Annotated in this window: 109 protein-coding genes, 2 tRNA genes and 1 pseudogene (1 of these 112 cut by a window edge); 49 read left to right on the forward strand and 63 right to left on the reverse strand. The window is 69.8% G+C overall.

Annotated elements, in window-relative coordinates:
* Positions 1-270: 270 nt before the first annotated feature.
* The 3 genes from F6X51_RS10245 to F6X51_RS10255 are packed head-to-tail and all read left to right on the forward strand — an operon-like array spanning position 271 to position 4,066.
* Positions 271-762, forward strand: coding sequence for a (2Fe-2S)-binding protein (locus F6X51_RS10245; RefSeq protein WP_150963243.1), 492 nt, complete (start codon positions 271-273; stop codon positions 760-762).
* Positions 759-1,799, forward strand: a complete 1,041-nt coding sequence (locus tag F6X51_RS10250) for an FAD binding domain-containing protein (protein WP_150963245.1) — start codon at positions 759-761, stop codon at positions 1,797-1,799. The genes F6X51_RS10245 and F6X51_RS10250 overlap by 4 nt, the downstream gene beginning before the upstream one ends.
* A gap of 11 nt (positions 1,800-1,810) precedes the next feature.
* On the forward strand, positions 1,811-4,066 hold the full coding sequence (locus tag F6X51_RS10255) for a xanthine dehydrogenase family protein molybdopterin-binding subunit (RefSeq protein ID WP_150963247.1): 2,256 nt from the start codon (positions 1,811-1,813) through the stop codon (positions 4,064-4,066).
* Between the two features lie 53 nt (positions 4,067-4,119).
* Here the strand turns inward: F6X51_RS10255 and F6X51_RS10260 are convergent, their stop codons facing one another.
* The 5 genes from F6X51_RS10260 to F6X51_RS10280 all read right to left on the reverse strand — a co-directional run bounded on the left by F6X51_RS10260 (position 4,120) and on the right by F6X51_RS10280 (position 7,434).
* The gene (locus tag F6X51_RS10260) at positions 4,120-4,416 is read right to left on the reverse strand and encodes a DUF6166 domain-containing protein (protein WP_150963249.1); all 297 of its coding nucleotides are present in this window, start codon (positions 4,414-4,416) and stop codon (positions 4,120-4,122) included.
* Positions 4,413-4,631, reverse strand: coding sequence for a hypothetical protein (locus tag F6X51_RS10265; protein WP_150963251.1), 219 nt, complete (start codon positions 4,629-4,631; stop codon positions 4,413-4,415). The genes F6X51_RS10260 and F6X51_RS10265 overlap by 4 nt, the downstream gene beginning before the upstream one ends.
* Positions 4,632-4,659: 28 nt before the next feature.
* Positions 4,660-5,049, reverse strand: a complete 390-nt coding sequence (locus tag F6X51_RS10270) for a hypothetical protein (RefSeq protein ID WP_150963253.1) — start codon at positions 5,047-5,049, stop codon at positions 4,660-4,662.
* A gap of 63 nt (positions 5,050-5,112) precedes the next feature.
* Complete coding sequence (locus F6X51_RS10275) at positions 5,113-5,904, reverse strand: sterol desaturase family protein (RefSeq protein ID WP_150963255.1); 792 nt, start codon at positions 5,902-5,904, stop codon at positions 5,113-5,115.
* 114 nt (positions 5,905-6,018) lie between these two features.
* Positions 6,019-7,434 (reverse strand): MFS transporter, encoded by a 1,416-nt coding sequence (locus F6X51_RS10280; RefSeq protein WP_150963257.1) that lies wholly within the window; start codon positions 7,432-7,434, stop codon positions 6,019-6,021.
* A 166-nt stretch (positions 7,435-7,600) separates the two neighbouring features.
* On the opposite strand from F6X51_RS10280, the gene F6X51_RS10285 reads away from it, so the two are divergent.
* Positions 7,601-8,353: a GntR family transcriptional regulator gene (locus F6X51_RS10285; RefSeq protein WP_150963260.1), complete on the forward strand. Its 753-nt coding sequence runs from the start codon at positions 7,601-7,603 to the stop codon at positions 8,351-8,353.
* A 50-nt stretch (positions 8,354-8,403) separates the two neighbouring features.
* Here F6X51_RS10285 and F6X51_RS10290 read toward each other — a convergent pair whose 3' ends face one another.
* The 3 genes from F6X51_RS10290 to F6X51_RS10300 are packed head-to-tail and all read right to left on the reverse strand — an operon-like array spanning position 8,404 to position 11,087.
* Positions 8,404-9,297, reverse strand: a complete 894-nt coding sequence (locus F6X51_RS10290; protein ID WP_150963262.1) for an NAD(+)/NADH kinase — start codon at positions 9,295-9,297, stop codon at positions 8,404-8,406.
* A gap of 11 nt (positions 9,298-9,308) precedes the next feature.
* Entirely contained in the window at positions 9,309-10,334 is a 1,026-nt protein-coding gene (locus tag F6X51_RS10295; protein WP_150963264.1) for an SPFH domain-containing protein, read from the reverse strand.
* A 15-nt stretch (positions 10,335-10,349) separates the two neighbouring features.
* Positions 10,350-11,087, reverse strand: a complete 738-nt coding sequence (locus F6X51_RS10300; RefSeq protein ID WP_150963266.1) for an NUDIX hydrolase — start codon at positions 11,085-11,087, stop codon at positions 10,350-10,352.
* A 251-nt stretch (positions 11,088-11,338) separates the two neighbouring features.
* On the opposite strand from F6X51_RS10300, the gene F6X51_RS10305 reads away from it, so the two are divergent.
* From F6X51_RS10305 to F6X51_RS10315, 3 genes are all read left to right on the forward strand, one after another.
* Positions 11,339-13,531, forward strand: coding sequence for a marine proteobacterial sortase target protein (locus tag F6X51_RS10305; protein ID WP_150963268.1), 2,193 nt, complete (start codon positions 11,339-11,341; stop codon positions 13,529-13,531).
* Entirely contained in the window at positions 13,528-14,106 is a 579-nt protein-coding gene (locus F6X51_RS10310; protein WP_150963270.1) for a class GN sortase, read from the forward strand. The genes F6X51_RS10305 and F6X51_RS10310 overlap by 4 nt, the downstream gene beginning before the upstream one ends.
* Before the next feature lie 81 nt (positions 14,107-14,187).
* On the forward strand, positions 14,188-14,952 hold the full coding sequence (locus tag F6X51_RS10315) for a helix-turn-helix domain-containing protein (RefSeq protein WP_150963272.1): 765 nt from the start codon (positions 14,188-14,190) through the stop codon (positions 14,950-14,952).
* 472 nt (positions 14,953-15,424) lie between these two features.
* Here the strand turns inward: F6X51_RS10315 and F6X51_RS10320 are convergent, their stop codons facing one another.
* The 3 genes from F6X51_RS10320 to F6X51_RS27805 all read right to left on the reverse strand — a co-directional run bounded on the left by F6X51_RS10320 (position 15,425) and on the right by F6X51_RS27805 (position 17,834).
* Positions 15,425-16,711, reverse strand: coding sequence for a DUF1254 domain-containing protein (locus tag F6X51_RS10320; protein WP_191970067.1), 1,287 nt, complete (start codon positions 16,709-16,711; stop codon positions 15,425-15,427).
* Positions 16,712-17,107: 396 nt separating this feature from the next.
* The gene (locus tag F6X51_RS10325; RefSeq protein ID WP_246696735.1) at positions 17,108-17,701 is read right to left on the reverse strand and encodes a hypothetical protein; all 594 of its coding nucleotides are present in this window, start codon (positions 17,699-17,701) and stop codon (positions 17,108-17,110) included.
* Positions 17,691-17,834 carry a hypothetical protein gene (locus tag F6X51_RS27805; RefSeq protein WP_191970068.1) on the reverse strand — a complete coding sequence of 48 codons (144 nt, stop codon included), beginning with the start codon at positions 17,832-17,834 and terminating at the stop codon, positions 17,691-17,693. Before F6X51_RS27805 ends, F6X51_RS10325 begins: the two co-directional genes overlap by 11 nt.
* A 723-nt stretch (positions 17,835-18,557) precedes the next feature.
* On the opposite strand from F6X51_RS27805, the gene F6X51_RS10330 reads away from it, so the two are divergent.
* Positions 18,558-19,760, forward strand: a complete 1,203-nt coding sequence (locus F6X51_RS10330) for a TAXI family TRAP transporter solute-binding subunit (RefSeq protein WP_246696736.1) — start codon at positions 18,558-18,560, stop codon at positions 19,758-19,760.
* 369 nt (positions 19,761-20,129) lie between these two features.
* Here F6X51_RS10330 and F6X51_RS10335 read toward each other — a convergent pair whose 3' ends face one another.
* Together F6X51_RS10335 and F6X51_RS10340 are read right to left on the reverse strand one after the other, a co-directional pair.
* Positions 20,130-22,196, reverse strand: a complete 2,067-nt coding sequence (locus F6X51_RS10335) for a carbon starvation CstA family protein (protein ID WP_150963276.1) — start codon at positions 22,194-22,196, stop codon at positions 20,130-20,132.
* 205 nt (positions 22,197-22,401) lie between these two features.
* Positions 22,402-24,378: a PHA/PHB synthase family protein gene (locus tag F6X51_RS10340; protein ID WP_150963278.1), complete on the reverse strand. Its 1,977-nt coding sequence runs from the start codon at positions 24,376-24,378 to the stop codon at positions 22,402-22,404.
* Positions 24,379-24,734: 356 nt separating this feature from the next.
* Here F6X51_RS10340 and aceE point away from each other — a divergent pair, with 356 nt between their 5' ends.
* The 6 genes from aceE to F6X51_RS10370 all read left to right on the forward strand — a co-directional run bounded on the left by aceE (position 24,735) and on the right by F6X51_RS10370 (position 34,555).
* Positions 24,735-27,410: a pyruvate dehydrogenase (acetyl-transferring), homodimeric type gene (gene aceE / locus F6X51_RS10345; RefSeq protein ID WP_150963280.1), complete on the forward strand. Its 2,676-nt coding sequence runs from the start codon at positions 24,735-24,737 to the stop codon at positions 27,408-27,410.
* A gap of 110 nt (positions 27,411-27,520) precedes the next feature.
* Entirely contained in the window at positions 27,521-28,819 is a 1,299-nt protein-coding gene (gene aceF, locus F6X51_RS10350) for a dihydrolipoyllysine-residue acetyltransferase (RefSeq protein WP_150963282.1), read from the forward strand.
* A gap of 49 nt (positions 28,820-28,868) precedes the next feature.
* A complete protein-coding gene (gene lpdA, locus F6X51_RS10355; RefSeq protein ID WP_150963284.1) occupies positions 28,869-30,716 on the forward strand; it encodes a dihydrolipoyl dehydrogenase in 1,848 nt (615 codons plus the stop codon).
* Between the two features lie 69 nt (positions 30,717-30,785).
* Positions 30,786-32,495: an NAD-dependent malic enzyme gene (locus tag F6X51_RS10360; protein WP_150963286.1), complete on the forward strand. Its 1,710-nt coding sequence runs from the start codon at positions 30,786-30,788 to the stop codon at positions 32,493-32,495.
* 1,016 nt (positions 32,496-33,511) lie between these two features.
* The gene (locus F6X51_RS10365; RefSeq protein ID WP_150963288.1) at positions 33,512-33,844 is read left to right on the forward strand and encodes a hypothetical protein; all 333 of its coding nucleotides are present in this window, start codon (positions 33,512-33,514) and stop codon (positions 33,842-33,844) included.
* Between the two features lie 474 nt (positions 33,845-34,318).
* Positions 34,319-34,555 (forward strand): hypothetical protein, encoded by a 237-nt coding sequence (locus F6X51_RS10370; RefSeq protein WP_150963290.1) that lies wholly within the window; start codon positions 34,319-34,321, stop codon positions 34,553-34,555.
* A 521-nt stretch (positions 34,556-35,076) separates the two neighbouring features.
* On the opposite strand, the gene F6X51_RS10375 is transcribed toward F6X51_RS10370, so the two are convergent.
* Positions 35,077-35,166 (reverse strand) — tRNA-Ser (locus F6X51_RS10375).
* A 661-nt stretch (positions 35,167-35,827) separates the two neighbouring features.
* Here F6X51_RS10375 and F6X51_RS10380 point away from each other — a divergent pair.
* Entirely contained in the window at positions 35,828-36,082 is a 255-nt protein-coding gene (locus F6X51_RS10380; protein WP_150963292.1) for a DUF6894 family protein, read from the forward strand.
* Positions 36,083-36,221: 139 nt separating this feature from the next.
* Here F6X51_RS10380 and F6X51_RS10385 read toward each other — a convergent pair whose 3' ends face one another.
* Positions 36,222-36,404 carry a hypothetical protein gene (locus tag F6X51_RS10385; protein WP_150963294.1) on the reverse strand — a complete coding sequence of 61 codons (183 nt, stop codon included), beginning with the start codon at positions 36,402-36,404 and terminating at the stop codon, positions 36,222-36,224.
* A 219-nt stretch (positions 36,405-36,623) separates the two neighbouring features.
* Between F6X51_RS10385 and F6X51_RS10390 the strand changes: the two genes are divergently transcribed.
* From F6X51_RS10390 to F6X51_RS10400, 3 genes are all read left to right on the forward strand, one after another.
* Positions 36,624-37,826 (forward strand): efflux RND transporter periplasmic adaptor subunit, encoded by a 1,203-nt coding sequence (locus F6X51_RS10390; RefSeq protein WP_246696748.1) that lies wholly within the window; start codon positions 36,624-36,626, stop codon positions 37,824-37,826.
* Between the two features lie 18 nt (positions 37,827-37,844).
* Positions 37,845-40,988, forward strand: coding sequence for an efflux RND transporter permease subunit (locus F6X51_RS10395; RefSeq protein ID WP_150963298.1), 3,144 nt, complete (start codon positions 37,845-37,847; stop codon positions 40,986-40,988).
* 80 nt (positions 40,989-41,068) lie between these two features.
* Positions 41,069-41,605, forward strand: coding sequence for a DUF533 domain-containing protein (locus F6X51_RS10400; RefSeq protein ID WP_246696737.1), 537 nt, complete (start codon positions 41,069-41,071; stop codon positions 41,603-41,605).
* An 8-nt stretch (positions 41,606-41,613) separates the two neighbouring features.
* Here F6X51_RS10400 and F6X51_RS10405 read toward each other — a convergent pair whose 3' ends face one another.
* From F6X51_RS10405 to F6X51_RS10425, 5 genes are all read right to left on the reverse strand, one after another.
* Positions 41,614-42,795 carry a pyridoxal phosphate-dependent aminotransferase gene (locus tag F6X51_RS10405; RefSeq protein ID WP_150963300.1) on the reverse strand — a complete coding sequence of 394 codons (1,182 nt, stop codon included), beginning with the start codon at positions 42,793-42,795 and terminating at the stop codon, positions 41,614-41,616.
* A 152-nt stretch (positions 42,796-42,947) separates the two neighbouring features.
* Positions 42,948-43,145, reverse strand: a complete 198-nt coding sequence (locus F6X51_RS10410) for a hypothetical protein (RefSeq protein WP_150963302.1) — start codon at positions 43,143-43,145, stop codon at positions 42,948-42,950.
* Positions 43,146-43,334: 189 nt separating this feature from the next.
* Positions 43,335-44,741 carry an ATP-binding protein gene (locus F6X51_RS10415; protein ID WP_150963304.1) on the reverse strand — a complete coding sequence of 469 codons (1,407 nt, stop codon included), beginning with the start codon at positions 44,739-44,741 and terminating at the stop codon, positions 43,335-43,337.
* A gap of 6 nt (positions 44,742-44,747) precedes the next feature.
* Positions 44,748-45,467 (reverse strand): response regulator, encoded by a 720-nt coding sequence (locus F6X51_RS10420; RefSeq protein WP_150963306.1) that lies wholly within the window; start codon positions 45,465-45,467, stop codon positions 44,748-44,750.
* Positions 45,467-46,036: a MarR family winged helix-turn-helix transcriptional regulator gene (locus F6X51_RS10425; protein ID WP_150963308.1), complete on the reverse strand. Its 570-nt coding sequence runs from the start codon at positions 46,034-46,036 to the stop codon at positions 45,467-45,469. The genes F6X51_RS10420 and F6X51_RS10425 overlap by 1 nt, the downstream gene beginning before the upstream one ends.
* Before the next feature lie 196 nt (positions 46,037-46,232).
* On the opposite strand from F6X51_RS10425, the gene F6X51_RS10430 reads away from it, so the two are divergent.
* The 3 genes from F6X51_RS10430 (at position 46,233) to F6X51_RS10440 (ending at position 47,894) form a co-directional block, all read left to right on the forward strand.
* Positions 46,233-47,120: a branched-chain amino acid aminotransferase gene (locus tag F6X51_RS10430; RefSeq protein ID WP_150963310.1), complete on the forward strand. Its 888-nt coding sequence runs from the start codon at positions 46,233-46,235 to the stop codon at positions 47,118-47,120.
* Between the two features lie 84 nt (positions 47,121-47,204).
* Positions 47,205-47,501: a DUF3072 domain-containing protein gene (locus tag F6X51_RS10435; protein WP_246696738.1), complete on the forward strand. Its 297-nt coding sequence runs from the start codon at positions 47,205-47,207 to the stop codon at positions 47,499-47,501.
* A 177-nt stretch (positions 47,502-47,678) separates the two neighbouring features.
* Positions 47,679-47,894, forward strand: coding sequence for a Flp family type IVb pilin (locus tag F6X51_RS10440; protein ID WP_150963312.1), 216 nt, complete (start codon positions 47,679-47,681; stop codon positions 47,892-47,894).
* Positions 47,895-47,945: 51 nt separating this feature from the next.
* On the opposite strand, the gene F6X51_RS10445 is transcribed toward F6X51_RS10440, so the two are convergent.
* The 4 genes from F6X51_RS10445 to F6X51_RS10460 form a co-directional block, all read right to left on the reverse strand.
* A complete protein-coding gene (locus F6X51_RS10445; protein ID WP_246696739.1) occupies positions 47,946-48,668 on the reverse strand; it encodes a DUF937 domain-containing protein in 723 nt (240 codons plus the stop codon).
* Between the two features lie 231 nt (positions 48,669-48,899).
* The gene (locus F6X51_RS10450; protein ID WP_150963314.1) at positions 48,900-50,384 is read right to left on the reverse strand and encodes an MATE family efflux transporter; all 1,485 of its coding nucleotides are present in this window, start codon (positions 50,382-50,384) and stop codon (positions 48,900-48,902) included.
* Positions 50,377-52,365, reverse strand: coding sequence for a monovalent cation:proton antiporter-2 (CPA2) family protein (locus tag F6X51_RS10455; RefSeq protein ID WP_150963316.1), 1,989 nt, complete (start codon positions 52,363-52,365; stop codon positions 50,377-50,379). Before F6X51_RS10455 ends, F6X51_RS10450 begins: the two co-directional genes overlap by 8 nt.
* A 71-nt stretch (positions 52,366-52,436) precedes the next feature.
* On the reverse strand, positions 52,437-52,778 hold the full coding sequence (locus F6X51_RS10460; RefSeq protein ID WP_150963318.1) for a DUF1127 domain-containing protein: 342 nt from the start codon (positions 52,776-52,778) through the stop codon (positions 52,437-52,439).
* A 306-nt stretch (positions 52,779-53,084) separates the two neighbouring features.
* On the opposite strand from F6X51_RS10460, the gene ispH reads away from it, so the two are divergent.
* Together ispH and thrB are read left to right on the forward strand one after the other, a co-directional pair.
* Positions 53,085-54,125, forward strand: coding sequence for a 4-hydroxy-3-methylbut-2-enyl diphosphate reductase (ispH, locus tag F6X51_RS10465; protein ID WP_246696740.1), 1,041 nt, complete (start codon positions 53,085-53,087; stop codon positions 54,123-54,125).
* A 114-nt stretch (positions 54,126-54,239) separates the two neighbouring features.
* Entirely contained in the window at positions 54,240-55,205 is a 966-nt protein-coding gene (thrB, locus tag F6X51_RS10470) for a homoserine kinase (protein WP_150963628.1), read from the forward strand.
* Positions 55,206-55,280: 75 nt separating this feature from the next.
* Here the strand turns inward: thrB and F6X51_RS10475 are convergent, their stop codons facing one another.
* A complete protein-coding gene (locus F6X51_RS10475; protein ID WP_150963320.1) occupies positions 55,281-55,763 on the reverse strand; it encodes a peroxiredoxin in 483 nt (160 codons plus the stop codon).
* 200 nt (positions 55,764-55,963) lie between these two features.
* On the opposite strand from F6X51_RS10475, the gene F6X51_RS10480 reads away from it, so the two are divergent.
* A complete protein-coding gene (locus F6X51_RS10480; RefSeq protein ID WP_150963322.1) occupies positions 55,964-56,572 on the forward strand; it encodes a YqgE/AlgH family protein in 609 nt (202 codons plus the stop codon).
* Positions 56,573-56,646: 74 nt separating this feature from the next.
* On the opposite strand, the gene F6X51_RS10485 is transcribed toward F6X51_RS10480, so the two are convergent.
* Positions 56,647-57,639 (reverse strand): cupin domain-containing protein, encoded by a 993-nt coding sequence (locus F6X51_RS10485; RefSeq protein WP_150963324.1) that lies wholly within the window; start codon positions 57,637-57,639, stop codon positions 56,647-56,649.
* A 392-nt stretch (positions 57,640-58,031) separates the two neighbouring features.
* Here F6X51_RS10485 and dnaK point away from each other — a divergent pair, with 392 nt between their 5' ends.
* The 4 genes from dnaK to F6X51_RS10505 all read left to right on the forward strand — a co-directional run bounded on the left by dnaK (position 58,032) and on the right by F6X51_RS10505 (position 62,549).
* A complete protein-coding gene (dnaK, locus tag F6X51_RS10490) occupies positions 58,032-59,948 on the forward strand; it encodes a molecular chaperone DnaK (RefSeq protein ID WP_150963326.1) in 1,917 nt (638 codons plus the stop codon).
* A 120-nt stretch (positions 59,949-60,068) separates the two neighbouring features.
* Complete coding sequence (gene dnaJ, locus F6X51_RS10495; protein ID WP_150963328.1) at positions 60,069-61,223, forward strand: molecular chaperone DnaJ; 1,155 nt, start codon at positions 60,069-60,071, stop codon at positions 61,221-61,223.
* Positions 61,224-61,412: 189 nt separating this feature from the next.
* A complete protein-coding gene (locus F6X51_RS10500; protein WP_150963330.1) occupies positions 61,413-62,048 on the forward strand; it encodes a class I SAM-dependent methyltransferase in 636 nt (211 codons plus the stop codon).
* Between the two features lie 135 nt (positions 62,049-62,183).
* A complete protein-coding gene (locus F6X51_RS10505; RefSeq protein WP_191970069.1) occupies positions 62,184-62,549 on the forward strand; it encodes a hypothetical protein in 366 nt (121 codons plus the stop codon).
* 70 nt (positions 62,550-62,619) lie between these two features.
* Here F6X51_RS10505 and deoA read toward each other — a convergent pair whose 3' ends face one another.
* From deoA to F6X51_RS10525, 4 genes are read right to left on the reverse strand one after another with little or no spacing between them, the layout of a single operon-like run.
* On the reverse strand, positions 62,620-63,912 hold the full coding sequence (gene deoA, locus F6X51_RS10510; RefSeq protein WP_150963332.1) for a thymidine phosphorylase: 1,293 nt from the start codon (positions 63,910-63,912) through the stop codon (positions 62,620-62,622).
* The gene (deoC, locus tag F6X51_RS10515) at positions 63,909-64,658 is read right to left on the reverse strand and encodes a deoxyribose-phosphate aldolase (protein WP_150963334.1); all 750 of its coding nucleotides are present in this window, start codon (positions 64,656-64,658) and stop codon (positions 63,909-63,911) included. Before deoC ends, deoA begins: the two co-directional genes overlap by 4 nt.
* Complete coding sequence (locus F6X51_RS10520; RefSeq protein WP_150963337.1) at positions 64,651-65,511, reverse strand: purine-nucleoside phosphorylase; 861 nt, start codon at positions 65,509-65,511, stop codon at positions 64,651-64,653. Before F6X51_RS10520 ends, deoC begins: the two co-directional genes overlap by 8 nt.
* Entirely contained in the window at positions 65,504-65,914 is a 411-nt protein-coding gene (locus F6X51_RS10525) for a cytidine deaminase (RefSeq protein WP_150963339.1), read from the reverse strand. The genes F6X51_RS10520 and F6X51_RS10525 overlap by 8 nt, the downstream gene beginning before the upstream one ends.
* Before the next feature lie 159 nt (positions 65,915-66,073).
* On the opposite strand from F6X51_RS10525, the gene F6X51_RS10530 reads away from it, so the two are divergent.
* Together F6X51_RS10530 and F6X51_RS10535 are read left to right on the forward strand one after the other, a co-directional pair.
* Positions 66,074-66,292, forward strand: a complete 219-nt coding sequence (locus tag F6X51_RS10530) for a DUF2093 domain-containing protein (RefSeq protein ID WP_150963341.1) — start codon at positions 66,074-66,076, stop codon at positions 66,290-66,292.
* A gap of 71 nt (positions 66,293-66,363) precedes the next feature.
* A complete protein-coding gene (locus F6X51_RS10535; RefSeq protein WP_150963343.1) occupies positions 66,364-66,996 on the forward strand; it encodes a LysE family translocator in 633 nt (210 codons plus the stop codon).
* A 6-nt stretch (positions 66,997-67,002) separates the two neighbouring features.
* On the opposite strand, the gene lpxK is transcribed toward F6X51_RS10535, so the two are convergent.
* The 3 genes from lpxK to F6X51_RS10550 are packed head-to-tail and all read right to left on the reverse strand — an operon-like array spanning position 67,003 to position 70,035.
* A complete protein-coding gene (gene lpxK, locus F6X51_RS10540) occupies positions 67,003-67,974 on the reverse strand; it encodes a tetraacyldisaccharide 4'-kinase (RefSeq protein WP_150963630.1) in 972 nt (323 codons plus the stop codon).
* 37 nt (positions 67,975-68,011) lie between these two features.
* A complete protein-coding gene (locus F6X51_RS10545; RefSeq protein WP_150963345.1) occupies positions 68,012-69,316 on the reverse strand; it encodes a 3-deoxy-D-manno-octulosonic acid transferase in 1,305 nt (434 codons plus the stop codon).
* Complete coding sequence (locus tag F6X51_RS10550; protein WP_150963347.1) at positions 69,313-70,035, reverse strand: lysophospholipid acyltransferase family protein; 723 nt, start codon at positions 70,033-70,035, stop codon at positions 69,313-69,315. The genes F6X51_RS10545 and F6X51_RS10550 overlap by 4 nt, the downstream gene beginning before the upstream one ends.
* A 308-nt stretch (positions 70,036-70,343) precedes the next feature.
* Between F6X51_RS10550 and F6X51_RS10555 the strand changes: the two are divergent.
* A pseudogene (locus F6X51_RS10555) lies at positions 70,344-70,838 on the forward strand (hypothetical protein); the annotation flags it as partial.
* 105 nt (positions 70,839-70,943) lie between these two features.
* A complete protein-coding gene (locus F6X51_RS10560; RefSeq protein WP_150963631.1) occupies positions 70,944-71,876 on the forward strand; it encodes a metallophosphoesterase family protein in 933 nt (310 codons plus the stop codon).
* 74 nt (positions 71,877-71,950) lie between these two features.
* Here F6X51_RS10560 and F6X51_RS27810 read toward each other — a convergent pair whose 3' ends face one another.
* Positions 71,951-72,103, reverse strand: coding sequence for a hypothetical protein (locus F6X51_RS27810; protein ID WP_191970079.1), 153 nt, complete (start codon positions 72,101-72,103; stop codon positions 71,951-71,953).
* Between the two features lie 589 nt (positions 72,104-72,692).
* Between F6X51_RS27810 and F6X51_RS10565 the strand changes: the two genes are divergently transcribed.
* From F6X51_RS10565 to F6X51_RS10590, 6 genes are read left to right on the forward strand one after another with little or no spacing between them, the layout of a single operon-like run.
* Positions 72,693-73,610 carry a branched-chain amino acid ABC transporter permease gene (locus F6X51_RS10565; RefSeq protein WP_150963351.1) on the forward strand — a complete coding sequence of 306 codons (918 nt, stop codon included), beginning with the start codon at positions 72,693-72,695 and terminating at the stop codon, positions 73,608-73,610.
* A 5-nt stretch (positions 73,611-73,615) separates the two neighbouring features.
* Positions 73,616-75,016 carry a high-affinity branched-chain amino acid ABC transporter permease LivM gene (gene livM, locus F6X51_RS10570; protein ID WP_150963353.1) on the forward strand — a complete coding sequence of 467 codons (1,401 nt, stop codon included), beginning with the start codon at positions 73,616-73,618 and terminating at the stop codon, positions 75,014-75,016.
* Complete coding sequence (locus F6X51_RS10575; RefSeq protein WP_150963355.1) at positions 75,016-75,894, forward strand: ABC transporter ATP-binding protein; 879 nt, start codon at positions 75,016-75,018, stop codon at positions 75,892-75,894. The genes livM and F6X51_RS10575 overlap by 1 nt, the downstream gene beginning before the upstream one ends.
* A complete protein-coding gene (locus F6X51_RS10580; protein WP_150963357.1) occupies positions 75,891-76,706 on the forward strand; it encodes an ABC transporter ATP-binding protein in 816 nt (271 codons plus the stop codon). The genes F6X51_RS10575 and F6X51_RS10580 overlap by 4 nt, the downstream gene beginning before the upstream one ends.
* Before the next feature lie 3 nt (positions 76,707-76,709).
* Positions 76,710-77,084, forward strand: coding sequence for a DUF6867 family protein (locus tag F6X51_RS10585; protein ID WP_191970070.1), 375 nt, complete (start codon positions 76,710-76,712; stop codon positions 77,082-77,084).
* Positions 77,085-77,144: 60 nt separating this feature from the next.
* Positions 77,145-78,281 carry a branched-chain amino acid ABC transporter substrate-binding protein gene (locus F6X51_RS10590; protein WP_150963359.1) on the forward strand — a complete coding sequence of 379 codons (1,137 nt, stop codon included), beginning with the start codon at positions 77,145-77,147 and terminating at the stop codon, positions 78,279-78,281.
* A gap of 33 nt (positions 78,282-78,314) precedes the next feature.
* Here the strand turns inward: F6X51_RS10590 and F6X51_RS10595 are convergent, their stop codons facing one another.
* Positions 78,315-78,662 (reverse strand): hypothetical protein, encoded by a 348-nt coding sequence (locus F6X51_RS10595; protein ID WP_150963360.1) that lies wholly within the window; start codon positions 78,660-78,662, stop codon positions 78,315-78,317.
* A 256-nt stretch (positions 78,663-78,918) separates the two neighbouring features.
* Between F6X51_RS10595 and F6X51_RS10600 the strand changes: the two genes are divergently transcribed.
* A complete protein-coding gene (locus tag F6X51_RS10600; RefSeq protein ID WP_150963362.1) occupies positions 78,919-79,167 on the forward strand; it encodes a hypothetical protein in 249 nt (82 codons plus the stop codon).
* A 25-nt stretch (positions 79,168-79,192) separates the two neighbouring features.
* Here F6X51_RS10600 and F6X51_RS27815 read toward each other — a convergent pair whose 3' ends face one another.
* From F6X51_RS27815 to F6X51_RS10610, 3 genes are all read right to left on the reverse strand, one after another.
* Positions 79,193-79,339 carry a hypothetical protein gene (locus F6X51_RS27815; RefSeq protein ID WP_191970071.1) on the reverse strand — a complete coding sequence of 49 codons (147 nt, stop codon included), beginning with the start codon at positions 79,337-79,339 and terminating at the stop codon, positions 79,193-79,195.
* Between the two features lie 137 nt (positions 79,340-79,476).
* Positions 79,477-80,769, reverse strand: coding sequence for a GGDEF domain-containing protein (locus F6X51_RS10605; RefSeq protein WP_150963364.1), 1,293 nt, complete (start codon positions 80,767-80,769; stop codon positions 79,477-79,479).
* Between the two features lie 138 nt (positions 80,770-80,907).
* Entirely contained in the window at positions 80,908-81,207 is a 300-nt protein-coding gene (locus tag F6X51_RS10610; protein WP_150963366.1) for a hypothetical protein, read from the reverse strand.
* Between the two features lie 306 nt (positions 81,208-81,513).
* On the opposite strand from F6X51_RS10610, the gene F6X51_RS10615 reads away from it, so the two are divergent.
* From F6X51_RS10615 to F6X51_RS10625, 3 genes are all read left to right on the forward strand, one after another.
* Positions 81,514-81,723 carry a hypothetical protein gene (locus F6X51_RS10615; RefSeq protein WP_150963368.1) on the forward strand — a complete coding sequence of 70 codons (210 nt, stop codon included), beginning with the start codon at positions 81,514-81,516 and terminating at the stop codon, positions 81,721-81,723.
* A gap of 61 nt (positions 81,724-81,784) precedes the next feature.
* Entirely contained in the window at positions 81,785-82,009 is a 225-nt protein-coding gene (locus F6X51_RS10620; protein WP_150963370.1) for a hypothetical protein, read from the forward strand.
* 281 nt (positions 82,010-82,290) lie between these two features.
* Positions 82,291-82,509: a hypothetical protein gene (locus F6X51_RS10625; protein WP_150963372.1), complete on the forward strand. Its 219-nt coding sequence runs from the start codon at positions 82,291-82,293 to the stop codon at positions 82,507-82,509.
* Between the two features lie 35 nt (positions 82,510-82,544).
* Here F6X51_RS10625 and F6X51_RS10630 read toward each other — a convergent pair whose 3' ends face one another.
* From F6X51_RS10630 to F6X51_RS10645, 5 genes are all read right to left on the reverse strand, one after another.
* Positions 82,545-82,808, reverse strand: a complete 264-nt coding sequence (locus tag F6X51_RS10630; RefSeq protein ID WP_150963373.1) for a hypothetical protein — start codon at positions 82,806-82,808, stop codon at positions 82,545-82,547.
* 126 nt (positions 82,809-82,934) lie between these two features.
* Positions 82,935-83,174: a hypothetical protein gene (locus F6X51_RS10635; RefSeq protein WP_150963375.1), complete on the reverse strand. Its 240-nt coding sequence runs from the start codon at positions 83,172-83,174 to the stop codon at positions 82,935-82,937.
* A gap of 195 nt (positions 83,175-83,369) precedes the next feature.
* Positions 83,370-83,633, reverse strand: a complete 264-nt coding sequence (locus F6X51_RS10640) for a hypothetical protein (RefSeq protein WP_150963377.1) — start codon at positions 83,631-83,633, stop codon at positions 83,370-83,372.
* 287 nt (positions 83,634-83,920) lie between these two features.
* A complete protein-coding gene (locus F6X51_RS27820) occupies positions 83,921-84,070 on the reverse strand; it encodes a hypothetical protein (RefSeq protein WP_191970072.1) in 150 nt (49 codons plus the stop codon).
* A gap of 201 nt (positions 84,071-84,271) precedes the next feature.
* On the reverse strand, positions 84,272-84,505 hold the full coding sequence (locus tag F6X51_RS10645) for a hypothetical protein (RefSeq protein WP_150963379.1): 234 nt from the start codon (positions 84,503-84,505) through the stop codon (positions 84,272-84,274).
* A gap of 192 nt (positions 84,506-84,697) precedes the next feature.
* On the opposite strand from F6X51_RS10645, the gene F6X51_RS10650 reads away from it, so the two are divergent.
* Positions 84,698-85,039 (forward strand): hypothetical protein, encoded by a 342-nt coding sequence (locus F6X51_RS10650; RefSeq protein WP_150963381.1) that lies wholly within the window; start codon positions 84,698-84,700, stop codon positions 85,037-85,039.
* A gap of 14 nt (positions 85,040-85,053) precedes the next feature.
* On the opposite strand, the gene F6X51_RS10655 is transcribed toward F6X51_RS10650, so the two are convergent.
* From F6X51_RS10655 to F6X51_RS10665, 3 genes are all read right to left on the reverse strand, one after another.
* Positions 85,054-86,730: an FAD-dependent oxidoreductase gene (locus F6X51_RS10655; RefSeq protein WP_150963383.1), complete on the reverse strand. Its 1,677-nt coding sequence runs from the start codon at positions 86,728-86,730 to the stop codon at positions 85,054-85,056.
* 192 nt (positions 86,731-86,922) lie between these two features.
* Positions 86,923-89,634 carry a glycosyltransferase gene (locus tag F6X51_RS10660; protein ID WP_150963385.1) on the reverse strand — a complete coding sequence of 904 codons (2,712 nt, stop codon included), beginning with the start codon at positions 89,632-89,634 and terminating at the stop codon, positions 86,923-86,925.
* A 360-nt stretch (positions 89,635-89,994) separates the two neighbouring features.
* Positions 89,995-90,070: transfer RNA gene (locus F6X51_RS10665), tRNA-Glu, on the reverse strand.
* Positions 90,071-90,164: 94 nt separating this feature from the next.
* Between F6X51_RS10665 and F6X51_RS10670 the strand changes: the two genes are divergently transcribed.
* Both F6X51_RS10670 and rpoH read left to right on the forward strand, forming a co-directional pair.
* Positions 90,165-91,166, forward strand: coding sequence for an RluA family pseudouridine synthase (locus F6X51_RS10670; protein WP_407658502.1), 1,002 nt, complete (start codon positions 90,165-90,167; stop codon positions 91,164-91,166).
* A gap of 288 nt (positions 91,167-91,454) precedes the next feature.
* Complete coding sequence (rpoH, locus tag F6X51_RS10675) at positions 91,455-92,351, forward strand: RNA polymerase sigma factor RpoH (RefSeq protein WP_150963387.1); 897 nt, start codon at positions 91,455-91,457, stop codon at positions 92,349-92,351.
* Between the two features lie 100 nt (positions 92,352-92,451).
* On the opposite strand, the gene F6X51_RS10680 is transcribed toward rpoH, so the two are convergent.
* The 9 genes from F6X51_RS10680 to hemB form a co-directional block, all read right to left on the reverse strand.
* On the reverse strand, positions 92,452-93,963 hold the full coding sequence (locus tag F6X51_RS10680; RefSeq protein WP_150963389.1) for a histidine kinase: 1,512 nt from the start codon (positions 93,961-93,963) through the stop codon (positions 92,452-92,454).
* An 85-nt stretch (positions 93,964-94,048) separates the two neighbouring features.
* Positions 94,049-95,341 (reverse strand): adenylosuccinate synthase, encoded by a 1,293-nt coding sequence (locus F6X51_RS10685; protein ID WP_150963391.1) that lies wholly within the window; start codon positions 95,339-95,341, stop codon positions 94,049-94,051.
* A gap of 169 nt (positions 95,342-95,510) precedes the next feature.
* Positions 95,511-95,861, reverse strand: a complete 351-nt coding sequence (locus F6X51_RS10690; protein WP_150963394.1) for a hypothetical protein — start codon at positions 95,859-95,861, stop codon at positions 95,511-95,513.
* Between the two features lie 109 nt (positions 95,862-95,970).
* Positions 95,971-96,822: a D-amino-acid transaminase gene (locus F6X51_RS10695; RefSeq protein ID WP_150963396.1), complete on the reverse strand. Its 852-nt coding sequence runs from the start codon at positions 96,820-96,822 to the stop codon at positions 95,971-95,973.
* 376 nt (positions 96,823-97,198) lie between these two features.
* The gene (gene purB, locus F6X51_RS10700) at positions 97,199-98,509 is read right to left on the reverse strand and encodes an adenylosuccinate lyase (RefSeq protein ID WP_150963398.1); all 1,311 of its coding nucleotides are present in this window, start codon (positions 98,507-98,509) and stop codon (positions 97,199-97,201) included.
* A 407-nt stretch (positions 98,510-98,916) separates the two neighbouring features.
* Positions 98,917-99,663, reverse strand: a complete 747-nt coding sequence (locus tag F6X51_RS10710) for an arginyltransferase (protein ID WP_150963402.1) — start codon at positions 99,661-99,663, stop codon at positions 98,917-98,919.
* A gap of 131 nt (positions 99,664-99,794) precedes the next feature.
* On the reverse strand, positions 99,795-100,280 hold the full coding sequence (locus F6X51_RS10715; RefSeq protein ID WP_150963404.1) for an RDD family protein: 486 nt from the start codon (positions 100,278-100,280) through the stop codon (positions 99,795-99,797).
* 109 nt (positions 100,281-100,389) lie between these two features.
* A complete protein-coding gene (locus F6X51_RS10720) occupies positions 100,390-100,749 on the reverse strand; it encodes a hypothetical protein (protein ID WP_150963406.1) in 360 nt (119 codons plus the stop codon).
* A 23-nt stretch (positions 100,750-100,772) separates the two neighbouring features.
* Positions 100,773-101,831 carry a porphobilinogen synthase gene (hemB, locus tag F6X51_RS10725; RefSeq protein WP_150963408.1) on the reverse strand — a complete coding sequence of 353 codons (1,059 nt, stop codon included), beginning with the start codon at positions 101,829-101,831 and terminating at the stop codon, positions 100,773-100,775.
* 183 nt (positions 101,832-102,014) lie between these two features.
* Here hemB and F6X51_RS10730 point away from each other — a divergent pair, with 183 nt between their 5' ends.
* The 3 genes from F6X51_RS10730 to ldtR all read left to right on the forward strand — a co-directional run bounded on the left by F6X51_RS10730 (position 102,015) and on the right by ldtR (position 104,206).
* Positions 102,015-103,076, forward strand: a complete 1,062-nt coding sequence (locus F6X51_RS10730) for an enoyl-CoA hydratase/isomerase family protein (RefSeq protein WP_150963410.1) — start codon at positions 102,015-102,017, stop codon at positions 103,074-103,076.
* Between the two features lies 1 nt (position 103,077).
* Entirely contained in the window at positions 103,078-103,530 is a 453-nt protein-coding gene (locus tag F6X51_RS10735) for a DUF6163 family protein (protein WP_150963413.1), read from the forward strand.
* 163 nt (positions 103,531-103,693) lie between these two features.
* Positions 103,694-104,206 (forward strand): transcriptional regulator LdtR, encoded by a 513-nt coding sequence (gene ldtR, locus F6X51_RS10740; protein ID WP_150963415.1) that lies wholly within the window; start codon positions 103,694-103,696, stop codon positions 104,204-104,206.
* A 211-nt stretch (positions 104,207-104,417) separates the two neighbouring features.
* On the opposite strand, the gene pqqA (F6X51_RS10745) is transcribed toward ldtR, so the two are convergent.
* From pqqA (F6X51_RS10745) to pqqA (F6X51_RS10755), 3 genes are all read right to left on the reverse strand, one after another.
* Positions 104,418-104,507, reverse strand: a complete 90-nt coding sequence (gene pqqA / locus F6X51_RS10745; protein ID WP_150963417.1) for a pyrroloquinoline quinone precursor peptide PqqA — start codon at positions 104,505-104,507, stop codon at positions 104,418-104,420.
* Between the two features lie 83 nt (positions 104,508-104,590).
* Entirely contained in the window at positions 104,591-104,680 is a 90-nt protein-coding gene (pqqA, locus tag F6X51_RS10750; protein WP_109888207.1) for a pyrroloquinoline quinone precursor peptide PqqA, read from the reverse strand.
* Positions 104,681-104,742: 62 nt separating this feature from the next.
* Positions 104,743-104,832, reverse strand: coding sequence for a pyrroloquinoline quinone precursor peptide PqqA (gene pqqA / locus F6X51_RS10755; protein ID WP_109887906.1), 90 nt, complete (start codon positions 104,830-104,832; stop codon positions 104,743-104,745).
* A gap of 496 nt (positions 104,833-105,328) precedes the next feature.
* Between pqqA (F6X51_RS10755) and mgtE the strand changes: the two genes are divergently transcribed.
* Positions 105,329-106,699, forward strand: coding sequence for a magnesium transporter (gene mgtE / locus F6X51_RS10760; protein WP_150963419.1), 1,371 nt, complete (start codon positions 105,329-105,331; stop codon positions 106,697-106,699).
* Positions 106,700-106,801: 102 nt separating this feature from the next.
* Here the strand turns inward: mgtE and F6X51_RS10765 are convergent, their stop codons facing one another.
* From F6X51_RS10765 to ltnD, 5 genes are all read right to left on the reverse strand, one after another.
* Complete coding sequence (locus tag F6X51_RS10765) at positions 106,802-107,155, reverse strand: hypothetical protein (RefSeq protein ID WP_150963421.1); 354 nt, start codon at positions 107,153-107,155, stop codon at positions 106,802-106,804.
* A gap of 242 nt (positions 107,156-107,397) precedes the next feature.
* Positions 107,398-108,381 (reverse strand): D-erythronate dehydrogenase, encoded by a 984-nt coding sequence (gene denD / locus F6X51_RS10770; RefSeq protein WP_150963423.1) that lies wholly within the window; start codon positions 108,379-108,381, stop codon positions 107,398-107,400.
* Between the two features lie 25 nt (positions 108,382-108,406).
* Positions 108,407-109,687 carry a 3-oxo-tetronate kinase gene (otnK, locus tag F6X51_RS10775; RefSeq protein ID WP_150963425.1) on the reverse strand — a complete coding sequence of 427 codons (1,281 nt, stop codon included), beginning with the start codon at positions 109,685-109,687 and terminating at the stop codon, positions 108,407-108,409.
* The gene (gene otnI, locus F6X51_RS10780; RefSeq protein WP_150963427.1) at positions 109,684-110,469 is read right to left on the reverse strand and encodes a 2-oxo-tetronate isomerase; all 786 of its coding nucleotides are present in this window, start codon (positions 110,467-110,469) and stop codon (positions 109,684-109,686) included. The genes otnK and otnI overlap by 4 nt, the downstream gene beginning before the upstream one ends.
* 17 nt (positions 110,470-110,486) lie before the next feature.
* Positions 110,487-111,025, reverse strand: partial view of an L-threonate dehydrogenase gene (ltnD, locus tag F6X51_RS10785; protein ID WP_150963429.1) — the 3' portion only. 382 nt of this gene lie beyond the right edge of the window; the window shows 539 of its 921 coding nt (coding positions 383-921); the start codon falls outside the window, past its right edge; the stop codon is at positions 110,487-110,489.

Genomic DNA, 111,025 nt, shown 5'->3' on the forward strand with positions numbered 1-111,025 from the left:
CGAGCGTCAGGCCAATCGGGAATTCTAAGGTCCTACCAAGCTCTTAGGCAAAATCGTCGTGTACTGTGGCGTCTGCCTCGGCCCTCGCCGGAAGACCTTGCAGCACGGAGGTTATCCGGCGATCGGCCGTTCCCTCCCGCGGCAGGACCCGGCCCCGGGGCTGCGGCGGCCTGCCACGTGAGCTAACGCACATCGCCTGCCCGCCGGCCCTCGCCCGCGCCGGCACCCCGGATATCTGAGGGATACATGCGGCAGCAGCAGAGATTGCGCATGACCATTCCCATCAGACTGACCCTGAACGGGCATCCGCGAGACATCGTGCTCGAGGATCCGCGCATCACCCTCCTCGATCTCCTGCGCGAGCGTCTCGATCTCACCGGCACGAAGAAGGGGTGCGACCGGGGCCAGTGCGGCGCCTGCACGGTGATCGTCGACGGGCGCCGGATCAATGCCTGCCTCGCCCTCGCCGCGAGCCTCGACGGATCCGAGGTGCTGACGATCGAGGGCCTGGCGCGGGGCGACGACCTCCACCCGGTCCAGGCGGCGTTCCTGGCGCATGATGGTTTCCAGTGCGGCTTCTGCACGCCGGGCCAGATCATGAGCGCCGTCGGCCTGATCCGCGAGGGCCAGGCCGGCACCGATCCGGAGCGCATCCGCGAGGGCATGAGCGGCAACCTGTGCCGCTGCGGCGCCTACGCGGGCATTTTGGAAGCTGTGCGCGAAGCTGCGGGTGCGAGCGCCGGGCGGGAGGACGCAGCGTGAACCACTTCGCCTACACACGCGCGGCGAGCATCGGCGAGGCCATCGCGGCCGCCCGGCAACCGGGTGCCGCCTATCTCGCCGCCGGCACCAACCTCCTCGACCTGATGAAGGGCGGGATCGCCACGCCGACGCATCTCGTCGACATCACCCGGCTGCCGGGCCTCGCGGCGATCGAGCGACCGCCGGACGGGAGCACGCGCGTCGGGGCGCTGGTGCGCAACAGTGACCTCGCGCATGACCCGGATTTCGCCGGCACCTACCCGATGGTGGCCGAAGCCCTGCTGGCGGGCGCCTCGGCGCAGCTGCGCAACGCCGCGACGGTCGGCGGCAACCTGATGCAGCGGACGCGCTGCGCGTATTTCTACGATCCCGCCAGCACCTGCAACAAGCGCGAGCCCGGCGCGGGTTGCGCGGCGCTCGGCGCCGCCACGCGCATCCACGCGGTCCAGGGCTGGAGCGACAGCTGCATCGCCACCAACCCGTCCGATTTCTGCGTGCCCCTGGCGGCGCTGGATGCCGTCGTGGAGATCGAGGGACCGCAGGGCGTCCGCACCGTACCCCTCACGGAGTTCCACAACCTGCCGGGCGCGCATCCCGAGCGCGAGACCGCGCTTCGGCCCGGCGAGCTGATCACCGCCCTGCATCTGCCGCCGGAGGCCGCGACGTTCTCGAGGCACGCCCGCTACCTGAAGGTCCGCGATCGCACCTCCTACGCCTTCGCGGTGGTTTCGGCCGCCGCGGCCCTGACCCTCGACGGGGACCGGATCGCGGAGGGGCGGCTCGCCTTCGGTGGCCTCGCGCTGAAGCCGTGGCGCCGGGCAGAAGCCGAGGCCGCGCTCGCGGGCGGAGCCCCCATTCCCGCCACCTTCGCCAAGGCCGCCGCCATCGCCCTCGACGGCGCCAAGCCGACGGGCGAGGCCAACGCCTTCAAGATCGAGCTCGCCCGCCGGGTCGCCGTGCGGACGCTCGGCCTCGCCGCCGCGGGCACGCCCGCGTCCCTGCCGGCGCTTCCCGCCTCGCCCTTCGGCCTCGCTTGAGGATCCCGTCCATGCCCGAGACCTCCGCGCAGAGCCCCATCGAACGCACGCGACACGGCTCCAGCATCGGCCAGCCGCTAACCCGGCGCGATGGCCCCCTCAAGGTGACAGGCCAGGCCCGGTTCGCCGCCGATCACCTGCCCCCCGGTACCCTGCACGCGGCCCTCTGCGTCGCCCGCATCGGCCGGGGACGCGTCACCGGCCTCGATGTGGCGGCCGCGAAGGCCCATCCCGGCGTCGTCGCGGTGATGACCCCGGAGAACGCGCCGAAGCTCGCCAAGCATCCGGACGAGAAGGACGGCCCGTTCACCTTCCGGCTCGACCTCCTGCAGGATTCCGCCGTGCGCTACGCCAACCAGCCGGTGGCGGTTGTCGTGGCCGAGACCCTGGAGGCGGCGACCGAGGGCGCGCGCCTGCTCGCGCCCCGCTACGCGGTGGAGAGCCCCCGCATCGGGCTCGACGCCGGCGCGGTGTTCACGCCGCCCTCGGTCGGCGTCGGTCAGCCGCCCGAGGAGGGGATCGGCGACGTCGAGGCCGGCCTCGGTGCCGCCGCCAAGACCATCTCGGCGACCTACGAGACGGCGGCGCAGTACCACAACGCGATGGAGCCGCACGCCGCGATCGCCATCTGGGAGGGCGATCGGCTGACCCTCCATACCCCGAGCCAGGGCATGGCGATGGCGCAGGGGCGGCTCGCCGGCCTCTTCGGCCTTCGCCCGGAGGATATTCACATCGAGAGCCCCTATCTCGGCGGCGGCTTCGGCTCGAAGGGCATGATCGCCGGTCCGCAGGTGCTCGCCTGCATGGCGGCGCGGCTCGTCGGACGGCCCGTCAAGCTGGTGGCGAGCCGGTCCCAGATGTTCGGGCCGATGGGACACCGTCCGCCCACACGCCAGACCCTGCGCCTTGGGGTGGACGCGGACGGCAAGCTCACGGCGCTCGACCACCACACGCTCACGGCGTCCAGCACGTTCGACGACTTCTTCGAGCCGAGCGGCGGCGTCTCACACACGCTCTACGCCAGCCCGGCGATCTCGACCCGCCACGAGGCGGTGCGCCTCGACACCGGCACGCCGCTGTTCATGCGGGCGCCGGGCGAGGCCTCGGGGAGCGTGGCGCTGGAGAGCGCCGTCGATGAGATGGCCGATGCCTGCGGCATGGATCCGCTGGCCTTCCGCCTCGCCAATTACGCCGAGGTCGAGCCGATCTCCGGCCGGCCCTTCTCGTCGAAAGCCCTGCGCGACTGCTACCGGCAGGGCGCCGAGCGCTTCGGCTGGGCCGGGCGCCCGCTCAAGCCCCGCCAGATGCGCGACGCGAACGGCCTCCTGGTTGGCTGGGGCATGGGGACCGCCACCTTCCCGGCCCTGATGTTCGAGGGCAACGCGCGGGCGGAATTGCGGGCGGACGGCACCGGTACGGTCGAGATCGGCGCGCACGACATGGGTCAGGGCGCCTGGACCGCCCTCGCGCAGATCGCCGCGGATGGGCTCGGGATTCCGATCGAGAAGCTCACCTTCCGCATGGGATCCTCGAACCTGCCGGATGCCGGCATCGCCGGGGGCTCCGGTCACACGGCGACCGCGGGCGGGGCGATCCACGCGGCCGGGCTCGACGTGATCGGGAAGCTTGCCGACCTCGCCACCAACGATCCGGCCTCCGCCCTCTACGGGGCCGGCAATGCCGGCGTGGTCGCGCGGGGCGGACGCCTCCATCGCCGTGACGACGAGAGCCGGTCCGAGAGCTTCGAGGCGATCCTCGGGCGGGCCGGGCAACCGAGCATCACGGGTCTCGGCAAGGCGTCGTCCGACCCCGCGGCCCAGAAATCCCACGCGATGCATGCCCACGGCGCGGTCTTCGCCGAGGTGAAGGTCGACCCCGATCTCGGGCAGGTGCGCGTGACCCGCCTCGTCGGCGCCTTCGCGGCGGGCCGGATCATCAACCCGCGCCTCGTGACCAGCCAGTATTACGGCGGCATGATCTGGGGCGTCTCGTTCGCCCTCCACGAGCACGCGGCGATGGACGCGCGCACGGGCCGATTCCTCAACGACAACCTCGCCGAGTACCACCTGCCGGTGAACGCCGACACGCCCGCCATGGAGGCGATCCTCGTCCATGAGGACGACGCCGTCGTCAACGCTCTCGGGGTCAAGGGGGTTGGGGAGATCGGGATCACCGGCACGGCCGGCGCCGTCGCCAACGCGGTCTGGCACGCGACCGGGATCCGGATCCGCACGCTGCCGATCACCCTGGACACCCTGCTCAGCTGAGGAAGGGCCGCTTCGTCGTCGGGAGGAAGCGGCCACCTCCGGTGGAGAGCGTCCTAGCGCAACTGCTGCAGGATCCGGTCGATGTCGGAGGAGGTCATCTCCCACTCGTTCTGGAAATTTGCCACCACACTGCGCATGAAGGGCGCCTGGAGCTGCTCCGCCCGGGCCGTATCGCCGAGATGGTCGACCAGCATCGCGTAGGCCAGCTGCGACGGCTCGGGTCCCTCGTAGCTCCACTCGAATCCGTTGCGCGAGTAGCACTTCGTCTGCGTGTGCTCGTCGAGGGGCTTGCCGTCGACCGTGACGACGATGCCGTCGATGGTCCGGTCCCCGAGATAGACCTTGTTCACGGCCGCGCCCCCTTCACCGTGTGGCGCGGCGTGCGGCCATCGGAGCGGGAGCGCATCACCTCGGGGAAGATCCAGAGGCTGACGACCATGAAGGGCCCGAGGAAGGCCACGGCCCATTGCGGGCCGGTCTGGCCGAGGTAGCCCATGTAGAACCAGCCCGCGAGGGCGGCGAGGGCGACGGCGACCGACAGCCCGAACTTGATCGGAAACGGCATGACGAAACTCCCGGACCTTGCGTCGATCCTACAGGCTGAACACGGTGCCGACGTGCTGGAGGAGGCTGAGTGACACGCCGAGGCCCCCGAGCACGATCGCGAGACCGGCCAGACCGTCGCGCCAGCGCTGCGGCCAGACGTTGAACAGGCCCGGAGCGAACAGGACCGCGAAGCCGCCGACAATGACGAGGCTCGTCCAGCGCAGGTTCGCCGCGCCGTAAGCGAGGCTGCCCCCGACGAGGGCGAGCAACAGCAGGACGTTGGCCGCGATCAGCACGAGACCGAGGGGCCGGCGCCTCAGGTCGGGCCGCGTCTCCAGCGGGAACATGCCCGTGAGCACGTAGAAGGCAACGCTGGCCACGCTCGCGAACAGCGCGAACCAGAGCAATGCCGCCACATTCGGTTCGATCATGGTCATGAGACGCTCCCGGGTGTTGTCGGCGGCGCCCCCCCGGCGCCGCCCGTCGCGCGTGGGACGGGCTCACTCGGCCGGCTGGATCGCCCCGGCGGCCGGCGCCCCCGGCGTGCGCGAGGTCTTGCGCATGTCGGTCTTCACGTGGCGCGAGTCGTAGCCGTTGAAGAGAGTGCCGAGCAGACCGCGGTCGAGGTCCGAGGTGCCGAACAGCCAATCCATGATCGGGAAGGTGAGGTTCATGTTCCGCTCCATCATGATGGACTGGTCATGGTGGGCGGTGTGGTGGCGCCGGTTCGTGTTGATGAACGGCATGTTGCGTACGAACCAGTTGTCCTCGACATGGCAGCAGAAGTGCATGAACTCGTAGATCAGGTAGATGCTCGTTGTGGTGGCGATGAACAGCCAGCCGACATTCGGCGTGAGCAGGTTGCCGAGCACGATGGCGCCCGGGATCGACATCAGCGTGAAGCTCGCGAGCGCGTAGGGCGGGAAGAACGTCACCCGGTAGTCCCTGTGGTCGGCAAAGCGCATCTCGTGATCGGTGAAGAACTGGTGATGCTGCAGCGTGTGCCGGTTGTAGACCGCGCGGGCGATCGGGTTCTTCGACGGGCGGTGCATCACGTAGCGGTGCAGCCACCACTCGAAGAAGTTGCAGAACAGGAACACGACCGGGACGGTCATCAGCTCGAACCAGCTGACCTGCCTCAGGTTCGAGAGATAGATGTACAGGGCGGTCAGTCCGATCGTGTAGATGATCGCGATGTGCAGGAAGCCATTGTACCAGCCTGCGACCCGCTGGCGATAATTCGCCCGGTAGGTGCGCTGCCGCTCGCTCATGGTGGTGGCGGCGAGTTCCATGGATGTCTCCTCGGGTCCTGGAAGGCTTTAGGATACCGCTGATATATCAGATGGCAATCGGAATGTCACCCGATGCCGGTGGCTGGGGCGCGAGGATGCGCCCGGGCGCCTAGGTCACCGCGAGATCGCCTCGAGGGACCGGCCCTTCGTCTCGATGCCGAGGAACGCCACGCTCGCGGCCGCGATCACGAAGGAGCCTGCCCCGAGGGCGAACACGCCGCCATGCCCCATCGTCGGCAGGATGATACCGATGGCGTAGGGGCCGATCAGGGAGCCGACCCGGCCGATCGCGGAGGCGCAGCCCGCGCCCGTGGCGCGGGCCCGCGTCGGGTAGAGCTCGGGCGTGTAGGCGTAGAGCACCGACCACATGCCGAACAGGAAGAACTGCATCATCAGCCCGAAGGCGATCAGCCAGCCGAAGGACGGCGAATGGCCGTAGAGGTAGGCCGCGACCGCGCTGCCGAGGAGCATCAGGACGGCGGTGGGCTTGCGGCCCCAGCGCTCGACGAGGATCGCCGAGGTGATGAAGCCCGGCACGCCCGCAAGCGAGATCAGGATGGTGTAGATCACGGACTTGGTGACGCTGTGGCCCGCCTCCTGGAGCAGGGCGCCGAGCCACGTGGTCAGGCCGTAGAAGCCGAGCAGCGCGAAGAACCAGGTCAGCCAGATCATCACGGTGCGGCTGGCATAGCCGGGGCTCCAGAGTTCGAGGAACGAGAAGCGGCGCTCGCCCCGGACCTGCTCCGGCAGGGGCTGCGGCTCGGGCAAGGGCTCGCCGTCGAGGCGGGCGCTCACCTTCCTCTCGATCTCCTCCATCACGCGGTTGGCCTCCTCGTAGCGGCCGCGATCCGCGAGCCAGCGGGGCGATTCGGGCACGAAGAACCGGATCGCGAACAGGAACACCGCCGGCACGGCCTGCGCCAGGAAGACGGCGCGCCAGTCATAGGCGCTCAGCAGCACGTAGCTGAGGCACCCTGCTGCGATGAAGCCGAGGGGCCAGAAGCCTTCCATGATGGCGAGGTAGCGGCCGCGCTTGGCCGTCGGCAGGAACTCCGACACGATGGCGAGCGCCACCGGAAACTCCATGCCCATGCCGAAGCCGAGCAGCAGGCGGGCGTAGCCGAGGGTCGTGGCGTCCGGCGCGTAGGCGCACCAGAGGCTGCCGAGACCCCAGAAGATCATGCTGACCTGGAAGACGACCTTCCGGCCGAAGCGGTCGGCCAGCATTCCGGAGATGCCGGCGCCCAGGAACATGCCGATGAAGCTCATGCTGGACAGGAGGCCGGCCTGAGCCGTGGTGAGGCCGAACTCGGTCTTGATCGAGCCGAGCAGGAAGGTGAGCGATCCGAGATCGATCGAATCGAAGAACCAGGCGGTCGCGATGATGAGGAAGATGTTGCGCTGGAACTGCGTCATGGGCAGGCGCTCGAGGCGTGCCGCGATCATCACGTCCGATGCGCGGGCCGACGCCGCCTCGGTCGCCGGCTTCGGCAGCACGCCGCCCGCGGGTATCGCGATCTCCCCTACCATGGCTGACCTCCCAGGCTGTATTATATGTCTGACCAACATGCAGGATACGTCTAAGATGCGCAAGATATATCAATTGGGGATCCGCTGCGGATCGGCGCTGTCCGCCGCATGCGCGTGAGCGGCCGGCGTGGTACTGAGGGCGCGGGAGCCAGGGCGTAGGACGATCATGAACTTCGTGACCGGTAAGACGGCGGCCGTCCGTTCGGCGAGCGGCGGCCGCAAGAGGCCCCGCAGGGCCGCCGACGAGGCGCGCGTCGCGCCATCGGGACAGGAGGACCTGCCGGACCTCACCCTGACCGAGAAGGCCTACCAGCAGCTGGAGGAACTGATCACGACCCTCGCCCTGCCTCCCGGCATGGTGCTCGGCGAGCAGAACCTCGTTCAGCGCCTCGGCATCGGCCGCACCCCGATCCGGGAGGCCCTGCAGCGCCTCGCGCGCGATGGGCTCGTGGTGGTGATGCCGCGGCGCGGCATCTTGGTCTCGGAGATCAACGTGCGCACGCAGATGCGCCTGCTCGAGACGCGCCGCGTGCTGGAGCGCCTGATCGCGCGGCTCGCGGCCGAGCGCGCGACGCAAGAGGAGCGCACCGTCTTCGCCGGCCTCGCGCAGGCCATGCGGGCGGCGGCCGCGGCCTCCGACGATCTGGCGTTCATGCGCCTCGACCACCAGTTCAACGAGCTGGTCGCGGCGGCCTCGCGCAACGAGTTCGCGGTGCGGGCGCTGGCCAACATGGCGGGCCTTTCGCGGCGCTTCTGGTACCAGCACTACAAACAGGCGGCGGACCTGCCGCTGAGCGCGACCCTGCACGCCGACGTGTGCGAGGCGGTCGCCGAGCGCGAGGTCGAGGCGGCTGGCGCCGCGTCCGACCGGCTGATCGACTATATCGAGAGTTTCGCGCGCAAGACCCTGGACACCTGAGGCCGAACTTGGAGGCGTGCCGCGACCATCTCCTTGCGCCGGTCGGCAAGCTACGCGACCACGAGGTTGAGGGTCCTGAGCGCGGGGGCGAGCTCCGCCCGCCGGCCCCAGTCGAAGGCGATAAAGTCCTGCTCGATCCCGTCCGCGAACACCACGCCGCCCTCGTTCATCCGCGACGTGACGGCGAGGGGCGCCGCGGTGAGCTTGCCCGCCCGCAAGCCCGTGGCGGTGGCCACGCTCGCGAACGGTTCCCGCACCCAGTAGCCCACCGCCGGCTCCTCCGCGCCGATCGCGAGGGCGAGATGCGTCGCCTCGCTGATCGAACGCGCCCAGCCGGTCACCCCCGTCCCGGAGGCGATGATGAGGCCGCTCGACGATTGATCCTCGGCCACGCCTCCGGCCTCGATCCGGTAGCGCGCGGATTGGTGGCTGCGGTGGCCGACAAAAATCTCGTTGAGCGCCAGCAGCCTCTCGCCGTTGTCGAGCACGGCCTGCACCATGGTCCGGCGCTCGACCTGGGCCGCGCCCGCGACGCTCGCCGGGAGGAGCGGGCCCAGCCGCTCCACCGCGATGCGTGCCAGCACGCCGTCGTAGAGGTCGGGCGCCGGATTGACGCCGATCACCGGCTGGGCGCCGAGGTACTTGGCCACGTTGGCCACGAGGCCATCCTGCCCGACCGCCACGATGACGTCCTCGGGAGCGAAGAGGAAGCGGTCGAGGTCGGCGCGCCGCGCCAGCGTTTGCCGCCAATCCGCCGGCACCGCGGCGCGCGCCTGCCCGAGCACCGCGTGGAAGCCCACGTGGCGCGCCTCCACTTCGGCGAGGCTCTGCCCGCGGCTCTCGAGGTAGAATCGGGCCTGGCCGCGCGTCGCGTGCCGGGCGAGCAGCAACTCGTAATCGGTGTCCCGGATCACGAACACGGCGCGCGGGGCGATGGCCGGCATGGCAGGTCGCCTCAGCGCGGGTTCACGGGGGCGGCGCTGCCCGGTGCGGCGATGCCTGGTGCGGCGATGCCCGGTGCGATCCTGCGGAACTCGCCGAGCGCCGCCGCCAGGAGGTCCGGCGTCACGGTGACGTGCTCGATCGTCTCCAGCTTGCCGGCGAGTTCCCGCGCCGCCAGCCCGAGCAGGACGGAGGCCGGAAGGTCGCGGTAGATCGCCATGCGCCGCTGCTCGGCCTCCGCCCTCGCGTCCTCGATCAGGCGGATGCGCTCGGCTTCGGCCTCCGCATCCACCCCCTGCGCCGCGGCGAGGCCGGCCGCGCGGTCGCGGGCATTCGCGGCTTCCTGGGCGATGAGCAGCGTCTCGCGCGTCGCCAGCTCCGTCCGCGTCGCGAGTTCGTTCTCGGCGATGGCGCGCTCCTTCTCGACCGCGAGGGCGCGCCGGGCGAAGGTTGCCTCGTCGGCCTTCTGCTGGAGCCCCTCGAAGGTCGGCGTCTGCAGGGCGCGTTCCAGCTCGCTCGACGGAGCGAGGTTGGTGAGCCGCACCGAGACCGCCGCGACGCCGATCTCGGCCAGCGCCGGGGCGCTCGCCAGGACCGTCTCCAGGCTGATGCGCAGCGGCTCCGGACCGGCATCGAGCAGCGCGCCGATCGGGTCCGCGCCGAGATATTGCAGGACCGCTTGGGCGGCGATGCCGCTGAGGCGCGCCTCGATCCGCTCCACGGGCTCGCCCTGCAGCGTCCCGGTGAGCAGCCCGATCGAGAAGTCGACGCGGCTCGCCAGCAACTCGGGATCGACGACGTGCCAGCCGATCGTCCCCTGCACCGCGACCGTCTGGAAGTCCCGGCTGCGGCCGCGCACGAACAGCGTCATCTCGCGGTCTTCCATCGGCACCTCGCTGATGCTCGCGGTCTCGGGACGAAACCAGAAGACCAGACCGCGCCCGCTCTGCCGGACGCGGCCGTTGCGGTAGCGGATGACGTGGCTGCTCGCCTCGCTTCTCAGCTGGGCGATCAGGCCGATGTTGCGGATCGTGGCCATCGTGTCCTCCTGGGATCAGCGCGGATTGCGCGAGCGATAGAGCTCGGCGGGCCGGAACGACGTGCCGGCCTCGCGGCTGCCCGTGGGCTCGAGCCAGCCACGGTCGAGCATCCTGCGGCGGAAGGCGGGCTTGTTCAGCCGCGTGCCCAGGATCGCCTCGTGCACGTCCTGGAGCTGGCGCAGGGTGAAGTGCTCGGGCAGCAGCGCGAAGGCGACATCGGAATAGTCGAGCTTGCCCCGCAGCCGCAGGATCGCCAGCGCGAGGATGTCGGCGTGGTCGAAGGCGAGCGGCAGCGTCTCGCCTGTCCGGCGGCCGTCGGCCGACAGCGCCGCGACGGGGCCGCCCGCCTCGCCGCTCCAGGGCACGGCGATGATCGCCGCCGACAGGCCCGGCATTCCCGCCAGCGCCTCCGCGAAGGCCGGCTCCGGCAGGAGCGCCAGGTAGGCGACGGAGACGACGCGCATGCGCGGATCGCGATCGAGGCCCCCGAAGGTGTAGAGCTGTTCGATATGGATCCCGCTGATTCCGGCCTTCTCGCGCAGGACACGTTCGGCCGCCGCGTCCAGGGTCTCGTCGAGGGCCACGAAGCTGCCGGGAAGCGCCCAGCGGCCGGCATGCGGCTGCTGGGCCCGCTTCAGCAGAAGCGTGGCGGGACGACCGTCGCGCAGGCCGAGCAGCACCAGATCGACGGTGAGCGAGGGGCGCGGATAGGCGCCGGGATCATAGCCTGCGAGGAAATCCGTCTCGGACACGGTCCCACCTTATATGCTGTGCGCATCTAACTAAGACGCAAATCGCATATAAGTCAAGAGTCGGCGGCGTGTCCGGATTCAGCCGTCCTCCGCACAGCCGCGGGCAGGGTCCGCACCGATCCGCCGGGGCGCGGACAGGCACGTCCGGTTCCGAGCAGAGAATGGGCGAAGCTTCCCGTGGCGGCGGTTCCCTCTGCGGATGAACCTCCGGAACCAGCCGGCCGTGATCGGCCGGGAGCGGAGATCACCCAATGCCCACACCATCGTCCTGCCCGGGATTCCCGCCTGAGCCGCCTCGCCCGGTTTCCCTGTCCCCGCTCTTCCTCGCCCTCCTGGCCGTCCTCGTCATGCTCGGCTCGGCCCGCGCCCAGCCGGCGCCTGCGAGCGGCGGGTTGCTGCTGCGCGGCCTCGAGGCGAGCCGGCCGGTGGAGGCTCCCCTCCTCGCCACCGACATCGGTGTCGATGTCAGCGGCCCGACCGCCCGGGCCGTCGTGACCCAGGCCTTCCGCAACACCACGGATGCCTGGGTCGAGGGGACCTACGTCTACCCGCTGCCGGAGGACGCGGCCGTCGACGCGATGACGCTCGTCGTCGGCGATCGGGTCATCCTCGCCAACATCCGCGAGCGCGCCGCCGCCAAGCGCGTCTACGAGGCGGCGAAGGCGGCCGGGCACGCCGCGGCCCTCACCGAGCAGGAACGGCCGAACGTCTTCACCAACACCGTCGCCAATATCGGTCCGGGCGAGACGGTGCTCGTGCGGATCACGTACCAGCAGGCCATCCCCGTCTCCGGTGCGATCCGCGCCCTGCGCCTGCCGCTGGTGGTGGCGCCGCGATACCACCCCGCGCCCCCGGCCGTCGGCTTCGCCGCCATCGGGACCGGGGCTGACCGGGTGCCCGATCGCGCCCGGATCAGCCCGCCGGTGCTCGATCCGTCCCGGTCCGCGCCCCTCAACCCGGTCGCCGTGACCGTGCGGCTCGAGGCGGGCTTCGCGATCGGGGCCGTGCGCAGCGCCACCCACCCGATCCGCGTCGAGGAGACCGGGCCGCAGGGCCGCCGCATCACCCTGGCCGAGGGCGTCGTCCCGGCCGACCGCGATTTCGAGCTGACCTGGGAGCCTGCCCCGAGCCGGACGCCCGGCCTCGGCCTGTTCCGCGAGGAGGTCGGCGGCCGGACCTACCTGCTGGCCACCCTGAACCCGCCGGAGGCCGAAGCCGCGGCGTCCGCGCGGCCGGCGCGCGACGTCACCTTCGTCATCGACAATTCCGGCTCGATGGCCGGGGCCTCGATGCGCCAGGCCAAGGCCGGGCTGCTGGCCGGGCTCGCCCGCCTGTCGCTCCGGGACCGGTTCAACGTGATCCGCTTCGACGACACCTGGGACGCGCTGTTTCCCGAGCCCGCCGCAGCGACGCCGGAGGCCCTGCGGGCGGCCGAGAGCTTCGTCGCCGCCCTGGAAGCGCGGGGGGGCACCGAGATGCTGGCGCCCCTCAGGGCGGCCCTCGCCGATGCCCATCCGGAGGAGACGAGGCGCGTGCGCCAGGTCGTGTTCCTCACGGACGGGGCGGTCGGTGACGAGGAGCGGATCTTCGCCGCGATCCACGAGCAGCTCGGGCGCTCGCGCCTATTCATGGTCGGCATCGGCGCGGCGCCGAATGGCCACCTGATGCGCCACGCCGCCGAGATCGGCCGCGGCAGCTTCACGGAGATCCGGAACCTCGACCAGGTCGGCGAGCGCACCCGCGCCCTCTACGCCAAGCTGGAAGCGCCGGCGGCGACCGACCTCGCCGCCGTCTTTACGGCCGGGGATGCCGAGGTGACGCCGAACCCGCTGCCGGACCTCTATCGCGGCGAACCGATGGTGTTGACCGCCCGGCTCGCGCAGGCGGCCGGGACCGTGACCGTCTCGGGACGGCTCGACGGCAAGCGCTGGAGCCGCACCCTTCCGCTCGCCGAGGCCGTCGCCGGCAAGGGCATCGCGAAGGTCTGGGCGCGCGCCAGGATCAGCGAGACCGAGACGGCGCGCATCACCGGTCGCCTCAGCCCGGAGGCGGCCGATGCCAGGATCCTCGGGCTCGCCCTGGAGCACGGACTGACGACGCGGCTCACCAGCCTCGTCGCCGTCGACGCCACGCCCCGCCGCCCCGCGGGCACGCCCCTCGCCGCCGCCGACCTGCCGCTGAACCTGCCGGCGGGCTGGGATTTCGCCAAGGTGTTCGGCGACGGCCCCCGCGACCGCACGGCCGGCCCGCCCCGCGACCGCACGGCCGGCCCGCCCCGCGAGCGCCACGCCGGCCCGGCCCCGATCCTCGCGGCCGCGCGCTCGCTCGACCTGCCGCGGACCGGGGCGGGCGTGCTGCCGCAGTTCTGGCTCGGCCTCGCCCTGGCGATGCTGGGTCAGGTCCTGCGCCGGCTCGCCGCCCGGCGGCCCCGGTGTGCCCGATGAGCCGGCGTCGCAGCAATTACCCGGGGCGCGCGCTCGGCCTTCTCCTCCTCCTTGTCGGCCTCGGGCTGGCGGCGGAGGCGGCCTGGATCCCGCTCAAGGCGACCCTGGCGCAGGCGCTCCTCGAGCGCGCCTTCGCCCGCACCTTGGCCGAGGGGCGCCCGGTCCGGCCCTGGCCGTCGGCCGATACCGAGCCGGTGGCGCGGCTCAGCCTCGTCGGGCGCAGCTTCGTGGCCCTGCGCGGCGGCAGCGGGCAGGCCCTGGCCTTCGGCCCCGGCCATCTCGACGGCACGCCGGAGCCGGGGGAGCCGGGCACCGCGGTCTTCGCCGCCCATCGCGACACCCAGTTCGCGGTGCTGGGGCAGCTCGGGCCCGGCGACGCGGTCGGGGTGACGCGACGCGACGGGCGGCGCCTGCGCTTCCGCGTCACCGGTGCCCGGATAGCGCCCTGGGACGCCTCGGGGATCGACCCGCAGGCGCCGGGCCGCCACCTCGCCCTCGTCACCTGCTGGCCCCTGGACGGGTTCGCGGCGGGCCCGTTGCGGCTGATCGTCGAGGCGGTCGCGGAGGCGCCCTAGCTCGCGCGGGCCCGTTATCCTTGCCAAGCTGTGCGGATTCGTGCGGATCTTGGCGGGAGCAACACTGCACGAGCGGCCACCGTGAGCGAGACCGAACTGCCCGAGGCCCAGAGCCGCGCCATCGCGCAGGCCGTGCGCGAGGCCCTGGCGCGCCGCCGCCTCTCCCGGCAGGCCCTGGCCGACGGGGCGCGGATCAGCGTCTCCACCCTGGAGAAGGCCCTCGCGGGCCGGCGGCGCTTTACCCTGGCGACGACGATCCGGCTGGAGGAAGCCCTGGGGCAGCCCCTGCGCGGGCCGGCCGCCCCGCTTGCCCGGCTGCCGGAGGCGCCGCGCCACGCGCCCGAGGAACTCGGCAGCTACTCGCGCGAGGGGGTGGCCTGGATCGAGGGGCGCTACCTCACCCTGCGCCCGTCCTTCGGAGCCGCGGACGCGATCTTCGCCTACCGGACCGAGATCGCCTGGGACGCGCCCCGGTCGCGGCTGGTCTTCAGCGAGGCGGAGCGCCTCGACGCGCCCTTCGCCCAGTCCGGCAGCGTCGCGGTGCCGAACCAGTCGGGCATGATCTACCTCGTCACCAACTGGCACGGTCAGTGCCGGCTCGCGGTGCTGTGCCGTCCGACGATCCAGGGTGAGATGTACGGAATGCTGACCACGCTCCACGCGGGCCGCGGGACGCAACTCACCCCGGCCTGCGCGCCGCTCGCCATGATCCCCGACCGGGCGGAGGCGGGCGGGCGCGCCTACGGGCGCATCGCCCCCGATCAGCCCGCCTACGCGCAGTACCGCCCCTATCTCGACCGCGTCCGCGAGGACGGCTACGCGGCGTTCTTCACCGGCCCATCCTGAGCCGCAGGAGACACTCGTCGCGGGCGATGGCCGAGCATTTTCGGGGACGACCCGGGGCGGGTGCCCAGCGTGCCCGGAACCGGCGGCGCGTGCGGTGGTGGTGCACACAGCCGCCGCCGAACCCGTCTCTACCTCTCCGTCCCTGCTTACAGGGAAAACTACAGGCACACTGGGATTGGGATTGCCCCGGCTCCGTCAGTCCGCGTCATGCTCAGACAGACCGCTCAACTCGCCTCAAATTCATGACAGCGTCCAGGACGGCTCGAAAGCTGCCAAGCGATCTGCGAGCGACAGAATTTGTAATTCGAGGGAAACCGACATCGTTACGCAGGGTGCACCCGAGGTCCTGCAGGATCGTCTCCTAAAGCGGCACATGCGCACCGCTGGCGCTGTGTTGCTGTAGGCCGCGGGCTGCGTCGGTCACTGGCTGATGGCCGTTATCATGCGCCGCCCGCCGATTGGGCGTTGTGGATCACCGTGCGACCTCTTGAATATCCGGCAAACGCCACGTCTTGTCGAACAGCGGCCTGCCCGGGCCGTAGAGGCGGAACATCGCGAACCACTTGCCGTGCGGCGCGGTGTAGATCCAGTTGGCGTCGCCATCGGCTGGCGGCTTCGATCTGAAGTCAACGTTAATGGACCCGTCCGTGCTCTTCCTGAGCGAGGGATTGTAGGAGTCGAGCCCAACCCGCGGGGACTCGCGGATGAACCCAGCCGTCTCGACATTGTACACCGTGACTGCCCAAAACTGCTGGGCAGGCACGTCCGCGGGGATGTGCAGCCGGTATGACCTGTCGCCGACGAGTGGGCCGCCCTTGGCGTCCGTGAAGCCCAAAAGGGAGAACGTCGCAGACCCGAGCTTCTCCGGCGGTGCGTAGGCGAGGTAGAAGATCAGTCCGCGCGCATCAATGCCGAGATATTCCGGCGTTTGGAACGAGAAGCCGGTCTTGGGCCCGAGCGTCTCAGGCAGCGTCCAATGCGATCCCGGCCACCAGCCTTCGCTGCGGCTCACGGCATTGATGAACCCCGTCTGCGCCCTGGCGACTGCTGTCCGGAGGGTCGTCTCTCTCCTGGCGTCGGGCTTGAACGGCTTGCCCTTCTCGATGCCGAGGGACAGCAACTGCCCCATGGCGACCAAGTCGCGGTCTTGGACCGGCTCCTCGCCGATCATGCGGACGAGATGGTCGTAGAACCTCGCATCGTAGGGGACGATGCCGTCGAAGAGCTTGCCCGCCATGTCGATGAAGCGCTGGTCGGGCGGAATCGTGGCTTCGATCAGCGGATAGAGGCGGAGCTTCCTGACCAGTTCAATGGCCTTCGCCATGTCGGCGTCGGACTGCGTCTGGGGGATGGCGCGGAACAAGGCGTAGCCGTTATAGGTCGCGGAGTGGATGGAAATGGTGCCGGCGGGTACCTCGCCCTCGAAGCCCGGCGGCAAGATCACATACTTCCCGCCCTGGCCCTTATCGGCGCCCTGCGGCCCGACATCGGTGAGCGGTTTCTGCCAAGCATCCAGCATGGTGCCGAACAGGCCGGCGCCGACAGCCGCCGGGAAGTCGAGGACCACGGGGCCATCCTTGGTGTTGAAGTTGAAGTAGACGTAGAGCGACGAGGCGTTGGGTGTCGTCGTCTGATTCTGCCAGTCGGACGGCTTCGACCAGAAGACGATGTCGCCGTACTTCGCCCCCGCATCCCGGAAGAAGGCTTGGCGCATCACGTCGAAGCTGACGATTGGCATGCCCCAGATGGCAGCCTCCACGGCACGGCCTCGGATGAGGCTGGGCTCCTCAGTTGCAACCGCAGGAGGTGCAGTTTGCTGGGGGACAGCCTCCTCAGCGCGTCCTAGAGTTGCGATCGAGAGAAGAAGCGAAGCTGCGAAAGCCGCCGGCCAGCGAGCACCCATCGCGCCCTCCTCAACAGAGTCTCTCGCGTCGGAGCTTACCGGAATGGTCCTGGCCGAGACGCCGTCGGTACGGTCCGCACGCATGCCCGGAGCTGTCTATCTCGGCATATCGGCGTGCCAATCGGGCTGCTCCAGCGAAACATTGCAGGCGTCATTCGGCTGCTGCGGCGTTCGCTGACTCGGCGTTAGAGAGTATCCCCGTCGCCCCGTCCCGAATGCGTCGGAGATTGGCCGGACAGTTTTTACACAGGCTCACACTGGCGGCTTGGCCTGTGCGGCACTCTCGCGCCGCCCAAACAGCATTGCCTTGATCCGGCCGGGCCCAAGTTCCCGGCTGATGTGGCGGAACCCGAAGAACGGGATCAGCGCGACGAACAGGATCAGCGCGACGCAGAAAAGTCCCTGCATGCCACCGCCGCCGATCGAGGGCACGCTCGCCGCCAGCGTCTCGCCCGCGATCAAACCACCGATCGTATGTTCCAAGATATGCACGGCGATGAACAAAGTAGCGAGAATGAAGGCTTCCAGCACGATCTGATAGATCAGCGGTCGAGCCTGGAAGCGGTGACCGAGCTTCAGATCCTCGGCAACTAGCATCACCTTCGCCAGCACCAACGCGTTGACCAGCGCAAACCCATGGAACACGAAGCGGATGCCGTGCTGTCTCAGCACGATGTCCTCATGCAGGGCGAATAGCCCGAAGAGCACCCAGAGGTAGACAAACATGACCAGGAAGCGCCGGAACTCGTTGACGGCGACCTCCTCCAGCCTGCGCAGGCGATCTGCCCCTTGGCCGCGACCGTCCCCGGCGATCACGCCCTGTGGTGATGTGGGATCAACGACCATGGTTCCAACGCTCCTCCGCCATTTGCTCCAAGGCCTCGGCCAGGATCGGCGCGCCGAGCCTGGCGCTGTGGATTGCCATCAGAACCACCAGCGTCAGGGCCTCATCGCGACTTACCCGGTCGATCGACGACACGCGCGGACTGAATGTTTTCTACTCGATGTGTGTCCACTTAGCCAAGTATAAAGCGCGAAGAGTGTCTAAGGTGCAAAATCTCCGTTAGTTCGACCCGTACCGAGGAGGCGGAGATGATCAGTTCATGGACACGCGGCGGCGTGGTGACCATTGCCCTTCTCCTTGCGACATTCGGAGGAGTCGCACAGGCGGATCCCAGCGTCCGCATCGCTCAAGGCATGGTCACGATCCCCCCGATACGCAGATGAACCGCTTGGAGCGTGACTCGATCACCACGCCCCCGCTCGATGTGAGCGAAGGCGCACAGCGAGCCAGCCAAGGAGCTAAGATCCGGCAGGTGGATCGGCGTGATCACAGCATCGATCAGAGGCTCCTGAGGCACGATGGCGTCTGCGACGACTGCTGAAAGACCGGCCGTCGGGGGCGATCCTGGCTCAAACGAGCCACCGCCGGCCCTAGAGGGGCCGCGAGCATCACGGGGGCCGAAGTGCCAGGAGCGCGGAGATGTTGCGAGACATGGACACTACAGGTTCCGGCTCGGAGAAGGGTCGCCCGGAAAGTCCCGATGTCCGACTGCCCCGGCGCCGGCGATGGGGACGCCTCCTGATCATTGTGGGGGTGCTGCTCCTCGCTGCTGGAGGGTTCACGCTCGCTCACTTCTGGTCGCCGCATGCCGAGTTGCGCGTGACAACTGGACCGCAGGGCGGTGCTGCGCAGCGGTTCATGGCAGCCTTCGTCTCGGTGTCCGCAATCCAGCATCCACGGGTTCACCTGGAACTCGTGCAGGTTCCTGACCTCGCCGCGAGCGCGAAGGCCTTGGAAGACGGCCGGACCGATCTGGCCATCGTGCGCAGCGATGCAGCGGCGCCGGCAAATGGGCAGACCATCGTGCTCCTGCGCCGGGACGTGGTGGCCTTAGTCCTGCCGCCCCACAGCAAGATCAGTTCGGTCGCGAGTTTGGCGGGCAAGACCGTCGGGATCGTGGCCGGGCCGTTGCAGGCCAACAATGCCCAGGCGCTCGACACGCTCCTGAGCTTCTTCGACATCCCGGCGAAGGACGTCAGTCGGGTCTTTCTGCCCGTGGCGGAACTCGGGCAGGCCGTCCAGCAGAAGAAGGTCGCGGCGGTGCTCGCGATCGGTCCGATGGCGCCGGGCGAGGTGGTCGATGTCGTGGCCGCCATCGCGCGCGCGACGAAGGGTACTCCCGGCATCCTGGGCCTCGATGAGGCAGAGACCTTTGCCAAGCGCTTCCCCGGCTTCGAGTCCATCGACGTTCCTGTCGGCGCCTTCCGGGCCAGGCCCGCCACGCCCAGCGACACCGTCACGACACTTGCCGTCACCTATCGCTTCGCCGCTTCGGAGCTGATGACGAACGTCGTGGCGGCCGCCATCGCGCGCTCAATCCTGACCACGAAGGCCAAGCTGATGGCCGCGACGCCCCTCGCCAACCAGATCGAGGCCCCCGATCCTGACGACAAAAGCCCCATTCTCCCGGTTCACCCTGGTGTGGCAGCCTACCTTAGCGGCGGCGACCAGAGCTTCCTCGACCAGTTCCAGAAATACTTCTACGTCGTCGGTATCGGCATCAGCGTCGCAGGATCCCTGTTCGCCCTGGTTTCGAGCTACTGGAGCCGGCGGAGGTCGGATGAGGATTGGCGGCCGATCAAGAGGCTCGTCGAGATCGCGGCTGAGGCGCCCGGCGTCGAGCGATTGGCGTTGGACGCGCTCGAGCACGATACCCAGGCGATCGCTTCATCCGTGCTCGGCAGACAGGGTGGGGCTGTCGGCGGCGAGCGGTTGGCGGCGTTCTCGACGGCACTTGCGCATGCAAGGCATGCCCTCGACGCCCGACGGTCAGCTCTCGGTCCGCAGATGGGGCCGAGCACAGGACCGAAGCCCGCGTCGACCCTTGTCGCGGCCCGGTGAGGCAGCGGCCATACCCGTCAGGCAGGTATCTGATTGTCGTGACGGCTCAGGTAGTTCCAAGAGGGCTTGCTCCAGCGGAACGTTCCAGGCAATCGAGAACCTGTTCCAAGAGCGTGGGTTCGTGGTCCGGACCGATGGTTCTTCGCACGTCCAAGACCCTAATGGACCGATCATGCGGCTCATGCAGGGCTGACAATGTCCGTTGGGGTATACCGATCCGAGACAGCGCGTGAGACACTTTTGGCGTCCCGACAGGGTCGGTTCCGGTTTTCGAGACACGGTCTAGAGTGAGTCCACAGCCTACAGAGACGGCACGGAACCTGTAGCATCGAAGCGCCGAACACGGCGCCACTGCCAAAATCTGAGCCCTTATTCGGCCGGGACTGCTAGGGAATCAGCGGGGCTCTCGTGAGCCGTCCAGCCGCCGGACCGGTAAGCCCTGATGCAGGCTTGGATGCCATAGTAGAGGATGCTGATCTCCACGAGGACGAAAAGGCATGCGAGTGCGGCATCGATGCGATCGTTGAAGACGATCTGACTCATCTGACTCGCATCTTTTGCCGGAGCGAGCACCTGTGCCTGCGCCAATGCCGTCGAATAGCGACTGGCGTGCGAGAGGAAGCCAATAAAGGGATCGGGATGGAAGACTTTTTGTAGGCCCGCCGTCAGGGTACAGATCGCAAGCCAGACTGTCGGGACGATGGTGACCCAGGCATAACGCTCGCGCTTCATCTTGAAGATCACGACCGTGCAGAGCGTCAGGGCGACCGCTGCGAGCATCTGATTTGAGATGCCGAAGAGCGGCCACAAGGTGTTCACGCCACCCAGCGGGTCGGTCACACCCTGGTAGAGGAAATAGCCCCAGGCACTGACGCACAGTGCGGTTGCCACGATGCTCGATCCCCATGATGCCGTGTTGGCGAGCCCCGGTGCAAAGATGCCCAGCAGATCCTGAAGCATGAAGCGTCCCGCCCGCGTACCCGCGTCCACGGCGGTGAGGATGAACAAAGCCTCGAACAGGATGGCGAAGTGATACCAGAACGCCATCATCGCCTTGCCGCCAATGGCGGACGAGAAGATCTGCGCCATGCCAACAGCAAGCGTCGGCGCGCCGCCAGCGCGCGAGATCACGGTGTGCTCGCCGACATCCTTTGCGGTCTGGTCAATCTGCTCAGGCGTAATCGCGAAGCCCCAGTCCGTGACTTTTGCGGCGGCGCTCGCCGACGTCGTGCCGATCTGGGCAGACGGCGAGTTCATGGTGAAGTAGATGCCGGGCTCGATGATGCTGGCCGAGACCAGGGCCATGATGGCGACGAACGACTCCATCAGCATGCCGCCGTAACCGATGAAGCGAGCATTGGCCTCATTGTCGATCAGCTTCGGCGTCGTCCCCGATGCGATCAGGGCATGGAAGCCTGACACCGCCCCACATGCAATGGTGATGAACAGGAACGGGAACAGCGCGCCCGACCAGACCGGACCGGTGCCGTCCACGAACCGCGTCACCGACGGCATCTTGAGGTCGGGTGCGACGAACAGGATTCCGAGCGCGAGCGCTGAGATTGCCCCGATTTTGAGGAACGTCGAGAGATAGTCACGCGGCGCCAGGAGCAGCCACACCGGCAAGATCGAAGCGACGAAGCCGTAGCCGATCAAGAGCCAGCAGAACTGCGTGCCGGTGTAGGTGAAGTAGGGCGACCATGTCGGGCTCTCGGCGATGTTCTGGCCGAAAACGATCGCCAGCATCAGCAAGACGAACCCGATGATTGACACCTCGCCGATTGCGCCAGGACGAATGTAGCGGGTGTAAAGTCCCATGAAAATGGCGATCGGGATCGTCGCCGCGACGGTGAAGGTCCCCCAGGGACTTTCGGCCAGCGCCTTGACAACGATCAGCGCGAGCACGGCCAGAATAATGACCATGATCATGAAGGTACCAAACAGCGCAATGACGCCCGGCACCGGCCCGAGTTCGCCGCGGATCAACTCGCCGAGTGAGCGCCCGTCGCGACGCATCGAGACGAACAGGACCATGGAGTCTTGTACTGACCCAGCGAGCACGACACCGGCCAAGATCCACATCGTGCCCGGGAGGTAGCCCATCTGCGCAGCGAGCACCGGCCCGACCAGCGGCCCCGCTCCGGCGATGGCTGCGAAGTGGTGGCCGAACAGAACATACTTGTTGGTGGGGACGTAATCGAGCCCGTCATTGTGGCGCACGGCGGGCGTGGGCCGGGCCGGGTCCAGGCGCATCACCTTCCCGGCGATGAAGAGCGAGTAGTAGCGATAGGCGAGCAGATAGACCGCAATCGCTGCGACCACGATCCAAAGGGCGTTGATGTGCTCGCCTCGATTGGTCGCAACGATTGCCAACGCGACCGCCCCGAGCGTACCGATGAGAACCCAGGGGCCATGAGATCGAATGGTGGCCGTCATGGCGGACTCCCTCTCTGCTTGAGTTGACCCGTTAGCGATGCCGTATTCTGAATCTATCACCGAAACACTCGGGAGCTATTTGCGCCCGGCGTCACCCCGGGAGCGCCTATGAAACGACGACCGGACAGAAGAGCGGAGCGATAGGGCCTGTCGGCCATCGTTGATGCGCTTCAGATCGGCTCTCATGTTAACGCCTTCCGTGTTCCTACGTCTCCAGAACGTATGTGCCCGGTGCATCCGCCAGCGGCGGGTGCTGCGCGCTGCCCAAAGGCGGTGGCGCGCTCGTCGAACCGCCCCGGTCGGAGAGCCAAGCCGACCAGTCCGGCCACCAGCTGCCCTCGTGCTTCGTCGCGCTCTGCCGCCACTTCTCTGGACTGCTCGCCGCTCCGTTGCTGCCCTCTCGGGTCCAAAAAGCTCCTTTGCCGCCCGGAGGATTGATGATGCCCGCGACATGACCGCTCGAGGCGAGCACGTACCGCACCTCTCCGCCGAACAGTTGCGTGATGCGCCAAGCCGACTCCCAGGGCACGATATGGTCCTTCTCGCAGCCGACCGCATAGGTGTCCTGGCGGATGCGACCGAGGTCGATCGCCTCGTCCTTGAGCATGATCTTGCACGGCTTGATGAGGTTGTTCTCAACATAAGTGTTGCGAAGGTACCAGCTGTGCGCAGCCCGCGTCATGCGCGTGCCGTCGCTGTTCCAGTACAAAAGATCGAACGCGGGAGCCTTGTTGCCCAGCAGGTAGTTGTTGACCACGTTGGCCCAGATCAGATCGTTCGACCGCAGCAGGCTGAACATGTTGCCCATTTCGCGGCTGTCGAGATAGCCGCGCTCCATCATCTGCTGCTCAACGAGGTTGATGGTTGGCTCATCCATGAACACCACCGTGTCGCCGACCCGCGAGAAGTCCTGCGGCGAGACGTTGAAGCTTGCGGAGCTGAACCGCTCGTCGCCCTTGGCCGCCAGTGTGGCGAGGGTGAGCGTCAGGAGCACACCCCCGATGCAGTAGCCCATCGCGTTGACGCTTGGGCTACCGGTGATCTCGCGCACGACGTCGCTGGCTTCCAGCGGACCAAGGTCCATGTAGTCTTCAATACCGATGTCATCCATCGTGGCATCGGGGTTCTTCCAGGAGATCACGAACACCGTGAAGCCCTGGCCAACCAAGTAACGAATCATGCTGTTATTGGGTTGCATGTCGAGGATGTAGTACTTGTTGATCCATGGCGGCAGGATGAGCAGCGGGATCTGATAAACCTGCTCCGTCGTGGGTGTGTACTGAATCAGCTCCGTCAGCTTGTTGCGGTGGACGACCTTGCCGGGCGTGAGTGCGAGGTTGCGCCCTGGTGCAAAAGCCTGCGCATCGACCATGCTGAGGCGCCCGGCTTTCAGATCATCGAGTAAGTTGCGGGCCCCGTCTGCGAGACTGGCGCCCCCGGTCTCGACGGCCTTGCGCAGAGCTACAGGGTTCGACATCAACATCAAAGAGGGGCTCATCGCATCCACGAACTGGCGCAGATGGAAGTTGAGGCGCTGGCGCTCAGCCTCATCCATATCGGCCGCGTCACCCTGCTCCAGCAGCCAATCCGAGGCGAGAAGATATAGTTGCTTGAGCGTCACGTAGGCGGGGTTGGTCCGCCACTCCGGTGCAGCAAAGCGCTTGTCGGTTGAACGAGCGGCCGGTTGGCTGACGGCAGACAAACCGAACAGGCTGAGCCAGCGCTGTCCTGCCTCCTGCCAGGCCTCGAAATATGAGCGCCACAGGCCCTGGTTGAACTCGACCAGCGACATGGCCGCCTTCGGCTTCCCGGCGGAGCGCAGCCAGACCGTTCGCAGGGCCCACGCGATGCTGGCCCAATCGATGGGTACGACCTCACGAAGCGGGTTCGCGTTCCAGATCTCATCGAGGGAGCGGAGCAGCGGATCGCTCGCCAGGCTCTTGCCGAGTTGGTCGGCGCTCGCAGGAAGGCCGGGGAGGCTGAGCGTGCCGGGCATGGTCTGCCATTGCGCCCAGCCGAGATTCTGTGCGGCTTGGGGCGCGGCGGAAAACTGCCCCATCCAGGCGGTCCACATGCCCAGCATCTGATCCGGACTCTGCGGACTGATGGCGCTCGGCGTCGCCTGCTCCCCTTTGCTCTGACCCGACTGCGCTGGACCTCCACCTGTGTTCTGATCCGACATGGCGTTCCTCCCGAGCCGTTATTTGCGGAAGCGGCGGCTTCGACGGCCGGACAGGGAGGCCTGCCGTCACAGCGGAGCATCCCGCAGTGCTTGATCAGCACAATTCTGATCTGAGCAAATTCGATCCGATCGGCGATCCAACCCAGGCGGGGTCGGCGGTACGTCGCGACGAAACTCTCCGAAACCGTCCGGCTGCGAACCGTCTTGGGCTCTCCCAGGGGCTCAAATAATCCCGGCACTTGGCGCCGTCGGCTGACAGTCTGCGGCGAGTGTCAGCAGCTTGGGTGGGCGCAAATCGAACCAAGGCAATCTTCGACCTAACCTGCTCGATCGAAGCGGGCGTCAGGGAGGATGACATGGAGCGCAGTCGCGATCTCGACCCGATCGAGACCCAGGAGTGGCTCGACTCCCTCGACGGCGTCCTGGAAGTCGAGGGCGCGGAACGGGCGCATTTCCTGATCGAACGGGTGATCGACGGGGCGCGCAAGAAGGGCGCCCCGGTTCCGTACTCGGCCAATACAGCTTATCTCAACACGATCCCGGTCGAGAAGCAGGATTCCCACCCCGGCGATCGCGTCCTCGAACACCGCATCCGCTCGGCGATTCGGTGGAACGCCATCGCGATCATCTTGCGTGCCAATAAGGAATCGTCCGAACTCGGCGGCCACATCGCCAGCTTCCAGTCGGCGGCGACCCTCTATGACACTGGATTTATGCATTTCTGGCGCGCGGCGAGCGAGACGCACGGCGGTGATCTCATCTATTTCCAGGGTCATTCCTCACCTGGTATCTATGCCCGCGCCTTCCTCGAAGGCCGCCTCACCGAGGAGCAACTTCTAACCTTCCGTCAGGAGGTCGGCGGAAAGGGCCTATCGTCCTATCCCCATCCCTGGCTGATGCCCGACTTCTGGCAGTTCCCGACCGTCTCGATGGGCCTCGGGCCCCTGATGGCGATCTATCAGGCGCGCTACCTCCGCTACCTGCATCATCGAGGGCACGCCAACACTGACGGCCGCAAGGTCTGGGCCTTCATGGGCGACGGCGAGATGGACGAGCCGGAGAGCCTGGGTGCCATTGCACTCGCGGCCCGGGAGAAGCTCGACAATCTCGTCTTCGTCATCAACTGCAACCTCCAGCGCCTCGACGGGCCGGTGCGGGGCAACGGCAAGATCGTGCAGGAACTCGAGGCCGATTTCCGTGGCGCCGGATGGAACGTGATCAAGGTGCTGTGGGGCTCCGGCTGGGACGCGCTGCTTGCTCGCGATACCTCCGGCATGCTCGCTCGCCTGATGGAGGAGTGCGTCGACGGCGAGTACCAGGACTTCAAGTCGAAGGACGGCTCCTATGTCCGTGAGCACTTTTTCGGCAAGTATCCGGAAACGGCGGCGCTGGTGGCAGAGTGGAGCGATGACGATATCTGGCGTCTGACCCGCGGCGGCCACGATCCCAGCAAGGTGTTCGCCGCCTACAGCGCCGCAGTCAAGCACAAGGGCCAGCCGACCCTCATCCTTGCCAAGACTGTCAAAGGCTATGGCATGGGCGAGTCGGGCGAGGGGCAGAACATCACGCACCAGCAGAAGAAGATGGGCGAGGCGGTTCTTCGCCAGTTTCGCGACCGCTTCCAGATCGATTTGAGCGACGAGCAAATTACGGAGATCCCGTTTATCCGCTTCCCCGAGGGAAGCCCAGAAATGCGCTACCTCCAGGCTCGGCGGCAGGCACTCGGCGGATCGCTACCGGCGCGGCGGCAGAAGTCGCGGAGCCTGCAGGTGCCACCCCTCTCCGCCTTCGCGGCGCAGCTCAAGGAGACGGCGGGCCGCGAGATTTCAACCACAATGGCCTTCGTGCGGGTGCTGAACACACTCCTGCGCGACAAGAACATCGGCGACCGCATCGTGCCGATCGTGCCGGATGAGAGCCGTACGTTCGGCATGGAAGGCATGTTCCGGCAGTTCGGCATCTTCAGCCAGGTCGGCCAGCTTTATAGGCCGGAGGATGCCAACCAACTCATGTACTACAGGGAGGATACCAAGGGTCAGATGCTTCAGGAGGGCATCAACGAGCCTGGGGCGATGTCCTCATGGATCGCGGCGGCGACCTCCTACTCGCACTCGGACGCACCGACGATCCCGTTCTACATCTACTACTCGATGTTCGGTTTTCAGCGGGTCGGCGATCTCGCATGGGCCGCGGGCGACATGCGCGCGCGCGGCTTCTTGATCGGAGGTACGGCGGGCCGAACCACGCTCAATGGCGAGGGCCTCCAGCACGAGGACGGCCACAGCCACCTGTTCTCGTCCACGATCCCGAACTGCGTCTCGTACGATCCGACCTTTTCCTACGAGGTCGCGGTGATCGTCCAGGACGGGCTTCGCCGGATGTACGCGGAGCAGGAGGATATTTTCTACTACATCACCGTGATGAACGAGAATTACGAGCATCCCGGCATGCCGGAGGGCGTCGAGGCCGGGATCATCAAAGGCATGTATCTGTTCCGTGAAGGCAAGGCAGGCAGGAAGGGCGGCAAGAAGGATAGCTTGCGGGTACAGCTTCTCGGGAGCGGCACCATCCTGCGGGAGGTGATCGCCGCAGCCGACATGCTTGAGGCGGATTTCGGCGTTTCGGCCGATATCTGGAGCTGCCCGAGCTTCACAGAGCTTCGCCGAGAGGCGATGGCGGCCGAGCGTTGGAACCTCCTGCATCCGACCGAGGCGCCGCGGAAGTCTCACGTCGAGACTTGCCTCTCAGATCGCTCCGGCCCGGTGATCGCCGCAACCGACTACATGCGGCTGTTCGCTGACCAGATCCGCACCTGGGTGCCGGGGCGCTATCGCGTGCTCGGGACTGACGGTTTTGGTCGGTCCGACTACCGCGCCCGCCTGCGCGATTTTTTCGAGGTCGACCGGCGTTGGATCACGGTCGCGGCCCTGCACAGCCTCGCCGAGGAGGGAGCGGTTCCGGGAAGCACCGTCTCCGAGGCCATCGTGAGATATGGCATCGATCCGGGAAAGCCGGGCCCCTGGACCATGTGAGACTGGCGAGACGCGCAGTGGGCGAGCTTCAAGACGCCCCCAGCGGATCGTGATCGAACGCCAGGGTCCGTCAGAGGCCCGGTAGACAGCTGAGACAGGGAGAAAAGCCAGTGGGCATCGAGGTCAAGGTTCCCGACATCGGCGATTTCACGAACGTCCCGATCGTCGAAGTGTTCGTGAAGGAGGGCGACACAATCGGTCCTGAGGATCCGTTGGTTTCGCTCGAATCCGACAAGGCGACGATGGATGTGCCATCGCCGCAGGCCGGAGTCGTCGAGAAGATCCTGATCAAGCTCGGCGATAAGGTCAGCGAGGGCTCACCGATCATCCTACTGAAGGGCGACGCCGACACGAAGGGGGAAGATGCCGGGCCGGCTTTGGCCGACACAGCGGCCCTTGTAACCAAGTCGGAGCCTGCAGTTGCGGCCGTTGCAGCTCCAGCTTCCGCTGCGACAGGGGCTTCAGCAATCTCCGGCTCCGCCATCACAGATTTTTCGCAGGTTCATGCCAGCCCTTCGGTCCGGCGCATCGCGCGCGAGCTCGGCGTCGATCTCACCGTGGTCAAGGGCACCGGCGAGAAAGGACGCATCACCAAGGAGGATGTGAGGGGCCATCTCACTCGTGCAGCCGCCCCCCCAGCCTCTGCGACCGGCGCAATCATGACCGGCGGTATGGGCATTCCGGAGATCCCGACCGTCGATTTCTCGAAATTTGGCCCAGTCGAGACCCGGCCGCTCGCCCGGATCAAGAAGATCTCGGGTCCGCACCTGCACCGCTCGTGGCTCAACGTACCCCTCGTCACGCATACAGACGAGTCAGACATCACCGAGATGGACCAGTACCGCAAGGAGCTCGACACCGCGGGTAAGGAGAAGGGCTACCGCGTCACGCTGCTGGCTTTCCTGATCAAGGCCTCGGTCTCGGCGCTGCGCCAGCATCCGGAGTTTAATGCCTCGCTCTCGCCGGAGAAGGACGTACTGATCCTCAAGCGCTACTACAATATCGGCGTAGCGGTCGATACGCCGGACGGCCTCGTGGTGCCGGTGATCAAGGACGCCGATCGCAAGGGCATCGTCGAGATTAGCCAAGAACTCGGCGCGATCTCGAAGAAGGCGCGCGATGGCAAGCTCGGTGCGGGAGACATGCAGGGCGCAAGCTTCTCGATCTCGAGCCTCGGCGGCATCGGCGGCACATCCTTCACGCCGCTCGTGAACGCGCCGGAGGTCGCCATCCTCGGCGTGCCGCGCTCGAAGATGGCACCGGTCTGGAATGGCAAGGAATTCGTGCCGCGGCTGATGTTGCCGCTTGCGGTCTCCTACGACCATCGCGTCGTCGACGGAGCGCTTGGGGCGCGCTTCACCCGCCACCTCGCTCACGTCCTGGAGGATGTCCGGCGCCTCGCCCTCTGAGGCGGCGCCGACCGACACGAGACATGCGCGACAGGCCAGAGGTGAAGCGATGAGCACGAACGAAGTCCATCTGCCCGACATCGGCGACTTCAAGGATGTCCCAGTCATCGAGGTGATCGTAAGCGCCGGCGACCGCATCTCGGTCGATGACGTTCTGATCGTTCTCGAATCCGACAAGGCGACCATGGATGTCCCATCATCTGTCAGCGGAACGGTGGCGGAGGTCAGGGTCAAAGTCGGCGACAGGATCAGCCAAGGCGACCTGATCCTCGTGATGCAGGCCACGGCCGAGACGGGCGCACCCAAGCCAGGCGTCACCGACAAGGCGAGCAAGGTCGCCCAGGCCGCCGACGGGATGAGCAACGGCGCGCACAAGCCAGGCGAGGGCCAGGCCGGATACGGCACCTCAGCCGCGGGCGCGACCCTGGACGGGACCTCGACGCGCGCAGCACCGACGCCGCAAGGCCTGGTCGCCGGCGAGAGCAGCCGGGCCGAGGTCTTGGTGCTCGGAGCTGGGCCTGGAGGCTACACCGCCGCCTTCCGGGCCGCCGATCTCGGCAAGAAGGTTGTGCTGGTCGAGCGTTGGGCGAGTCTCGGCGGCGTCTGCCTCAATGTCGGCTGCATTCCCTCGAAAGCCCTGCTGCACGCTGCCAAGGTAATCGACGAGACGCATGCGATGGCCGCGCACGGCATCAGCTTCGCGGCGCCGCAGATCGACATCGACAAGCTACGGGGCTGGAAGGACGGCGTGGTCAAGCGCCTGACTGGCGGCCTTGGTGGCTTGGCCAAGCAGCGCAAGGTCACCGTGGTGACCGGCACCGCCCGCTTCGTGAGCCCGCACCAGATCGAGGTCGAGCACGAGGGCGCCAAGCACGTCATTGGTTTCGACCAGGCGATCATCGCCGCCGGCTCCGAGCCGATCCAAATGCCGTTCATTCCGCACGGCGATCCTCGGGTGATCGACTCGACGGGAGCACTGGAACTCGATGGCGTACCGCAGCGCCTGCTCGTGATCGGAGGCGGCATCATCGGCCTGGAGATGGCGACCGTCTATCACGCACTCGGGGCCAAAGTGACGATCGTGGAGGTGATGGACCAGATCATCCCAGGCGCGGACAAGGACATCGTCACACCGCTGATGAAGCGGATCCAGAAGCAGTATGAGGCTATCTACCTCAAGTCCAAGGTGACGAATGTCGAGGCGGTCCCCGAGGGCCTGAAAGTGAGCTTCGAGGGCGGCTCGGCGCCGGCGACCGATACCTTCGACAAGATCTTGGTCTCGGTCGGGCGACGTCCGAACGGCAAGTTGATTGGGGCAGACGCCGCCGGTGTGATTGTCGACGAGCGCGGCTTCATCCCGGTCGACAAGCAGATGCGCACCAACGTCGCGCACATCTTCGCTATCGGGGACGTGGTCGGCCAGCCGATGCTGGCGCATAAGGCGACGCACGAGGGCAAGGTCGCGGCCGAGACGGCGGCGGGCAAGAACAGCTTCTTCGACGCCAAGGTGATCCCGTCGGTCGCCTATACCGACCCCGAGGTAGCCTGGGTCGGGCTTACCGAGAACGAGGCCAAGGGCAAGGGGATCAAGCTCGGCAAGGGCGTGTTTCCGTGGGCGGCGAGCGGGCGCTCGCTTTCGCTCGGGCGCGACGAGGGTCTGACCAAGGTGCTGTTCGACGAGGCCACGGACCGCATCGTCGGTTGCGCGATCGTGGGACCGTCGGCAGGCGATCTGATCGCCGAAGCGGCGCTTGCGATCGAGATGGGGGCCGATGCGGAAGACATCGGCCTGACCGTCCATCCGCATCCGACCCTGTCGGAAACGGTCGGCATGGCGGCTGAGGCCTTCGAGGGGACGATCACGGATCTCTACATGCCGAAACGACCGGCGCACTGAGCAGCCAGGAACGAGCGAGGAAGAAGCCCCTCACGCGTCGTCAATCACACGAGTCGAGGAGAAGCCGTCATGGCACTCGAACAAGGCTACGGGACAGCGGACGGCCCCTATGTCGAGACCAGCCGCAGCGGCTACGACCTGCTCAACGATCCTCTGCTCAACAAGGGTACCGGCTTCACGGACCCGGAGCGCGAGGTACTCGAGCTTCATGGGCTTCTTCCTCCGACCATCGCCACGCTCGACGAGCAGGTCGCTCGCCGCCTGCAAGCGTTCCGGCAACTGCCCAACGACTATGCGCGCTACGTCTTCCTCCGTGGCCTGCAGGACACCAACGAGGTGCTCTTCTACGCGCTCTTGGTGCGTCACCTGGAGGAGATGCTTCCGATCGTCTATACGCCCACCGTCGGCCTCGGTTGCCAGCGGTTCAGTCAAAGCTTCCGCAAGCCGCGCGGCCTCTTTCTGAGCATGCCACACAAGGACCTGATCCAACGGATCCTGAGCCACGCGCATTTCGACGATGTCGAGGCCATCGTCGTGACCGATGGCGAGCGCATCCTGGGGCTCGGCGACCAGGGCGCTGGCGGGATGGGCATCCCGATAGGGAAGCTCTCGCTCTACACGGGTTGCGGCGGTCTGCATCCCGCGACGACGCTGCCCGTCGTACTCGATGTCGGCACCGACAATCCGGAGTGCTTGTCCGATCCTCTCTACATCGGGTGGCGCCATGAACGCGTGCGTGGCCGGGCCTACGATGACTTCATCGAGGCCTTTGTAACGGCCGTCGCCGACCGCTGGCCGCACATTCTGCTGCAATGGGAGGATTTTGCACGGGACAACGCCACGCGGCTGTTGGAGCGCTATCGTGATCGGCTGTGCACCTTCAACGACGACGTTCAAGGCACCGCCGTCGTTGCGGCCGGCACGCTGCTGGCAGCGGTCAATGTCACCGGTGTGCCCATGCGCGAGCAACGCATCGCGGTGCTCGGCGCGGGCGGGGCGGGGAGCGGCATCAGCGCGCTCCTCCTGCAGGCGATGATGGAGGACGGCCTGAGCGAAGCGGAGGCTCGCCGGCGCTTCTTCCTCGTCGATCGTGACGGTCTCCTGGTCGAGGGCATGCCGGATCTGATGCCGTTCCAGCAGCCCTTCGTGCAGCCACGTGAGGCCGTTGCAGACTGGGCGCTGGAGCGCGAAGGCAGGATCGGGCTTGGTGACGTTGTTCGCAATGCACAGCCTAGTGTTCTGATCGGTGTTTCGGGCCAGCCCGGGGCTTTCTCGGAGGGCGTGATCCGGGCCATGGCGGCAGCGGTCAAGCGACCGGTGATCTTCCCGCTCTCGAATCCAACTTCGCGCACCGAGGCGACCCCATCCGACCTCATGGTCTGGACAGAAGGGCGAGCTGTGGTGGGCGCGGGCAGCCCCTTCCCGCCGGTGCTCAAGAATGGTGCCTACGTCCGCGTTGATCAGACCAACAACTCCTACGTCTTTCCTGGGATCGGTCTCGGCGCCATCGCAGTTCAAGCGCGGCGGATCTCAGACGGGATGCTGATGGCGGCGGCTCGGGCGCTCGCAGACGTGTCGCCTGCGCGCCTGAACCCTGATGCCAATCTCCTGCCGCCGGTCTCGGAGTTGCGAGACGTCTCGCTGCGTGTCGCCCAGGCGGTCGCCCTGCAAGCGCGCAAGGAAGGGCTCACCGAGCCAATGGACGCCGGAGACATCTATCAGGCGATCCGGAACAAGATGTGGACGCCGGTCTACCGGCCGTACCGGCGCGGAGGTTGAGATGGCACTTGGTCAAGACGGGACCTCGCATGCCGTCAGCACCCGATACAGTCGATGGCTGTTCGGGGAACCTCGATTGACTTGGCCCTGAGAGTTTCGACTGAACGAAACCATGAAAGCACGCCGACCAACGCAGTGCAGCGCACGGGATAGCCAATATGTAAATGCCAAACAATATCGCAGCCGACGCATAACCAAGTCGACGGCCATTGAGTTAATAGATTATTTTGAGCACTTCAGTCTGTGACCACACATCAGTAGGTCATGATCAGATTTCATACCGTTTCGGGTTGATCAGTTCGGTCTTGCTCTCTGAGGTCACCAGCGGAAGAGGGTGTGATCGCGCAAAGTGTCTGGTTGGGCTCCGAGGTCGCGGCAGCGCTGCTCGACGCGGTCTTGGATCTCGGCCCATTGGGCGAAGTGCTGATTGACAATGGACTCGTCGACGAGCCGTGAGAGATGTTCGGAGGGCTGGAGTTCGGGGGTGGAGGGCGGCCGATCGATCAATCGCAAGCCCTCGGAGACGGCGAGGCCGGTCTCAGTGTGCCAGTCGGAGCCGTCGACCAGCAGCAGGATGGGGCGCTCCTGACCCGCGCCAGCTTCCTGCGCGAACAGGGCGTCACCAACCGCGCAGGTGCGCCGTTGCGGCGGCGGCGGTCGCCAAGCGCGTCGGGCCCGAACTGATTGTAGCGGCGGGCCAGTTGCTTCAGCCCGCGCGGCACGAAGCCGGTGACGGCGGCCACAACCGACACCATCTCCCCTGGGCCAGAAGCCAGATCGCCTGATCGTGCCTTGCCGCGCAGGCTTCCGCACTGATGCGAGTACGCCAGCCCCGTTCCTCAACGCTCAGATGATCGACGATGTGGGCCCTTTTCGCCTCCGCACGAAGGCCAACGGCCTGATCCCACGTCGCCTCAGCGGGGATCCGCCCCGAGCCAATCAACCGGAAATGGTTTGACCTCATCGCCTCACAAACGCCCTGTCGATTGGCAAGAGGCGGATTAGGAGGAACGGAAGTGGTCGATCAGCTAAGCAAACCGGTCGTTCTAACGGGCGTCTCGGGCCGCCATATCCTACCAACAGCCAGCACGATGATCGGAATCAGCACGACGCTGATCGGTCTCGTGAAGCTTCTTGAGCGTGATGCCGGTCCGAGCCGGGTCGACGAGGTCGCTGGCGTCGCTGCCGTCTTCTTCCTGTTCAGCGCCGTAACGTCTCACTTCTCGACGCGGATCGAGAACCGGCCGAGGCTGAGTCGCCTGTGCGAGCAGGTGGCGGACAATCTCTTTCTGATCGGGTTGCTCTGCATAACCGGTGTCGCAGTCTTCTTCGCCTACGAGATGATCTGAGCGCTGGATTCCCCGGCGTTTTATCGCCCGCCGATCCCGAGACAGATTGCGCGGCGTCCTGCTGCATCCGGTCCAATCGGCATAAGGCAGCCAAGGGGCTGCACAACTCGAGCGTGATGACGATCAGACCAACCAACATATTCTCATCCGAACTTGAAAAAATTCGAGTGGCACACGATTGAACTCGTCGAGTCTCAAAGTTGTGCAACGAACCCGATCTGGCTGGAATGATTGCGAATAGGGGATCCTATCGGTCGACACTTTCGTAGAGCACAATGCCTGGCGCTTTCGCGGGGCTCGCCTGTTCACGAGGCTCCGAGGATGCCGGCGATGCCGAGACCGGTGCAGCATCTCTGGCGGAGCATCGGCCGCCGAGAGGAGCGGTGCGACTCAGCGAAGGGAGCCGTCAGCAGCATCCTGTGTTACCAGCCTCTCAGCAACGCGGTGCGCTGCCGACGACTGGAAGGGAACTGAATGACCGACACCGACAAGTTGGCCGAGTTGGAGCGCGAGTTCGAGCGCCTGAACAGCGAGATCAAGAATCCTGGCACCAGCGGCGATCCATCGGCAATCGGCGCATTGATGCCGCGGCTCATCGAGGTGCAGCAGGAGATCTTGGATTTGAGAGAGGGCCAGAAGGATTTCGGGAAGCCTACGAACCCACGAGATCTCTCGAGAGAGCTAAAAAGGACGAGCCCCGCAGCGATATGACCGCTCGGGGCTCCTCCATCATCCAGGTCTGACGATCCACCATGCTCCGACCGGTCTTGAGAGTCGCCGGCCGAATGATTTCGACCGTCGTGGGCTTTGGTGGATTGTTCGAGCGGCACGAGGTCAAATTGTACGAGCTGCAAGGACATCGCTGGGAATGTCACCATTGGTGCCCGCCTCAACTTTGGACGTCGATCAGATCTCGGCGCTAACTTCGAAGGGCTGCAGCGTTGCCGAGAGAATCGGCATTTTTCAGAGTTCCTGCGACCGCGCCCGATTGTACGCGTCTCTGGGCTACCGGTCGGTTGCTTCGGATGCGACCACGAACCTGGGCAACCGGTCACCTTTGGCTGTCGCCGAGCGATACGCGCTCACCCGGTACGATCCAACAGATTGGTGAGATCAATCTTATCGCCGACATGTCGCACGTTGTACTGGCCCGGCTGTTCACCGTCGCCGGCCAATCTCGCGAGCAATCGCCTCAACATCTCGAGCTTCAGTGATGACTAAGACGTATAAACTGGCGGAGGGAGCGGGATTCGAACCCGCGATACCGTTTCCGGTATACACACTTTCCAGGCGTGCGCCTTCAACCACTCGGCCACCCCTCCTTACCCAGCGCGGACCGGCATGAGGCGCCTGCGCGCCTGGGCCAATCCGGACGTTCCGGGTGGGCGTGCTGTACTCGCCACGCCCGCGCTGTGCAAGGCAGAAGGGCACGATCCGGCGAGCAAAAATCGGTGGCGTGGCTGTGCTGCCGCTTCGGCATGGTTGCGACGCCGAGGAGGCGTCAGAATTGGGCCGGGACAAGATCCGGCGGCGGCTCGACCTTGGCTGCGCAGGATCGCATCAGGTTGAGGCAGCGTAGCCGAACCTGCGGATCGCGGATCCAGAGCTCCAGGATCTCGCGGGAACTCTGATCGGGTGCGGATGCATTGACGGGGTCGGGGTCATTATCGAAGAAATCTGAAACCGGAACGCCCGGGTACCGGGCGAACTCCCGGAGATGAACCTAGGTGCGGCTATTCGTCGAGGGTGGGTCGTTCTGCGTCTCAGCGATGTGGGCCGCAGGGGCGGGCCTCGGGGCGTCCGGGGAAAACCCCGGGGATCCCGTGAGGGTGTTCGCGCCTTGGCAGCCGAAATCCGACAGGAGAGCGCAGGGTCACGCATCGCAGGTCCAAGTCCAGCGAGACCGTGACGCCAGGTTGGGGTGCCGCTATCGTCGCTTCATCGCCGCCCCAAGCTGGCGTTCCTCATGCCGCGAGTGTCGCGATGCCCCGCTATACCTTCCAGGTCGTTGTCGGCGACGATGTGCCCGCGGAGCCGTTCGTTCGCGTGCTGGCGAATGCTGATGCGGCTTGGGAGGCGGCGCGGGGCGTGATCGCGGAACTGATGGCGGCGGGCGGCGATGCGCGGCTGCTCACCGCGGCCATGGTCGTGACGGACGAGGCGGACGAGATCGTGTTCGAGTTGCCGTTCTCGGAAGTTCTGACGGTGCAAAGCGGACGGAAGGGACCCGTGCACTGACGCTGAGGCAGCGAGGAGCTGGTCGGCCTGCGGCATCAGGCCAGGACAGGGCACAAAGTATTTGAGGTTGAATGCTTAGCGCAAAGGACTCGCGCTGATCGCTCAAGCTACGCTGAGATCAGACCGAGATCAAAAATCCTCAGGAAATCATGTCGAGCTTTGCGGTCTCAAGTCCGGGGGCGCGGATTGCTTCGGGCAGCGAGGCGTAATCGCGGTATCCGGCTTCCCGGGCCATGGCGTCGAGGGCGATCTGCTCGTTGTCGGCCGAGCCCGTCCAGAGAATGGCACCGCTTGTCTTCTGCCTGATCTGGAAGATACTCATGGAGCGGCTCCGGGTGGGGCGTTGACGAATTGGTAACGATGGTGAGGGCAACTGGTTGCAGGTCGGCGTTCGGAATGGAACTAATCATGAACGATTCCGCCACGTTCCGGCCCTCCGTGGTGATGCTGCCGGATTGACGCCATGAAAGCGCCGGGCTTCCCTGCAGGATGCCGGCGCGGGCGTTCCGGCCCGGTTAAGCGAGACTGGTCCGTGCCAACCCTGCCCCATCGCGCGTTCCGCGCCGCCCTCGTGCTGACCGTCGCGCTGGGCTTCGGCCCGGCGCGGGCGGTGGAGACCGCCTCCGTGCCGGCCCCCGCCGCGCTCGCACCCGCGGTGAGTGTGGCATCGGCGGCCATGCGCGAGGTGGTTGAGCGCGCCGTCGTGACCGGGACGCTCGTGCCCCGCGACGAGATCCTGGTGGCGCCCGAGATCGAGGGCTACCGCATCACCGAGCTTCTGGTGGAGGAGGGCGACCGGGTCGCGAAGGGCCAGGTCCTCGCGCGCCTGTCGCGGGAGATGATCGAGACGCAGGAAGCCGCCAACGTCGCGGCGATCGCCCGGGCCGAGGCCGCGATCGTGCAGGCCAGGAGCCAGATCGTCCAGGCCGAGGCCGCGCAGACGGAGGCGAAGCTCTCCCTCGAGCGGGCGCAGTCGCTGATCCGGACCGGGAACGCCACGGCCGCCACCCTGGAGCAGCGGGTCTCGACCGCGCAGGCCGCGGACGGCAAACTCGCCGCCGCGCGCGGCGGCCTCCAGGCGGCCGAGGCCGACCTCGCCACCGCAAAGGCGCAGGGCACCGAGATCGCGCTGAAGCGGGCGCGCACCGAGATCCGGGCCCCCGAGGCCGGCATCATCAACCGGCGCACGGCGCGCATCGGCGCGACCGCGACCGCCGCGGGCGAGCCGCTGTTCCGGCTGATCGCCCGGGGCGAGATCGAGCTCGAGGGCGAGATCCCGGAAACCTGGATGAGCCGCCTCAAGGTCGGCGATCCGGCACGCCTCGACCTCGACGGCGGGCGCAAGCTCGAGGGGCGGGTGCGCCGGGTCTATCCCGAGGTCGATCGCATGACGCGCCTCGGCAAGGTCCGGGTGTCCCTGAAGGACGATCCCGCTCTGCGCATCGGCGCCTTCGCGCGGGGGACCGTGGAGGTCGCCCGGCGCAGGGGCGTGGCGGTGCCGGTCTCGGCCCTCCTTTTCGGCGCGGACGGGAGCGCCAGCATCCTGGTCGTGCGCAACGAGCGCGTCGAGGCGCGGCGGGTCACGCCCGGCCTGTCGGCCGAGGGCTTCTCGGAGGTGCGCGGCGACATCGCGGAGGGGGATGCGGTCGTGGCGCGCGCCGGCAGCTTCCTGCGCGACGGAGACCGCGTCCGGGCCGTGCCGCAGGCGGGCGCGACCGTCCAGGCCGATGCCGTCGCCCGCTGATCGATCGGAGACCGCATCATGCGCCTGAACATCTCCGCCTGGGCCATCCGCAAGCCGCTGCCCTCGATCGTGCTGTTCATCGTACTGATGACGCTCGGCCTCGTCAGCTTCCGCTCCCTGCCGATCACGCGCTTCCCGAATATCGACATCCCGATCGTGTCGGTGACGATCACGCAGGCCGGGGCCGCGCCTTCCGAATTGCAGACCCAGGTGACGAAGTGGGTCGAGGATTCGGTCGCCGGCGTGAAGGGGGTCAAGCACATCCTCTCCACCATCACGGAGGGATCCTCCGTCACCACGATCGAATTCCGGCTCGAGGTGAACACCGACCGCGCCGTCAACGACGTGAAGGATGCGGTCTCCAAGGTGCGCATGAACCTGCCGCGCACCATCGACGAACCGATCATCAACCGCGTCGAGATCGCGGGCCTGCCGATCATGACCTACGGCGCCTCGGCGCCGGCGATGACGCCGGAGGACCTCTCCTGGTTCGTGGACGACGTGGTGGCGCGGCAGGTCCAGGGCGTGCGCGGCGTCGCGGGCGTCGAGCGCCTCGGCGGCGTCGCGCGCGAGGTGCGCATCACCCTGAAGCCCGACCGGCTGCTGGCGCTGGGCATCACGGCGGCCGACGTGAACCGGCAGCTGCGCCTCACCTCCGCCGACATGGCGGGCGGGCGCGGCGAGGTCGGCGGCCAGGAGCAGTCGATCCGGACGCTCGCGGCCTCGGCCAGCCTCGACACCCTCGCGGCGACCTCGATCGTGGTGCCGGGAAACCGCAAGGTCCGCCTCGACGAGCTCGCCACCCTGGTCGACGGCGCCGAGGAGCCCCGCACCTTCGCGCGCTTCAACGGCGAGCCCGTCGTGGCCTTCGCGATCTCCCGGGCGGCCGGCGCCAGCGACGCCGAGGTTTCGGTGGGCGTCGCCAGGAAGATCGACGACCTGCGGGCCGCCAATCCGGGCGTGCATTTCGACCTGATCGACACCTCCGTCACCAATACGGTCGGCAACTACCACTCGGCCATGATGGGGCTGATCGAGGGGGCGGCCCTCGCCGTCGTGGTGGTATTCCTGTTCCTGCGCGACTGGCGCGCGACGCTGATCGCCTCGATCGCGCTGCCGCTCTCGGTGCTGCCGACCTTCTGGGTGATGAGCGCCCTCGGCTTCTCGCTGAACGCCGTCAGCCTGCTCGCCATCACCCTGGTGACGGGCATCCTAGTCGACGACGCCATCGTTGAGATCGAGAACATCGTGCGCCACATGCGGATGGGGAAATCCCCCTACCGCGCGGCGCTCGAGGCCGCCGACGAGATCGGGCTGGCGGTCATCGCCATCACGGCGACCATCATCGCGATCTTCGCGCCCGTCTCCTTCATGGGCGGCATCGCCGGGCAGTATTTCAAGCAGTTCGGCCTCACCATCGCGGCCGCGGTCTTCATGTCGCTCCTCGTGGCGCGCCTGATCACGCCCCTGCTGGCCGCCTACTTCCTGCGCGACCACGGACCGGATGAGACCCGGGACGGCATCGTGATGCGCGGCTACACCCGCCTCGTCGCCTGGTCCGTCCGCCATAAGTACGTCACCCTGGTCGCCGGCCTCGCCTGTTTCGCCGCCTCGATCATGTCGACCGGGCTGCTCCCGGCGGGCTTCCTGCCGGCCGAGGACGCCGCCCGCACCCTGTTCGTCGTCGAGCTGCCGCCGGGGGCGCGCCTGACCGAGACCGTCCGGGTCACGGACGGTCTCGTGGACAAGATCCGGGCGATGCCGGAGGTCCGCAGCGTCTTCATCGACGGGGGGCGCCAGCTCCCCGGCAAGAAGGAGGTGCGCCTCGCGACGCTCACCATCAACCTGACCCCGAAGAACGCCCGCGAGCTGACGCAGAAGCAGATCGACGTGCAGGTGGGCACCATCCTGCGCAACGAGCCGGACATCCGCTTCTGGGCCCTGCGCGAGGGCGGCCAGCGCGACCTCGCGCTGATCATCGCGGGGCCGGACAAGGCCGCCGTGGCCGAGGTCGCGGCGCGCCTCCAGCGCGAGGCGGCGCAGCTGCCCCACCTCGTCAACGTCATCTCGACCGCGCCCCTCGACCGCACCGAGATCCGCATCGTGCCGAAACCCGGGATCGCGGCCGATCTCGGCGTCTCGACCGATCTCATCGCCGAGACCGTCCGGGTCGGCACGATCGGCGACATCGGCGCCAATCTGGCGAAGTTCAACGCCCGCGACCGTCAGGTGCCGATCCGGGTGCAGCTGCCCGAGCGGCTGCGCGGGGATCTGGCCGAGATCGAGACGCTGAAGGTGCCGGTGAAGGGCGGCGCGGCCGTGCCCCTGTCCACGGTCGCCGACCTCAGCCTCGGGCAGGGCCCGACCGCGATCGACCGCTACGACCGCTCGATCCGCGTCGCCCTCGAGGCGGACATGCAGGGCTCCGACGCCCTCGGCTCGCTCATCGAGAGCGTGATGAACCTGCCCGCCGCCAAGGACCTGCCGCCCGGCGTCACGATCAGCCAGACCGGCGATGCCGAGGTGATGGGGGAGGTCTTCGGAGGCTTCGCGATGGCGATGGGCGCCGGCCTGATGATGGTGTTCGGCGTGCTGGTGCTGCTGTTCGGCTCGTTCCTGCAGCCCGTCACGATCCTGTTCTCGCTGCCGCTCTCGATCGGGGGCGCGATCCTCGGGCTCCTGATCTTCCAGAAGCCGATCTCGATGCCGGTCGTCATCGGCATCCTGATGCTGATGGGCGTCGTGACCAAGAACGCCATCATGCTGGTCGACTTCGCCGTGGAGGAGATGGCGCGGGGCGTCGACCGGGCGACCGCGATCGTGGAGGCGGGCCGCAAGCGCGCCCGGCCTATCGTGATGACCACCATCGCGATGGCGGCCGGCATGGTGCCCTCCGCGATGGCCCTCGGGATCGGCGGCGAGTTCCGGGCCCCGATGGCGATCGCGGTGATCGGCGGCCTGATCGTCTCGACGGGCCTGTCCCTCGTCTTCGTTCCGGCCTTCTTCGTCCTGATGGACGATCTCTCGCGCGGGCTGGTCCGCCTGTTCAGCCGCTTCGTCGGCAAGCGCGACGATCCCGAGGACGAGGCCGCCTTCGCGCATCCGGGCTACGCGGCCAACGATGGGCGGACCTACACGCCGCCCCGCGTCGCGGCGGAATAGGGGCGAGACCCTCGGCTGAACCCATCGGGCCGCTCCGTCGTTGCCGCACCGAACCCGTGCTTGAGTTCGGAGAGACCACGATGGCCGATGTGAATGCCCAGCCCGATGCCCGTGCGACGAAGATGGTCGACGCGCTGGTGCGCTCCCGCCGGGGCAGCCTCGCGGCGGGCGCGGCCCTGGGCGGCCTCGCCCTGATCGCCGGCCTCGCCTTCCGGGCGATCCGGGGCGGCGAGCCCGAGGCGGCGCCGGACACGCCGTTCTCGCAGGTCGACGAGGACGAGGCGCGCCTGATGCTGCGCGCCATGGTGGCGGCGACCGTCGCGGACGGCCTGGTCGATGCCGACGAGCGGCGGCGCCTCGACGAGGCGGTCGAGGCGGCCGGTCTCGACCGCGACGGCCGGGCGTGGCTCGAGGCGGAATTGGCCGACCCTGCCAGCATCGACGCGATCGCGGACCCGGTGACCGATCCCGAGGCGGCGGCCCGGATCTACGCGGCGGCGCGCCTCGCGATCGAGGCGGACACGCTGCAGGAGCGCCAGTTCCTGCGCATGCTGGCCGAGGCCCTGGACGTGCCCGAGGCGGCGACGGGGCGCGTCGACCGCGCGCTCGCCGGCTGAGGCCGGCCTCAGCCGCCCGCGCGCTCCGTCAGGAACGCCCGCATGCGCTCGAGCGCCCGCGCGATGTTCTCGGCGGAGTTCGCGTAGGACAGGCGGATGTAGCCCTCGCCGTGGACGCCGAAATCCGGGCCCCCGATCACCGCGACCCCCGCCTCCTCGAGGAGCGCCGAGGCGAGGGGCTTCGCCTTCCAGCCCGTCCGCTCCACGTTCGGGAAGGCGTAGAACGCGCCCTTCGGCGTGATGCAGGAGACGTTCGGCAGGGTGTTCAGGCCCTCGACCACGAGGGCCCGGCGCCGGTCGAACTCCGCCACCATCTCGGCCACGCAATCCTGCGGGCCGTCGAGCGCCGCGATGCCGGCCCACTGGGTGGCGGCGTTCACGCAGGAATGGGCGTTCACCGCGAGCTTGCGGGCCGCATCGTAGAGGGGCTTCGGCCAGACCGACCAGCCGAGCCGCCAGCCCGTCATCGCGTAGGTCTTCGAGGCGCCGTCGAGGTAGATCAGCCGGTCCCGGATCTCCGGATAGGCCAGGAGCGAATGGTGCGCCTCGCCGTCGTAGGTCATGGTCCCGTAGATCTCGTCCGACAGCACCGCCACGTCCGGATGCCGCGCGAGACCCGCCACCAGGGCGTCGATCTCGCGCTTCGGCGTCACGCCGCCCGTCGGGTTGGCGGGGGAGTTCACGATCAGGAGGCGGGTCCTGTCGGTGATGAGGCCGAGGGTCTCCTCGGCCGAGAAGGCGAAGCCGTTCGCCTCGCGGATCGGCACCGGCACCGGCGTCGCGCCGGTGAACTCGATCATCGACCGGTAGATCGGGAAGCCCGGGTCCGGGTAGAGGATCTCCGCGCCGGGCTCGCCGAACATCAGGATCGCCATGAACATGGTGACCTTGCCGCCGGGCACGATCAGGACGCTCTCGGGCGAGACCTCGACCCGGTGGCGGCGATGGATGTCCCGGGCCACGGCCTCGCGCAGGGGCAGGATGCCGGTGGCGGGCGTGTAGCCGTGGTGCCCGTCGCGCAGGGCCTGGATGCCGGCCTCCACGATATGGGCCGGCGTCGGCATGTCGGGCTGCCCGATGCCGAGATTGACGATGTCGCGTCCCTCGGAGGCCAGCTGGTTGGCGCGCGCGAGCACCGCGAAGGCGTTCTCCTCGCCGATACGCCCGAATGCGGGAACGATCGTGAGCATGGAGCGGCCTCCTCTCAGGGACGATTCAGGACGGACGGCGTCGGGGCCATCCTGCCCCGGTCAGGTTGGTGCAGGCCAGGATCGTGCAGCCAGGATCGTGCAGCCAGGATCGGGGCCGCCGGGACCGGGCCGGCACAGCCCGCGCCCATGCCTCAGCCGTTGGTGTTGGAGCGGTCCGCGAGGCGGCTCGCCGCGTAGGACAGCGCGACGCCGAGCACGCCGAGGATCACGAAGGTCTTGACGGAGGCGTAGAACAAGGCCGGCTCGATGCCCTGATCGGTGTAGAGCACGGCGCCGATGGCGGCGATCGGCACGAGCACGAGGATGAGGAGCGGCGTCAGCGGGTTCATGGTCGGCACTCACGTCTGAAGGGACCGCCGGGATCGCCCACGGCGTCGGTTTCGCGAAAAAAGCGACCGTGCATAGCACCGCCGGGCCGTGCTGGGGACACCCCCGGCGAAAGATTCTGCCGGCCCGCGGCGATTGACGGCGCGGGCTCGCGGCCGGAGCGCCGCGGGGACGATCGCGCCGGTCGATCCTCAGGCGGGGATGCGCACCGTCGCCCGCAGGCCGCCGAGGGGGCTGTCGTGCAGCGAGACGTCGCCGCCATGGGCCCGGGCGATGTCCCGGGCGATGGCCAGACCGAGGCCGGAGCCGCCCGCGTCCTGGCGCGCGTCGTCGAGGCGCAGGAACGGCTTGAACACCTCCTCGCGGCTCTCGAGCGGGATGCCCGGCCCGTCGTCGTCGATCGAGACCAGGAAGGAGCGCGCCTCCTCCCGGCCCGAGATCGCGACGGTCTCGCCGTAGCGCGCGGCATTGGCCGCGAGGTTGAACAGGCAGCGGCGGAAGGCGTCGGGCCGGACCGTCACCAGGGGCGAGCCGTTGAGGTCGACCGCCGCCACGTGCGCGCCGAGGCGCTCGACATCGGTGCGGAGGTCCTCGAGCAGCGCCCGCATGTCCGTCGGCGCGGCGGGCTCGGCGGAATCGCCCCGCGCGAAGGCCAGGTAGGCCTCGAGCATCCGGCTCATCTCGTCGACGTCGCGCAGGAGGTCCTCCACCTCGGGCGTCTGCTCCACGAGGGCGAGGGAGAGCTTGAAGCGGGTGATGATGGTGCGCAGGTCGTGGCTCACGCCGTTGAGCATCGTCGTGCGCTGCTCCATCGCGCGCTCGATGCGCCGCTTCATCTCGATGAAGGCGTGCCCGGCCTGCCGCACCTCCCGGGCGCCGCGCGGGCGGAACTCGATCTCGCGGCCCTTGCCGAACCCCTCCGCGACGGCGGCGAGGCGCAGGATCGGCTTGATCTGGTTGCGCAGGAACAGGATCGCGACGCCGAGGAGCACCAGCGACGAGCCGATCATCCAGACGAGGAAGATGTGCGAGTTCGAGGCGTAGGCCTGGCTGCGCCGCGCGGTGATCCGCATCACGCCGTCCGGAATCGCGACCCGGATCTCGATCAGGCTCGAGCGGCCGACCGTGTCGATCCAGAAGGGCCGCCCGATCTGGCGCTTGATCTCGTCGGACAGGGCCTCGTCCAGGATGGAGAAGAACGGGCGCGGGCCGGGTGCGGGGAGCCTGGCGCCCTTCAGGACGTCGAGGTCGAGGCTCAGGCGCTCGCCCGCGATCCGGGTCAGCGTCTCGGCATCCTTGTCCTGCGGATAGCTCTCGTAGATGTCGATCAGCGCAGCGATGTCGGCCGTCACCGCGGAGGAGAGGCGCTTCGTCACGAGCTGCCAGTGCCGCTCCATGAAGGTGTAGGCGATCACGGACTGGAGCAGCACCACGGGCGCGATGATGATGATCAGCGACCGGGCGTAGAGGCCCTTCGGCAGCGCGTCGCCGATCGCCCGCGCGAGCCTGCGCCAGAGCGTGAGCGGCCCCGGCATCGTCGCGCGCACCCGGCGCGCCTCCCGCATCATCCGCGCCAGGGCGGGGTCGGGCGCGTTCATCGCGGCTCAGTCGATGACGAGGCGATAGCCGACGCCGCGCACCGTCTGGAGGAATGTCGGGTTGGCGGGGTCGACCTCGGTCTTGCGGCGCAGCCGGTTGATCTGCACGTCGATGGTCCGCTCCGCCGCCGCGCCCCCGTTCCCCGCCAGCGCGTCGCGCTCGACATTGGCGCCGCCCGCGGCCGCCAGGATCGTCAGGATCTCGCGCTCGCGCTCGGTGATGCGGATCATCTCGTCCTCGCGGCGCAGCTCGCCCCGCTCGATCCGGTAGGAGAAGGGCCCGAACGTCACCACGTCGCCGCCCGAATCCCGCCTCGGCCCGGAGGCCCGGTTGATGATGTTGTTGAGCCGCAGGATCAGCTCCCGGGGCTCGAAGGGCTTCGGCAGGTAGTCGTCGGCGCCGATCTCGAGGCCGAGGACCCGGTCGTTGGTGTTGTTGCGGGCCGTCAGCATCAGGATCGGGACCCGCGAGGTCTCGCGGACCTTGCGGGCGTAGTCGAACCCGTTCTCGCCCGGCATCATCACGTCGAGCACCATGGCGTCGAAGACGAGGCTCTGCGCCTTGGCCCGCGCCTCGGCCGCGTTGGCCGCCGCCGTGACCCGGAAGCCCTGCTCGAACAGGTAGCGGGAGAGCAGCTCCCGCACGCGCCGGTCGTCATCGACCACGAGGACGTGGGGCGCCTGATCGGACAATTCGTAGCGCGCGCTGGCGGCCCCGCCCGACATCAGGCGGTGCCCCGCGAGCGGCGCGCCATCAGGCGGCAGACGGCGGCGCGCTCGTCGGGCTCGATCATGGCGAGGAGGAAATCGTGGGCCGAGGCGGCGGAGGCGCCGGTCGGCTCGGCGCGGTCGGCGAGCGCGCGCGCGACGCGGCGCGTCTGCACGCGGGTGAGGTCGGCGGCGAGATCCGCCCCCGCGCCGGTGCAGAACAGGAGCCGCTGGCGCCGGTCGCTGGTGCCCGTCTTCTGCTCGACATAGCCCTGTTCGATCAAGTCCTTGAGCACCCGGTTGAGACTCTGCTTCGTGATCCGCAGGATATCGAGAAGTTCGGCGATCGTAAGACCGGGATAGCGCACGACGAAGTGCAGGACCCGGTGGTGGGCGCGCCCGAACCCGTACTCGGCCAGGATCCGGTCGGGATCGCCGACGAAGTCCCGGTAGGCGAAGAATAGGAGCTCGATCAGGTCGTCGCTCGCGACGCCCTGCGCCTCCGGCGCGTCCCGGCCCTGCGCCTCCGGCGCGTCCCGGCCCGGAGCCTCGGCGATCCCGGCCACCGATACCTCTTCGCGCGTCATGGGCCGTGTCACGTCTCGGTCAGTCCCGATTTAAGTCAGTGTTGTTGACATATCTCAGTCCGGTTGATACCCGTCAAGCCTTCCGGCAAGACGGGGCTCCGGCGCCCGCGCGCCCGCGCCCGCCCGCCGGCTTCAAGCCCGATCGATTGACCCCGCGGTCCCGTCCCGGCGGCCCGCGCGACGAGGAACAAGCGCCATGTCCGTGATCCCGTTCGACGAGCGCGAGGGCACCATCTGGTTCGATGGCGCCATGGTGCCGTGGCGGGAGGCCAAGATTCACGTCCTCAGCCACGGTCTGCACTACGGGTCGGCGGTGTTCGAGGGTGAGCGGGCCTATGGCGGCCGCATCTTCAAGAGCCGGCAGCACTCGGAGCGGCTGCGCCGCTCGGCCGAGCTCCTCGACTTCACGGTTCCCTACAGCGTCGACGAGATCGAGGCCGCGAAGGCGCTCGTCCTGAAGACGAGCGGGCTGTCCGACGCGTATCTGCGGCCGGTGGCCTGGCGGGGCTCCGAGATGATGGGCGTGGCGGCCCAGAACAACACCATCCACCTCGCCATCGCGGCGTGGGAATGGCCGAGCTACTTCGACCCGGCCACCAAGATGAAGGGCATCCGGCTCGACATCGCGGATTACCGCCGGCCGGACCCGCGCACCGCGCCCTCGACCTCGAAGGCGGCCGGCCTCTACATGATCTGCACGATCTCGAAGCACCGGGCCGAGAACAGGGGCTACGCCGACGCCCTGATGCTCGACTGGGAGGACAACGTTGCGGAATGCACCGGCGCGAACGTGTTCTTCATCCGGGACGGGGTGATCCACACGCCGCTCGCCGACCGCTTCCTCGACGGGCTCACCCGCCAGACCGTGATCGACCTGGCGCGCCGCCGCGGCTTCGAGGTGGTGGAGCGGCGGATCCGGCCCGAGGAGATGGAGAGCTTCAGCGAGTGCTTCATCACGGGGTCGGCCGCCGAGGTCACGCCGGTCTCCGAGATCGGGCCCTACCGGTTCACGCCGGCGGCGATGACCAAGACCCTGATGGACGATTACAGCGCCGAGGTCCAGCCGAAGGCGCACGCCGCCTGAGGGCTCGCGGGCGGCGACAGGGCCCGGAACCGGGCTCCGTCGCACGCGTTGATGCGGAACATTTCATGAACGAAAGATCCGCGCATGACCAAGCCCACCGCCCGTACAAGCACGACATCCAAGGCCGGGGCGCCTGCGAAGACGGCCGAGGCGTCGAAGGCCGACGCGAACCCGAAGACCGATCCCAAGGACGTCTCGAACCAGATCAAGGATCCGGACCAGTGGACCACGGGGGGCGAGCCGATGACCGGCGCGCAGGCCTCCTACCTCAAGACCCTTTCGGAGGAGGCCAAGGAGCCGAAGGCCTTCGATCCGGACCTCGACAAGGCCGAGGCCTCGAAGCGCATCGACGCGCTGCGCAAGGAGACCGGGCACGCCTGAGGCGGCGCGCGGCCGGGCGCCGCTCCGGCGGGGCCCGGCCGCACCGTGCCGGGGCCTGCCTGCGCCGTTCCGGAATCCCGGCGCACCGGATCGGCGCGAATCGGCGATCGACTTAAAGTCTCCGAAACGAAGCCCGTCTAGGATGCGCCCTCGCACGCGCCACGAGGACGACGACCGATGACGAAGCCGGGACCATGGGGGCAGCGAGGACGCGCAACCCTAGATTGTGTCCGTCGGCTCGTCTCGGATGAGGGCGGCGCCACCGCGATCGAGTACGCCATGGTGGCGGGGCTGATCTTCGTGGCGATCCTCGGAAGCGTGCGCGTCTTCGGCGAGCGGATGACCACGATCTACGAGCGCATCAGCAACAACGTCGGGGCGAGCTTCAACTAGCCCCCTCGGCCCGCGGCGGGGCCCCGAACCGAGGCGCGGCCCCCGGACGGCCTAGCGCTTCCTGGGCTCTGGCCGCTTCCGGGGGGCGCCGCGGCGCGGCGCCTCCGCGGGCTTGGCCGGATCGGTCCAGAACGCCTCGAAGATGTTCTGCATCGCCTGCACGTTCTGCTCCTGCACCTCGGCCCCCGTCCGGAGCATCTGCTGGAACATGTCGAGGGGGGCCTGATCGGCGGCCGGCTCGGCCTTCGGGCCGGCGGGCGCGCGGGGGGCGCCCGGGCGCTTCGGGGCCGCGGCGGGGGGAGGCAGGAAGGCCTTCATCATGTCCGCCCAGAGCGGGGCGGCGGCCAGCAGGGGATTGGCCGGCTCCGGCGCGGCGCGGGGGGCGGGCTCCGGCAGCGTCTGGTTGAGCATCATGTGCACGATGCTCGCCACGATCATACCGGCCATCATCGGCAGCATCTGGCGCAGCACCTGCGAGCCGACACCGCTCGCGCTCGACGCCTGCTGCAGCACCGCCTGGGCGAGGGCCGGGGAGCCGAACATCCCGCCGAGCATCGCCTCGGCGCCTGCCGGGGTCCGGCCCGGGGCGAGGCCGAAGAACTGGGACAGGCCGGTCGGGTCCTGCGCGGCGTTGCGCTGCATCCCGAGGGCGAAGGCCGGCATCAGCGCCTCGAGGGCGCGCCGGGTCTGGTCGGGGGTCAGGCCGAAGGGCTGGCCCATGCCCTGCCAGGCGGCCGCTCCCTGGGCCTGAAGCATGTCGATCGGATTGAACATCGCCGCTGGGCCCTTCATCCACCGGCACCGGGGCGCCACGGGCGTGAACCTCACGCTCGCTCTCAGCTTAGTCCGATTGGGCCACCACTGGCCAGCGCGGGTGCCGATCCGGGGAGCGCCGGGCCCGAATCGCCCGTGGATTCCCCGAAACCCGGCCGATCGCGTGCGGTCTCGGCGCCTCGCACGAGGGCGCGGTCTCGGCGCCTCGCACGAGGGCGCGGTCTCGGCGCCTCACACGAGGGCGCCGGTCCGGGCCGGCGCCTCCGCCAGCACCGCCTCGGCCTCGACCCGCACGGCCTCGGGCAGCGGCGGGTTGGCGGCCCGGATCGCCTCGGCGCGCCGCTCCAGCCGGGTCACGGTGCGGAACGCGAGGGCGATCCCGAGGCTCCCGAACACCAGGGAGCCGACGCCGATTCCGGCGATCACCCCGGGCGGTCCGTAGAGGGCGGCGCCGGCGAGCGCCGGCGGCATGGTGCCGAGGGTGGCCCGGCCCCAGTTCAGCCCGGTGGAGAGGAACGGGAAGCCGAGATTGTTGAACGAGGCGTTCGACAGGAACAGGAGCCCGTTGAAGAACCAGACCGCGCCGCTCACGAAGCAGAAGAACCCGAACAGATCGCCCGCCAGCCCGTCGAGTTCGAACAGGCACATCAGGGGTCCGCGGGCGAGGACGAGGGCGAGCCAGACCACCGCGACGTAGAGGGCGGTGACGAGGGCGCCATCGCGCAGCACGCCCCGCATCCGGTCGAACCGGCCCGCCCCCCAGTTCTGGCCGAGGATCGGCCCGATCGAGCCCGACATGGCGAAGAGGCCCCCGAAGGCCACCGGCGTCAGCCGGTCGATCACCACGTTGGCCGCCACCGCCACGGCCCCGAACTTCGCCAGCGCGTGGGCGATGAAGGCGCTCGCCACCGAGGGCGCGAGGTTCGTCAGCACCGCCGGGAGCGCGATCCGGAACACCACGGGGGCGTCCGAGATCGTGTCGGCGAGGCTCGGCCGGGCCAGCATCCGGTGCTGCCAGACGCCCCAGAGGCCGACGAGCGCGAAGGTCCCGCGGGCCACCCCCGTGGTGATCGCTGCCCCGTCGACCCCGAGGCCGGCCCCGAAGATCAGGAGCGGGTCGAGCCCGGCCGTGACGATGGCGCCCCCCAGGGTCACGTACATGGCCTGGCGCGCGGCGCCGACCGCGCGCAGCAGCCCCGAGAACATCATCCCGGGCCCCATCAGGACGTTCGACGGCAGGGCGATCCAGAGGAAGCGCTCGGCCACCGCCAGGGTCTCGCCCTCGGCGCCGATCATCCGCAGCAGGGGATCGAGCACGGGCAGCATGACGAGGACCAGGAGGGCGGCGACGACGATCCCGTGGAGGGTGCCCGAGGTGGCGAGGCGCCGGGCGCCCGCGTGGTCGCCGGCCCCGATCGCCCGCGAGACCAGGGCGCCGGCCGCGATCATCAGCCCGATATTGATCGAGATGGCGAAGAACTGGACGATGGTGGCGAAGCCCACCGCCGCGGTCAGCTTCGGGTCCCCGAGCTTCGAGACGTAGAGGAGCGAGAGCAGGTCGACGACGAAGATCGCCATCAGGCCGATCGACCCGGTGGCGCTCATCACCACGACGTGGCGGAACGTCGAGCCCGCGACGAAGCGCGGGACCTCGGCCGCCGGCACGGGCCGGCCGGGCAGGCCTTCCTCGCCGGCCTTGATCGGGCCCTCAGGCATCCCGCCTGCCGTCCTGGGTCTCGAGATCGCGGGCCTCGGGCGCGCGGGCTTGGAGATCGCGCGCCTCTGGATCCGGCGCCCCCCGCTCCCGGACCTCCGCCTCCTGCGCCTCGAGGGCGCGCTGGGCGGCGTCGCGGCGCTCGACCCCGATGATGTCGCGGGTCTCGGCGCTCAGCGCCCGGGCGGGGCGCTGGGGAGCCGTCAGGGGCTCGGGCTTCAGCTCGCTCTGGGCGCCGCGCATCCAGCTCGACCCGTCGGGCAGGGCGCCGGCCTGCTGCAGCACGAGGCGCGCCACGTCGCGCTTGCGCACGTCCTCGGCGGTGCGCGCCGCCACCTCGTCGGGCACGCCGAGGCCCTCCAGGGTGGCGCGCCCGAAGGCGAGGGCGGATTCGACGGTCTCGCGCAATTGGTAATCCACGTCCCGGTTCATCAGCTCGACCGCGTGGGTGCGGTCGTAGGCCCGCACGTAGGTGCGCACGCTCTCGAATTCCTCGTGCACCATGTCGACGATCTTGAGGGCCGCCTCCGGCTCGTCGATGCAGATGCAGACGAGCTCGACCCGGCCGATGCCGGCGGCGCGCAGCACGTCGAGCCGGGTGCCGTCCCCGTAATAGACCCGGAAGCCGAAGCGCGAGGCGGAGCGGATCTGCTCCACGTCCTTGTCGATCACCGTGACGCCGACCCCCTCGGCCAGCAGCACCTGGGTCAGGATCTGCCCGAAGCGGCCGAAGCCGATGACGAGGACCCGGGCCTCCGCCGACTCGATCACGTCGGTGCCGGGTTCGAGCGCGGTGCTGGGGCGCCGCGCCAGCGCCGCGTCGAGGGCCTTGGCGGCGACGGGCCCGACCAGCATGGTGAGGGCGGCGAGCGCCACCGCGAAGCGGGTCGCGTTGGCGTCGAGGAGGCCGAGGCCGCCGCCGACGGGCAGGAGCACGAAGGCGAACTCGCCGGCGGGCGCCAGGATGGCGGCGCCCCGCACCGCGTCGAGCCAGGAGGAGCCGAACAGCCGGAACAGCCCGGCCACGAGGGCGACCTTGATCAGGATCGCCGCCGCGGTGGCGCCGAACAGGGCCGGCCACATCGCCCGCACGAGGCCGCCGTCGATCGACATGCCGACGCTCATGAAGAACAGGCCGAGCAGCATGCCGCGGAAGGGCTCGATATCGGCCTCGAGCTGGTGCCGGAAGTTCGATTCGGCGAGGAGGATGCCGGCCAGGAACGCTCCCATGGCCATCGAGAGCCCGACCTCCTGCATCAGGAGGGCGGTGCCGAGCACCACCAGGAGGGCCGCCGCCGTCATCACCTCGCGGGCGCCGCTCGCGGCGAGCAGGCGGAAGAACGGGTTCAGGCCGTAGCGCCCGACGAGCACCACCGCCAGGATGGCCACCAGCGCCTTGCCGGTGGATTGCACCGCCGCCCCGAACCAGAAGCTCTCGCCGCCCCCGCCCCCCGCCGTGGCGAGGAGCGGCATCAGGGCCAGGATCGCCACCACGGACAGGTCCTGGAACAGCAGCACCGCGAAGGCGCGCGAGCCGTAGGGCGTGCCGAGGTCGCCGCGCTCCTCGAGAAGCTGCAGGGCGACCGCCGTCGCCGACAGCGCGAGGGCGATGCCGATCACGGTGGCGGCCGTGCCCGGGAGGCCGAACAGAAACCCGGCGCCGCCGAGGACGAGGGAGCAGATCAGGAGCTGCGCGGTGCCGAGGCCGAAGATGTCGCGGCGCATCGAGACGAGCTGCGACAGGTGCAGCTCGAGCCCGACGATGAACAGGAGCAGCACCACCCCGATCTCCGCGACGCTCGCGGCGGTCTCGGGCTCGGCGATCAGGGAGAAGCCGAAGGGGCCGATCAGCACCCCGGCGACGAGGTAGCCGAGGACGGCGCTCTGGCCGATCAGCCGGAAGATCGGCACGCCGATCACCGCCGCCGACAGGAAGGTCAGGACCGGCGGCAGGAAGCTCGCATGTTCGCTCGGGCTCGCCATCACGGGTCCAGGCTGGAGGGGCCGCCTCCGGGGACGCCGGACGGCGACGTCCCCTCGGAATCCGAACCCTCTTAGCCCAGCGCTCCGCCGCCCGTCACGCCCGCCCCCGTGCCGCACCGCACCCGGCGCGCGGCCCGCCGCTCGGCCCGGCGGGCCGCGAGGAGGCCGCCGACATCCTCGGCCGGGTGCAGCTGCGCTGCATCCGCGGCGTCCTGCCGGGTCAGGCCGATATCCCGCAATTCCCGCTCCGACATGGCGCCGAGCTCGGCGAGCAGGCGGCGGTTCTCGGAAAGCCGGGCGAGGAACCGGGCGAGCGCGGCGGCGATCCCCGCGAGCCCGTGCCGGAGGCGCCCGGCCCGGCCAAGCCGCCCGCCCGCCGCCCGCGATGCCCCGCCTCCCGCTCCGCCGCGCATGTCCGTCGTCTCCGCTGCGGGGCGACGATGCGCGTCGGTGCGCCGGGCGGCCAGGGATGGACCCGCACGGTTCGGCGAAACTGTCTGGGTCAATGTTCAGTACGGTTCGGCGCCGGGCCCGATCCTGACGCCTCCCGGGCGGCGGCGGGCGCTCGCCGTCGGGGCCCGGCCCCCGCCCTCATGGCTCCCCTGCGTCACCGGGAGTCACCACGTCCGGCAAATGTGCTATGGAGGCGCGAGGAGCGGGCGGGTTTCGACCGGCCAGACGGTTGACAGGGGGGGCTCCGCCTCGCCACATCCCGGATCATGAGCGCCGACATCACGAATCCCACCGCCCCGGACGGGGCCCACGCTGCCGCGGCACAGGCCGACGGGTCTCAGGTCGCCGGGGCCAAGCCGCCCCTGGAGATCCTGCTGGCCGCCCCCCGGGGCTTCTGCGCCGGCGTCGTGCGCGCCATCGACGTGGTCGAGCGGGCGCTCGCGATCTACGGCCCCCCCGTCTATGTCCGCCACGAGATCGTCCACAACAAGTACGTGGTCGAGAGCCTGAAGCGGAAGGGCGCGGTGTTCGTGCGCGAGCTCGACGAGGTGCCGGACGGCTCCGCCCCGGTGATCTTCTCGGCCCACGGCGTCGCCAAGACGGTGCCGGCCAACGCCGACAGCCGCGGCCTCACCACCATCGACGCGACCTGCCCGCTCGTGACCAAGGTCCACCGCGAGGCGGAGATCCACCACAAGCGCGGGCGGCACGTCCTCCTCGTCGGCCATTCGGGCCATCCCGAGGTCGTCGGCACCATGGGGCAGTTGCCCAAGGGCTCGATCACCCTGGTGGAGGACCTGGAGCAGATCGCCGCCCTGACCCCCGACGACCCGAACAACCTCGCCTGGGTGACGCAGACCACGCTCTCGGTCGACGACACCCGCCACATCGTCGAGGCCCTCAAGAAGAAGTTCCCGAACATCACCGGGCCGCACAAGGACGACATCTGCTACGCCACCACCAACCGCCAGGAGGCGGTGAAGCAGATCGCGCCCCTCGTCGACGCCCTGATCGTGGTCGGCTCCTCGAACTCCTCGAACTCGCAGCGCCTGCGCGAGGTCGCCGAGCGCGTCGGCTGCCCGATCACCCGCCTGGTGCTGCGCGCCGAGGAGATCGACTGGCCGGCCTTCGAGGGCGTGCGGCGCCTCGGCCTCACCGCCGGGGCCTCCGCCCCCGAGGTGCTGGTCGAGGAGATCATCGACGCCTTCGCGGCCCGCTACGAGGTCACGGTGGACACGGTCTCGACGGTGGTCGAGGACATGTCCTTCCCGCTGCCCCGGGAACTCCGCAGCGAGGCCGCCGAGTAGGGCGCGGCGCCGCCCCCGGGACCGACGGACTTCGTGCAGGGGCGCCCGGTCGGCGCCCCTTCGTTCGTCGAAGTCCCGTTCCGCATGAGCCCAGTCCAGAAGGTGAGCGAAGGCGTGGCCGTCTACACCGAGGTATCCGACGAGGCGCTCACCGCCTTTCTCACGGCCTACGAGATCGGCGGCCTGCTCTCCTACAAGGGCATCGCCGAGGGCGTCGAGAACACCAACTTCTTCCTGCACACCACCGCGGGCTCCTACATCCTCACGCTCTACGAGAAGCGGGTGCGGGAGGACGACCTGCCGTTCTTCCTCAACCTGATGGCGCATCTGGCGCGCCGCGGGCTCGCCTGCCCGCAGCCGGTGCGCAACCGCGACGGCGCGGCGCTCGGGCGCCTGTGCGGGCGCCCGGCCGTGATCGTGAGCTTCCTCGACGGGGTCTCGGTCAAGCATCCGGGGGTCCACCATTGCCGGGCGCTCGGCGGCGCGCTGGCGAGGCTCCACGCGGCCGGCTCCGATTTCGGGATGGTGCGGGAGAACAACCTCTCGGTCGGCGCCTGGCGCGGGCTGTTCGCGCAGGCTGGGGCGCAGGCCGACAGCGTCGCGCCGGGCCTCGCCGAGCGCATCCGCGGCGACCTCGCGGTGCTGGAGGCGGGCTGGCCCCGGGGCCTGCCCGGCGGCGTCATTCACGCGGACCTCTTCACCGACAACGTGTTCTTCATCGGCGACGACCTGTCGGGGCTGATCGACTTCTACTTCGCCTGCACGGACGCCTTCGCGTACGACCTCGCGATCTGCCTCAACGCCTGGTGCTTCGAGGCGGATGGCCGCTTCCACCGGGACATGGCGGGCGCCCTCATCGCCGGCTACGAGGCGGTGCGCCCGCTCGCGCCCGCCGAGGTCGCCGCCCTGCCGATCCTGTGCCGGGGCGCGGCGCTGCGCTTCCTGCTGACCCGCCTCGTCGACTGGCTCAACGTGCCCCCCGGCGCCCTCGTCCAGCCGAAGGACCCGCGCGAATACGACCGCCGCCTGAGCTTCCACCGCACCGCCCGCGACGCGCGCGATTACGGCCGGGCGGGGTGAGGGGCCGGGGCCCGCGCGCGCGCCGGCCCCTTCAAAGCCCCTTCAAAGCCCCTTCAAAGCCCCTTCAAAGCCCCTTCAGATCACCTTCAGCAGCGCCTCGGCGCCGGAGGCTTCGGCCTTGGAGGGGGATTCCTCGATGTTGAGGTTGCGCACGACGCCGTCCTCGATCAGCGCCGAGTAGCGCTTCGAGCGGATGCCGAGGCCGAAGCCGGTGCCGTCCATCTCGAGGCCGGTGGCCTTGGCGAAGTCGGCGTTGCCGTCGGCCAGGAACTCGATGCCCTCGGCGCCGGAGGCCTTGGACCAGGCATCGAGCACGAACACGTCGTTGACGGCGGTGACCGCCACCGCGTCGATGCCCCGGGCCTTGATCTCGGCGAGCTTGGCGACGAAGCCCGGCAGGTGGTTGCGGTGGCAGCTCGGCGTGAAGGCGCCCGGCACGCCGACGAGCACGACGCGGCGGCCCTTGAAGACGTCGTCCGTGGTGCGGGCCTGCGGGCCGTCCGGGCCGTTCACGCGGAAGGTCGCCTGGGGCAGGTGGTCGCCAACCTGAATCGTCATCCGCTGTCTCCTCGGTCGCCGGCCGCCGCGGCGGCCTCTCCGCCGGCATGCGCGCCGCGGGCTGAAGGGTGCGGCCCGTCTAGCGTGGCCGCTGGCGCCTGTCGAGGCGAGAGACCCGGGCCGAGGGCGCTGCACCACGCCGCACAAGGGTGGGGGAGGGCGCTTTGCGCGCTGGACAACGCATCCGGGGGGCGTAGCATATGGGCATGGAGAACCCGCGCCACGGCGACACTGCCTTCCTCGACGGCCAGTTCCTGGTGGCGATGCCGGGGCTGACGGATTCCCGCTTCGCCCGGTCCGTGATCTACGTCTGCGCCCATTCGGCGGACGGCGCCATGGGCATCATCGTCAACAAGCCCGTGACCGACCTCTCGATGCCCGACCTCCTGGTCCAGCTCGACGTGGCGCCCGAGGCGGACGCGATCCGCCTGCGCGAGCGCGTCGGCCACATGCCGGTGCTGATGGGCGGCCCCGTCGAGGGCAAGCGCGGCTTCGTGCTGCACACCGACGATTTCCACATCGACCAGTCGACGCTGATCATCGACGACGGCATCTGCCTCACCGCCACGGTCGAGATCCTGCGCGCCATCGCCAACGGCGACGGGCCGGCGAGCGCCGTGCTGGCGCTCGGCTATGCCGGCTGGCAGGCGGGGCAGCTCGAGAGCGAGATCATGGCCAATGGCTGGCTCAACTGCCCGGCCGATCCGGAGCTGATCTTCCACCCGGCCCTCGACGCGAAGTACGAGCGGATCCTGCGCAGCAACGGCATCGACCCGGCCATGCTGTCGTTGAGCGCCGGGCGCGCCTGAGCGGGCGCCGTCTCGCCGTCGCACACCCCCGCCGCCGGCGCACCCCGAAGGACGCCCGACGCCTCCTCCCGCGCCTATTCGCCCATCGGCGGCGCGCCGACCGCGTCGGGGTTCATGCCCTCGACCGGGGGCTTGCGCCGGACCGGGCGCGGGGCCGCCGAGGCGGTGGGGGCGGCGCCCGGGGTGACGCCGAGGCGGGTCGCCAGGGCGATCGCCCGGGCCTCGGAGAAGCGCAGGTGGCAGAAGCCGTGCGCGCCCTCGCGGGCATAGGTGCGGCAGACCTGCTCGCGGTCGGAGGAGAAGGCGGCCTGCTCGGTGACGATCGGGCGGACGTCCTCCCGGCGGGCGCGCTGGGTCATCAGCTTGTAATTGTCCCGCACCGCCTTGTCGGCGATGCCCCGGGCGGTGTCGAACTCGGCCGAACGCGGGATCAGGCCCGCCGCCGCCGGCCCCCACAGGCCGCGCGGCGTCGTGGCGCAATCCTGGGCCGAGAAGGTGCAGACCGGGTTGCCGCCGAGCGGCGTCACCAGCACGCCGCCCTCCAGCACCTCGAAGCGGAGCGGGCACTCGGCCGCGGCGGCCTCGAAGCGCCCGACCCCCTCGGGCCGTCCCTCGGAGGTCAGGGTCAGGGGCTTGCCGCCGTTGAGCGGCACCGAGCAGGATTCCGTCGGCTGCGAGACCTTGGTGCCCGGCAGCGTCAGGCGCGCCGTCATGGCGGTGCCGGCCCGCTCGAGCTTGAGCGAGCCGTTCAGCCCGTTGAGCAGGAGGTCCTGACCCAGCACGTTGTCGTCGCCGGGCGCCTTCAGCACCACGGGCTTCGGGGGCGCGGCCGGCCGGGGCGCCTCGGCGCCCGGCTCGCCGGGGACGCCGGGGGGCAGCGGCGCGCCGGGCTCCGGCACGCCCTGGGGCGGCGCCTGGGGCACGCCGCGCGGCGGCACCGGGGGCTTGGCCGCGCGACCGATCCCGAACAGTTCCTCGAAGAAGTTCTGCGCGGCGGCTGCCTGGGGCAGGGCGGCGAGGACGGCGAGCGCGAGGAGCGGGGGAACGAGAACGCGGATCGGACGCATCGAGTCTTTCGAGCCGGAGAGCCTGGACGGATGCTGCCGGAACCGGGTTCCGCCGGCAGGATCGTCGGTTCCCCCCGAGTGTAGCACGCGATCGATGGCGCGGGCGTGGCGGCTCGGCAACAAAATCGCCGGGCGGATCGTGGGAAAAGCGGCGCCGCGGCCGGCGAACCGTCAGATCTCTCAGGAGGATAGCGTGCTCGGTGCGGAACCGCCTGCTTCGCCTTGCGAGCCCGCATGGACCTTCTTATATCCGGCGAAGCGCGGGATTAAGCACCGGATTGAGCCGTTTCCGGTGCCGGTTCCGCCCTCACAATTCCATTCCGCACCGCCATGGGCCGAGCTGCTTCGGGGCTCGGCGGTCTGCTTGATCAGAACAACAGAGGGATCCCACCATGGGTAAAGTTATCGGTATCGACTTGGGCACCACCAATTCCTGCGTGGCCGTCATGGAAGGCACGCAGCCCAAGGTCATTGAGAATGCGGAAGGCGCCCGCACCACGCCGTCGATCGTGGCCTTCACGGATGACGGCGAGCGCCTCGTCGGCCAGCCCGCCAAGCGGCAGGCCGTGACGAACCCCGAGCGCACCTTCTTCGCCATCAAGCGGCTCATCGGGCGCACCTACGACGACCCGATGACCCAGAAGGACAAGGGTCTCGTCCCCTACAAGATCGTCAAGGGCGACAACGGCGACGCCTGGGTCGAGGCCGACGGCAAGCGCTACTCGCCCTCCCAGATCTCCGCCTTCACCCTGCAGAAGATGAAGGAGACGGCCGAATCCTATCTCGGCCAGCCGGTGACCCAGGCCGTCATCACGGTCCCGGCCTACTTCAACGACGCCCAGCGCCAGGCCACCAAGGACGCGGGCAGGATCGCGGGCCTCGAGGTCCTGCGCATCATCAACGAGCCGACCGCGGCGGCCCTCGCCTACGGTCTCGACAAGAAGAAGGCCGGCACCATCGCGGTCTACGACCTCGGCGGCGGCACCTTCGACGTCTCGATCCTCGAGATCGGCGACGGCGTGTTCGAGGTGAAGTCCACGAACGGCGACACCTTCCTGGGCGGCGAGGATTTCGACAACCGCGTGGTCGAGTACCTCGCGGCGGAGTTCAAGCGTGAGCAGGGCATCGACCTGACCAAGGACAAGCTCGCCCTGCAGCGCCTCAAGGAGGCCGCCGAGAAGGCCAAGATCGAGCTGTCCTCGGCGACCCAGACCGAGATCAACCTGCCCTACATCACGGCGGACGCCTCGGGCCCGAAGCACCTCGCGCTGAAGCTCAGCCGCGCCAAGTTCGAGACCCTCGTGGAGGACCTCGTGCAGCGCACGATCGAGCCCTGCCGCAAGGCGCTCAAGGATGCGGGCGTCTCGGCCAGCGAGATCGACGAGGTCGTGCTCGTCGGCGGCCAGACCCGCATGCCGAAGGTGCAGGAGGTGGTGAAGGCCTTCTTCGGGAAGGAGCCCCACAAGGGCGTCAACCCGGATGAGGTCGTGGCCATCGGCGCGGCGGTCCAGGCCGGCGTGCTCCAGGGTGACGTCAAGGACGTGCTGCTCCTCGACGTGACCCCGCTCTCCCTCGGCATCGAGACCCTCGGCGGCGTGTTCACGCGGCTCATCGACCGCAACACCACGATCCCGACGAAGAAGTCCCAGACCTTCTCGACGGCCGAGGACAACCAGAACGCGGTCACCATCCGGGTCTTCCAGGGTGAGCGCGAGATGGCGGCCGACAACAAGCTGCTCGGCCAGTTCGACCTCGTCGGCATTCCGCCGGCGCCCCGCGGCATGCCGCAGATCGAGGTGACCTTCGACATCGACGCCAACGGCATCGTCAACGTGACGGCCAAGGACAAGGCGACGAACAAGGAGCACCAGATCCGCATCCAGGCCTCGGGCGGCCTCTCGGACGCCGATATCGAGCGCATGGTCAAGGACGCGGAGGCGAATGCCGAGGCGGACAAGAAGCGCCGCGAGCTCGTCGAGGTGAAGAACCAGGGCGAGAGCCTCGTCCACGCCACCGAGAAGTCGGTGAAGGAGTACGGCGACAAGGTCTCGGAGGCCGACAAGGGCGCGATCGAGACCGCCATCACCGCCCTGCGCACCGCCCTCGAGGGCGAGGACGTGGAGACGATCAAGGCCCGCACCACGGACCTCATGCAGGCCTCGATGAAGCTCGGCGAGGCCATGTACGCGGCGAGCCAGGGCGGCGAGGCCGGCCCGGAGGCGGCCGCGGCCGGCGCCGAGAAGAAGGACGACGTCATCGACGCCGACTTCCAGGAGGTCGACGAGAAGGACCAGAAGAAGCGGGCCTGAGGCTTGCTTTCTGCGCGCGGGCCCGGAGAGATCCGGGCCCGCGCCTCGTCGCGCGATGACGGCACGCTCCCCGGGCACAGCCCCGGGGATCGGCCTATTTGAGGACCTTGGGGCCGGGGAATGTCGAAGCGGGACTATTACGAGATCCTGGGCGTCTCAAAGACCGCGTCGGACGGTGAGATGAAGGTGGCCTTCCGCAAGCTGGCCATGTCCTTCCATCCGGACCGGAATCCCGGCGACAAGGAAGCCGAGATCAAGTTCAAGGAGCTGAACGAGGCCTATCAGTGCCTCTCGGACGGCCAGAAGCGCGCGGCCTACGACCGCTTCGGCCACGCGGCGTTCAGCCAGGGCGGTGCGGGCGGACCCGGATTCGGCAACGAGTTCGGGGACTTCATGTCCGACATCTTCGACAATTTCTTCGGCGACGGGCGCGGCCAGCCCGGACGCGGCGGGCGCCCCGGACAGCCCGGCCGCGAGCGCGGCGCGGACCTGCGCTACAACCTCGAGATCTCCCTCGAGGAGGCCTTCACCGGCAAGGCCGAGACCATCAAGATCCCGACCTCGGTCACCTGCGAGGTCTGCGCCGGCTCCGGCGCCAAGGCCGGCTCGAAGCCGCGCACCTGCCCGACCTGCGCGGGCTACGGCCGGGTGCGCGCCGCGCAGGGGTTCTTCGCCATCGAGCGGACCTGCCCGAACTGCCACGGGCGCGGCGAGGTGATCGACGACCCCTGCGGCAATTGCGGGGGCGCGGGCCGCGTCAGCCGCGAGCGCACCCTCTCGATCAACGTGCCGGCGGGGGTCGATGACGGCCTGCGCATCCGGCTCGCGGGGGAGGGCGAGAGCGGCCAGCGCGGCGGCCCCTCGGGGGACCTCTACGTCTTCCTCTCGATCAAGCCGCACGAGTTCTTCCAGCGCGACGGGGCGGACCTGTTCTGCCGCGTGCCGATCTCGATGGTCACCGCGGCGCTCTCGGGGGAGATCACCGTGCCGGTGATCGACGGCTCGCAGACGCAGGTGCGCATCCCGGCCGGCACCCAGACCGCCAAGCAGTTCCGCATCAAGGGCAAGGGCATGCCGGTCCTGCGCGCGCGCGACGTCGGCGACCTCTACATCCAAGTCTTCGTCGAGACCCCGCAGAACCTGACCAAGCGCCAGCGCGAGCTGCTGCAGGAATTCGACCAGACCGCCTCGGACGAGAACCACCCGGAGAGCGCCGGCTTCTTCTCGAAAGTGCGCGACTTCTTCGACGGCCTGAGCGGGTCGGCGCGCACCTGAGGGGCCCGGGGCCGAAACCCCGGATCGTTTCGCCCCGCGGCCGGTTATGGTTCTGGTGCCACCCCGGCGGCCCGGTCGTTGGGGCGCGGCGCGCGGCGGTGGTGCTATGCACAGCCGCCGCCTTGACTGTAAGAAGGCTTTCGTCGTCTAGCCTATCCCATCCACCCGTCGATACGAGGGACTTCGGTCTTGCCGCCGTTACGTCGTTCCCGCGCGAAAGCCTTGGCTGCAACCGGTGTGGTGCGGGAGCGGCGCGACCCGTTGGAGGACGAGGCGCGGTTCCTGCGCTCGTGGTTCGAGCGCCCCCTCGTCACCGGGGCGGTGACGCCCTCGGGCCGGATGCTCGCCCGCACCATGGCCTCCTATGTCGACCCGCGCCTGAGCGGCTCCGTGGTCGAGCTCGGCCCGGGCACCGGCCCGGTGACGGAGGCGCTGATCCGGCGCGGCGTCGCGCAGGAGCGCCTCGTCCTCGTCGAGTTCAACCCGGATTTCTGCGAGTTGCTGCGCCGCCGCTTCCCGCGGGCCACGGTGGTGCGGGGCGACGCCTACAACATGCGCGAGACGCTGGCCGGCACCCTGTCCGAGCCCGCCGCCGCCACGATCTCGAGCCTGCCGCTCTTCACCAAGCCCCTGGAGCAGCGCCTCGAGCTCCTGAACTCGGCCCACGACCTGATGCTCCCGAGCGCCCCCTTCGTGCAGTTCACCTACGCGGTGGTGCCGCCGATCCCGGCCCGCTGCCAGTCCGGCAGCTACACCGCGAGCGGCTCCAACCGGGTCTGGCTGAACCTGCCCCCGGCGCGCGTCTGGGCCTACCGCCGTCCCTGACGGCCGGGCCTCGCCCGACCCGCTCAAGCTGAACGGGACGCGCCCCGCCTCCGTCAGGGTGCATTCATGCGTTGCGGCCTAACCCTGTTCCCGATGCCGGCCGTCCCCGCCGGCGCGTTGAGCAGGAGTTCGCCCGTGTCCGTCACGACCATGTCTGTCACGCCCGTGTCCGCCACGCCCGTGTCCGCCAGGCCCATGAGCACGCGCTGGTCCGCCCGCGTCCGGATCCTGGCCGCGGCCCTCGCGCTCGCCGGCGGCCTCGTGGCCGCCGCGCCCCGCGCCGAGGCCGCCCCCGTCGCGCCCTCCGCCGCCGTCGCGGACAGCGCCGAGACCGGCATCATCGCGGTGCGCGGCGGCCACGGCTGGGGTCACCATCACCACCACCATCGCGGCTGGGGGCATCGCCACCACGGCTGGGGCCACCGGCATCACGGCTGGGGTCATCGCCACCATGGCTGGGGCCACCGGCACCACCATCACCACCACCGCGGCCGCTGGTAGTCGCCAGCACCGGGCCGGCCGCGGCGCGCAGGGGCCTCTCCCGGACGGGGGAGGGCGCGCGCGCCGCGCCTCAGCCGATCCGTTCCAGCACGGTCGCGCGTTCGGGGGGCGCCTCGCCGAGCCGGTAGGCCGCGCGGAGCGCCGCCTCGGCCCGGTCGGCCGCGGCGGCGTCGCGGGCATGCACGATCCCGAGGAGGCCGGTGGCGTCGCCGGGGCGGGCGAGGTCGGTGAAGCCGACGGCCGGGTCGATCGGGTCCTGCGGCCGGGTGCGGCCGCCCCCGAGGCCGATCACCGCGAGACCGATCTCCCGCGTCGCCACCGCGGCGACCGTCCCCGGGGCCCGGACCTCGCGGACGATCTCGGACCGGGGCAGGTGCCGCTCCGGCGCCTCGAGGAGGTCCGCCGGCCCGTCGAGCGCGGCCACCATCCGGGCGAAGACCTCGGCGGCCCGCCCCGAATCCAGGGCCTCCCCGACCCGCGCCTCCGCCTCGGCGTGGTGGGCGGCGAGGCGCCCGATCACCAGCATCTCGGCGGCGAGCGCCAGCGTGACGGCGTGGAAGCGCGGCTCGCGCCGGCGCCCCGTGAGGTAGTCGATCGCGTAGGCGACCTCGACGCCGTTGCCGGCGGCGCTGGCCAGGGGCGCGTCCATGTCGGTGATGAGCGCCACCGTGCGCAGGCCGGCGCCGTTCGCCACGGTGGCGATGCTGCTGGCGAGATCGCGCGCGGCGTCGTGCTCCGCCATGAAGGCGCCCGAGCCCGTCTTCACGTCCATGACGAGGCCGTCGAGCCCCGCCGCGAGCTTCTTCGACAGGATCGAGGCGGTGATCAGATCGAGGGATTCCACCGTCGCGGTGGTGTCGCGGATCGCGTAGAGGCGCCGGTCGGCGGGGGCGAGGTCGGCGGTCTGGCCGATGATGGCGCAGCCGACGGCCCGGGTGACGGCGCGGAAGCGGTCGAGATCCGGCCCGACATGGTAGCCCGGGATGCTCGCGAGCTTGTCGAGGGTCCCGCCCGTATGGCCGAGGCCGCGCCCCGAGATCATCGGCACGAAGCCGCCGCAGGCGGCCACGATCGGCCCCAGCGCCAGGCTCACCGTGTCGCCGATGCCGCCGGTGGAGTGCTTGTCGAGGACGGGGCCGGGCAGGTCCCAGGCGAGCACGGTGCCCGAGCGCGTCATCGCCCGGGTGAGGGCGATGCGCTCGGGCAGGGACAGGCCGCGGAAGAACACCGCCATGGCGAAGGCCGTCGCCTGCCCCTCCGTGACGCTGCCCTCGGTGAGGCCCGCCACGAAGGCGGCGATCTCCGCGTCCTCCAGGGTGCCGCCGTCGCGCTTGCGCCGGATGATCTCCTGCGGAAGCCTCACGCCTCCGCTCCGAGCGCGGCCCTGAGTTCCCCGAGCAGGCTGCTCGCCCCGAGGCGCAGGGTCGCCGGGCCGGCCCAGTCCGGCCCCATCGCGCGGTCGGCCAGCGCCAGGTAGGCGGCGGCGTCCGCGACGCGGCGCAGGCCGCCCGATACCTTGAGGCCGGCCCGGCGCCCCTCCGGCAGGCCCCGGATCACCCCGAGCATCGCCTCCGCGGCCTCGGGCGTCGCCGAGACCGGGCTCTTGCCCGTCGAGGTCTTGATGAAGTCCGCCCCGGCCTCGAGGGCGAGGCGGCTCGCCGCCGCGATCGTCGCCGGGTCCGCGAGGGTCCCGGTCTCCAGGATGACCTTGAGGCAGGGCTTGCGGCAGACGTCGCGCACCGCCTCCACCATGGCGCGGGCGGCCTCGCGGTCGCCGCGCTGGAAGGCCCGGTAGGGCAGGACGAGGTCGATCTCGTCCGCGCCGTCGGCGATCGCCTCCTCGGTGTCCTCGACGGCGCGCTCCACGTCCTCGCCGCCGCCCGGGAAATTGATCACCGTGGCGACCCGCACCCCCGAGCCCGCGAGCGCCCGCGCCCCCTGGCTGACGAATTGCGGCCAGACGCAGATCGCCGCGACCCCGCTCGCCCGGGCCTCGCGGCAGAGGGCGTCGACCCGGGACGGGGTGCAGGTGTCGCCGAGGTCGGTGAGGTCGAGGAGCGGCAGCGCCCGGCGCGCCACCGCGGCGGCATCGAAGGGGGGCTCAAGCATCGTGCGGGCTCCAGGCGGGCATCGGTTCGACCTCGAGGCGGCCCACGAAGGCGGCGACGAGGCGGACGAGATCGGAGGCCACGGCGGCCGCCGCCTCCTTGGTCTCGGCGTGGCGCGGGTCGCCGCCGCCGATCCCCGCCGCGCGGTTCGTCACCACCGAGAGGGCGGCGACCCGCAGGCCGAAGAAGCGGGCGAGGATCACCTCCGGCACCGTCGACATGCCGACGAGGTCGGCCCCGAGGCGCCCCGCCATGCGCACCTCCGCGGGCGTCTCGAAGCTCGGGCCGCAGAACCAGGCGTAGACGCCCTCGAGCAGGGGCACGCCGCTGGCCTCGGCCGCCGCCCGCAGGGCCGCGCGCAGGGCCGGATCGTAGGCCTGCGTCATCGGCACGAAGCGGGCGTCGCTGGCCTCGCCGACCAGGGGGTTGAGGCCCGCGAGATTGAGGTGGTCGGTCAGCATCACGAGGCTGCCGGGGCCGGCCTCCGGCATCAGCGAGCCCGAGGCGTTGGTGAGGAGGAGCGCGCCGGCGCCGAGCGCCCGGGCCACCCCGATCGGGGTGCGCATCACGGCGGCGTCGCCCCGCTCGTAGGCGTGCGAGCGGCCCTCGAAGACGAGGACGGGCCGCCCGGCGAGGAGGCCCCTGTGAAGGGTGCCGCCATGGCCGCTGACGCCGGGCTCGGGGAAGCCCGAGATGCCCGCGTAGGGCCGCGACAGGCGCCCGGACAGGCTGGCTGCGAGGGGCCCGAGGCCGGTGCCGGTGACGATGGCGCAGGCGTAGGGCCCCGCGAAGCCCGCCTCGCTCAGGGATTCGGCGGTGCGCGCGACGATCGGGTCGGCCGGAATCTCAGGCATCGGCACGGAGCGTCTCCGGCCCGAAGGATTCGGGCAGCAGCGCGTCGAGGGTGTAGCTGCGCCGAAGGCCCTCCGGCCCCGCCACGTGGACCGGCGTCGCGCCGGGGGCGAATTCCCGGATGCGCTGGCGGCAGGCGCCGCAGGGCGTGACGAGACCCCGGCCCTCGCCGAGCACCAGGATCGCCCGGATGGCGCGCCCGCCCCCCGCCACCATGGCGGCGATCGCCCCGGCTTCCGCGCAGGTGCCGACCGGATAGGCGGCGTTCTCGACGTTGCAGCCCGCGTGGATGCGCCCCTGCTCGTCGCGCAGGGCCGCGCCGACCGGGAAGTTCGAGTAGGGGGCGTGCGCGTTCGCGCGCACCGTCTTGGCCGCCTCGAACAGGGCCGAGAGGTCGGGGGTCACCGGGCATCTCCTGCGGCCGCGCCCGCTGAACCGTCGATCGACGCGGCCTCCATGCGTGATCTTTGGCACCGGGCCCGCCGGCCTGTCGAGGGCCGAGATCGACAAGGCCCGGGCAGGCTCCTATGACGCATCGGAGGATCGGCGAGCCGGGAGAGCAGGATGCTGGGCCGTTACGAGCGCGGGGCGAGCGGCGAGGCTGTGGTCGAGTACGGCGACGGCACCATGCGGGTGATCAAGCCCGGCAGCTTCGTGCGCTGCGCGGTGACGGGCACGGCGATCACCCTCGATGCCCTGCGCTACTGGAGTGTCGAGCGCCAGGAAGCCTTCGCGACGCCCGAGGCCGCGCTCCAGCGCCTGAAGGAATCCGGCCGGCCCTGAGCCGGCAGCCGGTCCGCGCCCACCGGGCGCGGGGCCGAGGCGGGGAAGCCCCGCCGACCGGAGACCGACCGATGAGCCTTCACACTTGGTGGCTGTTCTTCAGCGCCGTCTTCCTCCTCTGCGGCACGCCGGGGCCGAACATGCTGCACGTGCTGACGCGCAGCGTCCGGCTCGGCGTGCGCCGGACGATCGCCACCATGGCGGGCTGCCTCAGCGCGATCCTGCTCGTCCTCGCGGCCTCGGCCGCCGGCCTGAGCGCGGTGCTGGTCGCTGCCCCGACCCTGTTCGAGGTGATCCGCTACGCCGGCGTCGCCTACCTCCTCTATCTCGGCGTCAAGGCGTGGCGGGGCGCCGACGGGCCGATCGCGGCCGAGCCCGGCGCGCTGCCGGCCGGCCCCCGGCTGACGGCGCCGCGGCTCGTCCGCGACGGGTTCCTGATCGGCCTCAGCAACCCGAAGCTGCTCCTCTTCGCCACCGCCTTCTTCCCGCAATTCATCGACGGCGGCGCGCCGCAGGCCCCGCAATTCGCGATTCTGGTCACGACCTTCGCGGGCGCGGAGCTGTTTTGGTACGGGGTCTACGCCCTCAGTGGGCAGCGCCTCGCCGCCTTCCTGACGCGCCCGGGGCTGAAGCGCCTGTTCGACCGGATCACCGGCGGGCTCTTCCTGGGCTTCGGCGCGGCGCTGCTCGGCTTCCGCCCCTGACGCGGATCAGCCGCGGCAGAGCGGCGCGACCTGGGCCCGGATGGCCGCCGCGTCGGCGAAGATCAGGCGCACCGGCAGGGTCGGGACCTCGTGGCCCGCGGGCAGGCGCACCGCGTCCTTCTCCGTCGTGACGAGGCCGGCCCCGCGGCGCGCCGCCTCCGCCGCGAGGGCCGCGAGGTCCCGGGCCGTGTAGGGGTGGTGGTCCGGGAAGGCGCGGGTGGCGACGATTTCGGCGCCGGTCGCCCGCAGGGTGTCGAAGAACTTCTCGGGACGGCCGATCCCCGCGAAAGCGAGGACCCGGCGCCCCGGTGAGGCGCCCGCCTCCGGCACCAGCCGCGCCCGGTGGACGGGAAGCCCCCGCACGCGCGCCTCGGCCGCCACCGCCTCGCCCGCCCGCCCCTCGCCGACCAGCACCACGCCGGCGACATGCGGCCATTGCCGGGGAAGCGGCGCCCGCAGCGGACCCGCCGGGAAGGGCCGGCCGTTGCCGTTCCCCGAAGCCGCGTCGACCACCGCCAGGGCGAGGTCCTTGATCAGGCTCGGGTTCTGCAGGCCGTCATCCATCACGATCACCCGGGCGCCCGCCGCCGCGCAGGCCAGCGCCCCGGCGACCCGGTCGCGGGCGACGAGGGTCGGGGCGTGGCGGGCGAGCAGCAACGGCTCGTCGCCGACATCGCGCGCCCGGTGCCGCGCGGGATCGACCCGAACCGGCCCGGCGAGGCGCCCGCCATAGCCGCGGCTGAGGAAGGCCGGCTCCGCGCCGAGGTCGCGCAGCAACGCGGCGAGCGCGAGGGCGGTCGGCGTCTTGCCGGCGCCCCCCAGGGTGAAGTTGCCGAGGCAGAGCACCGGGCAGGGAGCCCGCGCGCCCGCCCGGTCCATCCGGGCCGCCGTCAGCGCCCCGTAGGCGCTCCCGAGCGGGGCGAGGAGCCGGGCGGCGGGGTGATCCGGCGCGGCCGACCAGAACCGGGGCGGGCGGATCATGCGGGCCGCTCCCGGCCCTGCGGGGGGCGCCGGCTCACGCGCCGTGCAGGGCCGCGAGCTTCATCTGCGCGATGAAGGGGTCGAGGACCGCGAGGGTGCGCTCCACCGCGCCCTCGAAGGGGCGCAGCGCCCGCTGGCCGGCCACCGCCATGCTGCGGATGCGGAGCGGATCGGCCAGGAGCGCGCCGACGCTCGCGGTGAGCTCGGCGGCGTCGGCGACCGCGAGGGCGCCCTCCGCGGCGTCGAGCGCGCGGTAGACCTGCGTGAAATTGTGCGTGTGGGGTCCGTGCAGCACGGCGGTGTCGAGGCGGATCGGCTCGATCGGGTTCTGGCCGCCATGGGGCACCAGGGAGCCGCCGAGATAGACCAGCGGGCTCAGGCGGTAGAACAGGCCGAGCTCGCCGATCGTGTCGGCGACGTAGACGTCGATGTTCGGCTGCGGGCGCCCGCCCGCGGCGCGGCGGCTGGAGCGCAGGCCCGCCGCCGCGGCGCAGCCCGCGACCGCCTCGCCCCGGCGCGGATGGCGGGGCACCACGATGGTGAGGAGGCGCGGCAGGCGCTCCTTCAGGGCCGCGTGGGCCTCGGCCACCATCTCGTCCTCGCCCGGATGCGTGCTCGCCGCGACCCAGATCGGGCGGTCGCCGATCATCTCGCCGAGATAGGCCGTCTGCTGGCGGTCGGCCGGGGGCACGGCCGAATCGTATTTGAGGTTGCCGGCGATGCTGACCCGCGGGGCGCCGAGCCGGGCGAAGCGCTCGGCGTCGTCCTGGGTCTGCGCGAGGCAGATGGCGATGCGGGCGAGCAGCGCCTGGGCGGTGCGCGGCGCGCGCTCCCAGCCTTTGAAGGAGCGCTCGGACATGCGCCCGTTGACGAGGAGCAGGGGGATGTCGCGGGCATGGAGCGCCACAACCGTGTTCGGCCAGATCTCGGATTCGGCCACGAGGGCGAGGTCGGGCTGCCAATGGTCGAGGAAGCGCTCGACCCAGCGCGGCGCGTCGAGGGGCATGTACTGGTGCACGGCCCCGGCGGGCAGACGGTGGCCGATCAGCTCGGCCGCGCTCCGGGTGCCCGTGGTGACGAGGACCGAGAAACCGCGCCGGATCATGCCCTCGACGAGGCCGATCAGCGACAGCGCCTCACCGATGCTGGCCCCGTGCATCCAGACGAGGGAGCCGACCGGGCGGGCGCGCCCGGGCAGGCCGCGGCGTTCGGTGAGGCGGCCCGGATCCTCCTTGCCCCGGCGCGAGCGCCAGGCGAGCAGCCCCGCCACCGCGGGCTCGCCGAGATAGAGGCCGTAGCGGTAGGCCCGCAGCGGCAGGGTGAGGGGCGGGGCCTTCATGCGGGCGGCCCCACCCGGTCGGGGCGCCCGACCAGGGTGTAGGCCCGGTCGTGCACCCGGTTCATCTCGGCCTCGAGGCGCTGGCGCAGGGCCTCGAAATCCTCGGGCTCGTTCTCGCGCGGGACGTGGATCGGCTCGCCGAACACCATCGCGCCGCGCCCGAAGGGCAGGCCGAGGCAGGCCCGGTCCCAGCTGTTGAAGCGGATGTGCCGGCTCGTCACCACCGCCACCGGGACGATCGGGCGACCCGAGAAGCGGGCCAGCGTCAGGATGCCCGCATCGGCCCGGCGCGAGACCTTGGGAACGTCGGCGCTGAAGGCCACGGTCTCGCCGTCGCGCAGCGCCCGCACCATCGCCCGCAGGCCCTCGGCGCCCCCCTTGGCGCGGACGTCGCGCACGGCGCGGCCGCGGGCGCCCGAGGCGCGCATCACCCGGACGCCGAGGCGCTCGAGGGCCATCGTGTTGATGTTGCCGTCGGGGTTGCGCGAGATGATCGTCGCCACCCGGTCGTGCGGCCGGCGCATGAAGGCGATCATCAGGTGCTGGCCGTGCCACATGCCGGCGATGAAGGGCGAGACCCCGTCGAGCCAGGCATCCGGCCCCGTCGGCTCGACGACGAAGCGGTTGGTGCGCCGGACGAGGTCCAGGTACCCGGACGCAACCCGGCTGAGGGCGCGCTGGACAGCTGGGCGGCGGCTGATGCGTTTGACGAGGCTCATGTCTCGCTTCTGAGGCCTGCGGCCCCGCGGGTCCGCAATTGCTCTGGGCCGGATCCGGACGCACGCGCGACCTCGGTGACGGACCGGCTGGCGAACCGGACACCACCGGAGGCGCGGGCTGTCTAGCCCCGATCTCGTTGCGGGCGCAACCGGGGCCGGCGCGCCGGAACGCGGCCTAGGCCGCCGAGGCGGCGAAAAAGCGGCGCCGCGCTTGTTTAGATCGGTTCCAATGTATAAGTTGGAATCGATCTAATCTGAGAGGCAATGCGATGATTCTGGCGAATTCGGGGGGTGTTTCCACCGATTCCGCGGCCGCCGAGCGCCACCGCGCCTTCGTGCTGCAATACGTGCAGCCGGCGCTCGCCGGCCTGATCGACGGCTCGGTCTCGACGCTGGCACCGATCTTCGCGGCGGCCTTCGCCACGCACAGCAACTGGGCGACCTTCCTGGTCGGCCTCGCGGCCTCGGTGGGGGCGGGGATCAGCATGGGCTTCACCGAGGCCCTCTCCGACGACGGCCGCGTCACCGGGCGCGGCTCGCCGCTGATGCGTGGGATCGTCTGCGGCGTCATGACGGCGCTCGGCGGGCTCGGGCACACGCTGCCCTACGCGATCCCCGATTCCTGGCCGAACGCCTTCGCGCTCGCCACCGGCCTCGCGGTGATCGTGGTCGCGGCGGAGCTCCTGGCGATCTCGGCAATCCGCACGCGCTACATGGCGACGCCGTTCTGGCGCGCGACCCTGCAGGTGGTGCTCGGCGGCGTGCTGGTGCTGCTCGCGGGTGTGGTGATCGGCAATGCCTGAGGCGAAGGCCGGCCTCGCTTGACACGGGGCCGGCCGAGCCGCGATGCGGGGGGCCGCACGCCTGCCCCAACCCTCGCGATCCGCATCCGGCCCATGGCGCCTCCCGTGTTCCGTCTCGCCCACCTGACCGACCCGCATGTCGGCCCGCTCGCGCGGCCCCGGCTCCGGCAGCTCCTGAGCAAGCGTGTGACCGGCTACGCCAACTGGCGCCGCGGGCGCTCGCGCAGCCACGACATGGCGGTGCTCTCCGCCCTCGTGGCCGACCTGCGGGCGCAGGCCCCCGACCACATCGCCTGCACGGGGGACCTCTGCAACATCGGCCTGCCGAGCGAGTGGGAGACGGCCCGGGGCTTCCTGGCCGAGCTCGGCGCCCCCGAGAGCGTCAGCTTCGTGCCGGGCAACCACGACGCCTACGTGCGCGGCTCGCTCGAGGGCCTGCTCGATGCCTGCGGCCCCTTCACCTCCGACGATGACGGGCGCACCCGCGCCTTTCCCTACCTGCGCCGCCGGGGGCCGCTCGCCCTGATCGGCCTGTCCTCGGCGATCCCGACGAAGCCCTTCGTGGCGAGCGGGCGCCTCGGCCCGGCGCAGCTCGCCGCGGCCGAGACCATGCTGCGCATGCTGGCGCAGGAGCAGGAGCGCCCCTGCCGCGTGGTCATGATCCACCATCCGCCCCAGCCCGGCGGGGCGGCGGCGGGGCGCGAGCTCAAGGACGCGCGCGAGTTCACCGCCCTGATCGGGCGGACCGGCGCCGAGCTGATCCTGCACGGCCACAACCATGTCGGCAGCGTCGGCTTCATGCCGGGGCCGGACGGGGCAGGGGTGCCCATCGTGGGTGGGCCCTCGGCCTCCGCGCGCGTGGGCAGCCATGACGGGGTGCACGGCGGCCACGACGGCATGCCGGGCCGGCGCGCCGCCTACTACCTCTACGCCTTCACGCGCGAGGGCGGGCGGCACGCGATCACGGGCCTGCGCCGCGGCCTCGACGGCGACGGCACGGTCACGGATCTCGGGCCGCTCGCCCTGACGCAGGGCTGAACAGAGGCCGCCCCTGCTCGGGGCGACGCGCGTTCAGGCCGGCGGACGGGCGCTGTGCGGGGGCTGCTCCGGGATCAGGCGTCGGCGAAATGCAGCGCGCCGCGCTCCTGGCGGGCGATGGTCGCCTCGTAGCGCTCGGCCTGCAGGCGGGTCAGCCCGGAGATCAACGCGGTCGAGCCGCGATAGACCGTGTAGGTCCCGTCCTGGGTCGGACGAACACGAATCATCATCATCTCGGACATGGGAGCCACCCTGCCTTAGAAGGTTGATCGTCGAACGCTTGTACGATGCAGCGACGTTAACCCGTCGTTCAGACAATGCAAGTCCTCGCCGCCGCCTGTCCGGGCAGTATCGGTGCTGCGCTGCGATAAGTTCCTCAAGTTGTATGCAGTTTTGCCGGCTTGGAAGGAAAGATGTCTTCTGTCGGCGACCGGCTCGCGTCGCGGCAGCCCCGGCCCGGAATTCCCTCCTGCGCTCCCGTCCACGCCATGGGCGCCCTGCCTGCCGGGCAGGCAGGACGGACATTTTCGCCCGGACGGGCGAGGTCGCGTTGCAAATCCGCCCGGATGCAATCCGGGGCGCATTTTCCGGAGCGATCGTCTATGGTCCGCCCCGTATCCGGCCGCTAAGGTCGGGACCGCGAGGGAGACGGGGAGGAGGGCGCGCGATCGGAGCCGCGGTACGGGACTTGCTCCGGCCGTGCGGCCCGGCATTCGCCGGGGCGCGGCAGGGTGTTTCCCCCGGCCTACGCGCAGTCCGAAAGCCGCCGGATCCCCCGAGATCGAAGCTCGTAGTCAGGACGCGAGACAGCGCCGAATGGATGTATTCCTGCAGCAACTCATCAACGGCCTGACGCTCGGGTCCATCTACGGCCTGATCGCCATCGGCTACACCATGGTCTTCGGCATCATCGGCATGGTCAATTTCGCCCATGGCGACGTCTTCATGGTCTCGAGCTTCGTCGCCCTGATCCTGTTCCTGCTGCTCACCACCTGGCTCGGCCTGTCCTCCATCGCGCTGGCGCTGCTGATCGTGCTGGTGCTCACCATGGTGCTCACCGCCCTCTGGGGCTGGGCGATCGAGCGGGTGGCCTACCGGCCGCTGCGGGGCTCCTTCCGCCTCGCGCCCCTGATCTCCGCCATCGGCGTCTCGATCTTCCTCTCGAACTTCGTGCAGGTGACGCAGGGCGCCCGCAACAAGCCGACGCCGCCGATGCTCAACGGCGGCATCACCCTCCTCGACCAGGGCGGCTACGCCGTGACGCTCTCCTACAAGCAGTGCCTGATCATGGCGGTGACCGCGGTGCTGCTCCTCGGCTTCTGGTACCTCGTCCAGCGCACCTCGTTCGGCCGGGCGCAGCGCGCCTGCGAGCAGGACCGGCGCATGGCGGCGCTCCTCGGCATCGACGTCGACCGCACCATCTCGCTGACCTTCGTGCTCGGCGCCGCCCTCGCGGCCGTCGCGGGCGTCCTCTACCTGCTCTATTACGGGGTGGTCTCGTTCTCGGACGGGTTCGTGCCCGGCGTGAAGGCCTTCACGGCCGCCGTGCTCGGCGGCATCGGCTCGCTCCCCGGCGCGGTCCTGGGCGGGCTGATCATCGGCCTGATCGAAACCTTCTGGTCCGCCTATTTCTCCATCGAGTACAAGGACGTGGCGGCCTTCTCGATCCTCGCGATCGTGCTGATCTTCATGCCCTCCGGCATCCTCGGCCGGGCCGAGGTCGAGAAGGTTTGAGCGCGATGCAGGCTTCGCGAACCGGTCCGTCGGACGGCGCGGCGTCGTTCCCCGACATCCTGCGGGATGCCGGCCTCTACGCCCTCGTGGCGCTCGGGCTCTGCATCCCGATCGTCAGCTTCCGGACCGAGCTGAGCCAGAACAGCGCCCTCGACCTCGTGCCCCGCTGGGGGCTGGTGGCGGGGCTCTGCGCGGCGGTCTTCGTCGTCCGGGTCCTGCAGCGCCTGGTCCTGGCCCGGCGCGACGCCCGCAAGGCGCTGACGCCCTCCGCGCATCAGGCGACCGAAGCGGTGCACGGCGAGCCGAATGCCGGCCAGCGGGTCTCGCGCCTCGCCGTGCCGGTCTTCGTCGGATTCGCCCTCGGCCTGCCCCTGATCGCGGTCCTGGCCACCGGGGGCCTGAGCCAGTCGCGCTACTGGATCGACCTCGGCATCCTCATCCTCACCTACGTGATGCTGGGCTGGGGCCTCAACATCGTGGTCGGGCTCGCGGGGCTGCTCGATCTCGGCTACGTCGCCTTCTACGCGGTCGGCGCCTACGCCTACGCGCTGCTCTCCACCACCTTCGGGCTCTCGTTCTGGGTCTGCCTGCCGCTGGCCGGGCTGTTCGCGGCGCTCTGGGGCATGCTGCTCGGCTTCCCGGTGCTGCGCCTGCGCGGCGACTACCTCGCCATCGTGACCCTCGCCTTCGGGGAGATCATCCGCCTCGTCCTGATCAACTGGGTCGACCTCACCGGAGGTGCCGCCGGCATCTCCTCGATCCCGCGGGCGACCTTCTTCGGCATCCCCTTCACGGCGGGCGACGACGGCTTCGCGGCCCGCTTCGGCCTCACCTTCGATTCGATGCACCGGAACGTCTTCCTGTACTACCTGATCCTGGCGCTGGCGCTCCTCACCAACGCCGTCACCCTGCGGCTGCGGCGCCTGCCGATCGGCCGGGCCTGGGAGGCGCTGCGCGAGGACGAGATCGCTTGCCGCTCGCTCGGCATCAACACCACCACGACGAAGCTCACCGCCTTCGCGCTCGGCGCCATGTTCGGCGGGTTCGCGGGCTCGTTCTTCGCCGTCCGCCAGGGCTTCATCAGCCCCGAGAGCTTCAACTTCCTGGAGAGCGCCATCATCCTGGCGATCGTCGTGCTCGGCGGCATGGGCAGCCAGGTCGGCGTCGCGGTGGCGGCCATCGCGATGGTCGGCGGCCCCGAGATGCTGCGCAACCTCGGCTTCCTGAAGGCCATCTTCGGCGAGGGGTTCGACCCGAGCGAGTACCGTCTCCTGCTCTTCGGCCTCGCCATGGTGGCCATGATGGTCTGGCGCCCGCGCGGCCTCATCTCGGTGCGCGTGCCCTCGGTCGCCCTCAAGGAACGGCGCGCCATCGCGGGCAGCCTCGTGCGGGAGGGGCACGGCTGATGACCGCCCCGATCCCCCAGCGCGACGCCGTCCTCACCGTCGAGCACCTGAGCATGCGCTTCGGCGGCCTGCTGGCCGTCAACGACCTCTCCTTCGTCGTCCGGCGCGGCGACATCACGGCCCTGATCGGCCCCAACGGCGCCGGCAAGACCACGGTGTTCAACTGCATCACGGGCTTCTACAAGCCGACCGAGGGCATGCTGACGCTCCGGCACGCGGACGGCACCGGCCACCTCCTCGAGCGGCTGCCGAACCACGCCGTCAACCGTCGGGCCCGGGTCGCCCGCACCTTCCAGAACATCCGCCTGTTCCAGGGCATGACCGTGCTGGAGAACCTGCTCGTCGCCCAGCACGCGCCGCTGATGCGCGCCTCGGGCATGACCGTGCTCGGGTTGCTCGGCGTCGGCGGCTACCGTTCCGCCGAGGCCGCCGCCATCGAGCGCGCCAAGGCCTGGCTCGACCGGATCGGCCTGATCGCCCGGGCCGACGACCCGGCCGGCGACCTGCCCTACGGGGCCCAGCGCCGCCTGGAGATCGCCCGTGCCATGTGCACGGAGCCGGTGCTGCTCTGCCTCGACGAGCCGGCGGCGGGGCTCAACCCCCGCGAATCGCTGGAGCTGAACGCGCTGCTGCGCCACATCCGCGATGTCGACGGCACCTCGGTGCTGCTCATCGAGCACGACATGTCGGTGGTGATGGAGATCTCGGACCACGTGGTGGTGCTCGATTACGGCGTGAAGATCGCCGACGGCACGCCGGGGGAGATCCGCTCCGATCCGCGGGTGATCGCGGCCTATCTGGGCGTCGAGGACGAGGAGATCGAGGCGGTCGACGCCGAGGTCGGGCTCACCGTGCCGGTGACGGGAGCGGAAGCATGAGCGTCGCGGGCATCAACGTCCTGGTCGAGGAGACCCGCGCCCGGCAGGCGGCGGCGCGCGCGCCGCTCCTCTCGGTCCGTGGGGTCTCGGCCTATTACGGCAGCGTCGCGGCGCTGCGCGAGGTCGACCTCGAAGTGGCCGAGGGTGAGATCGTCACCCTCATCGGCGCGAACGGGGCCGGCAAGTCGACCCTGATGATGACGATCTTCGGCAGCCCCCGGGCGCGCTCGGGCAGCATCACCTTCGCGGGCCGGGACATCACGCGGCTGCAGACGCACGAGATCGCGCGGCTCAACATCGCGCAATCGCCCGAAGGGCGGCGCGTCTTCCCGCGCATGAGCGTCTACGAGAACCTGCAGATGGGCGCGACGCTCCACGCCGGGCGCTACTTCGCGGAGGATCTGGAGCGCGTCTGCACCCTGTTCCCCCGCCTGAAGGAGCGCCTGAACCAGCGCGCCGGCACCATGTCGGGCGGCGAGCAGCAGATGCTCGCCATCGCCCGCGCCCTGATGAGCCGGCCGAAGCTCCTCCTCCTCGACGAGCCCTCCCTCGGCCTCGCGCCCCTCGTGGTGAAGCAGATCTTCGGCGCCATCCGTGACCTGAACACCCGGGACGGCATGACGATCTTCCTCGTGGAGCAGAACGCCTATCACGCCCTCAAGCTGGCGCACCGGGGCTACGTCCTCGTCAACGGGCGCATCACCCTGAGCGGGCCGAGCCGCGCCCTGCTTGACGATCCCTCGATCAAGGCCGCCTATCTCGAGGGCGGACATCCCGTGCCGGATGCGGCCGGGCAGCCGGCAGGGGCGTGACAGGTGGGCGAGGGCATTCTCTTCGAGGAAAGCTCGATCGGGCTGTTCCTGCTCGTGACGGTGATGATGGGGGGCTGGGCCGCCTGGATGACCGCGCGGGGCATCGCCCAGGGCTGGCGCCCGTTCTGGCAATGCGCGCTCGCGCTGCTGGTCCTGGCGGGTGCCGTGCGCTTCATCCACTTCGCGCTGTTCGAGGGGACGCTCCTCTCGCTGCACTACTACCTCGTCGACGCGGCCGTCGTGCTGATCGTCGGCGCGATCGGCTTCCGGGTGAAGCGCACCCGGCAGATGACCACCCAGTATCGCTGGCTCTACGCGCGCACCTCGCCACTGACCTGGCGGGAGCGCGCGCAGGATCCCGCGCCCGAGCAGCCCTGAATCCGTCCGGCTCCGCGCGAACCTTGCGCCTGCCCGGATGGCCATACGGAGAGTGAGACCATGAGAACGACATTGCTGGCCGGCCTGGCCCTCGGGCTACTCCTCTCGGGGGGAGCGCAGGCGCAGATCAAGATCGGCGTCGCCAGCCCGGTCACGGGGGGCAGCGCGGCCTTCGGGGCGCAGATCCGCAACGGCGCGAGCCAGGCGGTGGAGGACATCAACAAGGCCGGCGGCGTGAAGGTCGGCGACAAGAAGCAGAAGTTCGAGCTCTCCACCGGGGACGACGCCTCCGACCCGAAGCAGGGCGTCTCGGTGGCCAACAAGTTCGCCTCGGAAGGCGTGAAGGTGGTCGTCGGCGACTTCAACTCCGGCGTCTCGATCCCGTCCTCCGACGTCTACCAGGATGCCGGCATCATCCAGATCACCCCGGCCTCGACGAACGTGAAGTTCACCGAGCGGGGCAACTGGAACACCTTCCGGACCTGCGGCCGCGACGACCAGCAGGGCGCGGTCGCTGGCGAGTACCTCGCCAAGAACTTCAAGGGCAAGAAGGTCGCCTTCATCCACGACAAGACCCCCTACGGGAAGGGCCTCGCGGACGAGACCCTGAAGGTCTTCAAGGCCAAGACCGGCGGCAAGGAAGCCGTCTACGAGGGCATCAACCCGGGCGAGAAGGACTACTCGGCCCTCGTCTCCAAGCTGAAGCAGGCCGGCGTCGACGTCGTCTACTTCGGCGGCATCCACACCGAGGCCGGCCTGATCGTGCGCCAGATGCGCGACCAGGGCCTGAAGGCGCCCCTGATGGGCGGCGACGGCATCACCGACAAGGAGTTCGTGCAGATCGCCGGCCCGGGCTCGGAGGGCACCCTGATGACCTTCTCGCCGGACGCCCGCAAGAACCCGAACGCCAAGGACGCGGTGGCGGCCTTCAAGGCCAAGAACATCGATCCGGAGGCCTACACCCTCTACGCCTACGCGGCCGTGCAGATCCTCGCCAAGGCGATCGAGGAGACGGGCTCCACCGACGGCAAGAAGCTCGCCGACTACCTGCACCAGGGCAAGCCGACCAAGACCGTGATCGGCGACATCGCCTACGACAAGAAGGGCGACATCACCCGGCCGGACTACGTGATGTACATGTGGAAGAAGAACGCCGCCGGCAACATCGATTACAGCGGCAACGAGATCACGCAGTGATCCGACGCCGGGCGCCGCACCGCGCGGCGCCCGTCACCGGCACCCGATGCAGATGCCGCGGGGGACCGGGTCGGCCGTGATCTGATCCGGGCGCGAGGCCTTCCGGGCCCCGCGCCCTTTTTTGTCCGCGGCCATCTCGCGCCGCATCCGGTCGGCCTGCTTCCGCATCGGGGTGCCCGGCGACAGGGCCCCGCCGGGGGCGGGGGTGCGCGCCTGATCCCGGCGCAACTCGCGCAGAAGGCTCTCAGCCTCCCGCCCGGCCTGCGCCGGCTGCAGGGTCGAGACCGAACCGTCCCCAGGCGCGGAGCCGTCCCGGGCCGAGGCCGCGGCGGGGGCGAGGGCGGCGGCCAGCAGGACGGCGATCAGGAATCTCGGAATCATGCGATCTCGACGGGCGAACCGGGCCGGACGTCAGGGAAACGCATCGTCGCGCCGATTCAATCGACGGTGCCGTCGCGCACGAAGCCGTGCGCCGGGTGCGGAAGCGGACCCTCGGGGTGGGATCTTGGCCCCCCCCCGGCGCGAAGGTGCGGTTTTCGGGCTTGCGGCGCAGGGTCTCAGCCCAAGCACCATTGCCATCAAGCTTGGCATCGGCAAAGTCTAGGGGGCACGGGGCGACGGACCCGCAGGCAGCCCGATGTCAGCAACAGACAGCCAGCTCACCCAATTCCAGGCCCGGGTCTCGGGTCTCGCCAAGGCGGCCGCCCGCGACGAGCGCCTCGCCACCGACTATGCGCGGCTCGCCGCCTACATGGCCAAGGACGGGCGCGTCTCCGCCGTCGACCTGTTCGAGAGCCTGAGCCGCCATCACGCCATCCGCGCCCTCGAGGAGCGTGGCCAGCTCGAGGCCACCGTGCACGCCCAGCACGAGGACAGCGAGACCTGACCTGACGGCGGGGATTTCCCCCGGCTCAGACCTGCGCGCGCTTCAGCGCCTGCGCCGCGCGCCCGCCGCCGAGATGCTCCGCGTCCGGGTTGCGCAGCTCGCGCATCCCGGGTGCCCGGCCGGTGGTCAGGAAGACCAGAACCGTCAGCGCCAGGATCCATTTCGAGGCCATCGCCCTCGCCCTCATGCTTAAGCGATGGGCAATAGGATCGATTGCTTTCACGTTTGTTGCGCTGCGATGGCTCGCGGGTGCGGTCCGCCGCTTTCCGATTGCGTGGTGAAGAAAGGGTTTCCTCGCCCTGCGCCGGCTCAGGCCGCCCGCGTCCGCGGGGCGACGGAGACGAGGCAGGTTGGCGCCAGCGCGCGGGGCGCGTTGACCGGCGGCTCCGCTGTCACCCGCTCGGCCTCGGGGGCGGGCAGCGCCGCCTCGACCCGGTTCCGCCCCTGGCGCTTGGCCGCGTACAGGGCCTCGTCCGCCGCCTTCAGGAGGTCTCCGGAGCCGAGCCCGCGCATCCCCTCGGCGCCGTGGGCCGTCGCGACGCCGATGCTGATCGTCACGATCCCGGGTCCCGGGAGCCCGGGATGCGGAAGGGCGAGGTCGGCCACGATGCGGCGCAGAGCCTCGGCCGCCGCGCGGGCCGCCTCGGAGGCGGTGCGGGGCAGGAAGGCCACGAATTCCTCGCCGCCGTAGCGGGCGACGAGCCCCCCGCCGGCCTCGACCGGTCCGCGCAGCGCCTCGGCGATGCGGATCAGGCAATCGTCGCCGACCGCGTGGCCGGCGGTGTCGTTCAGGAGCTTGAAGCGGTCGATGTCGACGAGGAGGACGCTGAACCAGTCCCGCTGCGCGGCGGCGAGGTCCCAGGCCCCGTCCAGGCGCTCCGTGAAGAGCCGGCGGTTGGCGACGCCCGTGAGCGGGTCGGTCTCCGACAGGATGGTGAGGCGCGCATTGGCCTCCGCGAGGGCGGCGGCCTGCGCCTTCTCGCGCAGGCCGAAGAGGAAGCTCCGCTTCGTCTCCCACTCGCGCGAATAGGCGAGCTTGAGCGGCACCAGGATGAGGCTCGCCACGAGCAGCGGCACGCCGGAGCCATTCGGCCCGCTGAGGCCGAGCGCCAGGACCGAGACCACGTAGAGCCCGAACGCGCAGCCGCAGAACCAGAGGCTGTGCCGGAACGGCATCGGGGCGATCATGCCGACCACCAGGGGCACGATGGCGGCCAGGATCAGGTAGGTGTCGGCGTGGCCCGTGGGCACGATCCAGGCGCTGTTCAGGACGATCGCCATGTCGACGAGGCTCGTCACCAGCACCGCGAGGGTCTGCTTCCGGGAGGAGGGGTGCCCGCGCAGGACCAGGATCGCCGCGAGCGCCAGGGGCACGAAGATTCCGAGGGTCAGCCCGGCCGGCACCGCGACCGCCTCGGCCCCGAAGGCGTCGAGGTCGACCTTGAGGGACAGGATGTTGAAGGCAATGAAGACGAGCAGCCAGGACTGGAGATACCAGCCGGCGACCGGCGCGACGGTTGCGTGATACTTCGCTTCGAGCGGCGCCGGCAGCGTGAGCACCCACCAGGGGCGGCTCAAGCCGTCCTCAATCAGTGATTGCATCAAAGCGGATGACTCGTCCGGTGCGTTAGTCGCCGGCGAGCCTTAGCATGAGCGGTTTTGATTGATGGTAAACGAAGCGCGACCGAAATGAACGGTTTCGACGCCTCCGTTCGTCTTGGCCCCGCCGCGTCGCGGCGCTCAGCCCAGCACCTTGATGGCGCTCACGATCGCCGCGCAGGCACGCAGGTTCTCGAGTTCCTGCGGATGGACCGGGACGTGCGCGACCTCCAGGTGGGGCAGGCCGCCGGCGAGGGCATCCTGCGCCCGCTTGATCTCCGCGTTGAGCTCGATGATCTCCTCGCAGGCGAGGTGGAACAGGCGGGTGGGATCCTTGTGCAGCTCGGCCTCGATGCCGCGCGCCGTGCGCATCTGATCGGTCAGCCGCCGCGTCGAGGCGCGGCTTCCCTTGCCGAAATCGTGCTTGATCACGTCGCTCATGAGGCCGTCGGTTCCCTGGGCCCGCGGCCGCGACGACCGAAGGTCCACGATCCTTAGCATGGAACGCGGCCGATGCCGCCACGCTCGGTTGCCGGCGCAGCACCCGGAGGCCAGCGGGGGACTAAGGTCGGCCGGCCGCGCGTCTGTCTCATGAAGCCCCCGCTGAGCCTTCCGGGGCTTCACCACCAACCACCTTCGCCCGCCCCGGCCCCGCCGCGGCGGGCGCTTCTTCTGCCGGCAACCGGGGCGGTCGCGGCACCGCAAAAGACCGTATCGCCGGCCGCCCGTTCCGTGCGAGGGTGATCGATGATCAAGCGCACCTGGATGGCGGCGAAGGCGGCCCTTGGCCTCGGATTGCTGGTGATCGGCACCCTCTACGCCGCGCAGAAGCTCGACCGAGAGCGGGCGGCGCAATGGTCGCTGAGGTCGCCCGGCACGGAGGAGCCGACGACGACGGGCGCGATCGTCTCCCTGGCGCGCACGCCCGGCGGCCAGACGCAGGCCCCGTCCCGATGAGCGGCGATACCCGGATCCGCGCCACGGCCGCGCCGGCAGGACCGCACTCACGAGGTTTCCGATGATCAAGCCGCCGGCCCACCCGTTCAGCATCACCGTCCGGCCGAGCCGCCTCGCGCCGGGAAGCTTCTCGTGGCGCATCAACGAGGTCGGGGGCCATTGCGAGGCCTGCGCGACCTTCTACGCGAGCTTCGACGAGGCGCGCCTTGCCGCGAAGGCCCGGCTCGAGATCCTGGTGGCGGAATGGCGCTCCGGCGCAACCGAGGGGCGACGCAGGGCGTCGTAGGAGGGTTGCCCGCGAGGTCCGGCGCTAGGCCGGGGTGTCGTCGGCGATCGCCTGCAGCGGCGGGGCCCGTTGTCGCGCCCATCCGACGACCGGACCTGAGCTGGAGGACCGCGGGCGCCCGGTGATTGACCGCGGTTGACACCCCGCCCCCTGTCCGCAACGGACCGCGCGACCGACCCTGAGGCGGGCACCTCCGCAAGTGCCAATTGCGTTGCCAGACCCGTATCCGCCTGCGCGTGCCGGCCGTTTCCCGGCTGCCCCGCCTGTGCGAAGGATGCGCCATGCCGAAGGGGGATCGATACAAGGCGTTCCTGGTCTCCGTCGTCCAGCGACGCGAGGCCCTCCGCACCTACGCGGTGGTCAAACCGAGCGCGACGGAGGCGCTCGAGGCCGTCGAGGCGCTCTCGGCCACCGGCACGAAGGCCTACGTGGTCGGCGGCCTGTCCCGCGACGTGATTCGCCGGCTGAAGTTGAGGCGCGACGATATCCGGTTGGTCTGAGGCCAGGACGGAACGGCCGGACGCCGGAACGATCGTCAGTCCTCGGGGAGCGGCTTGGCCAGGAGCTCGGTGATCAGCTTCGGCCGGTTCGATTGCAGGTTCAGGGCCTTGCCTTCCGCCACGGACAGCCGGATCCCCGAATCCCGGGCCGCCTCGCCGAAGGCCAGCCCACCGCGAACCAGCGTCAAGGCTTCGTCCGCGGTCGCGCAACGGACTGCAAAACAGAGAACGCCCTGCGCCTCTCCGGCAAGCGATGCCCGATCAACCAGAATAACGTGGACTTGATCCGAGAAATCCATGTCGTCGTCCCCGACGAATCTCTCGATTGTAGTCAGCGACCGTTCTTGATCCAACTCAACGTTGCATGATGCCGCATCGGAGGTCCCGGCCGGATCCGGCGATCGTGCTACCCCGCCGAATTCCGGTCAGGTCCGTCCGCCGGGGGCCCGGAACAGGTAATAGCCGAGAGACCGCATCGCCTCCTGGGCCGCCTCGGGCTGGAAGCCTGCGGGCGGCTTCTCGATCATCGCGGTGCCTCCGAACTCCCAGACCTCGTCGCGGATGAAGAGGGGAACGGGCCGGTCCTGGCGGACGGCGCAGCGCAGGGCAGGACGTTGGCGGCGGCGAAACACGTTGTAATCGGCGTAAGCGGCGGGCCAGTGCATCGGACTCCCTTCCTCGCGGGAGAAAGGGAAAAGCACCGGGCCGCCGCCCTGCCAACCACCTATGTGGTAGACAGGCCAGAATCAGCGTGGCGGCGGCGCAGCCTGCGCCGGCTGCGCCGCGGAAACATCTATCGCGGAGATCGGGGTTTTTCGCACCCTCCGGTCACGGTGCGGCATCGCAACCTTGCGTGGTCCTCAGGCGGCCACCCAACGGAACCCCGCTTCGTCCCCGCTCGTCGGCGGCAACCGGACATCTCCGGCCCGAGGCGGACGCGCGATCTCCGCGCAGACGATCCTGTCCGCGAGATAGCGGCCGGCTTCCCGCAGGACCGCGCCGTAGCTGTCGCTCCGGCCGCAGCTCGGGCAGGTCGCGGTGCGGTCCCGCAGCGTCTCAGAACCGACCTCGGGCGGGATCCCGCAGGCGCCGCAGAGCAGGCGTACATCGTGACGGTTCGACATGGCGTCCCTCCATTGTTGTTGGAGGGATCGAAGCACGCTCCGGCCGACGAGGTCGATACGCGCCACGGGACAGCGCTCGCGGAATGTCAGCGCCCGGGCGCCGGCTCGGAGCCGGGCGACAGGAGCGTGAAGGCGCCCGCAAGCATCCCGATCAGTGGCAGGGACGGGGCATCGTTTCACCGAAGATGATCTCTCGCAGCTGATCCGCGACTTGCTCGCCATGTCTCGCAAACCCCATCGAGACGATCGATGAAGCCGGGATGAGACCTGTCGCGAGCTGCGGATACTCAGATCTCGGCCCGCTTGATCGCGACCGAGGTGCGGCCGCTGCCGCCGCCGTGCTCCGCGTCCGGGTTCCGCAATTCACGCATGCCGGGTGCCCGCCCGGTCGTCAGGAAAGCCAGCACCGTCAACACCAGGATCACCTTCGAGGCCATCGCCCTCAGCCCTCACGCCTAAGCGGGGCTGTCTAGGTTCGGGCGTGTCCGATGCAGATGCGCTGGCGCACATCGAGCGGCCGTAGCGGAGCAGGGCTGCCCTGCTTGGTCAACGACGCATCAAGGGGCGGGGCGCGCGGTTCCGCCGGACGCTGCGTCCGCGGCTGGCATCGCGGCATCGATCGGGCCGAACCGCTCGCGCTACAGGGCCGGCATCATGTCGAGCAGCGCGGCAGGCGTCAGGATCAGGCCGCTCGCCGTGATGATCCACGGGCTGCCGGTCCCGGCGCGCAACGCCGTGTAGGCCTCGCGCAGGGCGTCGTGCAGGCTCGGCAATTGCCGGGGCTCGACCGCCTTCGCGTCCCCGGCATGCGGCCAGAGGGTCAGTGCGGCGGGTTGCCCGAAATCCTGATCGCCGAGTTGCGTGTCGCGCACGGGGCCGCCCCGATGTCGCGCGCCGCGAGCGGGTGCGCCCGAGCAGGAAGCGTCGATTTTCGTGAAAACTCAAGGAAAGGTACGAAATGCGACCGGGCCGACCAGGAGGCGCGCGCCACCGCCGCAGCGACCGAGACGGATCTCGCGGCGGCCTGCGCCAGCGTCGAGCGGATCAGCCGGCAGGGGGAGGCGATGCAACAGGTCCTGACGGAACTGACGCGGACGCGCGACCGGCTCGGCGCCGAGGTGAGCGCCCTCGAGGCGCGCCGGAGCGAGGCGCAGGCGCAGCTCGCCCGGCTCACGGACAGCATCATGTCGCAGACCCGGGACCTCGCGACCCTCGACGGCCTCCTGAGCAGGACCCGCCAGGAGGTGGCGGACGCCCAGAGCAAGGAAGCCCGCGCCCGTCAGCCCCGCACCGGCCGGGCCGGGTCCGACGCCCTGCCACCGGTGCCGGGCCGCCCGGAGCCCACGAGCCCGGCGCCGGGCCGCCCGATCGGCGACGGACCTTCGCCCGACGCCGCGCCACGCTGAATCCTCCGGCGCGCTCAGACGATGCCGGGGTCGAGGAAGCGGTGGATGGCCTGCACGACGACCGACCCCTCGCCGACGCCGGAGGCCACCCGCTTGACGGAGCCGGAGCGAACGTCGCCGACGGCGAAGATGCCGTCCGTCGTCGTGGCGTAGGGGGATGCCGCGGCGGCGCCGTCCTCGGCGCGCCCGGTGGCGACGAAGCCCCTGGCGTCGAGGGTGAGGCAGCCGTCGAGCCACTCGGTGTTCGGATCGGCGCCGATCATCACGAACACGCTCGAAATCCGCCGCGTCTCGCTCCCGCCCGTCGCCCGGTCCGCCCAGGTCACCTCCTGCAGGACGTCGTCGCCCGACAGGCCCGTGATCTCGGCGCGGACATGCAGGCTGATGCGCGGCGATGAGGCGATGCGCTGGATCAGGTAATCCGACATCGTCGCCGCGAGCCCCTCCGCCCGGACGAGGATGTGGACATGCGCCACCGTCCGGGACAGGAACACGGCGGCCTGGCCCGCCGAGTTGCCGCCACCGACGACGATCACCGCCTCGCCGGCACAGAGGTTCGCCTCCATGGCGGTCGCCGCGTAGTAGATGCCCTGGCCCTCGAAGTGCTCGTAGCCCGGCACGTCGAGCTTGCGGTAGCGGGCGCCGGTGGCGACGACGACCGCGCGGGTCGGGATCGAACTCCCGTCCTCGAGGCGCAGCCGGAACGGCCGCTCGCTGCAATCGAGGCCGGAGACCATCCGCGAGACGGCGAGCCGCGCCCCGAACTTCTGCGCCTGGACCTGCGCGCGCCCGGCGAGCGCCTGTCCCGAGATGCCGGTCGGGAAGCCGAGATAGTTCTCGATCTTGGACGAGGTGCCCGCTTGTCCACCCGGAGCCATCCCCTCGACCACGATGGTCTTGAGCCCCTCGGAGGCCGCGTAGACCGCCGCCGCCAGGCCCGCCGGCCCGGCGCCGACCACGGCGACATCGTAGACCTGCGACGGATCGATCTCCTCCGTCAGGCCGAGGGCGTCCGCCAGGACTGCGTTGGTCGGGTTGCGCAGCATCGCGATACCGGGCGCGATCACGACCGGCAGATCCTCCCGGCTGAGGCCGAAATGGCTCAGGCAGCCGATCGCGTCGGGGTCGACATCGGCGTCGAGCAGCCGGTGCGGATAGGCGTTGCGGACGAGGAAGCGTTCGATCCGCAGCGTGTCGCGCCGATGTCCCGATCCGAGCAGGACCACGCCGCCCACGCTGCTCCGGATCAGCCCGACGCGGCGCAGGATGAAGGCCCGCATGACGATCTCGCCGACATCCGGTTCGCCGGTCACCAGGCGCTGGAACCCGTCGCGCGTGATGCGGACCACGCGCGTTTCGCCGGACGCCCGCCCCGACACCAGGATCTCGCGGTTGTTGAAGAGGGTCAGCTCGCCGGTGAACTGCCCCTCCGAATGGGTGACGAAGATGCGGAGCGCGCCCGTGTGTTCCTGGTCGAGGATCTCGATGCGGCCCTGCAGAACGAGGAAGAAGTCGGCGCCTCGCTGGCCGCGGGAGAACACCGGCGTGCCATCCGACAGGGTCTCCTCGGTGCCGTAGCGCGCGACGCGCTCGATCATCTCCGGGCCGAGCCGGGGAAAGGTCTGGGCGACGCGCGCTTCCGGCGCCGACGGGTCGATGCCTTGCCCGGAGAGGAGAGGGTCGCTGGTCATGGGTCGATCACTCGCCGGTGCGGTTGCGGCGGACGCCGGACAGGGGATCGGTTTCGTCCGGGTTCCCGAGGCCGGACTCTAGGGGGCGCCGCGAAGGGGTGCCAGCACCGAGGCAATTTCCGTACGCCTTCCGGAGGCCCGCAGGGCACCGGCGCGCCTCGCCGGAACGAGCGGGTCCGGGGCACGGGTCCGTCAGCCGGAGCCGAACCGGGGCCGGGCACCCGAGCGCGTGAGGATGCCGATGCGTTCCGCCGAGCTGAACAGCCTCTTGGCGAGGCTCGCGCGCGACGCGCCGGCCTGCAGCGCCCGCACGTGGACGCTGCCGGCCTCATCGATATCCCGGCGGAAGGCCGCCCGATACAGATCGCGGACGAAGCGCTCGTCATCTCCCCCCTCGGCGAGGTCCAGCCAGGGGCGCACCTTCTCGGCGGCCACCATGATGCGGGGCCCGACGGTCTCGACCGACGTCACCCGCAGCCCGGCATTCGCGCACAGGATGACGACGCCGCGGGGCGAGCCGGCATCGATCGGCAGGGTCTGCCGCCGCATCGCGACGCTCACCGCGAAGAACAGCACGCCGCCGACCGCGAGGCGGTCGCTGACCTCGAGGAGGCGGATGCAGAGATCCCGGACCGAGTAGGCGTCGAGATGGTCGCGCGCGAAGATCACCCGCGAGGGCGCGTCCACGGGCAGGCGATCGATCCGGCCGGAGGTCAGCGTCAGGCGTGGACCCTCGGGCAGGGCGCCGAGCGCGGTGAGGACATCCTCCGCGTTCGGCCGGCGCGGGAACGGCAGGCGCCGGCCCAGGCGCGCGGCATCCCAGGACGCCCGCCGGAGGAGGTCCGTCGAGACGGACCGGACGGTCCGCGCCTTCCGGACGGTGGCGGCGGTCCGGGCGACCGAGCGGGCGCGCTGGCTCTGGTCCCGGCCGAGCCACGCCGCATCCGCCTCCTCGACGGCCTCGAGCCGCTTCCGGCACAGGTCGATGCCGTCGAGGCGCCGCCGGAGATCGCGCGCATCGAAAGCCGAGAGCGCCCGCATCAGGCCGTCGTGGAGGTCGGCCGCGGCCCGGTCCCAGGTCTGCGCGGGACGCGCCGCGTGCCGCTCCGGCTGCCACGCCGGGTAGGTCAGGGCGAGATCGACCATCGCGCGGGTGCTGTCGCAGAGGTGGATGTTGTCGCGAAGGGCGGTCCGCTCGCGGATCTCCTCGAAGATCGGGAGGTTGCGCGCGACGATCGGCCGATGCCGCGCCAGGGCGTGCATGATCGGGAAGCCGAAGCCCTCGTTGTGGCTCGGGAACAGCACGACCGAGGCCGCGGCGTAGAGCCGGTCGACGGCCTCGTTGCTGAGATGCCCCGACTTGTAGCTGGCGATGTCCGGCTCGTCCGGGAGGTCGATGCCCAGAACGACGATCCGGTGGGTCTTGGCGGCGGTGCGCAGGTGTTCGACCGTCGCCCGAATGTTCTTGTGCGCGAAGTGGTTGCCGATGATGAGGATGCTGCGCTCCGCATCCTTCGGCGGCCCGGCGACCGCCGCCGAGGCGTAGTCGGCGACGTCGGTGGAGCAGAGCGTCACGAAATCCGTCACGCTCGCGGGCAGCGGCAGCCTCCGGACGAACTCGTCCCGGCTGAACTGGCTGATGAAGCCCACCGCCGAGGCCATGTTCAGCATCTGGCGCCACAGCGCCTCGAGGCCCTGCTCGTCGAGGTTCAGGCAATCCATCGCGATGGTGTCGAGCATCACGAAGCTGCTGATGGGCGCCGAGCCGCAGATCTCGACGAGGTCGTGCCAGCTGAAGGGCTGCGCGATCCGGACCGCGAAGCCGTAGTAGCGCGCCTCGAGATCGGGCTCGAAGATCGGCTCGATGTTGTCGATCGTGTCGAGCGCGTGGAATTCGTAGGCGCCCTCCTCGCAGGACACGAAGATCGCGAACGTGTCGTGGTACTGCGCCGCGAACGCGCTCAGCAGCCGCTTCGTCAGCTCGAAGGTCCCGTTGTGATACGGGCCGATATTGCGGCAGTCGAACAGAATGCTCCGTCTGCCCTGCCGGTCCGGCAGCAATTCCGAGCAGAGGCGCTGGGAGAGGTAGTCGGTGCCCTCGTAGTAGCGCTCGGTCGCACGGGTGTATTCGGGGTATCGGTCGTCGAGGATCTTCCGGTTCCGGATCTCCCGGGGACTGCGCCCCTCGCCGGATTGCTCGAACGAGATGCTGCCGAGGTGATACACGAAGGCGCGATTGGCGAGCACGGCGCGGTGGCCGCGCCGGCTGCAGCGCATGATGAAGTCGTTTTCCTCGTTGTACCCGCCGCCGTAGACCTCATCGAGGAGGCCGAACTCCTCGAGGGCGCCATGCCGAATGTAGAGGCAGAAGCCGACCGCGGTCGGCACGTAGCTGACGCGCGGCAGGTACCGCACGATCGCTTCGTGCGCCGCGCGGGCTTCGGCGTAGTCGTAATCCCGAAACCGGTCGCCGTAGGGCGAATTGCAGATCGTGGCGTTGTTCGAGCGCGGGCTCACCACGGCGATCAGGGGATCGGACTTCGCGACCTCCACGATCTCCCGCAGGGCGCCGGGCGCCACCAGCACGTCGGAATTCATCAGGAGCGCGTCGGCGCCCATCTCGAGGGCCTGGCGCAGGCCGCGGTTCGACGTCTCGACGAAGCCGAGATTGCGCGTGTTGCCGATGAGTTCGAAATCGATCCCGGCCAGCCCTGCCGCGGTGGCGCTCGCCAAAGCCTCCGAGAGACCCGGGTCGTCCGGCGAATCGTTGATGAACAGGATCCTGGCGCCGAGTTCGACGACCTCATCGGCGACGGATCGGAGACTTTCGAACAATCCCTCGATCAGTTCCGGCGCACGATAGAGCGGAACGATGACGAGCAGCTTCGGATTCCGCGCCGTCATCCGTGGGCAACTTCCACAGCACACACCCTCACGTCACTGGGCCGAGGGGCCGCCCGGTCCATGCTGCCGACGGCGCCCGAAGCGGCCGCGATCACGGGGTGAGGGCCTGTCACACTTCGCCGCGCCCCGCAACGGTTGAGGGGGCTTGCGATGCGCTCGGTCGTCCTTCCGACCGGAGGGCTGTCATGGACCGATCGGGGCCGTCAGGGATCCGCGCGCCTTCGACCGCCACTCCGGCATCTCGACGGTTCACGCGTCCAGCGCGCCGCAACCGTTCGACGGACATCGGCCGAACGTTGCGCAGGACCTGAAGGGCGCTGGAGCACCGACGTGGATCCCACCAGTAGTGAAGGATCCAACTGGCGCTCCCAAGGGGAATCGAACCCCTGTTTTCGCCGTGAGAGGGCGACGTCCTAGACCGCTAGACGATGGGAGCTTTCCGGTCGGGAGGCGTTCGTATACCGACGAGCCTGCGCGGGGGCAAGGCCCGAGACGCGCCTTTTTCGGCAGGATGATCGGACAACCCGGGGATGGCCTTGCAGGGCATGGTTTTGGAGATGGACGAGCGGCAAGCGGTGGTCGAGGCCGGGCCGGTGCGGCTCGACAAGGCCTTGGTGGCGGCGTTCCCGGACGTGTCGCGCTCGCGCCTCCAGGATCTCGTGCGGGAGGGCCATGTGCGGCGCGACGGGCACACCGTCCGCGACCCGTCCCAGAAGGTCGGGGCCGGGGCCGTGCTGGCGGTGACGATCCCGGAGGCGGCTCCGGCCGAGCCGATGGGCGAGACCCTGGCCCTCGTGGTCGCCTACGAGGACGACGACCTCATCGTGATCGACAAGCCGGCCGGGCTCGTCGTCCATCCGGCGCCGGGCCACGAGGCCGGGACCCTGGTCAACGGGCTCATCGCCCATTGCGGCGAGAGCCTCTCGGGGATCGGTGGCGTGCGCCGCCCCGGCATCGTCCATCGGCTCGACAAGGATACCAGCGGCCTGATGGTGGTGGCCAAGAACGACCGAGCCCACAAGGGCCTGACGAGGCAGTTCGCCGACCATGGCCGGGTCGGTCCCCTGGAGCGTGCCTACCTGGCCTTCGCTTGGGGCGTGCCGGAGCCGCGGACCGGCACGATCGACGCGAATCTCGCGCGCAGCCAGCGCAACCGCGAGAAGATCGCGGTGGTGCGTGCCGAGGAGGGGCGCCACGCGGTGACGCATTACCGGGTCGAGGCTCCGCTCGGCTCCGAGGCCTCGCTGCTGCGCTGCCGCCTGGAGACCGGGCGCACCCATCAGATCCGCGTCCACTTGAGCCATCGCGGCCACCCGCTCCTCGGCGATGCCGTCTACGGAGGGGCCTTCAAGACCAAGGCCGCTCGCCTGTCCGAGACCGCGCGGGCCGCCCTCGACGCCCTCGGGCGGCAGGCCCTGCACGCGACGCTGCTCGGCTTCGCGCATCCGCGCACGGGCGAGCATCTGCGCTTCGAGAGCCCGCTCCCGCCCGAGATGACGGCGCTCGCGGCGGCGCTTGCGGCCGGGGCGTAACCGTCCGAGCACCGAGCGCGAACAGGAGGGCGGACACCGCGTCGCGTCCGGCCGGTCTCTGTCAGGCGAAGGGCAGGCGGAGGTGTGCCACCACACCGCGTTCCGCGACCTTTCGTGACAGACTCAACCCATCGAACCGTTCGCGCGTTGATGACGACGTTCGCGTCGCGGACCCGCTACCGGATCGGGGGATTCCTCACTACAAATGGGGAATCGGACGGCCGGCTCAAGGAGCGGCTCTCCGCATTGTGGTCCGCCCGGACGGGGGACAGTCCAAGGAGGTATGCCATGGCAGGCGCTTTGCCCGTATTGGCGAATGAGGGTGGCCTTTCGCGCTACCTCGATGAGATCCGCAAGTTTCCGATGCTCGAGCCCACCGAGGAGTTCACCCTCGCCAAGAGCTGGCGGGATGGGGGGGACCGTGAGGCCGCGCACCGGCTCGTGACCTCGCATCTGCGGCTCGTGGCCAAGATCGCCATGGGCTATCGCGGCTACGGCCTGCCGATCGGCGAGGTGGTGTCCGAGGGTAACGTCGGCCTGATGCAGGCCGTGAAGCGTTTCGACCCGGACAAGGGCTTCCGTCTCGCGACCTACGCGATGTGGTGGATCAAGGCCGCGATCCAGGAATACATCCTGCGCTCGTGGTCGCTTGTGAAGATGGGCACCACGGCCAACCAGAAGAAGCTCTTCTTCAACCTGCGCAAGGCCAAGGGCCGCATCTCGGCGCTGGAGGAGGGCGACCTCAAGCCCGATCAGGTCAAGCAGATCGCGACCCGTCTCGGCGTGCCCGAGCAGGACGTCATCGACATGAACCGGCGCCTGTCCGGTGACACCTCCCTGAACGCGCCCCTGCGCGAGGAAGGCGAGGGCGAGTGGCAGGACTGGCTCGTGGACAACACCCCGAGCCAGGAGGCGGTGCTCGCGCGAGAGGAGGAAGGGCAGAACCGCCTCTCGGCGCTGCGCGACGCGCTCGGGGTCCTCAATCCGCGCGAGCGGCGCATCTTCGAGGCGCGCCGCCTCGCCGACGACCCGATCACCCTCGAGGATCTCTCGGGCGAGTTCGGCGTGTCCCGCGAGCGGGTCCGCCAGATCGAGGTGCGGGCCTTCGAGAAGGTGCAGGAAGCGGTCAAGCGCAACCTCGCATCCCGCGAGTTGCCCCGGGCGGGCGCCGGCGCCAGCGCCTGACCTCATCGGACCGACCCCGCGAACGTCACGAGGCCGCCCCCCCGGGCGGCCTTTTCGCGTCGCCTGATCCGGGCCCGGGCTGAGGCTCAGGCGCGGCGAACTACTTCCACTGGTCGAAGGCCCGCTGCATCTGCTGCGTGCCCGAATTTCCCTTCTCGAAGGTCAGGACGGCGCGCTGGCCCGTGGTGTAGCGCACCGCGAGGTCGAACCAGTTCTTGTGGAGCAGCAGGTCGGTGTTGCGGTCGATGTCGTTGCGCAGCGACGACAGGCCGATCAGGAACAGGTTCTCGCGCACGCGCACCGGCAGGCCGGAGACCGGCGAGCCGCGCCCGTTCTCGTCGTCCTTGGCCTGAAGCAGCCCGACATCCTGCACCGCCCGCTTCTCGCCCTCAGGCCCGGTATCCGTGAAGGCGAGCTTGATCGTGTGCGAGGCGGGAAGCGTCGCGTCGAGGTTGCGCTGGATCGTCATCGTCAGGGCGAGGCCCGCATCCGGGAACTCGACATTGGCTACGATGGCGGTCTCGAGGGGCTGCCCCTGCTCGCCGCTGATGGCATCGAGCCGCCAGACGACCCTGCCCGCCGTGGTGGACGCCTGGTTGTTCTGGGCCGTGGTGTTCTCCTCGATCAGCACGGCCCGCTGGGCGACCGCGAGCTCCGCCTGCGAGAGTTGCGGCGGTGACGTCGGGGCAGGCGCGCTCGCGCCGCCCTGGTTCGGTGCGGCAGGGGTGGTGGGGGCCTGCTCGCCGCCGACGCGGTCCGAGTACTTCGCGTCGCTGCCGTCGGCGGGCGCCCCCGCGGTCTCGGCGCCGCCCGTCTGCAGGTCGGTGGGCTTGTCGCGCAGGAGGAAGGCCGCGACCGCGATCAGGCCGATCACGACGGCCAGCACGCCCCCGACGAAGACGTTGCGCAGCATCCGCGAGCGACCGCCTCGGGGCGCCACGACGTCGATCCGGGGCCGCTGGCGCCCGTTGGCGGGGTCGCCAACGCGGCCGGCGTCCTCCGCGGCCGCTTCCGGTGCCGCACCGTCCGCCGGCGCGGTCCCGCTGACGGTCGCCTCGGGGCCCGCGAAGGTCGGCGCCTTCGGCTTGCGGGGCGCGATGGCGATGGCGGGCTCGCGCTGCGGCTCGGGCTCCGGCAGGCCGATGGCCGCCGGGGAGGGGCCGAGGTTCGGCGGCGGCGCCGGCGGCAGGGCAGGCTCGGGCTTCGAGACGGCGGGCGCGACGGGCTCCGGCCTGCGGGGTTCGGGCTCGACCGGATCGGCCGGCTCCGGTTCGAACAGCCCGTCCTCCGGCTCCGGAGACGCCACCGGCTCGGGCGTCCGCGGGGGCTCCGGTGCCCGGGCGGGCTCCGCCGGCTTGACGGACGCTTGAGCCGTGACCGGCTCTGCGGCCGGGGCGGGCGCGCCGCCGTAATCGACCTCGAGCCGTGCGATGGCGGTGTCGAGCGCCCTGCTCTCGAGGTCGATGTCATCCTGCGAGAGGGGCGGCTCGAGCGAGCGGAGCTGGCCGATCAGGGCGCTGCGCGCGCGGTCGTACACCGCCTTGCGCATGGCGGGGGAGCGGTCCGGCAGGGCGTCGAGCGCCCGCGCCAGCAACGGGTAGTAATCGGCCATCGTGCCTGGGTCCGCCCTCTTGCCGCCCCCTCAGCGCAGCAGCCCCGCCCGACGCGGGACGCCGCCGGACGAGGATTTCTCAGGCTCAGTCCTCGAAGGGATTGTGCATCAGGATGGTGTCGTCCCGCTCCGGTGACGTCGAGAGCAAGGCGACGGGGGCACCGATCAATTCCTCGATGCGGCGCACGTACTTGATCGCCTGGGCCGGCAGCTCGGCCCAGGACCGGGCGCCCGCGGTGGTCTGCGACCAGCCCTCGATGATCTCGTAGATCGGCTCGACCTTCGCCTGCGCCGCCTGGTTGGCCGGGAGGTGGTCGAGGACCTCGCTGCCGAGGCGATAGCCGGTGCAGACCTTGATGGTCTCGAACCCGTCGAGGATGTCGAGCTTCGTCAGCGCGATGCCGTCGATCCCCGAGGTCCGCACGGTCTGGCGCACCAGCACGGCGTCGAACCAGCCGCAGCGGCGCTTGCGCCCGGTATTGACGCCGAACTCGCGGCCCTTGGCACCGATGGTCTCGCCGACCTCGTCGAAGAGCTCGGTCGGGAAAGGGCCTTCGCCGACCCGCGTGGTATAGGCCTTGGCGATGCCGAGCACGTAGCCGATGGCCGACGGGCCCATCCCCGAGCCGGTGGCGGCCTGCGAGGCCACGATGTTCGAGGAGGTGACGAACGGGTAGGTGCCGTGATCGACGTCGAGGAGCGCACCCTGGGCGCCCTCGAACAGGATGCGCTTGCCGGCCCGGCGCTGGTCGTCGAGGAGGGCCCAGACCGCGTCCGCGTAGGGCAGGATCGTCGGGGCGATGGCCTTCAGCTCGGCGAGCAGCGCGCCCGCATCGACCTCGTCGATGCCGAGGCCCCGGCGCAGCGCGTTGTGGTGGGTCAGCACCCGCTCGATCTTCGAGGGCAGGGTGCTCTCGTCGGCGAGATCCACCACCCGGATGGCGCGGCGCCCGACCTTGTCCTCGTAGGCCGGACCGATGCCGCGCTTCGTCGTGCCGATCTTGAGACCGGCATTGTTGGTCTCGCGGAAATGGTCGAGCTCGCGGTGCAGAGGCAGGATCAGCGTCGCGTTGTCGGCGATGCGCAGGGTCTTGGGCGAGATCTCGACGCCCTGCGCCTGGAGCCGGGCGATCTCGTCGACGAGGTGCCAGGGATCGACCACGACCCCGTTGCCGATGACGGACAGCTTGCCGCCGCGCACGACGCCCGAGGGCAGGAGCGCGAGCTTGTAGGTGACACCGTCGATGACGAGCGTATGGCCGGCATTGTGACCGCCCTGGAACCGGACGACCGTGTCCGCCTGCTCCGAGAGCCAGTCGACGATCTTGCCCTTGCCTTCGTCGCCCCATTGGGCGCCTACGACGACGACGTTCGCCATTCGCTTAAAACCCATACCGATGTGCAGGACGGGTGCCCGGCCGGAGGCCTCAAGGTAACCCGTTGTCGGATGGGTCTTTCCGCGATCCGGCCCTCAAAATCAAGCAAAGCGCCCGCGCCGGCCCCACGCGGCAGGGGACGGGCGGGTCGGGATGGCGCGGCGCTTCCGCCTACTTGGCTTCCGTGTTCGGGGCCTGTCCCGGCAATTCCCCCGGCTTGATCACCGGCATCGCGCCGGGATTGGGATCCGGCGGCTTCACCACCATGCCGGGCGCGGCGTTGCCGGGCGGTGCTATGACCCCGTCGTTCTTCTGCAACTTGTCGCTGAGCGTCGTGTCGCCGTTCTGGCCCGTGCCGGCCCCGTCGTTCGGCCGCACCTTCTCGGGCGGCGTCTGGCTCTGCGACGGCAGGTTCGGGTCGGTGTCGCGGCCTCTCAGCGGCGCATCCGGCGATTGCGCAAGGGCCGCGGTGGCGCAGAGGCTCACGGCGAGCACCGCGAGCCCTGACAAGTGTTTCGGCATCGGAACCTCCCTCTCGGACGCCTCTCAGTCCGAAAGGAACCGTTGCCTGCGGAATCCGTTCCTGCGGGCTTCCGGCCGCGGCTCGGTGCAGGGTCCCGTTGGGGCCGGATCAGGCGCCCCGCGCCATCCCGATATAGAGATCGCGGAGCCGGCGGGTGAGCGGGCCGGGCTGGCCGGCCCCGATGGCCCGGTCGTCGAGGGCGATCACCGGCATCACGAAGGCCGAGGCGCTGGTGTAGAAGGCCTCCGCGGCCGCATAGGCCTCCTCCACGGAGAACAGGCGCTCCTCCACCGTCAGGTTCTCCTCGGACGCGAGGCGCAGGACCGCCGCGCGGGTGATCCCGGGCAGGAGCGCGGTCGAGAGCGGGCGCGTCACGATCCGGCGATCCGTCGTCACGATGAAGGCGGTCGAGGAGGAGCCCTCGGTCACCGCCCCGTCCTCGACCATCCAGGCTTCGGCGACACCGGCCTGCGCGGCGGCCTGCTTGGCGAGAACCTGGGCCAGCAGTGCCACCGACTTGATGTCGCGCCGCTTCCAGCGGAGATCCTCGACCGTCACGACCTTGGCGCCGGTCTCGGCGAGCGGGTTGCCGATGATGGATTTCTTCTGCGTGAACATGACCACGCTCGGGGGTGTGTCCGCTGCCGGGAAGGCGAAGTCGCGCTCGGCCACGCCCCGCGTCACCTGCATGTAGACGAGTCCCTCCCGCAGGTCGTTGCGAGCGACGAGTTCCGTCTCGAGACGAATCCATGCGTCGGTCGGGTAGGGATTGCGGATCCCGATCTCGCCGAGGGAACGGTCGAGGCGCGCGAGATGCGCCTCGTTGTCCACGAGCCGCCCGTCGAGGATGGCGGAGACCTCGTAGATCCCGTCCGCGAACAGGAATCCGCGGTCCATGATCGGGATGCGGGCCTCCTCGAACGGAACGAAGCTGCCGTTGAGGTACACGGTGCGGGACATGGATTCTCCTCGGAGCAGGGCTCGGCCGCGTGGGCCGGATCTTCCAAGCATCGGCGCCGGGGGCGGCGCAAGTGCGTTTGGTGACAACCGGGGCTGCGAGCCGTGCGGGGTGGAGAAGCGCCCGGGTGCAGGAATCGTGCAGGGTGCCCGGCGATGCCGCGGGCATGCGCCCGAAAGCCGGCCTCCGCCCGGCCCGGCTGCGCCCCGGCCTCGGCGACTCGGGCGCGCGGCCGTGGAACGCCGCCGTTGCGGGGCCTCGCTTGTAGCCGGGCCACCACCGCATCCCCGTGGTGGACCGTGCCGCCTCGCCACGCGCCGGATGCCAGTCCCGCATCCGGCGGAAGCGGCCGGCGTCAAGCCGGCCCGCAGGTCCGGCTCAGGCGTCGGAGCCGAAGACGCGCCGGAAGATCGTGTCCACGTGCTTGAAATGATAGCCGAGGTCGAAGCATTCCTCGATCTGCTCGGGCGTCAGGGCTGCCGTCACGTCCGAATCGGCCTTGAGCAGGGTCAGGAAATCGCCTTCGCCGCGCCAGACCGGCATCGCGTTGCGCTGGACCAGCCGGTAGGCATCCTCCCGCGAGACGCCGGCCTGCGTCAGCGCCAGCAGGACCCGCTGCGAGTGGACGAGCCCGCCGAGCCGGTCGAGGTTCTTCCGCATGTTGGCGGGGTAGATCAGCAGCTTGTCGATCACCCCCGTCAGGCGCGCCAGCGCGAAGTCGAGGGTGACGGTCGCGTCCGGCCCGATCATGCGCTCGACCGAGGAGTGCGAGATGTCCCGCTCGTGCCAGAGCGCCACGTTCTCCATCGCGGGCAGCGCGTAGGCCCGCACCATCCGGGCGAGGCCGGTCATGTTCTCGGTGAGCACGGGGTTGCGCTTATGGGGCATCGCCGAGGAGCCCTTCTGGCCCTCCGAGAAGAACTCCTCCGCCTCGAGCACCTCGGTGCGCTGCAGGTGGCGGATCTCGATCGAGAGCCGTTCCACCGACGAGGCCACGACGCCGAGCGCCGCGAAGAACATGGCGTGGCGGTCGCGCGGGATCACCTGCGTCGAGACGGGCTCGGGCGTGAGGCCCATCTGCCTGGCGACGTATTCCTCCACCTGCGGGTCGATGTTGGCGAAGGTGCCGACCGCACCCGAGATCGCGCAGGTGGCGACCTCCTCGCGGGCCGCCACGAGCCGGGCGCGGTTGCGCGCGAACTCCGCGTAGGCCTGGGCGAGCTTGAGCCCGAAGGTGACGGGCTCGGCGTGGATGCCGTGCGAGCGGCCGATGGTCGGGGTCAGCTTGTGCTCGAAGGCCCGGCGCTTGATGGCGGCGAGCAGGGCGTCGACATCGGCGATCAGGATGTCGGCGGCGCGCACGAGCTGCACGTTGAGGCAGGTGTCGAGCACGTCGGACGAGGTCATGCCCTGGTGCACGAAGCGGGCTTCCGGCCCGACGATCTCGGCGAGATGCGTCAGGAAGGCGATGACGTCGTGCTTCGTGACCGCCTCGATCTCGTCGATGCGGGCAACGTCGAAGACCGCCTCGCGGCCCTTTTCCCAGACCGTGTCGGCGGCCTCCTTCGGCACCACGCCGATCTCGGCGAGCGCGGTCGTGGCGTGAGCCTCGATCTCGAACCAGATGCGGAAGCGGGTCTCGGGCGACCAGATCGCCGTCATCGCGGGCCGGCTGTAACGGGGGATCATCGGGCGCCTCGGGCTCTTGATGCGGTTCCAGGGTTGAGGGGGCGCCTAGCATGCGGCGCGGACCGGCTCAACGCGTGGCGACGCGGGCCGCTCGACGGCATGTTGCCTCCTCGACCGCTCCGACCAGCGCCCGGCCGAGCCGAACAACCCGGGCTTCGTCATCCTCTCGGGCAGGACCAAAACAATCCGGCTGCCGGGCTACGACCGCTTCGACCTCGGCCTGTTCCACGGGTTCAACGGATCGGTGCGGGCGCAGGTGAACAACGAGAACATCTTCGACCGGCGCTACATCTGCATGGCCGACAACACCATCACGCCGGACGCGCCCCGCACGATCCGGGCGCAGATCATCGCGCGGTTTTGAGGACAGACATCCCGGCGCCTCGCGGGAGGCGCCGGGGCAGCCGTCACTCCACCCGGACCCAGCCCTGGGCGAGGAGCCGCTCCTGCGGGGTGAAGCGGGCCTTGTAATCCATCTTGCGGGAGCCCTCGACCCAGTAGCCGAGATACAGGTAGGGCAAGCCGAGGGCACGGGCGCGCCGGATGTGATCGAGGATCATGAAGGTGCCGAGAGAGCGGCTGGCGACGTCCGGATCGTAGAACGAGTAGACCATCGAGAGCCCGTCCGCGAGGACGTCCGTCAGGCACAGGGCGATGGGTGCGCCGGTGCCGCGCCCGTTGATGGCGGTGTCGGGGCCGCGCCGGCGGTAGGTCACGAGATGGGTGTCGACATGGCTGTCCTCGATCATCATGGCGTAGTCGAGCACGGTCATGTCGACCATGCCGCCGTCGCCGTGTCGGGCGTCGAGGTATCGGCGGAACAGCGCGTATTGCTCGGAGGCCGGCCGGTTGGTCTCCGGGTTGCCAACGATGTCGTCGTTGCGCTGGAGGATGCGGCGCTGGCTCGCGGTCGGGCGGAAATCCTCCGCCACGACCCGGACCGAAACGCAGGCGCGGCAGGTTTCGCAGGCCGGCCGATAGGCGATCGTCTGCGAGCGGCGAAAACCGCCCTGTGTGAGGATTTCGTTGAGGTCGCGGGCGCGCCGCCCGACGAGGTGGGTGAACACCTTCCGCTCTTCCTGGCCCGGCAGGTAGGGGCAGGGCGATGGGGCGGTCAGGTAGAACTGCGGGGTATCGCGCGGGTGGCTCGTCACGCTTCACGTTGCCTTCGGGGCCGGCGGCGCGGGAGCCCGCACCAGCCGGTGGAGTGTAGCGCCACCACGGCTCCGCTCAACTGCCTCGACACGCCCGCGCGCCAGAATTTCAGCGCGCGAAACCGTACGCTCTAGCTTCGCACAACTGCGAGACCGAGGAGCAGATCATGGCCGAGGCGACGGTCGCTGCGGGCGAATCCGAAGACGATGTCGACGAACCAGAGCAGGAAGGTCGAGACCGCGACGTAGAAGAGCAGGGCGTGCACCGCCGCGGTGATGAAGTCGACCCGCCGGCCGCTCTCGGGCGCCACGACCCGCAGGCCCATCATCCGCATGCCGAGGGTGCTCTGGCGGGCGCCGCCGACCGTGATGGCGCTGTAGAGGACGCCGCTCGCGGGCAGAACGGCGAACAGCGTCCAGCCGAGTCCGAAGGTGATCACCCCGAGCACCGCGATCGCGAGCCAGAGGAGGATCGAGAATCCGAAGATGAACAGGATATCGAGCAGATACGCGACCGTGCGCGCCCCGAGGCTGGCGCGCACCATCGGAACCGGCATCGGGGGCAAGTATCCGGGCGTGTCGAGACGCTCGGCGTAACCGGGCGGGGGGTTGAGCATGGCCGTCAGGTCCTGCAAGGCGAGGGGTCGCAGCGCCTGAGGTAGGTAGCCGCCTGCCCACCCTCAAGATGGCCGAGGCGCGCTCCGGGGCAACCGCGGCGCCGGTCGCTCAGTGCGCTCGGTCGGCGCGGGCCGGATCGCTCGCCTCCGCATCCGGTGTGTCGAGGTAATAGCGCTTGAGCAGGTAGAGCGCCGCCCCGTTGAGGTGGCCCTGGTCGGTGGTGATGCCGACGAGCTCCGCCCCGGCATTGAAGCGGCAGAGCACCCAGCGCGGGCGGGTTCCGGTCCGATAATCCACCCGCACCGTATCGGGCGCAGGCCCCGTCGCCGCCCGCAGGACGGCGAGGTCCGTCTCCGTGGGCGAAAGGGCCGGCACCGCCCGGCGGCAGAGGGTGACGCGTTGGCGTTCCACCGCATTCTCGCAGGCGGCGAGCCCCGTCAGGAAGCCGCCGACGGCACCGACGAGCAAGCAGTTCCGGACGACGCGCGGTGTCACGCGCCGGCGCGCAGCCGCTCCGCGACGCGCGGCGCGTAGTAGGTGAGGACGCCGTCGGCACCCGCGCGCTTGAACGCGAGCAGGCTCTCGACCATGGCGCGCTCACCGTCGAGCCAGCCGTTCCGGGCCGCCGCCTCGATCATCGCGTACTCGCCGGAGACCTGGTAGGCGAAGGTCGGCACGCCGAACGCGTCCTTCACCCGCCGGATGATGTCGAGATAGGGCAGGCCGGGCTTCACCATCACGGAATCGGCGCCCTCGTCGAGGTCGAGGGCGACCTCGCGCAGCGCCTCCGCGCCGTTGCCGGGATCCATCTGGTAGGTGCGCTTGTCGCCGACGAGGGCGGCCTGGGTGCCGATCGCATCGCGGAACGGACCGTAGAAGGCCGAGGCGTACTTCGCCGCGTAGGCCATGATCTGCACGTCGCGAAAGCCCGCCTTGTCGAGGCCGGCCCGGATCGCGCCGACGCGGCCGTCCATCATGTCCGAGGGGGCGATGATGTCGGTGCCGGCCTCGGCCTGGATCAGGCTCTGCTCGACGAGGAGCGCCACCGTCTCGTCGTTCAGGATGGCGCCGTCCTCGAGGAGCCCGTCATGCCCGTGGCTGGTGTAGGGATCGAGGGCGACGTCGGTCATGATGCCGATCTCCGGAACCGCCCGCTTCACCGCGCGCACCGCCTGGCAGACGAGGTTGTCCCGGTTCAGCGCCTCGGAGCCGGTCGGATCCCGCAGGGACTTCTCCGTGTAGGGGAAGAACGAGACCGCCGGGATGCCGAGGCGGGCCGCCCGCTCAGCGTCGCGCACGATCTCGTCGACGCTCTGGCGCTCGACGCCGGGCATCGAGGCGATCGGCTCCCGCCGGTTCTTGCCCTCGATCACGAAGAGCGGCCAGATCAGGTCGTCGACGGTGAGCGTATGCTCGCGTACGAGGCGGCGCGACCAATCGGCCTTGCGGTTCCGGCGCGGGCGCTGCGTGATCTTGAGGCCCTCGACGCGGGCGCCTTCCTGCGCGGTCTCGATGGCAAGCGGCCGGGGCTGGGGCGTGTCGTTCGACATGGCGTGCGATGTCTCTCGCGTGACGTGACTCTGACGGGACCGGGAAGCGCGCGTCGCCACAGGGGCGTATCACTTCGCAAATGGGGGCGAAACCCGCCCCGCCCGCGGCGCGGGGGCCGCCTCCGGTTGACGGCGGGGGGCCCGGCGGCATCTAACCGGCGCGCGATGGAAGAGATGCGGACCATGACCGACGCGGCGCCCGGCGAGATCCTGTTCGAGCGGCGCGGGGCCCTCGGCCTCGTCACCCTGAACCGCCCGAAGGCCCTCAATGCCCTCTCGCTCGGCATGATCCGGGCGATGCACGCGCAACTCGAAGCGTGGGAGAAGGACCCGGAGGTGACCCGCGTGGCCGTGCGCGGCACGGGGGGCCGGGCCTTCTGCGCGGGCGGCGACATCCGCCGCATCTACGACCATGCCCGCGCTGGGGACGAGCACGCGCTCTACGCCATGTGGCAGGCGGAGTACCACCTCGTCGCCTACGCGGCCCGCTTCCCCAAGCCCTACCTCTCGCTGATCGACGGCATCGTCATGGGCGGCGGCGTCGGCATCTCCGTGCACGGGGACGTGCGGATCGCCTCCGAGCGCTACGCCTTCGCGATGCCGGAGGTGGGCATCGGCTTCATCCCCGACGTCGGCACGACCCACCTGCTGCCGCGCCTGCCCGGATGGACCGGGACCTACCTCGCGCTCACGGGCGCGCGGATCGGGCCGGGCGACGCGATGACGGCCGGCCTCGCCACCCACCATGCGCCCGCCGCCGATTTCGACGCGATTCTCGACGGCCTCGCGGGCGGCGGCGACATCGCGGAGCTTCTCGCGGCGCGCTCCGCTCCGGTACCGGCGACCGGGCCCCTCGTGGCGGAGCGCGGCCTGATCGACGATTGTTTCTCGGCGGAGAGCGTGACCGACATCCTCGGGCGCCTCGATGTCGCGGCTTCGGCCCATTCGAGCTTCGCGGCGGAGACCGCCGCGCTCCTTCGCACGCGCTCGCCCACGAGCCTGTGCCTCGCCCGGGAGCAGATGCGGCGCGGTCCCGGCCTCAGCCTGCCGGAGGCGATCCTGACGGAGTATCGGCTGGTGACGCGAATCATGAAGGGGCACGATTTCTACGAGGGCGTCCGCGCCGTCCTCGTCGACAAGGACAACGCGCCGCGCTGGTGGCCCGCCACCCTCGACGCGGTGGATCCCGCGGTGATCGCCGCGGCATTCGGGCCTGCCGATCAGGCCGAGCCGAGCTTCGCCTGAGATGCGCGGACCGTTGAAACTCGGACGGGGCAGCGTCGGCGACCTGTCGAGCGACCGGATCGAACGCAGCGATGCCGCGCCCAGGACCACCTGGGACACGATGCTGGTCTGGTTCATGCGCATCACGGCCCTCGCCTGGCTCGCCAAGGGCGTGCATGCCTGGGCGTCGATCCTCGACGTCCTGCCGGGGGCGCGCGCCTTCGAGACCGAGCCCGTCGGGCGCCAGACGGTGATCGTCTACTTCGCGGTCATCGACCTCACGGCCGCCGTGGGGCTCTGGCTGACGAGCGCGTGGGGTGGCGTGGTCTGGCTGCTCGCCGCCACCTCGGCGCTGACACTCGCATTCCTGACGCCGCACCTGTTGCCGATGCCGCTGCCGTTGATCGGCGCGCAGGCAAGTATCATTGCGATCTACTTCATTTTATCTTGGCTGGCGGCCCGCGAGATCCGGTAAACGGAAGGTTACGAACATCGCTTCAGTTTGCATTTACCTACAGAAGTAAATCGAGAATTCATCCTGTCGCTTAAACCACCTTTCATTCCCCACCCGTAGGTTGGCTCCATAAGCGGCGCCGGAAACCAGCGAGACCGGCACAACAGATCGGGTGAGGCACAAGATGAAGTCCCAGGCCGTCAAGGTTGTCGAAACCAACAACGCTCCCGAGACCGGCGCCGCGAGCGGCTCCTACCTCGAAGCCCTGCACCTCGTGGAGCGCCTGCACCGCCGTCTGCTCGACGTCATCAAGGATGAGTTCGAGCGTCGCGGCCGCGAGGACGTCAACAGCGTCCAGGCGCTGCTGCTCTACAACATCGGCGACAAGGAACTGACCGCGAGCGAGCTGCGCACCAAGGGCTATTATCTCGGCTCCAACGTCTCCTACAACGTCAAGAAGCTCGTCGAGGCCGGCTACCTGCACCACGCGCGCTCGAAGACCGATCGCCGCTCGGTCCGGATCAGCCTCACCGAGAAGGGCCGCCAGATCCACGACATCATCCAGGGGCTCTACGACAAGCATGCCCGCACGATCCAGCCGATCGGCGGCATCTCGGACGACGATTTCGGCCGCCTCAACCAAGCTCTCGGACGCCTGGAGCGCTTCTGGACCGATCAGATCCGCTACCGTCTCTGATGTCCTTGACCGGGTTCGGCCCGGGATCCCCACGACGCGAACAGCCGGACGCCCTGAGGGGGTCGTCGGGCTGTTCGCGCTTTGGGAGCGGCGCCCGGGCGTGGCCATCGATCCGATCGAGGCCGCGGTGTCCGGCGTCTGCCGCATGAAAAAGGGCGCCGCTCCCGGAGGAACGGCGCCCGCCTCTGAAGCCGCCGAGGCGGCCGTCAGCTTAGTGGAAGGTGTCGATCTCAGCCGACTCGTAGCTGGTGACTTCCATGCCGACGCACAATTCCTGAACGATGGGGGCGGACCACTTCATGGGGGATCTCCTGATTGGGCAAGCGAAAATACGAGGTTCGAGGCAGGCTTGACGAGGCCGCCGGATCCTTAGTGGCCGGATCCTTAGTGGAAGGTGTCGATCTCAGCCGACTCGTAGCTGGTGACTTCCATGCCGACACAGACTTCCTGAACGATGGGGGCGGACCACTTCATGGGGTGTCTCCTCGTGATTGACGTTGGATCAAGCCGCACAAGCTCGCTTCGCCTGCGGAGCCTCAGTGGAAGGTGTCGATCTCAGCCGACTCGTAGCTGGTGACTTCCATGCCGACGCAGACCTCCTGAACGACGGGGGCTGACCAAGCCATGGCGTCTCTCCTTCCAATTCGATGGAGCGAAAATAAGCGATGTGTTGGGCGCAATACAAGTGGGCCCTACACTTATATTTCTCATAGGGAGGACGGCCCCACGCGCCGATCAAGCCCGAAATGGCGCCGTCCGGCGCGAAATCGCTGACATTCCAGAGCTATCGTGCCGGATGTCGCAGGTCGCGGGACGTCGTGCGGCGTCGCGCTGGGAGCTGCTCGCGGCCTTGCGACCGGCCATTCGCGCGCTGCATCGCAATTGGCCTTGACGGTCTCGCGCGCGAGGTTCACCACCCGCCGGCCTGCAGCCGCCGCGCGGCCGGCATCCGATTGCACAGCCCTGACAATGCCCAGCGACAGTCCCGATCGATCGTCCATGCCGTGCCCGGCCCCGTGCAGCGCGCCCGCCTGACCCCCTGAGGGCCTCCCGCGGGCCACCGCGCGTCGCCGGTCACGGCTCGACGCACGCGGTGAGCCCCAGCGAGACAAGGCGAGGCCCATGAACGAGATCGCCCCCTTCGACACCCGAATCGATCCGTCCGTGCTCGCCGCTCGGCTGTCGGACGAGCGGGCACCGGATATCGTCGAGGCCCTGAACGAGGAAGCGCCGGAGGTGGCTGCCGCCATCCTGCTCGGGCTGCCCCATGACCGGGCCATCGAGGTGCTCGATCAGCCCGAACTCGATTGTGCCGCCGACATCGTCGAGATGCTCCCGCGCGACCGGGTCACGTCCTTCCTGTCCGGCATGTCGGCCGACCGCGTCACCGACATCTTCCGCGAGATCGAGGAGCCTGGTCGTTCGGACCTGCGCGCCCGCCTCGACGCCGAGACGCGGGGCGCCGTCGATCGTCTGAGCGCCTACGGCGAGGAGACGGTCGGCTCGCTGATGACCACCGAGTTCGTCGCGGTGCCGGGCAACTGGACGGTGGCGCAGACCCTCGATCACGTCCGCCATGTCGAGAAGACGCGGGAGACCATCTACGCGATCTTCGTCCTCGATCCGCGCACGCGCGCGCTGACGAAGGCCGTGCCGCTGCGCCGGCTGATCTCCGGAAACCCGGACGACAATGTCCTCAGCGTCGCGCCGGGGCGGCGCCCGCTCGCGGTCTCGCCCACGGCGAGCCGGGAGGAGGCCGCGCGCCTGATCTCGAAATACGACCTGCTGGCGCTGCCCGTGGTCGACGCGGTCGGCCACGTCATCGGAATCGTCACGGTCGACGACATGATCGACGCCATGGTGGAGAAGCAGACGCAGGACGTTCAGCGCTTCGGCGGCATGGAGGCGCTGCCCGAGCCCTACATGGATATCGGCTTCTTCACGATGATCCGGAAGCGGGCGGGCTGGCTCTGCGCGCTGTTCCTGTCGGAGATGCTGACCGCCTCCGCGATGCAGGGCTTCGAGGGCGAATTGGAGAAGGCCATCGTCCTGACGCTATTCATCCCGCTGATCATGTCGTCGGGCGGCAATTCCGGCTCGCAGGCGACCTCCCTGCTGATCAGGGCCTTGGCGCTGCATCAGGTGCGCCTGCGCGACTGGTGGCGCGTGGCCCTGCGCGAAGTGCCGACGGGGCTTCTCCTCGGGGCGATCCTGGGCGTGATCGGCGTCGTGCGCATCTTCATCTGGCAGAAGACGGGGCTCTACGATTATGGTCCGCATTGGCCCCTCGTGGCCGCGACCGTCGGGGCGGCGCTGGTCGGGATCGTGACCTTCGGTTCGCTCGCCGGTTCGATGCTGCCCTTCGTGCTGCAGCGGATCGGCTTCGATCCGGCGACCGCCTCGGCGCCCTTCGTGGCGACCCTCGTCGACGTGACCGGCCTCGTGATCTACTTCTCTGTCGCGCTGCTGATCCTGAAGGGCACGCTCCTCTAGGGCCGTGCCCGATGACACCGGATCGGATCGTGACTCTCAATCCCCCGGCTCCCGTGCCCTAGCGCAGGGTTTGGCAGGGACGCTCGGTGAGAGCCCGGCGGCTCACATCTCGGTCGTCTGGCGGATGCGCGTGGCCAGCGCCTCCGCCGAGAAGGGCTGCGCGATCATCGGCATGCCCTGTGGTCGGGGTGGCCATTCCCGAAGGCAGCGGTTTCGGCGTACCCGGTGATGAACGGATCGATCGCCTGGGCGAGCATGTCCGGCGGCATGCCGGATCCGGTGTCGCTCACCGCGATGGCGATGTGGCGGCCGGGTCGAACCTGGGTTTCGGGCTGCGGCCGACGCCCCGGCCTCGATGTTGCGGGTCTCGATGCGCATTCGGCCGCCGTCCGGCATGGCGTCGCGGGGGCTGATCGCCAGGATGGCGCTCTCGCGCTGGTTGGGGTCGCAGAGCATCGGCCACAACTCCGCCACAGGGCGATCTCTCGGGCGATCTCGCGGGCGATGCCCTCGCCGAGGGAGCGGCGCAGGAGATCCTCCAGGGAGCCCCGATGGCATCGACCGGGGTCCGGTCCCTGCAAGAAGTGGCATTTGTGGCCGAGCAGGGCGTGGGCGGGGGAGCCGGACAGGCCCAGGAACGCGCAGGCGAACAAAGCCGGAAGCGGATCGGGGCGCTCACGCCATCGAGCGCGCGGCGATCAGGCGGGAGAGGCGCCCGCCTCGGCGACGTGAAGCGCCACGATGGCGTCGAAGGAGGGATCCGCCCGGAAGCCGAGGGCGAGGGCGCGCTCGGTGGCGAAGGCCTCCGGCCATGTCTCGATGATCCGCAGGATCGCCGGGTCGGGCTCGCGCCGGATCAACGCGACGGCCCGGTCGCCCGCGACGCGGCGCAGGGCCTCGATCTCCTCGGCGACCGTCGCGGAGACCCCCGGCATGGTGAGGTTGCGCCGCTGCCCCAGCGGCGCGAGATCGATCCCGGCGGCATGGACGAGGAAGTCCGTGGCGGCGCGCGGACTCGCGAACCAATGCCGGACCGTGTCGGGCACCGGCAGGACCGCCTCCTGCCCGGCCAGGGGCTCGCGGATGATGCCGGAGAAGAAGCCGGAGGCCGCTTTGTTCGGCTTGCCGGGCCGCACGCAGATGGTCGGCAGGCGCAAGCCGATCCCGTCGAGGAAGCCGCGCCGGGTGTAGTCCGACAGCAGGAGCTCGCCCATCGCCTTTTGGGTGCCGTAGGAGCTTGCCGGCGCCAGGATCATGTCGTCGCCGATCACCGGCGGCAGCGGGGCCCCGAACACGGCGAGCGAGGAGGTGAACACCACCCGCGGGTGGTAGCCGTCCGCGAGGTGCGCGTAGCGGATCGCCTCGAACAGCAGGCGCGTGCTGTCGAGGTTGACCCGGTAGCCCTTATCGAAATCGGCCTCCGCCTCCCCCGAGACGACGGCCGCGAGGTGGAAGATCACGTCCGGGCGCCTCGCGATGGTGGCCTCGGCGGCGCCCGGCGCGGAGAGGTCGGCCGCCTGCGCCGTCACGCTCCCGGCAAACCCCGCGGGGGAGGGCGGCGTCACGACATCGACGAGGGTGAGCGCGGTCAGGGGCTGACCACCGAGCTGGCCGGATCGCGCGAGGGCGTCCGTAAGGCGGCGGCCGATCATGCCGGCGGCACCGAGGATCAGGGCATGCATGGGATCGCGTCCTTGGTCGGAGTGGTCAGCGCATCAGCGCGAGGGCGCGGGCGAAGAAGTCGCGACCGCCGAAATTGCCGGATTTGAGCGCCAGCAGCATGGGTTCGGGCCCGCTCGCCGTGCGCAGGACGGGGACGCCCGCGGCGATCTCGGGGCCGAGCAGGAAGGCCCGGAGGCCGAGATGGTCGACGACGGCCCCCGAGGTCTCGCCGCCCGCGACGACGAGGCGGCGCACGCCCCGGGCGACGAGCCCGGCGGCGGTCGCGGCATTCGCCACCTCGATGGCGTGACCGATTCCGGCACCGCCGTGCCGGGCCTGGAGCGCGCGCACCGCCTCGGGGGTACCGCTGGTGGCGATCAGCACAGGCCCGGTGTCGAGGCGCTCGGCCGCCCAGGCGATGGCGGCCTCGACCGCGTGCGGATCGGACAGAAGGCGCTCCGGATCGAGGCGGAGCACGGGCATGTGGCCCTCCGCCGCCGCGATCTGGTCGAGGGTCGCCTGCGAGCAGCTGCCCGCGAGGCAGGCCGCATGGCCGCCGACGCCCTCGCCCGGGAGGGCGTCGGCCGAAGGCGAACCGCGTCCGGCCGCCACCAGGGCGCGGGCGAGGCCGAGGCCGAGACCGGAGGCGCCGACCGAGAGCGGGTGGCCAAGGGCCGCCCGGCCGAGGATCTCGAGATCGGATTCGACGATGGTGTCGGCGATGGCCGAGCCGTGGCCCGACCGCGCGAGGGCGTCGAGGCGGGCCGTCACCGCGTCGACGCCCTCGGCGACCGTCGCGATGTCGACGAGGCCGACCGGTGCGGCGCTCTGGCGGGCGAGGACGCGCACGAGGTCGGCGTCCCGCATCGGATTCAGCGGGTGGTCCTTGAGGGGGCTCTCGTTCAGGGGGCGCGCGCCGACGAAGAGGTGGCCCTGGTAGACGGTGCGGCCGGTCTCCGGGAAGGCGGGGGTGACGAGGGCGATCGGGGCGCCGGAATCGGCCCGGAGCGCGTCGAGGACGGGGCCGATATTGCCCGCATCCGTCGAGTCGAACGTGGAACAAATCTTGAACAACACGTGCGTCGCGCCCCGCGCCCGCAGCCAGCGCTCCGCGGCCCGCGAGCGCTCGACGGCCTGGTCCGCCGGGATCGAGCGGCTCTTGAGCGCCACCACGACGGCGTCGACCTCGGGCAGGGCGAGACCCGGGTCCGGGACGCCGATGGTCTGGACCGTGCGCAGGCCGGCCCGGGTCAGGGTATTGGCGAGGTCGGAGGCGCCCGTGTAGTCGTCGGCGACCGCCCCGAGGGCGAGGGGACGCGGGCTCATCGGGCGGCCTCCTGGCGGTAGGGCGAAAACCAGCCGAGCCCCTCGGTGGTGCCCGCGCGGGGGTTGTACTCGCAGCCGACGAAGCCGTCGTAGCCGAGGCGGTCGAGCTCGGCGAACAGGTGGGCGTCGTTCATCTCGCCCGAGCCGGGCTCGTGGCGCTCGGGCACGCTCGCGGTCTGGACATGGCCGATGATCGGCATCAGCTGGCGCAGCCGCATGGTCACGTCGCCGTGCAGGATCTGGCAATGGTAGAGGTCGAACTGGAGCTTCAGGTTCGGCAGGCCGAGCTCGGCGATGAGGGCGGCGGCGGTGCCGAAATCGTTGAGGAAGTAGCCCGGCATGTTGCGGGCGTTGATCGGCTCCAGCACGAGGTCGAGCCCGGCGCCGCCCAGGCGCTCGGCCGTCCAGGCGACCGCGCGGCGATAGGCCTCCCGCGCGGCGGGGTCCTGCGGCTCGGCGAGCCCCGCCATCAGGTGGAGGCGCCCGACCCCCGTGGCCTCGGCGTAGCGCAGGCCGGTCTCGACGCCGGCCTCGAGGTCGGCGAAGCGGCCGGGCAGCGCCGCGATGCCGCGCTCCCCCGCCGCCCAGTCGCCTGGGGGCAGGTTGAACAGGGCCTGGGTCAGGCCGTGGCGGCGCAGGCGCTCGCCGATCGCCTCCGGCGGATGCTCGTAGGGGAACAGGAACTCCACCGCCCGGAAGCCCGCATCCGCGGCCGCGGCGAAGCGGTCGAGGAAGGCGTGCTCGGTGAACATCATCGTGAGGTTGGCGGCAAACCGCGGCATGGCGTGACCCTCCTTCTTCACTTCTTCGGCTGGCCCGGCAGGCTCGCCCCGGCGACCTGCGCGTAGAGACGGGCGACCGAGGCGTCGTCGTCGCGCCCCATGCCGGAGCCCGCGGTCATCAGGAACATCTGGAGGGCGGCCGCTGCCACCGGCACGGGGAAGCGCTCGGCCCGGGCCATGTCCTGCACGATGCCGAGATCCTTGACGAAGATCTCGACGGCGCTGCGGGGCGTGTAGTCGCCGTCGAGCACGTGCTTCATCCGGTTCTCGAACATCCAGGAATTGCCGGCCGAGGCCGTGATCACCTCGTAGACCTTGGCGAGGTCGAGGCCCTGCTTGGCCGCGAAGCTGATCGCCTCGCAGGCCGCGGCGATGTGCACCCCGGCGAGCAGCTGGTTGATCATCTTGAAGGCCGCGCCCTGGCCCGCCGCGTCGCCGAGCCGGTAGAGCTTGGCCGCCATGGCGTCGAGGGCCGGCTGCGCCCGGTCGAAGGCGGCGCGCGAGCCCGAGGCGAGGATCGTCAGGGCGCCCTCGGCGGCCCGGGTGGCGCCGCCGC

The sequence above is a fragment of the Methylobacterium planeticum genome (assembly GCF_008806345.1).
GTDB classification, from domain to species: Bacteria; Pseudomonadota; Alphaproteobacteria; order Rhizobiales; family Beijerinckiaceae; genus Methylobacterium; species Methylobacterium planeticum.

Coding starts and splice junctions, on each gene's coding strand:
- F6X51_RS10245 (WP_150963243.1), top strand. CDS start 271: ATGACCATTCCCATCAGACTGACCCTGAACGGGCATCCGCGAGACATC.
- F6X51_RS10255 (WP_150963247.1), top strand. CDS start 1,811: ATGCCCGAGACCTCCGCGCAGAGCCCCATCGAACGCACGCGACACGGC.
- F6X51_RS10265 (WP_150963251.1), bottom strand. CDS start 4,631: ATGCCGTTTCCGATCAAGTTCGGGCTGTCGGTCGCCGTCGCCCTCGCC.
- F6X51_RS10270 (WP_150963253.1), bottom strand. CDS start 5,049: ATGACCATGATCGAACCGAATGTGGCGGCATTGCTCTGGTTCGCGCTG.
- F6X51_RS10275 (WP_150963255.1), bottom strand. CDS start 5,904: ATGGAACTCGCCGCCACCACCATGAGCGAGCGGCAGCGCACCTACCGG.
- F6X51_RS10280 (WP_150963257.1), bottom strand. CDS start 7,434: ATGGTAGGGGAGATCGCGATACCCGCGGGCGGCGTGCTGCCGAAGCCG.
- F6X51_RS10285 (WP_150963260.1), top strand. CDS start 7,601: ATGAACTTCGTGACCGGTAAGACGGCGGCCGTCCGTTCGGCGAGCGGC.
- F6X51_RS10290 (WP_150963262.1), bottom strand. CDS start 9,297: ATGCCGGCCATCGCCCCGCGCGCCGTGTTCGTGATCCGGGACACCGAT.
- F6X51_RS10295 (WP_150963264.1), bottom strand. CDS start 10,334: ATGGCCACGATCCGCAACATCGGCCTGATCGCCCAGCTGAGAAGCGAG.
- F6X51_RS10305 (WP_150963268.1), top strand. CDS start 11,339: ATGCCCACACCATCGTCCTGCCCGGGATTCCCGCCTGAGCCGCCTCGC.
- F6X51_RS10310 (WP_150963270.1), top strand. CDS start 13,528: ATGAGCCGGCGTCGCAGCAATTACCCGGGGCGCGCGCTCGGCCTTCTC.
- F6X51_RS10325 (WP_246696735.1), bottom strand. CDS start 17,701: ATGGTCGTTGATCCCACATCACCACAGGGCGTGATCGCCGGGGACGGT.
- F6X51_RS10330 (WP_246696736.1), top strand. CDS start 18,558: ATGGCAGCCTTCGTCTCGGTGTCCGCAATCCAGCATCCACGGGTTCAC.
- F6X51_RS10335 (WP_150963276.1), bottom strand. CDS start 22,196: ATGACGGCCACCATTCGATCTCATGGCCCCTGGGTTCTCATCGGTACG.
- F6X51_RS10340 (WP_150963278.1), bottom strand. CDS start 24,378: ATGTCGGATCAGAACACAGGTGGAGGTCCAGCGCAGTCGGGTCAGAGC.
- aceE (WP_150963280.1), top strand. CDS start 24,735: ATGGAGCGCAGTCGCGATCTCGACCCGATCGAGACCCAGGAGTGGCTC.
- lpdA (WP_150963284.1), top strand. CDS start 28,869: ATGAGCACGAACGAAGTCCATCTGCCCGACATCGGCGACTTCAAGGAT.
- F6X51_RS10360 (WP_150963286.1), top strand. CDS start 30,786: ATGGCACTCGAACAAGGCTACGGGACAGCGGACGGCCCCTATGTCGAG.
- F6X51_RS10370 (WP_150963290.1), top strand. CDS start 34,319: ATGACCGACACCGACAAGTTGGCCGAGTTGGAGCGCGAGTTCGAGCGC.
- F6X51_RS10380 (WP_150963292.1), top strand. CDS start 35,828: ATGCCCCGCTATACCTTCCAGGTCGTTGTCGGCGACGATGTGCCCGCG.
- F6X51_RS10385 (WP_150963294.1), bottom strand. CDS start 36,404: ATGAGTATCTTCCAGATCAGGCAGAAGACAAGCGGTGCCATTCTCTGG.
- F6X51_RS10395 (WP_150963298.1), top strand. CDS start 37,845: ATGCGCCTGAACATCTCCGCCTGGGCCATCCGCAAGCCGCTGCCCTCG.
- F6X51_RS10400 (WP_246696737.1), top strand. CDS start 41,069: ATGGCCGATGTGAATGCCCAGCCCGATGCCCGTGCGACGAAGATGGTC.
- F6X51_RS10405 (WP_150963300.1), bottom strand. CDS start 42,795: ATGCTCACGATCGTTCCCGCATTCGGGCGTATCGGCGAGGAGAACGCC.
- F6X51_RS10410 (WP_150963302.1), bottom strand. CDS start 43,145: ATGAACCCGCTGACGCCGCTCCTCATCCTCGTGCTCGTGCCGATCGCC.
- F6X51_RS10415 (WP_150963304.1), bottom strand. CDS start 44,741: ATGAACGCGCCCGACCCCGCCCTGGCGCGGATGATGCGGGAGGCGCGC.
- F6X51_RS10420 (WP_150963306.1), bottom strand. CDS start 45,467: ATGTCGGGCGGGGCCGCCAGCGCGCGCTACGAATTGTCCGATCAGGCG.
- F6X51_RS10425 (WP_150963308.1), bottom strand. CDS start 46,036: ATGACGCGCGAAGAGGTATCGGTGGCCGGGATCGCCGAGGCTCCGGGC.
- F6X51_RS10430 (WP_150963310.1), top strand. CDS start 46,233: ATGTCCGTGATCCCGTTCGACGAGCGCGAGGGCACCATCTGGTTCGAT.
- F6X51_RS10435 (WP_246696738.1), top strand. CDS start 47,205: ATGACCAAGCCCACCGCCCGTACAAGCACGACATCCAAGGCCGGGGCG.
- F6X51_RS10440 (WP_150963312.1), top strand. CDS start 47,679: ATGACGAAGCCGGGACCATGGGGGCAGCGAGGACGCGCAACCCTAGAT.
- F6X51_RS10445 (WP_246696739.1), bottom strand. CDS start 48,668: ATGTTCAATCCGATCGACATGCTTCAGGCCCAGGGAGCGGCCGCCTGG.
- F6X51_RS10450 (WP_150963314.1), bottom strand. CDS start 50,384: ATGCCTGAGGGCCCGATCAAGGCCGGCGAGGAAGGCCTGCCCGGCCGG.
- F6X51_RS10455 (WP_150963316.1), bottom strand. CDS start 52,365: ATGGCGAGCCCGAGCGAACATGCGAGCTTCCTGCCGCCGGTCCTGACC.
- F6X51_RS10460 (WP_150963318.1), bottom strand. CDS start 52,778: ATGCGCGGCGGAGCGGGAGGCGGGGCATCGCGGGCGGCGGGCGGGCGG.
- ispH (WP_246696740.1), top strand. CDS start 53,085: ATGAGCGCCGACATCACGAATCCCACCGCCCCGGACGGGGCCCACGCT.
- F6X51_RS10475 (WP_150963320.1), bottom strand. CDS start 55,763: ATGACGATTCAGGTTGGCGACCACCTGCCCCAGGCGACCTTCCGCGTG.
- F6X51_RS10480 (WP_150963322.1), top strand. CDS start 55,964: ATGGGCATGGAGAACCCGCGCCACGGCGACACTGCCTTCCTCGACGGC.
- F6X51_RS10485 (WP_150963324.1), bottom strand. CDS start 57,639: ATGCGTCCGATCCGCGTTCTCGTTCCCCCGCTCCTCGCGCTCGCCGTC.
- dnaK (WP_150963326.1), top strand. CDS start 58,032: ATGGGTAAAGTTATCGGTATCGACTTGGGCACCACCAATTCCTGCGTG.
- dnaJ (WP_150963328.1), top strand. CDS start 60,069: ATGTCGAAGCGGGACTATTACGAGATCCTGGGCGTCTCAAAGACCGCG.
- deoC (WP_150963334.1), bottom strand. CDS start 64,658: ATGCTTGAGCCCCCCTTCGATGCCGCCGCGGTGGCGCGCCGGGCGCTG.
- F6X51_RS10520 (WP_150963337.1), bottom strand. CDS start 65,511: ATGCCTGAGATTCCGGCCGACCCGATCGTCGCGCGCACCGCCGAATCC.
- F6X51_RS10530 (WP_150963341.1), top strand. CDS start 66,074: ATGCTGGGCCGTTACGAGCGCGGGGCGAGCGGCGAGGCTGTGGTCGAG.
- F6X51_RS10535 (WP_150963343.1), top strand. CDS start 66,364: ATGAGCCTTCACACTTGGTGGCTGTTCTTCAGCGCCGTCTTCCTCCTC.
- F6X51_RS10545 (WP_150963345.1), bottom strand. CDS start 69,316: ATGAAGGCCCCGCCCCTCACCCTGCCGCTGCGGGCCTACCGCTACGGC.
- F6X51_RS10550 (WP_150963347.1), bottom strand. CDS start 70,035: ATGAGCCTCGTCAAACGCATCAGCCGCCGCCCAGCTGTCCAGCGCGCC.
- F6X51_RS27810 (WP_191970079.1), bottom strand. CDS start 72,103: ATGATTCGTGTTCGTCCGACCCAGGACGGGACCTACACGGTCTATCGC.
- F6X51_RS10565 (WP_150963351.1), top strand. CDS start 72,693: ATGGATGTATTCCTGCAGCAACTCATCAACGGCCTGACGCTCGGGTCC.
- livM (WP_150963353.1), top strand. CDS start 73,616: ATGCAGGCTTCGCGAACCGGTCCGTCGGACGGCGCGGCGTCGTTCCCC.
- F6X51_RS10575 (WP_150963355.1), top strand. CDS start 75,016: ATGACCGCCCCGATCCCCCAGCGCGACGCCGTCCTCACCGTCGAGCAC.
- F6X51_RS10580 (WP_150963357.1), top strand. CDS start 75,891: ATGAGCGTCGCGGGCATCAACGTCCTGGTCGAGGAGACCCGCGCCCGG.
- F6X51_RS10590 (WP_150963359.1), top strand. CDS start 77,145: ATGAGAACGACATTGCTGGCCGGCCTGGCCCTCGGGCTACTCCTCTCG.
- F6X51_RS10595 (WP_150963360.1), bottom strand. CDS start 78,662: ATGATTCCGAGATTCCTGATCGCCGTCCTGCTGGCCGCCGCCCTCGCC.
- F6X51_RS10600 (WP_150963362.1), top strand. CDS start 78,919: ATGTCAGCAACAGACAGCCAGCTCACCCAATTCCAGGCCCGGGTCTCG.
- F6X51_RS27815 (WP_191970071.1), bottom strand. CDS start 79,339: ATGGCCTCGAAATGGATCCTGGCGCTGACGGTTCTGGTCTTCCTGACC.
- F6X51_RS10605 (WP_150963364.1), bottom strand. CDS start 80,769: ATGCAATCACTGATTGAGGACGGCTTGAGCCGCCCCTGGTGGGTGCTC.
- F6X51_RS10610 (WP_150963366.1), bottom strand. CDS start 81,207: ATGAGCGACGTGATCAAGCACGATTTCGGCAAGGGAAGCCGCGCCTCG.
- F6X51_RS10615 (WP_150963368.1), top strand. CDS start 81,514: ATGATCAAGCGCACCTGGATGGCGGCGAAGGCGGCCCTTGGCCTCGGA.
- F6X51_RS10620 (WP_150963370.1), top strand. CDS start 81,785: ATGATCAAGCCGCCGGCCCACCCGTTCAGCATCACCGTCCGGCCGAGC.
- F6X51_RS10625 (WP_150963372.1), top strand. CDS start 82,291: ATGCCGAAGGGGGATCGATACAAGGCGTTCCTGGTCTCCGTCGTCCAG.
- F6X51_RS10630 (WP_150963373.1), bottom strand. CDS start 82,808: ATGGATTTCTCGGATCAAGTCCACGTTATTCTGGTTGATCGGGCATCG.
- F6X51_RS10635 (WP_150963375.1), bottom strand. CDS start 83,174: ATGCACTGGCCCGCCGCTTACGCCGATTACAACGTGTTTCGCCGCCGC.
- F6X51_RS10640 (WP_150963377.1), bottom strand. CDS start 83,633: ATGTCGAACCGTCACGATGTACGCCTGCTCTGCGGCGCCTGCGGGATC.
- F6X51_RS27820 (WP_191970072.1), bottom strand. CDS start 84,070: ATGGCCTCGAAGGTGATCCTGGTGTTGACGGTGCTGGCTTTCCTGACG.
- F6X51_RS10650 (WP_150963381.1), top strand. CDS start 84,698: ATGCAACAGGTCCTGACGGAACTGACGCGGACGCGCGACCGGCTCGGC.
- F6X51_RS10655 (WP_150963383.1), bottom strand. CDS start 86,730: ATGACCAGCGACCCTCTCCTCTCCGGGCAAGGCATCGACCCGTCGGCG.
- F6X51_RS10660 (WP_150963385.1), bottom strand. CDS start 89,634: ATGACGGCGCGGAATCCGAAGCTGCTCGTCATCGTTCCGCTCTATCGT.
- F6X51_RS10670 (WP_407658502.1), top strand. CDS start 90,165: ATGGCCTTGCAGGGCATGGTTTTGGAGATGGACGAGCGGCAAGCGGTG.
- rpoH (WP_150963387.1), top strand. CDS start 91,455: ATGGCAGGCGCTTTGCCCGTATTGGCGAATGAGGGTGGCCTTTCGCGC.
- F6X51_RS10680 (WP_150963389.1), bottom strand. CDS start 93,963: ATGGCCGATTACTACCCGTTGCTGGCGCGGGCGCTCGACGCCCTGCCG.
- F6X51_RS10685 (WP_150963391.1), bottom strand. CDS start 95,341: ATGGCGAACGTCGTCGTCGTAGGCGCCCAATGGGGCGACGAAGGCAAG.
- F6X51_RS10690 (WP_150963394.1), bottom strand. CDS start 95,861: ATGCCGAAACACTTGTCAGGGCTCGCGGTGCTCGCCGTGAGCCTCTGC.
- F6X51_RS10695 (WP_150963396.1), bottom strand. CDS start 96,822: ATGTCCCGCACCGTGTACCTCAACGGCAGCTTCGTTCCGTTCGAGGAG.
- purB (WP_150963398.1), bottom strand. CDS start 98,509: ATGATCCCCCGTTACAGCCGGCCCGCGATGACGGCGATCTGGTCGCCC.
- F6X51_RS10715 (WP_150963404.1), bottom strand. CDS start 100,280: ATGCTCAACCCCCCGCCCGGTTACGCCGAGCGTCTCGACACGCCCGGA.
- hemB (WP_150963408.1), bottom strand. CDS start 101,831: ATGTCGAACGACACGCCCCAGCCCCGGCCGCTTGCCATCGAGACCGCG.
- F6X51_RS10730 (WP_150963410.1), top strand. CDS start 102,015: ATGACCGACGCGGCGCCCGGCGAGATCCTGTTCGAGCGGCGCGGGGCC.
- F6X51_RS10735 (WP_150963413.1), top strand. CDS start 103,078: ATGCGCGGACCGTTGAAACTCGGACGGGGCAGCGTCGGCGACCTGTCG.
- ldtR (WP_150963415.1), top strand. CDS start 103,694: ATGAAGTCCCAGGCCGTCAAGGTTGTCGAAACCAACAACGCTCCCGAG.
- pqqA (WP_150963417.1), bottom strand. CDS start 104,507: ATGAAGTGGTCCGCCCCCATCGTTCAGGAATTGTGCGTCGGCATGGAA.
- pqqA (WP_109888207.1), bottom strand. CDS start 104,680: ATGAAGTGGTCCGCCCCCATCGTTCAGGAAGTCTGTGTCGGCATGGAA.
- pqqA (WP_109887906.1), bottom strand. CDS start 104,832: ATGGCTTGGTCAGCCCCCGTCGTTCAGGAGGTCTGCGTCGGCATGGAA.
- mgtE (WP_150963419.1), top strand. CDS start 105,329: ATGAACGAGATCGCCCCCTTCGACACCCGAATCGATCCGTCCGTGCTC.
- F6X51_RS10765 (WP_150963421.1), bottom strand. CDS start 107,155: ATGCTCTGCGACCCCAACCAGCGCGAGAGCGCCATCCTGGCGATCAGC.
- denD (WP_150963423.1), bottom strand. CDS start 108,381: ATGCATGCCCTGATCCTCGGTGCCGCCGGCATGATCGGCCGCCGCCTT.
- otnK (WP_150963425.1), bottom strand. CDS start 109,687: ATGAGCCCGCGTCCCCTCGCCCTCGGGGCGGTCGCCGACGACTACACG.
- otnI (WP_150963427.1), bottom strand. CDS start 110,469: ATGCCGCGGTTTGCCGCCAACCTCACGATGATGTTCACCGAGCACGCC.